Consider the following 112,552-nt stretch of genomic DNA (forward strand, 5'->3'; position numbering starts at 1 on the left):
TTGGGAAGGCCTGGTGATCTACGGCTGCGTGCGCGACGTCGACGTGCTGATCCAGACCGACGTCGGCGTGCAGGCCCTGGCCAGCCACCCGATGAAGACCGACAAGCGCGGCATCGGCGACCTCAACGTGCCAGTGACCTTCGCCGGGGTGACCTTCCGCCCGGGCGAGTATGTGTATGCCGACAACAATGGCGTGCTGGTGTCGCCAAGCCCGTTGAAAATGCCTGAGTAAGGCGCCGCCCGCGCTGATGGAGCTTTGATGTTCGAGGAAGACAACGCGCAGTGGGGGCTGGTGCACGCCCTGGTGCTCGATGGCAAAGGTGGCGCGCGCTCGATTGCCCGTACCGAGCTGGACGACCTGCAGCTGCAACCCGAGCAAAGCCTGTGGCTGCACTGGGATCGCAGCCATCCGCAAACCCGCACCTGGCTGCTGCATGACAGCGGCCTGAGCGCGTTCGCCTGCGAGCTGCTGCTGGAAGAAAACACCCGGCCGCGCCTGCTGCCCATGGCCGATGAACAGTTGTTGCTGTTCCTGCGTGGGGTCAACCTCAACCCGGGTGCAGAGCCGGAAGACATGGTCTCGGTGCGTATCTTTGCCGAGGCGCAGCGGGTCATCTCGCTGCGCCTGCGGCCGTTGCGCGCCAGTGACGAGATTCTCCAGCAGCTCGAAGAGGGCAGGGGCCCGAAATCGGCTTCCGAGCTGTTGCTGCTGATGGGCGAACTGCTCACCGAAAAGGTTCAGGGTCTGGTCAGCGACCTGTCCGAACTGGCCGACATTGAGGAAGAAAAGGTTGAATCCGACGAACGGTATACCCCGGAGAACGGCAGCCTGCAGCAGATCCGCCGGCGTGCCGCCGGTCTGCGGCGTTTTCTTGCCCCGCAGCGGGAAATCTACGCCCAGTTGTCGCGTAGCAAATGGAGCTGGTTCGCCGATGCCGACGCCGATTACTGGAACGAGCTGAACAACAGCCTCATCCGCTACCTCGAAGAGCTGGAACTGACCCGCGAACGTGCCGCGCTGGTGCTGGAAAGCCAGGATCGCCGGCGTAGCGAGCGCATGAACCGCACCATGTACCGCTTCGGCATCATCACCTGCATCTTCCTGCCCATGAGCTTCATCACCGGGCTGCTGGGCATCAATGTCGGCGGCATCCCCGGGGCGGAAAACCCCTATGGTTTCCTGTTCGCCTGCATCGTCGTGCTGGGGCTGGCGGTGGGGCAGTGGTGGCTGTTTCGGCGGTTGCGGTGGGTATAGATGTCGATTGACCTGCTCTGGCCTCTTCGCGGGCACGCCCGCTCCCACAGGGACACCACAGCCTTCAGGTTCTGTGGGATCCCTGTGGGAGCGGGCGTGCCCGCGAAGAAGCCGACGCGCATTCATTTTGAAACACTCGTCCCAATGCGATGTGTGACCCATCGACCGGCCATCTCGTCTCTGACTGACACTGCGCGAGGTGCCCATGCACGATCCGTTTGAAGAATCCCTGCGCGACCTGCTCAAGGCGTCCCCCTCCGGCAATGACCGGGACGACCGGGACGACGCCGCTTGCCTGGGTCGCGTGCTGAAAACCGCCAATCGCCAGGTTGGCGCGGGCGATCTGTTCAGCCTGCTTGGCCGCTGGAGCCAGGCGCTGCTGATCGCCGTGAACAATGGCGCGGCGCATGTTGCGCCGGTGCGTCGACACTCTTCCCGCAACGCTGCCAACGGCAGCAAAGCAGATAAGGCCGATTGAATATGGAACTCGATCTCTGGACCCAGAGCCTGGTCACCGCCATGACTGCCCTTTGGACCAAGGTAGCGAACTTCATCCCCAACCTGTTCGGCGCGCTGGTCGTGGTGCTGCTCGGTTTCGTGGTGGCCAAGCTGCTCGACACGCTGCTGTCCAAACTGCTGGCCAAGTTCGGCCTGGACCGCCTGATGGCCGGCACCGGCCTGACCAAGATGCTCGGCCGGGTCGGCATCCAGGTACCCATCTCCACCCTGATCGGCAAGATCGTCTACTGGTTCGTGCTGCTCATCTTCCTGGTCTCGGCCGCAGAGTCGCTGGGCCTGGAGCGGGTTTCGGCAACCCTCGACATGCTTGCCCTTTACCTGCCGAAGGTGTTCGGCGCAGCCCTGGTGCTGCTGGCCGGCGTGCTGCTGGCCCAGGTGGCCAACGGCCTGGTACGCGGCGCTGCCGAAGGCATCGGCCTGGAGTACTCGGCAGGCCTGGGGCGTATCACCCAGGGCCTGGTGATCATCATCAGCATCTCGGTGGCCATCAGCCAGCTGGAGGTGAAAACCGACCTGCTGAACCATGTGATCGTGATCGGGCTGATTACCGTTGGTCTGGCCGTTGCGCTGGCAATGGGCCTGGGTAGCCGCGAAATCGCCGGGCAGATCCTGGCCGGCATTTACGTGCGCGAACTGTATCAGGTGGGCCAGCAGGTGCGAATTGGAGAGGTCGAAGGGCACATCGAGGAAATCGGCACGGTCAAGACGACGCTGCTGACCGATGATGGCGAACTGGTGTCGCTGTCCAACCGCGAGTTGCTTGAGCAGCGAGTCAATAGCCGCTAACCGCACAAAGCTGTTAATGTATGCCGCCGCGAAAATCGACCCACGGGGTCGCGCGGCGACATTGACCTGACTGTCGGCCAGATCCGTTTTGAATAAAGTTCATTCGCCGCCCATGCGTTATGACCCCCGCGAGCTCACCGACGAAGAGTTGGTGGCGCGTTCGCATGAAGAGCTGTACCACGTTACCCGCGCCTATGAGGAGCTCATGCGGCGCTACCAACGGACCCTGTTCAACGTCTGTGCACGTTATCTGGGGAACGACCGTGACGCGGACGATGTCTGTCAGGAAGTCATGTTGAAAGTGCTGTACGGGCTGAAGAACTTCGAGGGTAAGTCCAAGTTCAAGACCTGGCTCTACAGCATCACCTACAACGAATGCATTACCCAGTACCGCAAGGAGCGCCGTAAACGTCGGTTGATGGATGCCTTGAGTCTGGACCCTGTCGAAGAGGCGTCCGAAGACAAGGCTCCGAAGCCGGAAGAAAAAGGCGGGCTGGACAAGTGGCTGGTGCATGTGAACCCGATTGACCGGGAAATCCTGGTGCTGCGTTTTGTCGCAGAGCTGGAATTTCAGGAAATTGCCGACATCATGCACATGGGCCTGAGCGCGACAAAAATGCGCTACAAGCGCGCGCTAGACAAGCTTCGGGAGAAATTTGCCGGCCTCGATGAAACTTAGTGGCGTGCAAATATCTCTAACGAACCGGCGAGTTCTGCTAGACTTGCCGTCGAGTTGTCCCCCTTGTTTGTGGTGGGACTGCTTAACTATCACCAGATGGGGATTTAACGGATGAAATTGAAAAACACCTTGGGCTTGGCCATTGGCTCGCTCGTCGCTGCTACTTCGTTCGGCGTTCTGGCTCAAGGCCAAGGCGCTGTGGAAATCGAAGGCAACGTTACCAAGCAGTACTACGACAGCGAACGTAACTTCAAGAACGACGGCACCAATCCTGGTGTTCGCCTGGGCTACTTCCTGACCGACGACGTTTCCCTGGACCTCGGCTACAACGAGACCCACAACGCTCGTGGTGAAGTCTTCAACAAAGACATCAAAGGTTCCAAGGCCAAGCTCGACGCTACCTACCACTTCGGTACCGTTGGCGACGCTCTGCGTCCGTACGTTTCCGCCGGTTTCGCTCACGAGAGCCTGGGCCAGGCCACTCGTAGCGGCCGCGACCACTCCACCTTCGCCAACGTTGGCGCTGGCGCCAAGTGGTACATCACCGACATGTTCTTCGCCCGTGCTGGCGTAGAAGCCATGTACAACATCGACAACGGCAACACCGAATGGGGCCCGACCGTTGGTGTTGGTCTGAACTTCGGCGGTAGCCCGAAGCAAGCTGAAGTCGCTCCGGCCCCAGTTGCCGAAGTGTGCTCCGACTCCGACAACGACGGCGTTTGCGACAACGTCGACAAGTGCCCTGACACCCCAGCCAACGTTACCGTTGACGCTGATGGCTGCCCGGCTGTTGCCGAAGTCGTTCGCGTTGAGCTGGACGTCAAGTTCGACTTCGACAAGTCGGTCGTCAAGCCAAACAGCTACGGCGACATCAAGAACCTGGCTGACTTCATGAAGCAGTACCCACAGACCACCACCACCGTGGAAGGTCACACTGACTCCGTCGGCCCAGACGCTTACAACCAGAAGCTGTCCGAGCGTCGTGCCAACGCTGTCAAGCAGGTCCTGACCCAGCAGTACGGCGTAGAATCCAGCCGTGTTGATTCGGTTGGCTACGGCGAAACCCGTCCGGTTGCCGACAACGCCACCGAAGAAGGCCGCGCTGTCAACCGTCGCGTTGAAGCTCAGGTAGAAGCCCAGGCCAAGTAATTGGTTTGAAGCTTCATGAAAAACCCGGCCTCGGCCGGGTTTTTCTTTGCCTGGGATTTATCCGGTCTCAAAGCCTGCACAATGCCTGTAGGAGCAGCCTTGCGCTGCGAAGAGGCCATTACAGCAACAGAATACCATTGCCCTTACCGGCCTCTTCGCAGCGCAAGGCTGCTCCTACAGGGATGGCGTTCAGCCCGCTACTGCGAGCAGCCCCAGGGCCTGCTGTTCCCCAACCACCTCCCCAATCACCAAAATCGCCGGGCTACGCAAGCCAAACCCCCGCGCATCCTCGACCATCCCCCGCACATCGCTTCTGCACTCCCGCTGCTGCGGCAACGAGGCATTTTCGATCATCGCCACCGGCATCGCCGGTGCCATGCCCCCGTCCAGCAACCCTTGGCGCACCTGCTCCAGCCTGGCCACGCCCATGTACACCACCAGCGTCGTCCCGCCCTGGGCCAAGGCCGCCCAGTTCAGTTCGCTGTCGTCCTGGGTATGTGCCGTGACCAGCGTCACGCCCCGGCTCACACCCCGTGAGGTCAGGGAAATTCCGCATTGCGTGGCGCCAGCCAGGCCGGCTGTGATCCCATTGACCACTTCCACCTCGATACCATGCCCCTGCAACCACAGCGCCTCTTCACCGCCGCGGCCGAAGATGCACGGGTCGCCGCCCTTGAGCCGGACCACGCAGCGCCCTTGCCGCGCATGGCGCAGCATCAGGCGCTGGATGAACGCCTGCGGCGTGGAGCGGCAGCCGCCGCGCTTGCCCACGGCAATCACACGGGCCTGTGGGCAGTGCTCCAGCACCGCCGGGTTGACCAGGTCGTCGATCATCACCACAGCGGCTTGCCGCAAGGCGCGTACAGCCTTGAGGGTGAGCAGCTCCGGATCACCAGGACCAGCACCAACCAGCCAGACTTTCGCATTCATCAGGGTTTCCTCATCGGCAAGGTGCGTTCAGCCCTTGAGCAGGGTGAGCAGCAAAATCAGGTTGAACAGCAAGGACAGCAGGGCCAGGGTGCGCCAGACCTTCAACGGTTCGCGCTCCAGCAACGGCCGTGGCCGGGTGGGCAGCTCCTGGCGGTCGCCACGTTCGAGCAGCAGTAGCCAGTGTTCGGCGGTTTCGAAGCGCTGCGCCGGGTCGGCTGCCAGTGCCTGCTGCAGGTTGTGCTGCAGCCATTCCGGCAGGTCAGGGCGGTAGCGCGCGGCGTTGACCGGCTGGCCGAAGCGTGGGCGCTGGAAGGCCTCCACCTCGCCGTAGGGGTAATGCCCGGTCAGCAGGTGAAACAACGTCACACCCACGGCATACAGGTCCTGGCGTGGGCTGGGCGGTTGGCCGTCGAACGCTTCCGGGGCAATGTATGACGGTGTGCCCGGCAACTCGTGCAGCGGGTCTTCGGACAAGCCCGGGCAGTAGGCCAGGCCGAAGTCCAGCAGGCGCAGCTGCCCATCGCTGCCCAGGTGCAGGTTCTCTGGCTTGATGTCGCGGTGCAGCAGGTTGCGCCGGTGCAATACGCCGACCGCCTGCAGCAGTTGCCGAGCCAGCTCCAGCCACTGCGGCATGGGCAGCGGGCCATGCTCGGCCAGCAGCGCCGCCAGGCTCTGGCCGGGGTATTCGCGCATCACGTAGTACAGGTGCTGGCGCTGGCTGGCGGTGTGCAGCTCGGGAAAGTGCCGGCCAGCGACCCGGCGCAGGAACCATTCCTCCAGCAACAGCCCTTGCGCCGCGCCGGGCTCCTGCTCGCGCGCGGGTGGCAGTGTTTTCAGCAGCCAGGCTCGGCCCTGACTATCGCGCACCCGGTACAGCAGCGACTGGCGGCTTTGCGAAAGCAGCTTTTCGGCTTGCCAGCCATCAATTACCTGGCCTTCACGCAACGGGCCGGGCACCGGCCATTGCTGCAGTTGCGCCAGGGTGTCACCCAGGTTGGCAGTGCCCAATTGCTCGACCTGCACCAGCAAGGCACTGGCGTTGTCCTGGCTGCCGTTCAGGTGCGCGCTGGCGACCAGGGTATCGACGGCCAGTTGCAGGTCGGGTTGCTCGCGCAGCACCGCCTGGATGTGCTGGTCGCCCAGGCTGGCCCATACGCCATCGCTCAACAACAGGAAACTCTCGCCCGGCTGCAGCTCACCTTCCAGATAATCCACCAGCAGGTGCTGGTCCAGGCCCAGCGCGCGCTTCAGCACATGCTGCATGCCGGGCTGGTCCCATACATGGTCTTCGCTCAGGCATTGCAGGCGCCCGGCGTGCCAGCGGTACACGCGACAGTCACCTACGTGGGCCAGGGTAAAGCGTCGGCCGCGCAGCACCAGCGCGCTGAGGGTGGTCAGCAGTGGCTGGCCACTGCCTTGGGCGCGCAGCCAGCGGTTTTGCGCCAGCAGCAGGCGGTCCAGTGCCTGGGCCACGCTCCAGGTCGCGGGGGTGGCGTAATAGTCCAGGGCCAGCGCCTGCAGGCTGGCACGGGCTGCCAGGCCGCCATCGGCACATTGGCTGACGCCGTCGGCGAGGGCGAACAGGTAGCCTTTGCTGGCGGCCAGCTCCGGCGCCGGGGTAACCAGGCGCAGGGCGTCCTGGTTTTCCTCGCGCGGCCCGGTGGCGCTGGCCTGGGCAAAGTTCAGTTGCAGGCTCATGGCTGTGCCTCAGACCCGTGCCGCGGTAACCGCAGCCGAGCCCCAGGTGGTGCGCCAGCGCTGTTTCACGCCGTGCAGGCCGAACCAGGCCAGCAAGCCCAGGCTGGCGAACAGCCACAGCCCCAGCTGGTAGTCACCGGTGTGCTGCTTGATGGTGCCAAGCCCGGCGGCCAGCAGGAAGCCCCCGATGCCGCCGGCCATGCCGATCAGCCCGGTCATCACGCCGATCTCCTGGCGGAAGCGTTGCGGTACCAGTTGGAACACCGCGCCATTGCCGGCTCCCAGGCCGAGCATGGCGCTGACGAACAGGGCCAGTGCGGCGGCGGCGCTAGGCAGGTTGAAGCCGACTGCGGCGATGCAGATGGCCGCCACGCTATACATGCCCAGCAGGGTGCGGATGCCGCCGAAGCGGTCAGCCAAGGCGCCGCCAAGTGGGCGCATCAGGCTGCCGGCGAACACGCAGGCAGCGGTGTAGTAGCCAGCGGTGACCGGGCTCAGGCCATACTGGTCACTGAAATAGCCGGGCAGGGCGCTGGCCAGGCCGATGAAGCCGCCGAAGGTGACGCTGTAGAAGAACATGAACCACCAGCTGTCACGGTCGCCCAGGGCCTTGAGGTAGTCGGCCATGGCTTTTGGCTTGGGCCGCTGCGGAGCATTGCGTGCCAGCAGGGCGAACACCAACAGGGCCAGCGACAGCGGGACCAGTGCGAAGCCGAACACATTGTTCCAGCCAAAGCCCGCAGCCAGCGCGGGGGCCAGCAGGGCGGCGAACACTGTGCCGGAATTGCCGGCACCTGCAATGCCCATGGCTTTGCCTTGGTGCTGTGGCGGGTACCATTGCGAGGCCAGCGGCAGTGACACGGCGAACGAAGCGCCGGCAAAGCCGAGGAACACGCCCAGCAGCAGCGCTTGTTCATAGCTGCGCACGCCCAGGTGCCAGGCAGCGGCGAGGGCGACGATGACCACCACTTGGCCGATCAGCCCCGCGGTCTTGGGTGACAGGCGGTCAACCAGCACGCCCATGGCGAAGCGCAGGATCGCCCCGGCCAGGATCGGCGTGGCCACCATCAGGCCCCGTTGTTGTGCACTAAGCTGCAGATCGGCGGCAATCTGCACCGCCAATGGGCCAAGCAGGTACCAGACCATGAAGCTGAGGTCGAAGTACAGGAACGCGGCGAACAGCGTGGGCACATGCCCGGATTTCCAGAAGCTGGTACTCATCGAACACCTCACTCGGCAATGCAACGGAACGAAAAAGACGCCGCTACCCGCTCCACGTGCGTGGAGGGGAGAGCGACGTCTTTGTCGGGGATTAAGTGGGGCAACCGCCGTTGGCTACCGGTGATATTTGTTGAGCAAGAGATGGGCCAACTCGGACCGTGGGTTGACTCGGGTTATGTGGGAGGTTTTGAACGAGGCGTCAGCCCAGCATCTCGTGCATGGCAATGATCTGCTCGGCCACCTGGATCAGCTTCTGCTGCCGGCTCATGGCCTGGCGGCGCATCAGGGTGTAGGCCTGTTCTTCGTTACAGTCCTTCATCTTCATCAGCAAACCCTTGGCCTGCTCGATGCGCTTGCGTTCAGCCAGTTGCTGGTCCCGTGCGAGCAGCTGCGCCTTCAGCGCCTGGTCACTTTCGAAGCGGGCCATGGCCACATCCAGGATCGGTTGCAGCCGCGCGGCATGGATGCCTTCGACGATGTAGGCGCTAACCCCCGCCTGGATCGCCTGGCGCATCACCCCGGGATCATGCTCGTCGGTGAACAGCACGATTGGCCGTGGCTGGTCACGGCTGACCAGGACCACCTGTTCCATCACATCGCGGTCCGGTGAGTCGGTATCGATAAGCACCACGTCCGGGCGCACCGTTTCGACGCAGGCGGGCAGGTCGATGGTCAGGCCTGGGGCTTCGATGACCTCGAAGCCGGCCTCGCTCAAGGCCGCCTTGAGGCGGCCGAGTTTGCTCTGGGTGTCGTCGATCAGCAGGATGCGCAACATGAATGGTCCCCCTCACGCGCCGACACGGGCATCGGGCAGGTCGCCCAGGGCATGCAGGCTGAAGCTGCGGGCATAGCCGTAGGGGTCGCTGCCGTCCCAGCGGCTGCCATCGATCAGCAGGCTGCTGCGCATCGGCTGCTCGGGGCAGGCCACGCCAAGGCTTTGTGCCGCCTCGCCATACAGTGCCAGTTGCTGGACCTGGCGGGCCACGCCGAGGTAGTCGGGGTCGTCGCGCAGCAGGCCCCAGCGGCGGAACTGGGTCATGAACCACATGCCGTCGGACAGGTACGGCAGGTTGGCCCGGCCATGATCGTGCAGGCGCAGGGCGTGCGGGTCTTGCCAGTGGTTGCCCAGGCCATCGTGGTAGCTGCCGAGCAGGCGTGGTTCGATACTTGTCAGCGGGGTGGCCAGGTAGGCGCTGCCGCTGAGCAGTTGCGCAGTGCTGCGGCGGTTCTCCGGGCTTTGCTCGATGAAGCGGCTGGCAGCGAGGACCGCCTTGATCAGCGCGCGGGCGCTGTTGGGGTATTGCTCGGCAAAGGCGTGGGCGCAGGCCAGGACCTTTTCCGGGTGGTCCGGCCAGATCGACTGGCTGGTGGCCAGGGTGAAGCCCTGGCCCGTGGCTACGGCATCGGCAGCCCAGGGTTCGCCCACGCAGAAGCCGTCGATGCGCCCGGCCTGGATATGCGCGGCCATCTGCGCTGGTGGTACCACCACGCTGTCGACGTCGCGCAATGGGTGGATGCCCTGGCTGGCCAGCCAGTAATACAGCCACATGGCGTGGGTGCCGGTGGGGAAGGTCTGGGCGAAGGTGAGGCGTGCGCCATGCTGGTGCACCAGGCGCGCCAATGCTTCAGGGTTGGTCACGCCTTTGCGCTGCAGGGCCGGGGACAGGTTTATGGCCTGGGCGTTCTGGTTCAGCCCCATGAGCACGGCCATGGCGCTGGCCGGTACACCGCCGATGCCCAGGTGCACGGCGTACACCAGACCATACAGGCAGTGCGCCGCATCCAGTTCGCCGCTGACCAGCTTGTCGCGCAGCCCGGCCCAGGAGCCCTGGCGCTTGAGGTTGAGGGTAAGGCCGTGCTGCTGGGCGAAGCCCTGGGTGGCGGCGACTACCACCGAGGCGCAGTCGGTCAGGGCCATGTAGCCGATGTTCAGGCTGGGCTTTTCCGGCGCGTCGCTGCCGTTGACCCAGGCCAGGGGCGTTGCTCGGGGTGCAGTGTTCACAAGGGTCCTCGCCCGTACTGATAAGGCTGTGGGCTTTTCCGGTGCAACCGATGTGCCATCTGACAGCAGCCCCACGATTTGCTGTCATGCCGGCCCCACGCTGGCTATAATCGCCCCCTCATTCACCCCGAGCCTTGCCCGCCCATGTATACCCTGGCCCGCCAGCTGCTGTTCAAGCTTTCCCCGGAAACCTCCCATGACCTGTCCCTGGACCTGATCGGTGCCGGTGGCCGTCTCGGCCTCAACGGCATGCTGTGCAAGCAGCCGGCGGCTTTGCCGGTTACGGTCATGGGCTTGAACTTCGCCAACCCGGTGGGCCTGGCGGCCGGCCTGGACAAGAACGGTGCGGCCATCGACGGTTTCGCCCAGCTGGGCTTCAGCTTCGTCGAAATCGGCACCGTCACCCCGCGCCCGCAGCCGGGCAACCCCAAGCCACGGCTGTTCCGCCTGCCGGAGGCAACGGCCATCATCAACCGCATGGGCTTCAACAACCTGGGCGTTGATCACCTGCTCGGCCGGGTACGGGCTGCGCGTTACAACGGTGTGCTGGGCATCAACATCGGCAAGAATTTCGACACCCCGGTGGAGCGTGCCGTCGATGACTACCTGATCTGCCTGGACAAGGTGTACACCGAGGCCAGTTACATCACGGTCAACGTCAGTTCGCCCAACACCCCGGGCCTGCGCAGCCTGCAGTTCGGCGATTCGCTCAAGCAGCTGCTCGATGCCCTGGCCGTGCGCCGCGAGCAACTGGCCGGCACGCATGGCAAGCGCGTACCTCTGGCAATCAAGATTGCCCCGGACATGAGCGACGAAGAAACCGCCCTGGTCGCCGCCGCGCTGATGGAGTCGGGCATGGATGCGGTGATCGCCACCAACACCACGCTGGGGCGTGAAGGTGTCGAAGGCCTGCCGTACGGTGACGAGGCGGGTGGCCTGTCGGGTGCGCCGGTGCTGGAAAAGAGCACCCATATCGTCAAGGTGCTGGCGGGCGAGCTGGGCGGCAAGCTGCCGATCATTGCCGCTGGCGGCATTACCGAAGGCCGCCATGCCGCCGAGAAGATCGCTGCCGGGGCGAGCCTGGTGCAGATCTACTCCGGCTTCATCTATAAAGGGCCGGCGCTGATTCGCGAGGCGGTGGACGCTATCGCGGCAATGCCACGGGTTTGATCGGCAATAAAAAAGGGCCCCATCAAGGGGCCCCTGGGCCTTCGCCCGCCGCCCGGATAGGGCGTGCATGGTGAATCGAATTCAGTGTCCTCGTTCAGCCAACGGCGTGATTTTCGTTGAGTCTATGGATGCCAGCGGTGCCAGTCATTCCGTCCCAGTTATCACCGCGACCTTCACGCCAGCCGTTGATCCAGGCTTGGCGAACAGAAGGAAGATTGAAGGGGCAAAGTTCGCGGGATTTGCCGGTGACCCCGTATTGGTAGCCACGTGAATATGCTCTTTCCAACGGATCACGCTTAAGTCTTCTCATAGGGTGTTGCCCTCACTTGTTGACTGTAATGTCCCGTCGGCCTCTCCGAGGCCGGGCAGAGTCTTTCTGCCGGTGTGCGCTCGCTGCCGGCGTGGCGAGCTGAAAGTGCCACCTCGTTGCGAAGTGGCCTGAGACCAGTTCTATCGAATGCGAGTCACCGTGTGAATGATCGATTTGTCATAAGCACGTAACCTTTCCAAGGGTGAGGGGATAAGTAAATAAATGCGACTCAACCTTGTTTAGCGTTGAGCCCGCTATGATCAGGGTTTGCCGATCATTGACGTCATTTCGCCAGCGTTGCTTGCGGATGACAGAAATAATTTGAAATGCGACGAAGGGTCATATCGGCCCTGGTATCGCAAGAATTTTTCATACTGCCTGATGATCTAAGCTGTCTTTGCCACTGGGCCAAGCACAGATCGGTCAGGCGGCCCGGCCTTTCATTGCACGTTCGCGTGCCGGGAAGGGCCACCCGCACGTCTGCTGGAAAGGAGTGCGGGCAAACATCGCGGGGCGATGCGTCGCCCCGTCAGTCAAATAGCCCAAGGCGCTGGATTACTCATGTCGGACCGTTTCGAACTTTACCTCACCTGCCCCAAAGGCCTGGAAGGCCTGCTTGCCGAAGAGGCGCGGAGCCTCGGCCTGGATGATGTGCGCGAGCACACTTCGGCCATTCGCGGCGCCGCCGACATGGAAACCGCCTACCGCCTGTGCCTTTGGTCACGCTTGGCCAACCGGGTGCTGCTGGTACTCAAGCGCTTCTCCATGAAGAACGCCGACGACCTCTACGACGGCGTGCACGCGGTCGACTGGGCCGATCATCTGGCAGCCGACGGCACCCTGGCGGTGGAGTTCAGCGGCCATGGCTCGGGCATCGACAACACCCACTTTGGTGCGCTGAAGGTCAAGGACGCGATCGTCGACAAGCTGCGCAACCGTGAAGGCCTGCGCCCGTCGGTGGAAAAGATCGACCCTGATGTGCGCGTGCACCTGCGCCTGGACCGTGGCGAAGCCATTCTCTCGCTCGACCTTTCCGGGCACAGCCTGCACCAGCGTGGCTACCGCCTGCAGCAAGGCGCCGCGCCGCTGAAGGAAAACCTGGCGGCGGCGGTACTCATCCGCGCCGGCTGGCCGCGCATTGCTGCCGAAGGTGGCGCGCTGGCCGACCCGATGTGCGGTGTGGGTACCTTCCTGGTCGAAGCGGCGATGATCGCCGCCGATATCGCGCCCAACCTCAAGCGTGAGCGCTGGGGCTTCAGTGCCTGGCTCGGCCACGTACCGGCATTGTGGCGCAAGGTGCATGACGAGGCGCAGGCGCGGGCACAGGCCGGCCTGGCCAAGCCACCACTGTGGATCCGTGGCTACGAGGCCGACCCTCGGTTGATCCAGCCAGGCCGCAACAACGTCGAGCGTGCCGGCCTGGGCGACTGGGTGAAGATCTACCAGGGCGAAGTCAGCACCTTCGAGCCGCGCCCGGACCAGAACCAGAAAGGCCTGATCATCAGCAACCCACCCTATGGCGAGCGCCTGGGTGACGAAGCCAGCCTGCTGTACCTCTACCAGAACCTCGGTGAGCGCCTGCGCCAGGCCTGCATGGGCTGGGAGGCGGCGGTGTTCACCGGCGCGCCGCAGCTGGGCAAGCGCATGGGTATTCGCAGCCACAAGCAGTACGCGTTCTGGAACGGCGCCTTGCCGTGCAAGCTGCTGCTGTTCAAGGTGCAGCCCGACCAGTTCGTTACCGGCGAGCGCCGCGAGGCGCAGCCTGAAGGCGCGGAAACCCGCCAGCAGGCTGCGCCGGCCAGCGAGCCGGCGCGCCTGTCGGAAGGGGCGCAGATGTTCGCCAACCGCCTGCAGAAAAACCTCAAGCAACTGGGCAAGTGGGCCCGCCGCGAGCAGGTCGATTGTTACCGCCTGTACGATGCCGATATGCCCGAATATGCCTTGGCGGTCGACCTGTACCAGGATTGGGTGCACGTGCAGGAATACGCCGCGCCACGTTCGGTCGACCCGGACAAGGCCCAGGCACGCCTGCTCGACGCGCTGGCAGCCATCCCGCAGGCCCTGGGCATTTCGCCGCAGCGTGTGGTGCTCAAGCGTCGCGAGCGGCAGAGCGGCACGCGCCAGTACGAGCGCCAGGCGACCGAAGGCCGCTTCCAGGAAGTGAACGAAGGCGGCGTAAAGCTGCTGGTCAACCTCACCGACTACCTCGACACGGGCCTGTTCCTGGACCATCGCCCGATGCGCATGCGCATCCAGCGCGAAGCAGCCGGCAAGCGCTTCCTCAACCTGTTCTGCTACACCGCCACGGCCACCGTGCACGCGGCCAAGGGCGGCGCGCGCAGCACCACCAGCGTCGACCTGTCGAAAACCTACCTGGACTGGGCGCGACGCAACCTGGCGCTCAATGGCTTCTCCGAGCGCAACCGCCTGGAGCAAGGCGATGTGATGGCCTGGCTGGAAGGCAACCGCGACAGCTATGACCTGATCTTCATCGACCCGCCGACCTTCTCCAACTCCAAGCGCATGGAAGGCGTGTTCGATGTGCAGCGTGACCACGTGCAACTGCTGGACCTGGCCATGGCCCGCCTGGCGCCGGGTGGCGTGCTGTATTTCTCCAACAACTTCCGCAAGTTCCAGTTGGACGAGCACCTGATGGCGCGTTATGCGGTGGAAGAGATCACGGCCCAGACCCTGGACCCGGACTTCGCGCGCAATAACCGTATCCATCGTGCCTGGCGTTTGCAGCTTCGTTGAGGCGACGAGGTACATTGCGCGGCTAATGGCCAATAGCTATAACTGAGGGCAGGGCAAGATAATCCGCAGGACGCTGACGTGACGAGATGGGTGTATGTCAAAGGGTGGCGTGCGTGCGCGGTTGCTTGGCCTGTGCACAGAGGCAATGTCCGCCTGGGCGGTGGCCCTGGTCGCCCTGGTCGTGGGTGGCCTGTTGACGGCCGTCCTGGCGTTAGCCACGCAAACCTTCTACAAGCAGCAACTGCGCCAGCGCTTCGAGCTGCTGGCCAGCGAGCGTTTCAGCCGGATCGCCGAGCGGTTTGACGAACAGCAGCAGCGCCTGGACGGGCTGCGGCGGTTTTTCAGCTTTTCCAACGAAATCACCCCACACGAGTTCGACGGCTACGCCCGGCCATTGCTGCAGCGGACCCTGGCCTACGCCTGGGCGCCGCGTGTCGAGGCCGCGCAACGCGCCGAGTTCGAGCGCCAGGCCAGTGTGCATTTCGGCCCGGGCTATGTGATCCGCGACCAGGATGAACAAGGCCAGTGGCACCCATCCCCCCAGCGCGACCATTACTTCCCGGTACTCTATACCCAGTCGGGTGAATTGCCCGGGCTGCCCCATGGTCTGGACCTCGCCGGCCAGGAAGTGCCCTTGGCGGCACTGGCGCGGGCGCTGGGGCCCGGCAGCATGGCGGTGTCCGAGCCACTACCCATGTTCGATACCAGCTCGGATGCGCGTGGCCTGCTGATGGTGGCGCCAGTGTTTTCCGATGCCAACCCCCGCGGCGCGGCAATGGGCTATGTGATGGCCCTGCTGAGCATGCGGGAACTGGTCAGTGACGGGCGCCCGGTTACGGCAGACGATAACCTGGTGGTGCGTATCGTCGACCCCACCGGGCTGCATGGCCCCGAGGTGATGTTCGATTCGCAGAACCCGGTTGCACCTCTGCCGCTGGCCATCAACCAGTTGTTGCACCTGGCTGACCACCACTTCCAGCTGAGTATCCGGCCGAGCCTGGCCTTCGTGCGCGCCAACCGCTCCTCCGCGGTGCTGGCGGTAAGCCTGCTGGGCGGCTTGTTGAGCCTGCTGCTCAGTGGGTTGCTCTACAGCCTGTTCAGCCAGCGCCAGCGCGCCTTGGCCCTGGTAGAGCAGCGTACCGCCGAGCTGCGGGTCAGCGAGCAGTCACTGCGTGGTACCCACAACCAGCTGCGCAGCGTGCTGGATGCCGCAACCCAGGTGGCGATCATCGCCACCAACCTCAAGGGCGTGGTCAGCACCTTCAACGCCGGTGCCGAGCGCTTGCTCGGTTACCCGGCCTGCGAGGCGATCGGCAAGCTGCGCCTGGAGGACCTGGTGTTGCCCGAGGAGTTGAGCCTGCGTGCCCATGCCTTGAGCCTGCGTTTCGGCCGGCCGATTGCAGGTGGCCAGGCCATGTTTGCCGAAACGGTGCAGGGGCATGGAGCCGAGCCGGGGGAGTGGACCTTGTTGCGCGCCGATGGCAGCCAACTGGTGGCCAACATGCTGGTCACCGCCATGCTCGATGAACAGGGGTTATGGATCGGTTACCTGGCGATCTGCATCGATGTCACTGAACGGCGTCGGGTGCATGAGGCGCTGGCGGCGCGTGACCGCCTTCTGGAAAAACTCAGTGCCGAGGTGCCGGGTGGCATCTACCAGTACCGCCTGGATGGCAACGGCCATTCCTGTTTTCCGTACGCCAGCAAGGGCCTGTACGACATCTACGAAGTCGATCTGCAGCAATTGCGCGAGGATGCCACGGCGGTGTTCGAGCGCATCCACCCGGATGACCTCGAGCGCGTGCGCCGCTCGGTGCGTTACTCGGCCGAACACCTGTCGCCCTGGCGTGAAGAATATCGGGTCTGCCTGCCGCGTGCCGGGCTGCGTTGGGTGCGTGGCGAGGCGACACCGGAGGTGGGCGAGCAGGGCTGCACGTTGTGGCATGGCTACCTGACCGATATCTCCGACCTCAAGGGTGTGGAGGAAGAGTTGCGTGCGCTGTCGGTGACCGATTCGCTGACCGGCATCCATAATCGCCGTTACTTCCAGGAGCGGCTCAAGCTCGAGCTGGAACGGGCCCAGCGCGATGGCCAGGCACTGGCGGTCATCATGCTCGATATCGATCACTTCAAGCGCATCAACGACCATTTTGGCCACGCAGTCGGCGATCGCGTGCTGCGCAGCCTGTGCCTGCGTATCAGCCAGCGTTTGCGCCGTACCGATGTTTTCTGCCGGTTGGGCGGCGAGGAATTCATGGTGCTGTGCCCGGGCAGCGATGCCGAGCAGGCGCGGCTGCTGGCGCTGGAGCTGTGGCATGGGGTGCGCAATGTGCCGGTGGAAGGCGTGGGCAGGGTGACCGCGAGTTTTGGTGTGGCGGGCTGGCGACCGGGGGAAGGGGCCGATGCCTTGCTGTTGCGGGCTGATGCAGGCGTGTATGCGGCCAAGCAGGCCGGGCGGGACCGGGTGGAGGGGGAGTTGGCCTGACAGCTTTCAGTTGCCAATGCCGGCCCGTTCGCGGCTAAAGCCGCTCCCACAGAGACATCACAGGTCTTGAACCCTGCACTGTACATGTAGGAGCGGCTTTAGCCGCGAAGAGGCCGGTACCGGCTAACGATCAGTTGGCCGCAGTACTGCCGGCCAGTTTCGGCTGGCGGTACAGGTCCAGCAGCACCTGGTCGAGCACCTGCGAGGCGCCCCACGGTTTCGGATCGTTGAGGATCGCCGCCACCGCCCAGGTATGGCCGTTGCTGTCGCGGCTGAAGCCGGCAATTGCCCGCACGGTATTCAGCGTGCCAGTCTTGATGTGCCCTTCGCCGGTCATGGCGGTACGCTTCAGGCGCTTGCGCATGGTGCCATCCATACCCACCAGCGGCATCGAGCTCATGAACTCGGCAGCATAAGGGCTCTTCCAGGCAGCCTGCAGCATCGCGGCCATCTCCCGGGTGCTGACCCGTTCGGCACGCGACAGGCCGGAACCGTTTTCCATTACCAGGTGCGGCGCGGTAATGCCCTTCTTCGCCAGCCACTGGCGCACCACACGCTGGGCGGCGCGGGCGTCGTCACCGTCGGCATCGGTGCGGAACTGCGCGCCAAGGCTCAGGAACAGCTGCTGGGCCATGGTGTTGTTGCTGTACTTGTTGATGTCGCGGATCACTTCCACCAGGTCTGGCGAGAAGGCTCGGGCCAGCAGGCGAGCGCCCTTGGGCACGTTCTCGAAGCGGTCGCCACCCTGGATGCTGCCACCCAGCTCGTTCCAGGTCGCGCGCACGGCACCGGCGGCGTAGGTCTGGTGGTCGAGCAGCGACAGATAGGTCTGGGAGTTGCAGCCGTCACCCAGCTGGCCACTGACCGTTACGCTGATGCCATCGGCCTGCTGCACCGGGTTGTAGCGCACGTCACCCGAGCACTGTCTGGAGGCTACTGCCTTGACCTGGTTGTCGATGCGGATGCTGGCAATCGGCGGTTCGACTGCGATGGTTACCTTGCCGCCATCGTTGCGGGCCACGAAACGCAGGGCCTTGAGGTTGACCAGCAGCGAGTCGGGCTTGACCAGGAACGGCTTGTTCTCATCGCCGCCGTCGTCGTTGAACTGCGGCAGGTTGGGCTGCACGAAATGGCTGCGGTCCAGCACCAGGTCGCCGGTGATGGTGCGCACGCCATTGGCGCGCAGGTCACGCATCAGCAGCCACAGCTTTTCCATGTTCAGTTTCGGGTCGCCGCCACCTTTGAGGTACAGGTTACCGTTGAGTACACCGTTGCTCAGGGTGCCGTCGGTGTAGAACTCGGTTTTCCACTGGAAGGTCGGGCCGAGCAGTTCGAGGGCGGCGTAGGTGGTGACCAGTTTCATGGTCGAGGCCGGGTTGACCGAGACATCGGCATTGAACACGGTCGGTGTGCCGGGGCCGTCCAGCGGCAGCATCACCAGCGACAGGGCAGAATCCTGCAGCTTGTTGGCCTTGAGGGCCTGCTGCACCTTGGCAGGCAGCGTGGTGTTGACGGCGGCGGCCTGGCTGGGCAGGGCGAGTGGTAACAGCAGGCCGGCAAGAACGAGGGGACGAAGCGTTTTGATCATGATCGATAAATACCCTACGGCGAGGGAAAAGGGCATTGGGGCTGTAAGGAATGATGGCCCCAGGGTGAAAGAATACGCATTATGCCCCAAGCGCAGCGACGATGCGCCACGTTCGACGGAAAAGCACCCCCAATAAAAAAGGCCACCCCTGAGGGTGGCCTTTTCAGCGATCGAGCCGGGCCGGTATTACTCGGCCTTGTTGATCGGCTTTTCCGGGTACCAGGCGTCCAGCAGCGGGCTGACCTCGATCTTGGTCAGTTCGCTACGGCCTTTGAGCCAGGCTTCAACGGCTGCACGCTGTTCTTCGCTGACCGAGCCGCGTTTGACCGAGCACACCAGGCCGAAATCGTCACCGCCTACATAGTCCAGGCCATTGGCGTCCATGGCTTCTGCCAGGAACGCGTCGAGGAAAGCATCGATTGCCTGGTCATCCAGATCTTCCTTGAATTCCAGGTTCAGCTCGAAGCCCAATTCCTGAAACTCGTCGACACACAGCTTCTTGCGCAGACGACGGGAGCGGTTTGTGGCCATGAAACAATCCTCTTAGGTAATAACGCCGCGCAGTCTACCAGTTAACACGCCTGGCTGCCTGCCTGTGTGCAGGTACCTGTGGCCAGTTCCCTGGCCAGGGCACGTTCTACCCGGCACATATGCCGCGCCAGTGCCTGGCGCCGCAGGCGTAACTGGGTGGTAGGCAAGCCGCTTGCCTCGAGGGCTTCGCAAGCTTTCATCAGCTCGGGGGCTTCCAGCATCCGCGCGGCACTGAGCACCTTGTGCGCCTGTTCGGCAATGGCATCGCTGTCATGCTGCGGATGCAATGCCATCAAGGTGGCCAGGTCGGCCTGCAGGCTCTGCTGCAACGCCTGCAGGAAACGCTGGCGATCGTTCGGGTCATGCCCGACCACCGTGGCCAGGCCGTCCAGGTGGTAGAGCTTGCGGCGCGGTTTCTGCTGGCAGCGTGGGCGGATATTGGCAAGACGCTGGCTGAGCGTGCCCAGGCTGATGGGCTTGAGCAGGCAGTCGTCCATGCCGGCGCTCAGGCACTTGCGGCGTACCTCCGGTTGTGCGTTGGCGGTGTAGCCGAGAATGGTGCAGCGCTGCCGCTTGCCATGGCGTTCCTCGGTACGTACGGCAGTGGCCAGCTGGTAACCGTTCATGTGCGGCATGTTGCAGTCGAGCACCAGCACATCGAAGTCGCCCGCCCGCCAGGTAGCCAGGCCTTCGCGACCGTCTTGGGCGCTGGTGTGCTCAAGCCCCAGGTAGCCAAGCTGCTGTGCCATCAGTTGCAGGTTGGCCGGGTGGTCGTCGATCACCAGCACGCTCAGCCGTGGGTCGGGCACGTCGAGGTTTTCGATCAGCGGGGCCGGCTGCGCTGCTGCGTCAACCCGCTGCAGCGGCATCTTCAGGCGCACCTGGGTGCCGACATCCTCCAGGCTCTTTATGGTCAGGCTGCCGCCCATCATCTCGCACAGGTTGCGACAGATGGCCAGGCCCAGCCCGGTACCTGCACGGGCGCTCTGGCTATGCGGGTTGGCCTGGATGAACGGGTTGAACAGGCGCTGCAGGTCGTCGGCGTGGATACCGATGCCACTGTCGCGCACTTCCAGCTCCAGCACTGCGGGGGTAGTGCTGCCGTCGTCCACCAGGCCGACGCATATGCGCACCTGGCCATGCTCGGTGAACTTGATGGCGTTGCTTACCAGGTTGGACAGTACTTGCTTGAAACGCAGGGGGTCGAGCATGACATGGCAGCGGGCGGCCGGTGCGATGATCACCTCCAGGGCCAGGCCTTTCTGCCGGGCCTGGCCCTCGAAAATGCGCCCCACCGACTCGACCAGGGCCGCCAGGTCGACGGCCTCCGGGGCGAGGGACAAATGCCCGGACTCGATGCGCACAATGTCGAGGATATCGCCGATCAGGCCCAGCAGGTCCTTGGCCGAATGGTGGGCCAGCTCCAGCGCACAGCGGTCTACACGGCCTTGGTCGGCGCGCTTGACTGCCAGCTCAAGCATGCCGATGACGGCATTCATCGGGGTGCGGATTTCGTGGCTGATGGTGGCCAGGAACGTGCTTTTGGCGCGGTTCGCATCATCGGCCTGCTGCTTGGCCTGGCGCAGCTCCATGACCAGATGGCGGCGCTCGCTGATGTCGATCCAGCCACCGATGATGCCCTGCACCTCACCCAGTGAGTCGCGGTACGGCAGAATCCAGTGGTAGATGGTCATCTCCCGGCCCTGGATCCGAAGTGGCCGGTCCATGATCAGCGGCGAGCCTTCGGCCATCACCTTAAGATAATCGGCGTGGATCTGCCGGGTCTGCTCGTAATCGGCGAACAGGCTCCCCTCCAGGTTTTTGCCGATGACCTCCTCGGAGCGGGCCTGCACGGCTTCCAGGTAACTGTAGTTGCAGCTTTGCAGTCGGCCCTCGCGATCTCGCACGTACATGGGGTGGGGCGTACCGTTGAGGAGGGCGCGCATGAACGCCAACTGGTCGTTCAGCGCCCGTTCGGCGCGTTGCCGCTGGCGAATCTGCAGGCGCAGGCGGGCATTCCACAACAAGGCCAGCAGCAACAGCACGGCGGTGCCCAGTACCACCTGTATCGCCAGCCGGCGGTAGCCGTGGTCGTTGCCATCCTCGTGCAGGCTGAAGCCGCGCCAACGGTTGTTGATGACCCCGAGTTCTTCCGGCGAGATGCTCAGCAGCGCCTTGTCGAGGATCGACACCAGCGCTTGTGACGGGGCGCTGGTGGCCATGGCGAAGGTGGCGGGTTCGCTGCCGACGGTGGCCCGGATGACCAGTTCGGGATTGCCAGCCAGGGCGTGGTTGGCGTCGATCAAGGTGGTGATCACCGCATCGACGGCACCACTGTTGAGCAACGCCATGGAATAGAACGAGCTTTCGGTCTCGACCCAGCCGATTTGCGGATAGTGCCGCGACAGCATGGCGTCCATGGCACTGTAGCGGGTAATGGCGATGCGATGACCCTGCAGCTGTTCCAGCGAGGTGAAGGGTTGTTTGTCCTTGCGGCTGACCAGCACATAGGCGCTTTCCAGGTAGGGTTGGCTGATTTGCAGGTCGTCTTCGTTCATCCCGCCGCTGGCCAGTGCAGCAATGACATCGGCGCGGCCATCCTTGAGGCGGGCAATCATGTCGGCAAGGCCGCTGGCGCGCTGCACTTCGAAACGCAAGCCGGTGCGCAGGCGAAGGAGCTCGAGCAGGTCGGCGGTGATGCCGCGAAAATGCCCCGAGCCGTCGAAATAGGAGACCGGTGCAGCGGTGTCATCGATTGCAACGCGCATCACCGGGTGGTCTTTCAGCCATTGTTCTTCGGTGTCGGTCAGTTGCAGCTTGCGGTCGGTCAGCAGCAGGTCGCTACCAGCGCTCCAGCGCTTGAAGATGCTGGCGCGTATGGCCGAGGTCTGTCTGTCCAGGGTGGCGTTCACCAGATCCATCAGGACCCGGTCCTCGCGGCGCAGGGCAAAACCGAAGCCGATGGCCTCGTGCTTGCCGAAACTGGCCATGCGCAGGCGCGGCAGGTGGCCGCGATTGAGCTGGTAGTGGGTGGAAATGGTATCACCGATGAACACGTCGGCCTGGCCGAACGCCACGGCACTCAGGGCCTGGCTGGACGAGCCGAAGGCCAGAAGCTCGGCCTTGGGGTAGGCGCTGTTCACCTCCTGCCGGGGCAGGTAATGGTAGAGCATGCCCAGGCGCATGCCGCCCAGGCCTGTGTCCAGCGCCCGGCTTTCGTCCTCGCGCGTTACCAGCACCGGTTGGTCGATGGCATAGGGGGACGACAGGGCCAGGCCATCGCTGGCCGCTTCGTAGCCGTTGGAGCTCCCAAGGAGGTCGATATCGCCCTGCCGGAGCGCCTCGACCGCCGCTTGCCGGCTGGAAAAGCGCAGCACCCGCACGGGCAACTGCAGGGCCTTGCCGATCAGGCTTGCGTACTCGGCGGTAAGGCCCTGGTAGTCGCGGCCCCCACTGGTGATGTCGAACGGCGGGTAGTCTGGTGCCGAGGTACCCAGCACCAGTTCCTGACGGCCTTCGAGCCATTGCCGTTGTTCGTCCGTGAGCGCTGGTAATGCCGGCCTGGCCGATGAGCGTGCCAGCAAGGTATAGGATGAAGCCTCGTGATGGGTAGCCTGTGCCACGCCGCTGAACAGGAGCAGGGTGAGCAGTAGGCGAGCGATACTGTGCGCCATGACTACCCTCAGACCAGCGCGTTGCGTTTGGCCATTTCAATCAGATCGACCAGCGTATTGACCTGAAGTTTGTGCATGAGGCGCTTCTTGTAGGTACTGACGGTCTTGCTGCTGAGGAACATGCCCTTGGCAATTTCCTTGTTGCTGCGGCCCTGGGCGAATAGTTGCAGCACCATCAGTTCGCGGTCATTAACCTGACGGAAAAGTTGCAGGTCGGCATCTACCGCCTGGTTATGCTTGATTGCCTGGCTGGGGAAATAGTTGTAACCAGCCAGCACGGCCTTTACTGCACTGAGCAGTTCGCTCAGGTCCTCCTGCTTGCACACATAGCCTGCAGCACCCGAGTGCATGCAGCGTACGGCAAACAATGCGGGAGATTGCGCGGTCAGTACCAGTACCTTCAGGGGCAAGGCCATGGCCTGGAACCGGGCAAGCACCTCCAGCCCGTCCAGTTTGGGGATGCTGATGTCGAGGATGACTAGGTCTGGAGCGGCTTCGCGAATCATCTGCATGGCGTCCACGCCGTTGTCCGACTCGCCGACAATCTTGTAATTCTGGTTTTCCAGCAACATACGAACGGCCAGGCGGATGACGGGATGGTCGTCGACGATAAATATGGAATGCATGTTCAACTTCCCTGCGGGCGATTGAGGGTGACAGGCGGCACCTTATCGCAGTTGAAAGTCATCGGGCATGCGAGGAAGGGCTATTAGCCCTATATGGGAAATGGCTTACAAGATAAAACAATTCGGGCTACGAAATAAGCGCGTTTAATTCATTGTCAAAGCGTGATTGGTAACTTTTCATTTACTTTTATTCGTGCCGTTTAACTTGTCGCCAGTATATGTAGGAAGTTTCCCACAATGGGCGGTGCAGCTACGGGCGATGTCCGGGCTGCACCGGCAGGGCTCAGGTCGGGCTGGAGCGCCCGGTCATTTCCCGGGCCATTTCACTGGCATAGCTGTCGGTCATCCCCGCGATGAAGTCGATCATGCGCAGGAAGGCGCTGTGCAGCGAGCCGTGTGGGTCGGGGGCATTGTTGCCGATCAGGTCCAGTACCCGGCGGCTCTTGAATGAGGGCGTGCGTCCACCGTGCTGCTCGAGGGCGGCCCCGCAGAAGGTGTTCAGCAAGATTTCCAGCGTGGTGTAGGCGCCGATCTCGTGCAGGGTCTTGCGCTTGTCCTGGAAGATCTTGTTGCGTGCCATGTCCTTGGCCTGCAGCACGCAGCGCTTGGCCGGGCCGTGCATGTGTTCGACCAGGTCGCCCGCCAGCTGCCCGGCCAGCAAGGCCTGCTGCTGCTCGACGAAGGCACGGGCGGCAGCGTTGGTCAGGTGCTCGATGGCCTTGCCGCGCAGAATCGCCAGCCTGCGCCGCCGGGAATCGCCAGGGCCGAGCTGGCGGTAGGTTTCCGGCAGGTCATCGCCGACCAGATCGAGCAGCAGTGCTTCGACTTCGGCGTATTGCAGCAGCTCCATCTCCAGGCCGTCTTCCAGGTCGATCAGCGCGTAGCAGATGTCATCTGCAGCTTCCATCAGGTAGACCAGCGGGTGGCGCGCCCAGCGCTGGTGTTCCAGTTGCGGCAGGCCGAGCTTGCGGGCGATCTGCTCGAGCAGCGGCAGTTCGCTCTGGTAACTGCCGAACTTGTGTTTCTTGTAGCCCAGGGCGTCGGCGTGGCGTGCGCTCCACGGGTACTTCAGGTAAGTGCCGAGGGTGGCATAGGTCAGCCGGGTACCGCCGTCGAACTGGTGGTACTCCAGTTGGGTGAGTACGCGAAAGCCTTGGGCGTTACCTTCGAAGTTGAGGAAGTCGGCGCGCTCGTCGTCGCTCATGTCGTCCAGCCAGCCACGCCCGGCCGCCTGCTGGAACCAGTGCCGGATGGCGTCTTCGCCAGAGTGGCCGAATGGTGGGTTGCCGATGTCATGGGCCAGGCAGGCCGACTGCACGATCATCCCCAGGTCGCTGGGGGCGCACCAGTCCGGCAGGCTGTCGCGCAGGGTTTCGCCGACGCGCATGCCCAGCGAGCGGCCGACGCAGCTGACTTCCAGCGAGTGGGTCAGGCGTGTATGGATATGGTCGTTGCTCGAAACCGGGTGCACCTGGGTCTTGCGCCCGAGGCGGCGAAAGGCACCGGAGAAGATGATGCGGTCGTGGTCTTTGTGGAAGGGGCTGCGCCCGAGTTCATCGGCGCTGTACAGGGCTTTGCCCAGGCGTTCGCGGGTGAGCAGGGTGTGCCAGTCCAAGGCGCGGTCTCCTGTAGGTCGAAGGCAGCAGCATATCCTGTAGGAGCAGCCTTGTGCTGCGAAGAGGTCCGTTTGATCGATACAAATTCCTCGCCGCTCCCGGCCTCTTCGCAGCACAAGGCTGCTCCTACAAGGATCGCGATGGTCAGGGGCGGCGGCTGCCTCGCAGGTACAGGCGCAGCAACGGCAGCAGGCTGGTGCCGAGGCGCAACAGCCGCGCCAGGTTGCCGCTGCGCACGCCCTTGCCGGTGAGGAAGCCCAGCGCCACCACGGCGCCAATCCCCCACAGCGGCGCATGCTTGATGCCCAGCCCGTCGTGCAGTGAGCTGCCCATGCCGCGCACGCGGCGCAGTGGCTCAAGCAACTGCGCGGACTCGTGGCGGATTTCCTGGCGGTGCATTTCCATGCGCAGGCGCAGCAGCGCCTTGCGCAGTTCCCGCGGGTTACGGGTGTTTGGCAGTTCTGGCAGGCTCATGGCAACAGGCGCTCCCGGTCCTTGGCAAGTTCCTCGAGGGTGGCGCCGAAGGGCGACGACTCGTCGAACACCGCGGCCTTCAAGCGCAAGCCGCAATACAGCGCGGCTATGCCGTAGAACACGCACAGGCCGATGATGCCGGCCAGGCGATAGCTATCCCACAGCAGCACCAGCAACAGCCCGGACAACGCCGTCAGCAGAAGCAGGGCGAACACCAGGGCGAGGCCGGCGAACAGCAGCAGGCTCAAGGTGCGGCCCTTCTGCTCCTGCAATTCGATGCCGAACAGTTCGATGTGGCTGTGCAGCAGCCCCAGGGCAGCCGCCCCCAGGCGCTTGCCCGAGGCGCTGGCGCCGTTGGCGTCGTTCTCCATGGAAACCCCTCAGCGGCGGTTGGCCAGCAGGCCGATCAACAGGCCGACGCCAGCGGCAATGCCGATCGCCTGCCACGGTTTTTCCTGCACGTACTGTTCGGCACTGCTCAATGCTGCCTGGCCGCGTTCCCGCACCGAGTCCTGGGTCAGTTGCAGGGTTTCGCGGGCCTGGGTCAGGCGGTCGTGGATCTGTTCACGCAACTCGTCAGCCTGGTCGCCTGCCAGGTTGGCAGTGTCGGCCAGCAGCTTCTCGGTGTCGCGGACCAGTGCCTGGAAGTCAGCCATCAATATCTCTTGTGCAGTCTTTGCCGATTTGCTGGCCATGGGTATCTCCCTGTCGATGAGTGTTGGTAGTTCGAGTGATAGCACGCGCGGAAGGTTCAAGTACCGGCGCTGGTATGGGCCTTGCTAAGGCTTTGCCACGTTGCGGGGCGCCCTGGTCGGGTATTGCGCCGATTCAGGGCGTCAGCGCAGCGGATACCGATAAACCTTAACTCAATCCACGACAAACCCAAGAAAAAACCAAGCAGGCTCCGCCCGGTTCACCGAAACGGGGCAGGGAGCTGGCACCGATTCGGTGCAGGGATGCAGGTTCTTGAACTGTCCTGGTGCCTTTTTCAGCAGGTCTGCCTATTTCATGGAAAACATGCACAGCGCGATGGACTCTCTGGTCCACGGTTCAAACACCCTGTTCATTCTCATGGGCGCCATCCTGGTGCTGGCCATGCATGCCGGCTTCGCGTTTCTCGAAGTGGGCACTGTACGCCACAAGAACCAGGTCAACGCCTTGTCGAAGATTCTCAGCGACTTCGCTATTTCGGCATTGGTGTACTTCTTCATCGGCTACTGGATCGCCTACGGGGTCAGCTTCTTCCAGCCGGCGGCAGCGTTGGCGGCCGACCATGGCTATGCGCTGGTCAAGTGCTTCTTCCTGCTGACCTTCGCTGCGGCGATCCCGGCAATCATCTCCGGGGGTATCGCAGAGCGGGCGCGATTTGTGCCGCAGCTGTGTGCCACGGCATTGATCGTAGCGTTCATCTACCCGTTCTTCGAGGGCGTGGTGTGGAACGGCAACCTGGGCGTCCAGGGCTGGTTGCAGGCACGCTTCGGCGCGCCATTCCATGATTTTGCCGGCTCGGTGGTGGTGCATGCCATGGGCGGCTGGCTGGCGCTGGCGGCGGTGTTGCTGCTGGGCGCGCGCCGTGGGCGCTACCGCGATGGCCGGTTGGTGGCTTTTGCCCCGTCGAGCATTCCCTTTCTGGCATTGGGGTCGTGGATCCTGATCATCGGCTGGTTCGGCTTCAACGTCATGAGTGCCCAGACCCTGCAAGGTGTCAGCGGCCTGGTGGCGATCAACTCGCTGATGGCCATGGTCGGTGGCACCCTGTCGGCCTTGCTGGCCGGGCGTAACGACCCGGGCTTCCTGCATAACGGGCCGCTGGCCGGGCTGGTAGCGGTTTGTGCCGGTTCCGACCTGATGCACCCGATTGGTGCGCTGGCCACCGGCCTGGTGGCGGGTGCGCTGTTCGTCTGGACCTTCACCGCGGCGCAGAACCGCTGGAAGATCGACGATGTGCTGGGTGTGTGGCCGTTGCATGGCCTGTGCGGCGTATGGGGTGGCATGGCCTGCGGCATCTTCGGCCAGGAGGTGCTGGGTGGCATGGGCGGTGTCAGCCTGGTCAGCCAATTGCTGGGCAGCCTGATGGGCGTGGTGGTGGCATTGGCCGGCGGTTTTGCCGTGTATGGTGCAATCCGCGCGCTGCATGGGCTGCGCTTGAGCCATGAGCAGGAATTCCAGGGCGCGGACCTGTCGCTGCACCGTATCGGCGCCACCAGCCAGGATTGAGCCAGGTCAGGTGCACTGTGGGCAGGACGGACCTAGAATAGGTTTCTCCCTGCCAAAGCGGACTTGCCCCCATGCTGCCTGAATGCCAACTGTTCGGCACCCTCGGCTGCCACCTGTGTGAAGTGGCCGAGGCCGTGCTGATGCCCTTCGTCGATCATGGCCTGCTGGTGGAACTGGTCGACATTGCCGAGAACGAAACTCTGTTCGAACGCTATGGCCTGATCATTCCGGTGCTGCGCCGTTGTGACAACGGCGCCGAGCTGCACTGGCCGTTCGATGCCGAACAGGTGGTGGCGTTTCTCGCGCAGTAATTGCGCAAGGGGAGGTCTGTCCCTGCTCCATGCGGTGTGCAGCGTTGTGATGATCCGCTGCCGGCACGTTGAGGCCGGCATCCTTCACCGGTCATCAGGAATCCAGCCATGCGCATTACCCCCCATTTCACCCTCGATGAAATGACTGTTTCGCAGCTCGCCGCCAGGGAAGGGCTCGACAACAATCCTCCAGCCGAGGCGCGTGCCAACCTGCAGTTGCTGTGCAATGCACTGGAGCAGGTGCGCGCGCTGTTCGGCGCACCGGTCATCGTCAGCAGTGGCTATCGCAGCCCCGCAGTCAATCAGCGCATTGGCGGGACGCTGACGAGCAAGCATCTGCAGGGGCTGGCGGCTGATTTCACGGTGATTGAAGTGACCCCGCGCGAGGTTGTGCGACGGATCAGCGAAAGCACCATCCCTTTCGACCAGCTGATCCTCGAATTCGATGACTGGGTGCACCTGGCCGTGTCGCGCGGCGCCCCTCGGCGCCAGGTGTTGACCATCCGTAAAGGCACCGGCTATCTGCCGGGCCTGCAATGAAGCGCATTGACGGCGGCAAGGGGATATTCGTATGCTGTATATAAATACAGTATCGAGGTGAAGCCATGCTCAATGTCGAGCAACTCAAGTACAGCGTCAACCGCATGCCCGTCGAGCGGGTAGCCGACGCTGTTCTGGAACTGCGCCTCGAAGGCCTGGTGACCGACGACCGCACGCCGTTCGGCAAGGTCCACTTCAATACCTGCTTCGCCGAGATCGAGGCCCTGTTCCAGCGGGCCGGCTATCACCGCGGGCTGGATGTGGTGGGGTATCAGGGGTTGCTGTATGCCCTCTACGACCCTGGGCGCTGGGAGCCGGTGCAGGTGTTGCGCTGGTTGAAGGAGCGCTGCGAGGCCATTGCCCAGGCTGGTTGAGGGCGCGGGCTTGGGGGATAATGCGCGGCCGTGAACGTTTCGAGCCCTGCCATGACCACGCCTTTCGACCCCGCCCGCCAGCAAGCCAGCACGGTGTGCCTGCCCCCCGGTAACTGGGCGACGGTGCTCGACTGCCTGTGTGACCATTTCAAGGCCATCGACCGCGCCCAGTGGCTCGATCGTTTTGCTCGTGGCCGGGTGCTTGATGCCGAAGGGCGGGCGGTTTCTGCCGAACTGCCTTACAAGCGCGGTATGCGATTGCACTACTTCCGTGAGGTGCCGAACGAGCGGCCGATCCCGGTGCAGGAGGCCATACTGCATGTGGATGAGCACCTGGTGGTAGCCGACAAGCCGCATTTCCTGCCTGTGACGCCGACTGGTGAATACGTCGAACAGACCTTGCTGCGCCGCCTGATCCGCCGCCTGGGCAACCCGCATCTGGTGCCGTTGCACCGTATCGACCGGCATACCGCCGGGCTTGTGCTGTTTTCCGCCAACCCGCAGAGCCGCAGTGCCTACCAGCGGCTGTTCCCCGAACGACGCATCGACAAGCGCTACCAGGCAATTGCGGCGGCCATGCCGCAGCACGATTTCCCGCTGGTGCACAAAAGTCGCCTGGTACATGGCGAGCCGTTTTTCCGCATGCACGAGGTAGAGGGGGAGGCCAACAGCGAAACCCTGGCCGAAGTGCTGGAAAAGAATGGCGAGCTTTGGCGTTACGGGCTGTCGCCGGTAACTGGCAAGACCCATCAGTTGCGCGTGCACATGGCGGCGCTGGGGGCGGGGATCTGCAATGACCCGTTCTATCCGCAGCTTCTCAACGACGAGGACGACTACCAGCGGCCGCTGAAGTTGCTGGCGCAGAGCCTGCGCTTTGCAGACCCGCTGAGCGGGGAAGAACGCTACTTCGAGAGCTGTTTGCAGCTGGATTGGTAATGCTCACACGCTCGTTGCATGAGCAACTGTCGTGAATGCACTCTGAAGGCTTGCGCGGCCCCCTGTGGGAGCGGGTTCACCCGCGAAGAAGCCTGCGCGCTGGATGGCACCGGCTTCGCCGGTGTTCGCGGGTGAACCCGCTCCCACAGTGATCGCGCAATCTTTTGGATTTTGAGCAAGACAGTTACTCCCACAGGTACGGCGCAGGTATAAAGTGCATGCCGTACCTGTGGAAGCCGCCTTAGCGGTTGAACCGCTCCACCAGCGAGTACTGGGTACCCGCCGTACTGGTCAGCTCTTCGCTGAGCAGCGCCGAATGCTGGGCCTGTTCGGCAGTCTGGTCGGCCAGGTCGGCGATGGTACTGATGTTGCGGCTGATCTCGTCCGCCACTGCAGTCTGCTCTTCGGTCGCTGCAGCAATCTGGGTAGCCATGTCGGTGATGTTGGCCACCGCTTCACTGATACCCACCAGCGCCTCGTCGGCCTGCATCACACGGTCGACGCCTTCCTGCGCCTGGCGATGGCCGGTTTCCATGGTCAGTACGGCATTGCTGGCGGTTTGTTGCAGCTTGGCGATCAGGCCGTGGATCTGCCCGGTGGATTCGGCAGTGCGCTGGGCCAGCTGGCGCACTTCGTCGGCCACCACGGCAAAGCCTCGGCCCATTTCACCGGCACGTGCCGCTTCGATGGCCGCGTTCAGCGCCAGCAGGTTGGTCTGGTCGGCGATGCCCTTGATCACATCGACCACGCCACCAATCTCGTCACTGTCCTTGGCCAGTTGCGTCACCGTCTGGCCGGTTTCGCCCACCGCCGCCGACAGGCGCTCGATGGCCTCGCGGGTTTCACCGGCAATCTGCCGGCCCTGGCTGGTCAGGCGGTTGGCTTCCTGGGTGGCATCGGCGGTGCGCTGCACGTGGTTGGCCACTTCCTGGGTGGTGGCGGCCATCTGGTTGACCGCAGCGGCAACCTGCTCGGTCTCCACCCGCTGGCGCTCCAGGCCCGAAGAGCTCTTGTGCGCAAGCGCGTCAGACTGGCGCGCCTGTTCGCTGAGGTGTTCGGCGCTGTCCTGCAGGCGGGTCAGGCAGGTTTTCATGCGCGCGTCCTGGCTGAGCATGGCCATTTCCAGGCGCGCCTGCACGCCCCGGCTGTCGGTGTACATCTGCGCGATCAGCGGGTCGGAGGTGGTTTGCTCGGCCAGGCGCAGCAGGCGCTTGAGGCCACGCTGCTGCCAGCTCAGGCCCAGCAGGCCCAGTGGTACGGAAAGCCCGGCAGCCAGGGCGAAGCCCCAGGAATGCCCCAGCCAGTTGCCGATCAGGAAGCCCACCTGGCTGATCAGGATGAACGGCAACCAGTCCTGCAGCACCGGTAGCCACTTGTCCCGGCGCGGTACCGGCGGCTTGCCCTGGTTGATGCGCTGGTACAGCGCCTCGGCGCGGCGGACCTGCTCGGCGGTGGGCTTGACCCGCACCGATTCGAAGCCGACCACCTGGTTGTTGTCGAAGATCGGCGTGACATAGGCGTTGACCCAGTAATGGTCGCCGGACTTGCAGCGGTTCTTGACGATGCCCATCCACGGCTGGCCCTGCTTGAGGGTTTGCCACATGTGAGCAAACACCGCTGGCGGCACGTCGGGGTGGCGCACCAGGTTGTGCGGCGCACCGGTCAGTTCTTCGCGGGTGAAACCACTGATCTCGATGAAGGCATCGTTGCAGTAAGTGATCACACCTTTGGCATTGGTGGTGGAGATCAACCGCTGCTGGGCAGGGAAAGTCCGTTCTCTCTGGGTAATCGGCTGGTTGTTACGCATGGGTTGATAGTCCGCAGGGCTTTCGACTGATATCGGCAAGCCGCTGGTTTTATTGAATGAATAATTAATGTGCTTGACCTGTGGCAACAGGCCATCACTTCGATCTGGGTTAGCCAACGAGCACGTTCAAGTAATTTAGCGTCATTATTTCGTTTTTACTGCTGTTTAATGACGGATAAGTCGAATGATGACCGAATGGCTAGCCAAGAGCCAGCATCGGATAGCTGAACAGGGTGAAATGCACCAGGTTCAGGCCAAAATGGCAGAGCACCGCCGCCGCCACGCCGCCCCAGCGGTACGCCAGGCCGTAGCCGATACCGGCAAGGGTGGCCAGGTACACCCATTGCCAGCCGGCCCCCAGGTGGGCCAGGCCGAACAGCAAGGCGGCGGCGAACAATGCCAGCCCTTGGTGGCGCAGCAGCCGTTGCAGGCCGGCCTGGATGTAGCCGCGGAATAGCAGTTCTTCGGTCAGGCTTACCAGCAGCAGGTTGTTCAGCAGCCAGAGCCAGGCTTGGTCGGGCCATTTCGGGGCCCAGGCCAGCATGCCCATTGCCCAGGCGCCGCCCAGGCAGGCAAGCAGTGTCAGGGGCAGGGCGTACAGCAGGCTGGTCGCCAGGCCCTGGCTGCGCCACAGGAACAGCCAAGGGCAGGCCAGCAGCAGCCAGGCGCCGATCAGGGGTTTGTCCAGGTTCAGGTACATCGTGAAAGGCAGGGCGCCAGGGCTGAGGACAACGCCGTCGATGACCTTGGCAGCGTTGAAGCCGGGCAGCCAGTGCAATGCCAGGGCTATGGCCAGTAGGATGAACAACGTGTGGCCGAGGGCTTGTTGCCAGCGCTGGGGGCGGCGAGCGAGCAGGGCGCTGGCAAGCAGGGCGAGAAAGGTGGGTAGGGTAGTGATGCCGAGGTTGCCGTGGCTCAGGGCGAGGGTGTAGCCGAGCGCCAGGAGTAAAAGTGCGATCAGGTTGAAGCGAGGCACGAGTAGTCCTTCTCGGGTAAGCAGAAACGGGCCGCTACGCGTCGCTTGTAGGAGCGGCCTTGTGTCGCGATGGGCCGCATGGCGGCCCCAGATTTCAGCTCCGCCGCCGCTATCGAGCGGGGCCGCTGCGCGCCCCATCGCGACACAAGGCCGCTCCTACAGGCGATGGGCTGCACAGCAGCCCCAAGCATACGCGCCTCAACCAGCAATCAGCTGGCGCAACACATAATGCAATATCCCCCCTGCCTTGAAGTACTCCACTTCATTCACGGTATCGATCCGGCACAGCACCTCGATCTGCTCCTGCTGCCCATCCTCGCGGGTGATGCGCAAGGGCAGGCTCATGCCCGGGCGGATCTGTGTACCGTTCAAGCCCAGCACATCGATCTTCTCCTTGCCGGTCAGACCTAGCTGCTTGCGGTTGTGCCCGGCCTTGAATTGCAGCGGCAGTACGCCCATGCCTACCAGGTTGGAGCGGTGAATGCGCTCGAAGCTTTCCGCCAGTACTGCTTTGACCCCCAGCAGGTTGGTGCCTTTGGCGGCCCAGTCGCGGCTCGAGCCGGTGCCGTATTCCTGGCCGGCGATCACCACCAGCGGCGTGCCTTCCTGCTGGTAGCGCATGGCCGCGTCGTAGATCGACAGCTTCTCGCCACTGGGCACGTGCAGGGTGTTGCCTCCTTCTTCGCCCGCCAGCATTTCGTTGCGGATGCGGATGTTGGCGAAGGTGCCGCGCATCATCACTTCATGGTTGCCACGCCGTGAGCCGTAGGAGTTGAAGTCGTGGGGCTCGACGCCCTGCTCACGCAGGTAGCGCCCGGCCGGGCTGTCGGCCTTGATGTTGCCAGCTGGGGAAATGTGGTCCGTGGTCACCGAGTCACCCAGTAGTGCCAGGATCCGCGCACCCTGGATGTCGGTGACCTGCGGGGGTGGCCCGCCGATGTCGTCGAAGAACGGCGGATGCTGGATATAGGTAGAATCGGCCTGCCACACGTAGGTGGCCGCCTGCGGTACCTCAATGGCCTGCCACTGTGCATCGCCGGCGAACACTTCGGCGTATTCCTTGTGGAACATCGCCGTGTCTACCTTGGCCACGGCAGCGGCAATTTCCTGCTGGCTGGGCCAGATGTCACGCAGGTACACCGGTTGACCATCCTTGCCAGTGCCCAGAGGGTCGCGGGTCAGGTCCAGGCGTACGCTGCCGGCCAGGGCATAGGCCACCACCAGTGGCGGCGAGGCCAGCCAGTTGGTCTTGACCAGCGGATGCACACGGCCTTCGAAGTTGCGGTTACCCGACAACACAGAAGCCACCGTGAGGTCGGCGCTGCCGATGGCTTTTTCGATTGCTTCATCCAGCGGGCCGGAGTTGCCGATGCAGGTTGTGCAGCCATAGCCGACCAGATCGAACCCCAATTGGTCCAGATAGGTGGTTAGCCCGGCGGCCTTGAAGTAGTCGGTGACCACCTTGGAGCCCGGTGCCAGCGAGCTCTTGACCCAGGGTTTGCGTTGCAGGCCTTTTTCCAGGGCCTTTTTCGCCACCAGCCCGGCGGCCATCATCACGCTGGGGTTGGAGGTGTTGGTACACGAGGTGATCGCGGCAATCACCACGGCGCCATCGCGCAGTGTGTGGGTCTGGCCTTGATGGCTGTAGTCGATCTCCCCGGCCTGGTCGGCGTTGCCCACCGCCACGCCGCCGCCACCTTCGCTTTCCAGGCGGCTGACCTCTTTGGCCAGCGGTTTGGGTTGCAGTTCGATGAAGTGGTCAAAGGCCTGGCTGACCTGGCCCAGGGCTACCCGGTCCTGCGGCCGCTTGGGCCCGGCCAGGCTGGCCTCGACCTCTTGCATGTCCAGCGCCAGGCTGTCGCTGAACAGTGGCTCCTGGCCCGGCTGCCGCCACAAGCCCTGGGCTTTGCAGTACTGCTCGACCAGTTGCACCGTCGCCTCGGGGCGGCCGGACAGGCGCAGGTAGTCCAGGGTCACCTGGTCGACGGGGAAGAAGCCGCAGGTGGCACCGTATTCCGGGGCCATGTTGGCGATGGTTGCCCGGTCGGCCAAGGGCAGATCTGCCAGGCCGTCGCCGTAGAACTCGACGAACTTGCCCACCACGCCCTTCTTGCGCAGCATCTGCGTCACCGTCAGCACCAGGTCGGTGGCGGTGATGCCTTCGCGCAGCTTGCCGGTCAGCTTGAAGCCGATCACTTCAGGGATCAGCATCGACACCGGCTGGCCGAGCATGGCCGCCTCCGCTTCGATCCCGCCCACGCCCCAGCCGAGCACGCCGAGGCCGTTGATCATGGTGGTATGCGAATCGGTACCGACCAGGGTGTCGGGGAAGGCGTAGGTGCGGCCATCGGCCTCACGGGTCCAGACGGTGCGACCGAGGTATTCGAGGTTGACCTGGTGGCAAATACCAGTGCCCGGCGGTACCACGCGGAAGTTGTCGAAGGCGCTCTGGCCCCAGCGCAGGAAGGCATAGCGCTCGCCGTTGCGCTGCATTTCGATGTCGACGTTCTCGCTGAAGGCCTGCGGCGTGCCGTAGCGGTCGACCATCACCGAATGGTCGATCACCAGGTCCACGGGTGAAAGCGGGTTGATCCTCTGCGGGTCGCCGCCGGCCTTGGCCATGGCAGCGCGCATGGCGGCCAGGTCGACCACGGCCGGCACACCGGTAAAGTCCTGCATCAGCACCCGCGCCGGGCGGTACTGGATCTCGCGGTCGGAGCGTCGCTCGCCCAGCCATTGGGCGAGGGCGCGCAGGTCGTCGCCGGTGACGGTCTTACCGTCTTCCCAGCGCAGCAGGTTTTCCAGCAGTACCTTCAGCGACATGGGCAGGCGCTGCAGGTCGCCCAGTTGGCGGGCGGCCTCGGTGAGGCTGAAGTAGTGGTAGGTCTTGTCGCCGACCTGTAGGGATTTGAGGGTATTCAGGCTATCGAGCGAGGGCATTGCCAACTCCTTCTGCGCCGGTGCCTGGCAAGATCTGCCGGTGGCACCGCTGTGTATCGATCCGCACGGCACGGACCTGGCTGAAAGGTCAGGTTAGACCGCTTTGCGTCAACTGACCCTTTTCTGGACCGGCGGGGCGTGTCGCAGGTTCCGATCTTCCTTTATCATCGCCGCCCTGCCGGCGCCTGTGGCGCGCCAGCCGTAGTGGAGTGAGAGATGAATACCCTGTTCATGCATTGCCGGCCCGGTTTCGAGGGTGAGGTGTGCGCCGAAATCAGCGAACATGCGGCCCGCCTGGGCGTTGCCGGCTATGCCAAAGGCAAGCCGCAGAGTGCCAGTGCCGAGTTTGTCTGTAGCGAGGAGGGCGGTGCCGAGCGCTTGATGGGGGAACTGCGCTTCAACCAGCTGATTTTCCCGCGGCAGTGGGCCCGTGGCGGTTATGTCGAACTGCCGGAAAGCGACCGTATCAGTGTGCTGCTGGCGCATCTGGCCGGGTTCCCGGTGTTCGGCAGCCTGTGGCTGGAGGTGCTGGACAGCAACGAAGGCAAGGAACTGTCCACCTTCTGCCGCAAGTTCGAGGTGCCGCTGCGCAAGGCCCTGGAAAAGGCTGGCCGCCTGGTCGACGACGCCAGCCGCCCACGCCTGCTGCTCACCTTCATCAGCGGCCGCCGGGTATTTGCCGGTGTTGCTCCGGCCAGCAACAGTGCACTGTGGCCCATGGGCATCCCGCGGCTGAAGTTCCCCCGCGAGGCGCCCAGCCGCTCGACCCTCAAGCTGGAAGAGGCCTGGCATCAGTTCATCCCGCGCGAGCAGTGGGAGCAGCGCCTGGGCGATGACATGACCGGTGTCGACCTAGGAGCCTCGCCGGGTGGCTGGACCTACCAGCTGGTGCGCCGGGGCATGCTGGTGACCGCCATCGACAACGGGCCGATGGCCGAAAGCCTGATGGACACCGGCTTGGTCCAGCACCTGATGGCCGATGGTTTCACCTGGCAACCGAAGCAGCCGGTGGACTGGATGGTGTGCGACATCGTCGAGAAACCGGCGCGTACCACCTCGCTGATCGAGACCTGGCTGGGCGAGGGGCTGTGCCGTGAAGCTGTGGTCAACCTGAAGCTGCCGATGAAGCAGCGCTATGCCGAGGTACGCCGGCTGCTCGACCGCATGGAGGCGACCTTCAAGGCGCGTAAGATCAAGGTGTCGATTGCTTGCAAGCAGCTGTATCACGACCGCGAGGAAGTGACCTGCCATCTGCGCCGGTTGGACTTGAAGCGCTAGCACAGCGAACCGCTTAGCACTTGCACTTGCACTTGCACTTGCACTTGCACTTAGGCTTTTGCTTCTAAGCGCGCGATAGTTCAGGCGCCGCCGATTGCGACTTCAGGAGGCCGAGCGAAGGGACTGCGGAGGGAGGTGACGGGCATGGATGCCCGTCAAGCGCTGAGGCCCCATGGATGGGGCCTGCAGCGCGTACTCCCGGGAGCAGGCCCGTAGCGAGGGGACCCCGGAGCGAAGCGTAGGGGCCGGATGATGGGAGCCAGCGTTTTTTGGTTACTTTTTGTCGCGTTTGACAAAAAGTGACCCGCCGTAAGGGCGGAAAGGTGAATAAGCGCCACCTTCGAAAATGAATGTTGACCTTGTTGTTGATGCCCATGCTTGAAAGCGAAGAGCGAAGAGCGAAGAGCGAAGAGCGAAGAGCGGAAAAGTACTGGTCTTGATCTCGCGCATAGTCCATTTACGATGGCGACGCATACTCACCTTTTCGCCCTTACGGCGAGTCACTTTTTGCCAAACGCGGCAAAAAGTAACCAAAAAACGCTGCGCTCCCATCATCCGGCCCCTGCGCTGCGCTCCGGGGTCCCCTCGCGCCGGTCTTGCTCCCGGGAGTACGCGCTGCAGGCCCCATCCATGGGGCCTCAGCGCTTGACGGGCATCCATGCCCGTCACCTCCCTCCGCAAAACCTCTGCTCGGCCTCCTGAAGTCGCGAAGATCAAGATCAAGATCAAGATCAAGATCAAGATCAAGATCAAGATCAAGATCAAGATCAAGATCAAGATCAAGAGCAAGAGCAAGAGCAAGATCAAGAGCAAGATCAAGAGCAAGCTCAGGGCTTGTCTTCACAGGCGGTGCTTGGACCACGGCGCGCGATGCGCGACAATAGCGATCATTTGCGGAGTCCCCCATGACCGATTTCACCCCTGACGCCATCCTCGACGCCACCGGCCTGAACTGCCCGGAACCGGTAATGATGCTGCACCAGCACGTGCGCAACCTGGCCGCTGGCGGCCTGCTCAAGGTCATCGCCACCGACCCCTCGACCCGCCGCGATATCCCCAAGTTCTGCAACTTCCTCGGCCACGAACTGCTGCAGCAGCAGGAAGACGCCGGTACCTTCCTGTACTGGATCCGCAAGAAAGCCGACTGAACCGCTCTGGAACACGCCCGGCGTTGCGCCTACACTGCGTTCCCCAGACAGGAGAGCGCCATGCTGATAGTTGCCGACGAGAACATCCCGCTGCTCGATGCATTCTTCCAGGGTTTCGGCGAAATCCGCCGTTACCCCGGCCGAAGCCTCGATGCCGCCAGCGTAAGGGACGCCGACATTCTACTGGTGCGCTCGGTGACCAAGGTCGACCGCCAGTTGCTCGAAGGCAGCCGCGTGCGCTTCGTCGGCACCTGCACCATCGGCACCGACCACCTCGACCTGAACTACTTTGCCGAAGCCGGCATCCACTGGAGCAGCGCACCGGGCTGCAATGCCCGCGGCGTGGTCGATTACGTTCTGGGCAGCCTGCTGACCCTGGCAGAACTGGATGGCGTGGCACTGCCCGAGCGCGTGTATGGCGTGGTGGGCGCGGGTGAGGTGGGTGGCCGACTGGTGCGGGTGCTGCACGGCCTGGGCTGGAAGGTACTGGTATGCGACCCGCTGCGCCAGGCCGCCGAGGGCGGTGACTACGTCAGCCTCGAGACCATCCTGCAACAGTGTGATGTCATCAGCCTGCACACCCCCTTGCAGCGTGGCGGCGAGCACCCGACCTGGCACCTGCTGGGCCAGGCGCAGCTGGCGCAGTTGCGCCCCGGTGCCTGGCTGGTCAACGCCAGCCGTGGCCCGGTAGTGGACAACGCCGCCCTGCGCGAACTGCTGCTGGACCGCGAAGACCTGCATGCGGTGCTGGATGTGTGGGAGGGTGAGCCGCAGGTCGACCTGCAACTGGCCGACCTGTGCACATTGGCTTCGCCGCACATTGCCGGCTACAGCCTCGACGGTCGCCAGCGTGGTACGGCGCAGATCTACCAGGCGCTGTGCCGCTTCCTCGGTGTGGATGAACAGGTGCAACTGGCCGACCTGCTGCCCCGGCCACCGCTGGCGCAGATCGAACTGGATGCCAGCACCGACCCGGCCTGGGCCTTGGCCACCCTTTGCCGCGCAGTGTACGACCCACGCCGCGACGATGCCGATTTCCGCCGCAGCCTCAGCGACGACCCGCAGCAGCAGCGTGCAGCGTTCGACCAGTTGCGCAAGCAGTACCCGCCACGGCGCGAGATCGAGGGGCTGGCGGTGCGCGTGCGCGGGGAGTCGCCGCAGTTGGCGCAGCTGGTCAGTGCCTTGGGTGGGGTGTTGGTCTGACAGCCTTTTGAAAGCTGTGCCGGCCTCTTCGCGGGTAAACCCGCTCCCACAGGTAGCCCGCTGACCTCAAGGCTTGTGTTGTCCCTGTGGGAGCGGGTTTACCCGCGAAAGGGCCGGTACAGGATTCAGGCAAATAAAAACCCGGCGCAAGCGCCGGGTTGCAAGGAATTCGCCGATCAACCTTTACGTACGCGCTCTACCCGGCTTTCTTCCAGGGCCTTGCAGGCCTTCTGGATCATCTGCTCGGTGATCGGTACTTCGCGCCCCTTCGCATCGATGATCGAACCGCACACCTGCGGCTGAGGGGTAGTCCGGGGCTTCTGGTTGTCGCTGCCATGCTGCAAGCTCATGTATTGTCTCCTCATCAGGTTCAAGCGCAGGTTAACCCTGTGCCGTGACTGGCCTGTGACAATGCCTGCAGGGTCACGGCAGGCACAGTCCAACAGAAACGGCAGTAAAGCTCCATAGCCTGGTTAGACCGATAGGCTATAGCAACCCTGCAAGGGTTCCACAGGCGTGGATGAGTGGTAGGCTGCGGTTTCCCACCATTGTGGTCAGCGCCATGCCCGAATCGGTTTCCCCACGTCAACGCCGCGCCTTGCGCCTGGGTTGGCAGTTTGTCCGTCCTTACCGTCGCCAGATGCTGCTGGCCTTGCTGGCCCTGGTAGTCACCGCCGCCATCACCCTGTCCATGGGCCAGGGCATTCGCCTGCTGGTGGACCAGGGATTCATGACCCGCTCCGCGCATCAGCTCAACCAGACCATCGGCCTGTTCCTGCTGCTGGTGTTGGCCCTGGCGGTGGGTACCTTCAGCCGCTTCTACCTGGTGTCGTGGATCGGCGAGCGCTGCGTGGCCGATATCCGTCGAGCCGTGTTCGACCACCTGATCGGCTTGCATCCCGGGTTTTTCGAAGACAACCGCAGCTCCGAGATCCAGTCGCGCCTGACCGCCGACACCACCTTGCTGCAATCGGTAATCGGCTCTTCGCTGTCGATGTTCCTGCGCAACGCGCTGATGGTCATCGGTGGTGTGGTGTTGCTGTTTATCACCAATCCCAAGCTCACCAGCATTGTGGTGGTGGCCCTGCCGCTGGTGCTGGCGCCGATCCTGCTGTTTGGCCGCCGGGTACGCAGCCTGTCGCGGCAGAGCCAGGACCGGGTGGCCGATGTGGGCAGCTATGTGGCCGAGACCCTCGGGCAGATCAAGACCGTGCAGGCCTACAACCACCAGGCGCATGACCGCCAGCTGTTCGCCGGCACGGTCGAAGCGGCGTTTGCCGTGGCCCGGCAGCGGATTGCCCAACGTGCCTGGCTTATCACCTTGGTGATCGTGCTGGTACTGGGAGCGGTAGGGGTGATGTTGTGGGTTGGCGGCATGGACGTGATCGCCGGGCGCATTTCCGCGGGCGAACTGGCCGCCTTCGTGTTCTACAGCCTGATCGTAGGCAGCGCTTTCGGCACCCTCAGCGAGGTGATCGGCGAGTTGCAAAGGGCGGCGGGCGCCGCCGAGCGCATTGCCGAACTGTTGGCGGCGCGCAGTGCAATCCTGCCGCCCGCCGTGGCGCAGGTGCTGCCGCAGCAGCGGGCCAGTGGGCGTATCGAACTGCAGCAGTTGGTGTTCGCCTACCCGTCACGGCCCTCGGTGGCGGCTGTCGATGGCCTGAGCCTGACCATCGAGCCGGGGCAGACCGTGGCGCTGGTGGGCCCGTCGGGGGCGGGCAAGTCGACCTTGTTCGATTTGTTGCTGCGCTTCTACGACCCCCAGCAGGGGCGCATCCTGCTCGATGGCCGGGCGATCACCGAACTCGACCCCGATCACCTGCGCCAGCAGTTCGCCCTGGTGGCACAGAACCCCTCGTTGTTTCGCGGTACGGTCGAGGCCAACATCCGCTATGGCCGGCCCGAGGCGACCCTGGCCGAGGTCGAGGCAGCCGCCCGGGGTGCCCATGCCGACGCATTCATCCGGCAATTGCCGCAGGGCTACCAGACGCCGCTGGGCGAGGGCGGCATCGGCTTGTCCGGCGGGCAGCGGCAGCGCCTGGCCATTGCCCGTGCGTTGCTGGTCGATGCGCCGATCCTGTTGCTGGACGAAGCCACCAGCGCACTCGACGCACAAAGCGAACACCTGATCCAGCAGGCGCTGCCCAGCCTGATGGCCGGGCGCACCACACTGGTGATCGCCCATCGTCTGGCTACGGTCCAGCATGCCGACCGTATCGCGGTCATTGACAAGGGCCGGCTGGTGGCGGTGGGGACGCATCGCCAGTTGATCGAAGAGAGCCCGCTTTATGCGCGGCTGGCGGCCTTGCAGTTCAACACGGGGTAGCTTGCAGTGGCCTTGTAACATTTCTGTAGTATTTGCCTGAGAGTATCTAGCTTAACTGTTGCGTAAGTGCTCGACCTGGCTGCCATTGCTTGATGGCAGCCTTTTTTTGGCCTGCCCGCAATCGGGCTGCGTTGCGCCTTGTTGCCAGCTTGCGCGGCCCTCCGGTCTTCCTCCTGCTTTCCGAGATCCAAGATGTTGCGTAAATCCCTCAGAGTGCAAATTCTCTCCCTGCTCGGCGGCAGTCTGGTGGCGATGTTGCTGATCGCCCTGGTGTGCTTCCAGTTCCTTTCGTCCAGCGTGCGCGGCTATGCCGAGTTGGTCGATGGGCCGCTGCGGGCCTCGCAATTGATCGACGAAGCCAACCTGCAGTTCAAGATCCAGGTGCAGGAATGGAAGAATGTGCTGTTGCGCGGGCGCCAGCCGGCTGACATGGACAAGTACTGGCAGCAGTTCCAGGCTCGCGAGCAGCAGGTGCAGCAACTGCTCGGGCAATTGATCGACAGCAGCGACGCCAGGCTCAAGGCGCCGCTGCAGCAACTGCGTGACAGCCACCGGCAGTTGGGCCAGGCCTATGCGCAGGGTCGCCAGGCATTCCTGGCGGCGGGCGGCGACCCGGTGGCCGGCGACCAGGCGGTCAAGGGCGTGGACCGCGCCGTCAGCGAGCAGATGAGCGAACTGGTCGAGCAACTGCGTGCCGAAGCCCGTCAGCACGCCGCCATCCTGAGTGCCGGTGCCGAGCGCACGGTATGGCTGGGCCTGCTGGTGATGCTGACCTCGGCCGTGTCGGTGGGGCTGCTCAGCCTGTGGCTGGTCAACCGCAGCCTGATCGAACCGATCCGCCAGTTGATCGAGTATGTCGCGCAGCTGAGCCAGGGCCGCTTTGCCGCCCGGGTAGACAGCCGCCGTGAGGACGAACTGGGCCGCCTGGCGCGGGCCGCCAACACCCTGCGCGATTTCCTCGCCGACACGGTCGGCCGGCTGCAGGACAACGCCCAGGAACTGGAAGGCGCCAGCGGCCAGCTGCGCAGCATCGCCGGCGACATGGCCCGTGGTACCCACGACCAGTTCCAGCGCACCGACCAGGTGGCCACGGCCATGCACGAGATGTCCGCCACTGCCCAGGAAGTCGCCCGCCACGCCGCGGAGGCCGCTCGCGCTGCGGACGATGCCGATCACAGTGCCCAGGCGGGCGAGCAGGTGATGCAACAGACCATCGACATCATCGGCGTGGTCAACCGCGAAATCGCTGGCACGGCGGCGGTGATTCGCGACCTTGAGCATGACAGCGCGCGCATTGGCAAAGTCCTTGAAGTGATCCGCGGCATTGCCGAGCAGACCAACCTGCTGGCGCTCAATGCGGCCATCGAAGCAGCCCGTGCCGGCGAGGCCGGGCGTGGTTTTGCGGTAGTTGCCGACGAGGTGCGCAGCCTGGCCCAGCGCACGGCGGCGTCGATCGCCGAGATCCACCAGATCATCGAGGCGGTGCAGTCGGGGGCGGTGGAGGCGGTCAAGGCCATCGAAAGCGGCCGGCAGCGCAGCGAGGAGGGTGCCGAGCAGGTGCAGCAGGCCGGGCAGATGCTGCAGCGCATCACCCTGGCAGTGGAAGCGATCCGCGACATGAACCGGCAGATCGCCACGGCGGCCGAAGAGCAGACCAGCGTGGCCGAGGATATCTCCTGCAACCTGATCGAAATCACCCGCATCGCCACGGCCAACCAGCAGGCGGTGCAGCATACCGAACAGGCGGGGCAGCGCCTGCATGGGTTGTCGGGGCAGCTGGGTGAAGTCACCTCCCGCCTCAGCGCCTGATGCCCTGTCATGCCTGACGCGGTCCCTGTAGGAGCGGCCTTGTGTCGCGATGGGCCGCAAGGCGGCCCCAATGTCTCGGCAACAGTGCTGATATCGCAGGGGGCTGCTTTGCAGCCCATCGCGACACAAGGCCGCTCCTACAAGGGCAGCGCAAGGCGGGGAAATCCGCCATTTCATTGCAGTGCATCCGGCCCCCCTGGCGGATTGTCGCCATGCTCCCCGTCGCCCGCCCCCTGTATTCACTGCTCCAGACCCAGTTGGCACGTTCCCTGCTCAAGGCGGCGCGCGTGTACACAACAACTGGATAACATCAATGAAGAAATTCCTGCTGACGTTCCTCTGCCTGGGCGTCATCGGCTGCTCCAAACCCGCGGAACCGGAAAAGACCGTCGACGTGCTGCTGATCGGCGGTGGCATCATGAGTGCCAGCCTGGGTACCTACCTCACCGAGCTGGAGCCCTCCTGGAAGATCGACGTCTACGAGCGCCTGGACCAGGTGGCCGAAGAAAGCTCCAATGCCTGGAACAACGCCGGCACCGGTCACTCCGCGTTCTGCGAGTTGAACTACACCAGTGTGGGCAAGGACGGCAATATCGATATCAGCAAGGCCGTGGGGGTCAACGAGCAGTTCGAGGTGTCCAAGCAGTTCTGGGCCTACCAGGTCGAGCAGGGCGTGCTGAGCAACCCGAAGTCGTTCATCAACAACGTGCCGCACATGAGCTTTGTCTGGGGTGACGACAACGTCGCCTTCCTGCACAAGCGCGTCGACGCCCTGCAGCACAGCTCGCTGTTCCGCGGCATGGAAATCTCCGAAGACCACGAGCAGATCCGCAAGTGGGCGCCGTTGGTGATGGAGGGCCGTGACCCGGGGCAGAAGGTCGCCGCCACGCGCATGGCCATCGGTACCGACGTGAACTTTGGCGAAATCACCCGCCAGTTGTTCGCGGCGATGACCCGCAACCCCAATGTGTCGCTGAACCTGCGCCATGAGGTGCGTGACATCGTGCGCAACGACGACGGCACCTGGCATGTGCGGGTGGCCGATCTGGCCAACGGCGGCGAGGAAAAGGCCGTCAACGCCCGCTTCGTGTTCATCGGTGCCGGTGGTGGCGCGCTGAAGCTGCTGCAGAAGTCGGGCATCCCTGAAGCCGAAGGCTATGCCGGCTTCCCGGTCGGTGGTCAGTTCCTGATGACCGACAACCCCGACCTGGTCGCCCGCCACCAGGCCAAGCTGTACGGCAAGGCCTCGGTTGGCGCGCCGCCGATGTCGGTACCGCACCTGGACACGCGAATGATCGATGGCAAGCAGGTGCTGCTGTTCGGCCCGTTCGCCACCTTCTCCACCAAGTACCTCAAGCACGGCTCGCTGCTGGACATGTTCGCCTCGCTGAACAGCCACAACGTGCTACCGATGGTCAATGCCGGTATCGACAACATCGACCTCAGCACCTACCTGATGGGGCAGCTGATGCTCAGTTTCGATGACCGCATGAACGCGCTGCGCGAGTACTTCCCCAACGCCAAGAACGAAGACTGGAAGCTGCTGCAGGCCGGCCAGCGGGTGCAGGTGATCAAGAAGGACCCGGTCCTGGGCGGTGTGCTGCAGTTCGGTACTGAAGTGGTGGCGGCGCAGGACGGCAGCATCGCTGCGTTGCTGGGAGCTTCGCCGGGGGCCTCGACAGCGGCGCCGATCATGCTGACCGTGCTGGAAAAGACCTTCAAGGACCGTATCCAGTCGCCAGCCTGGCAGGCCAGGCTCAAGGAAGTCGTGCCAAGCTATGGGCAAAAGCTGAACAACAACCTGGCGCTGACCAACCAGACCCGGGCATGGAGCAGTGAACGCCTGCAGTTGCTGTATGTGCCGGTGGAGGCCGAGGTGTCGCACTGACCTGCACAAGTTGTTGGGGGCTGCCTTGCAGCCCTTTCGCGACACAAGGCCGCTCCCACAAGGGGGCGCGCTGGGGCCGGACACTTTTCAACGCACAACAAAAAGCCCGCACAAGGCGGGCTTTTTGACGAGGATTTGGTCGGAGAGACAGGATTCGAACCTGCGGCCTTCTCGTCCCGAACGAGACGCGCTACCTGGCTGCGCTACACTCCGATGAAGGAAATCCTACTGCATACTTTTTTTGCACGCAAGCCCTTGTTGTTAAAAGGGCCTTTGCAAAAAACAGGCTGCGATCAGAGCTCTTTGACGGTGCGGATCTGGTCCTTGTTCAGGCGCGTGCGCTTGCCGTCCAACTGCTCGAATTCGTAGAAACCGGAGTCTTCATCATACTTCGGTGTGTCGGTGGCCTGGATTTCGCGACCGTCGTTCAGGGTAATGACTGTTGGCGATGCGCAGCCAGCGAGGGCGCCCAGGCCCAAGGCGAGCAGGAAGGCGGGTAGGGTCCGTTGAATCATCGTGTTTCTCCAGTGCGATGGTGCTAGATGACATTAAGACGCAGGGTGTCCACGCAAGTTCCGTCTACAGTGCAGCATAGCGGCAAACCTGTGGCATTGATCGAGGGCAAGGGCCACGGGCGTCAAGCTGTGATGGGCGCGTACTGTGTTATAACTGCGGCCATCCCATCTTCTTGTGACGGACCCCCATGAAAGCCAAGGCAGATACCCCCTTCGTGCCGCTGAACATCGCCGTGCTCACAGTCAGCGACACCCGCACCTTCGACACCGATACCTCCGGACAGATGTTCGTCGACCGCCTGAGCGCGGCTGGCCATCGCCTGGCCGAGCGCGTGCTGCTCAAAGACGACCTGTACAAGATTCGCGCCCAGGTCGCCACCTGGATTGCCGATGACAGCGTGCAGGTAGTGCTGATCACCGGCGGCACCGGCTTTACTGGCCGCGACAGCACGCCCGAGGCCGTGGCCTGCCTGCTGGACAAGCAGGTAGAAGGTTTTGGTGAGCTGTTCCGGCAGATTTCCGTGGCCGACATCGGCACCTCCACCGTGCAGTCCCGCGCCCTGGCCGGGCTGGCCAACGGCACCCTGGTGTGCTGCCTGCCGGGTTCGACCAACGCGGTGCGCACCGGTTGGGACGGTATCCTCGCCGAGCAGCTGGATGCCCGCCATCGCCCGTGCAACTTCGTGCCGCACCTGAAGCAGGCAGCGGCCTGCGACAGCCGTGGCTGAGGTTACCCAGGCCCGGCCGCTGATGCCGGTAGAGCAGGCCCTGGAGCAGTTGCTGGCATTGGCCGAAGCGGCACCGATCCGTGACACAGAGAACCTGCCACTGGCCGAGGCCGAAGGCCGTGTGCTGGCCACCCACCTGGTGGCCTCGCTCGACCTGCCGCCTTGGCCGAACAGCGCCATGGACGGTTACGCCCTGCGCCTGGCCGACTGGCAGGGCGAACCGCTGCCGGTCAGCCAGCGGATTTTCGCCGGCCATGCGCCGCAGCCGCTGCAGCCGGGTACCTGCGCACGCATCTTCACCGGGGCGCCGCTGCCCGGAGGTGCCGACTGCGTCGAAATGCAGGAAAACACCGAAGTGGCGGAGGATGGGCGGGTACGCTTTCTCGAAGCGCTGAAGACCGGGCAGAACATTCGTCCCCAGGGCCAGGAAACCCGCAAGGGCGAACAGGTGATGAGCGCCGGCACCCGGCTGGGGCCGATCGAGCTGGGCCTGGCCGCGACCTTGGGCCACGGCCGGCTGGATGTGGTGCGCAAGGTGCGGGTGGCGGTGTTGTCCACCGGTGACGAACTGGTCGAACCTGGCCTGCCGCTGGGGCCGGGGCAGATCTACAACAGTAACCGCCGACTGCTGGTCAGCTGGTTGCAGCGGCTGGGCTGCGAGGTGGTCGATGCGGGCATCCTGCCGGATGACCTGGCACGCACCCGCACCAGCCTGGCCGAACTGGGCGATGTCGACCTGATCCTGTCCACCGGCGGTGTCTCGGTGGGTGAGGCCGACTACCTCGGTGCCGCCCTGCGCGAAGCCGGCGAGCTGGCTTTGTGGAAGCTGGCGATCAAACCGGGCAAGCCGCTGACCTTCGGCCACTTCCAGGGCGTGCCGGTAATCGGCCTGCCGGGTAACCCGGCCTCGACCCTGGTCACCTTCGGCCTGCTCACCCGGCCGTACTTGTTGCGGCGTCAGGGCGTGACCGATGTCACGCCGTTGCGCTTTGACATGCCGGCCGGCTTTGACTGGCCCAAGGCCGGCACGCGCCGCGAGTACCTGCGCGCCCGCATCGAGCAAGGCCAAGTGCGTATCTACAAGAACCAGAGTTCGGGCGTACTGCGCAGTGCGGCCTGGGCCGAGGGGCTGGTAGAAGTGCGTGAAGGCAGTACACCGAAGCAGGGTGACAGCGTGCCCTTCATTCCCTTCAGCGAACTACTTGGCTGAACGGCCCAGCCAGGCACTGGCCAGCGGCGCGGCCTCGACCGGTGCCGCCAGGGCCAGGCGCATGTGCACGTTCTCCAGTTGCTGGGCGGCCACGCTCCAGTCGTGGCGCTGGCGGGCAAACTGGCGCCCGGCGTCGCTCAACTGGCTCATGCGCCAGGGCTGGTTGAGCAACTGGGTGATCAGCAGCGCCAACTGGTCGCCATCCTCACTGCCCAAGTAGTGCTCACCGTTGTTCGCGGCCAGGCCTGAAACGCCCTTGCCGGTGGTGATTACCGGCAAGCCGGCGGCCATCGCTTCGAGGATTTTCACCTTGGAGCCACCGGCATAGCGCAGTGGTGCGAAGAACAGTGCCGAGCGCCGCTGCAGTTCACGCAGGTCGGGGCGGTAGCCGAACCATTCGATGCGTGGGTCGTTCCAGTGCAGTTTCCAGCTCGCCGGCATGGCATGCCCGGCAATCGCCAGGCGTACCGCCGGGTTGCTCATCCATACCTGCGGCATGATGTCTTCCAGTGCCCATTCGATGGCCTCCAGGTTGGCGCCATACTCGAAGTTGCCAACGAACAGCAGGCGCTGGCTGTGCAGCGCCGGTTGCACGTGCTGGTAGAAATCACAGTCCACGCCATTGACCACCACGTTCACCGGGCGCCCGCTGATTTGCGTTATCAGCTCGGCATCGTGGGCGCTGACTGCCACCAGTTCGGTGGGTTGGTGCAATACCCGCTGTTCCCAGCGTCGATAACGCCAGCGATCGAAGGCGTTGAGCGGGCGCAGCCACAGCGGCAGGCGATCGTGGTTGGCGCCCCCCATCACTGATTCCAGGGTGTGCTCGCTGAGCATGTACGGCAGCCCGCGTGCCTGCAGGGCTTTTTCGAAGGGCTGGAAACTGTAGCTGTGCTCGATCTGGATCACGTCCCAGGGCTCGTCCAGCAATTGCTCGAAGCGGTGCCGCAGGCAAGGGGCCAGACCATTGATAATTGCGCGCATGGGGTAAGCGATGATCGGCGAGGCCAGCAGGTTGAGCGGGCTGTGCAGGGGGCGGCGGGGCAGCACGATCAGGCGCTCGAGCAGCGGTTCCAGGGCCTCGCGGGCGGCATCGTCGAGGGGGATCTTCGATTGCACCAGCAGGGTAATCCGGTGGCCCCGCTGTGCCAGTGCGCGTATCAGGTGGTATTGCCGGGTCTTGCTGCCGCTGGTGGTCGGCCAAGGCAGGTACGGCAGTGTCCAGAGAATGCGCATGACCCGAAATCCTCGCTAAAGGCTGCGGATAGCAAGACGCGCCCTTGGGCAGCAGTGGTAGAACCACTGCCGGGGCGCGTCCATGGCAAGAAAGTGTATCTGCTGAGCATAGCCGTGCATTGCCAGGCGTGTGGGAAAAGACCGGCCAACGCTTGTCGGTTGACGTCCGGCCTACACGGTCAATTTTGTGTGAGCGGCCTTGTGTCGCGATAGGGGCGCGAAGCGGCCCCACATTTTCAGCTCCGCTGCGGAGATTGCCGGGGCCGCTCTGCGGCCCTATCGCGACACAAGGCCGCTCCCACAAAAATTGATCGCGCTGGCCTGCTATTTTTGGGGGCGCATGCAACGATCCGCGATTGCGGAGGGTCGAGATCTGGGTTGATCACTTCACGGAGGCGCACAAACATGCGAGCGGGCAAGGCAATGCTGATCCTGCATGGCAAGCAGGCGATGAATGAAGACTTGCGCAGCGCCGTGCATGATCTGCGCGACAGCGGCTGGGTGCTGGATGTGCGGGTCACCTGGGAGGCCGGTGACGCCCAGCGGCTGGTCACCGAGGCGCTGGCCGCCGGCTACGACCACATCGTCGCCGGAGGTGGGGATGGCACGCTGCGTGATGTCGCCGAGGCCATGGGGCTGGCAGGTACCCGGGCCAGCCTGGCGTTGTTGCCGCTGGGCACGGCCAACGATTTTGCCAAGGCCGCCGGCATACCCCTGGAGCCTGCCACGGCCCTGGCCTTGCTGAACATACCCGCACGGCCGATAGACCTGGGCCAGGCTGGTGGCCAGCTGTTCCTCAACATGGCCACGGGCGGTTTTGGCAGCCAGGTCACGGCCAATACCTCCGAAGACCTGAAGAAAGTACTGGGTGCGGCCGCCTACCTGTTCACCGGGTTGTCGCGCTTCAGCGAACTGCAGGCAGCCTCGGTAGAGCTGCAAGGGCCAGGCTTCGACTGGCAGGGTGACCTGCTGGCGCTGGGGATCGGCAATGGCCGCCAGGCCGGGGGTGGGCAAGTGCTGTGCCCCGAGGCCCTGGTGGACGACGGCTTGCTCGATATCGCCATCCTGCCGGCACCTCAGGAGATGGTCGGGACGTTACGTGAGCTGTTGGCCGGTAACGGCCTGTTCGTCAGGGCCAGGTTGCCCTGGGTGGAGATCAAGTGCTCGCAGGGGCTGGACATCAACCTCGATGGCGAGCCAGTGCAGGCCGAAAAGTTACGCTTCCAGGCCAAGCCCGCTGCACTGCGGCTACACCTGCCGGAGGGGTCTCCGTTGCTCAGTCGTCCAGGCTGATGATTTTCTCGCGCACGGCGAACAGCACCAGGCCGGCCACGTCATGGATTTGCAGGCGTTTCATGACCTGCGAGCGGTGGGTTTCCACGGTCTTGATCGACAGGCCCAGGCCGGTGGCGATTTCCCGGGTGGACTTGCCACGCACGATCAGGCGCAGGATCTCCAGCTGTCGCGCCGTGAGATTATGCCGCTCGCCAGCTGGTTGCTTGCCCTGCCTGGTGTGCTGCAGCGCCTGGTTGATGACCGTATGGGCGACGGCTGGGCTGAGGTAGCGCTCGCCGTTGCGCACCGCGGCCAGGGCCTGTTCCAGCTCGGTGGCGCTGGTGTCCTTGAGCAGGTAGCCGTGGGCGCCACTCTCCAGTGCCCGCATGATCAGGTCCGGGTCGGTGTGCATCGACAGGATCAACACCTTGCAGGTGCTGCCGCTGGCGCGCAGTTGGGTGAGGGCGTCCAGGCCGCTGGTCGAGCGCATGGAGATGTCCAGCAAGACGATGTCCGGCGCCAGCGTGCGCACCTGTTCGAGCAACTGGCTGCCGTCGTCGGCTTCACCGATCACGTCATAGCCGGGAATGTCGCACACCAGTGCGCGCACACCGGCGCGAATCAGCGAGTGGTCGTCTACCAGCAGCAGTCTACAGGTCATGGGTTGCGGTGCTCCTGGCGCGTTGCTGGGTGCGCGGTGGCCATGGGAACATCGCCTCGATGTGCGTGCCCAGGCCGAGCTGGCTGGTGATGTCCAGGCTGCCCTGCAACGCGGTTACCCGCTCCTGCATACCGGCCAAGCCCCGCTGGCTTGCTTCGGCCGGTTGCCTGGCGGGCACGAAGCCGCGGCCATCGTCTTGGATCGACAACGCCAACCCCTCGGGGGTGCGCTGCAGGCGGATGACCAGATTGCGTGCCTGGGCGTGGCGCAGCATGTTGGTCACGGCTTCCTGGGTAATGCGGAACACGGCCATGGCCACGGCCTCGTCGATGCCCCCCAGGCGCTGGTTGCATGCCAGGCTCCAGTGAACGTCGCTGTTGCCCAGGGTGCGCACCAGGTGTGCGCGCAGGCTGGCTTCCAGGCCCAGGCTGGCCAACTGCCGCGGGTTGAGCAGGGCGGAGACATCGCGCACGTTGCCCAAGGTGTCATCCAGCGTGCTGCGCAGGGCGTCGCAGTGGCCTTGCAGCTCGTCGGGCATGCGCTTCTGCAGCCACTGCAACTGAAGCTTGGCGGCGGTGAGCAACTGGCCGATGTCGTCGTGCAGTTCCCGGCTCAGGTGCTGGCGCTCGCCTTCCTGGACTTTGAGCATGCGCTCGGCCAGTTCCGCCGGGCGCAGACTGATCGACCTGGCACCCAGGGCCAGGTGCACGGTAGCGCCCAGTGTGGCGGCCAGTTGCAGCACCAGCAGGCTGGCCGGAATCACATGATCGGCCAGGTACAGCAACAGGTTGGCGACCAGCGAGGCAATGCACAGCCCGACAGTCGCCCAGCGCAGCACGGTAGTATGGGAGCAGCACAGCAAAGAAGTCTTCAAGCGTGGAAGCATAGGTAGGGAAGCCACTGAAGTATTGCTGATGGAGGCCTTGCACAATCCATGTCAGAGGCTTTGGAGCAGTACTTGCCGTTTTCTTTCAAACACGTGATCTTGCGACCTTGCTGCAGGCCGCAAGCATTTGTGGGGGCGCATATTACCACTTCGCAGTGCATCGGTCGCGGTCGGCTAACGCCATGAAACGCCGACGGGGCGGGCGCGGGAGGGTGGCAAAGTGCCGCTTTGCTTGATCGCGCAACATGCACTTGCCATCGAACTTGTGCGCCGTTGATTCAACTTGGCCCCCCGCAACCTGAAAAACCTCGAGAATTTTCCAGGTTCGGCCAGGATGGGCTTGAATGAGCGTGCCCGACTGCATTTTGCGCCAGTTCAATAGGTGGCAGATGAGCGGCCGGAGTGCGTGCTGCCTGCCGTCTCGGAATGCGGGTGAATGCACACGCTGCCTTGCTCGTCGCAGGGTGTGCAAGGTTGTGCAAACGTTTGCTGCACGGCCTTGGCCAGTTCACCCAGCAGCACCAACTGCTCGCCGATGTCCAGATTGAGCCGTCCGGTGCAAGGGTCTACCAGTTCCAGCTGCCAGGCCAGCAAGGTCAGGCAGGCCCCTACCGCGGGCAGGGCTTCGCGCTGCAGGCAACCGACCTGGCAGGCCGGTGCCAGCAATTGCTGCAGGGCGGTGGTGTAATGGGCGACTTCGCGCAGGCCCAGATGTGCGGCCTGTCGAGCGAGGTTGTCGAGGGCATTTTCCAGGCAGTGGCAAGCATCCGGGTCGTTGTCGATCAGTTCCAGATGCTGCAGGCATTCCTGAGCCTGGGTCAGCAGTACCTGCGCATCCAGCAGGAACCCCTGCAGGGCGTTATCGAACGACAAGGCGCTGTCCATCATGATGCCCCCGCGCGTGGGACTGGCACAGGGGACGGGCACGCCAAAACGATAGCTAGCAAAAGCCTGACTCCATTCATGCAATGAGAATGGCGTCACATTAATGGCTAAAGGATATCGCGAACATCAGGTCGCACCCGATTGTAGCTAAGGGTTTCCCTGATAAGGGCCTCAGATGGGGAACTTTTGCTGTCCCGCTGAATCACCCGCGCCTCCCGCAGTAAAGCATGATGGTAAAGTGATATCAATTGCCTTCACGGCATTTTCCCGCAAGGGTCAAGGTGTGCGTGAAGCCGCCGATACAGGGTGGATGATTTCACTTTTTCCGACTCAAGCCTGGGGGCTTTCCAATGGCTGGCATTCTCGACACAGTAGACCAACGCACGCAACTGGTGGGTGAGAACCGCCTGGAAATCCTGATGTTTCGCCTGGCCGGCCGCCAGTTGTTCGCGATCAACGTGTTCAAGGTGCAGGAAGTGCTGCAGCTGCCCAAGTTGACCCTGATGCCCCAGCGCCACGCTTTCGTCTGCGGTGTGGTCAACCTGCGCGGCCAGACCCTGCCGGTGATCGACCTGTCCCAGGCGATCGGCATGCGCCCGCTGCAGCCGGGGCCGGACAGCACCATCATCGTCACCGAATACAACCGCTCGGTGCAGGCTTTCCTGGTGGGCGGTGTCGACCGTATCGTCAACATGAACTGGGAGGCGATCATGCCGCCGCCGTCCAGCGCCGGGCGCCAGCATTACCTGACGGCCATCACCAAGGTCGATGACAAGCTGGTGGAAGTGATCGACGTGGAGAAGGTGCTGGCCGAGATCGTGCCCTACAACGCCCGGGTTTCCGGCGACAAACTCGCCGACCCGGTGCTGGCCCGGGCCCGCGGCCGCGAAGTGCTGCTGGTGGACGATTCCAGCGTGGCCCTGGCGCAATTGCGCGACACCCTGTCCCAGCTGGGCGTGAAGCTGCACGTGGCCAGTGATGGCCTGAAGGCGCTGCGCATGCTCAAGGGCTGGGCCGACGCTGGTGAGGATGTGTGCGAGAAGCTGCTGATGGTGTTCACCGACGCCGAGATGCCGGAAATGGATGGCTACCGGTTGACCACCGAGATCCGTGGCGATGCCCGTTTGCGCCAGCTGTACGTGGTGTTGCACACCTCGCTGTCGGGTAGTTTCAACGAATCCATGGTGAAGAAGGTGGGCTGCGACAACTTCCTGTCCAAGTTCCAGCCCGATCGCCTGGTCGACGTGGTCAAGCAACGCCTGTTGCTGGATGCCGCTACCGCGTGATCCCGCCCCCTGCGGGGTATAAGCTTGGCGTTTTGGCATGACGCGAGGCGGCAGGGATGTTTCTCAGTGAGCTGTATCGGTACCCGGTGAAGTCCGGGCAGGCGCAACGCCTGCAGGCTTCAGCGGTTGGGTTGCTGGGGTTGCAGGGCGACCGGCGCTGGATGGTGGTGGAGGAAGAAAATGGACGCTTCCTTACCCAGCGCGCCTGGCCTCATCTAGGCCAGATCAAGGCAAGCGATGATGACAGCGGCCAGTTGCTGCTGGAAGCACCTGGGCAGGTACCGTTGCGGGTGCCTGTGCCACCTGCCGATGACGCCCTGCGCGGCGTGAGCATCTGGCGCGATACCCTGCGCGTGCCGGATGCGGGCGATGCGGTGGCGGCCTGGCTGAGCCAGCTGCTGGGCAAGGCCGTGCGCCTGGTGCATTGCCCGGAGCAGCGCGCGCGTTACTTGCCCAATGGCTATGGCTTCAACAGTGACCGGGCGGCGTTCCCGGACGGTTTCCCTTTATTGCTGATCGGTCAGGGTTCGCTGGACGAACTCGACCGGCGTATCGGACGGCCCATGGAGATGCTGCGCTTTCGGCCCAACCTGGTGGTGCAGGGGGCTGAACCGTTTGCCGAAGATGGCTGGAAGCGGATTCGTATCGGCAGCCTGAAGTTTCGCGTGCTCAAGCCCAGTGTGCGCTGCATCTTTACCACCATCGACCCGGTTACCGGCGAGCGCAGCGAGGACCGCGAGCCGATGGCCACGCTCAGGACCTTCCGTGAGAAGGAGGGAGATGTGCTGTTCGGGCAGAACCTAGCGGTGGATGGCAGTGGGTGGTTGGAGGTAGGGATGCAGGTCGAAATCCTGGAGTAGCTGTGTTGCCTGTGCCGGCCTCTTCGCGGGTAAACCCGCTCCCACAGATACTGCACCGCATTCAGGACCGGTGAAATATCTGTGGGAGCGGGTTTACCCGCGAAGAGGCCGGCGCAGGCTCACCAGTAATCACATGTCATCGAAGTACCGCTCATGCCAATCCACCAGCGGCTGCGGCGAGTTCAGCTTCTGCCCGTAGATCACCGAATACGACAGTACGTTCTGCACATACTGGCGCGTTTCGTCGAACGGGATCGACTCCACCCACACATCGAAGCTCAGGTGCTTGGCGCCTTTGAGCCACTGCCGCACGCGCCCGGGCCCGGCGTTGTAGGCTGCCGAAGCGAGTACCCGGTTGCCGTTGAACTGGCTGTGCACCTGGCTCAGGTAGGCCGCACCCAGCTGGATGTTCTTGTCCGGGTTGAGCACCTGCGCCGGTGATGCCAGCGGGATACTGAACTTGCGCGCGGTTTCCTTGGCCGTGGCCGGCATCAACTGCATCAGGCCGCTGGCACCGACCGGGGAACGGGCATCCTCCATGAACGCACTTTCCTGGCGGGTAATGGCGAATACCCAGCTTGAATGCAGGCCGCGGACCTTGGCCTCGCGCACCAGGGTGTCGCGGTGGGCCATCGGGAAGCGGATGTCCAGGTCGTCCCAGTACTGCGCCTGGCTGATGGTGCGAATGGCCGGGAAGTACCAGCGCAGGTCGTAGCCCAGGCGCGCCTGGGCGACCATTTCGTCGCGGCTGAAGTGGCGGCTGACGTGGTACCACTCGCGGCGACCTTCGACGATCTGGCCACGGGCGTGGAACTCCAGGGCACGGCGGATGCCCGGGGTGTTGCGGACTTTGTTGACCAGCTGTGGGCTGAGCACCAGCGGCTTGTTGTTCAGCTGGTAAGGGGTTTGTGCCCGGTCGGCAGCGAGGAAACCGTAGAAGTCACGCTCGCGCGCCACGGTCTTGTACAGCAGCGGGATCTGTGGGTTGTTCGGCTGTGCCAGCTCCAGGCTGCGCGCCTGCCAGTACTTCCAGCGGCTGCTGTTGGCCAGGTCCTGGGGCAGGCGGCGGGTCAGCTCGTAGGCGTCTTCCCAGCGGCCCAGGCGCAGCAGCAGGCGCAGGCGCCATTCGCTGACGGTGTTGTCACGCAGCTCGGGGTCGTAACGGGTCATCAGGTCGAGCGCGCGCGGGTCGTAGCGGCGCGCCAGGGTCAGGCCGATTTCGCGGGCGATGGCCACCTTCTCGTCGCGTGAAAAGTGCATGCGCTGGGCGTAGTCGTCGAGCAGCGCCATGGCCCGCTCCGGGTCCTGTCGGGCAAGGCGGCGCAGGCCGAGGCTGACCACGTCGGACATGGCTTCGTTGGCCGGGGTGAAGCGCGACGGCTGGTTGAGCAGCTCGGGTTTCTGCGCCACCTCTACCAGCAGGCGCCCCTGCGGCGCGAGGGTGGTCAGGGTCTTGACCAGGTTGTTGGCCAGGCCGTAGTTGCGCGCCTGGGCCGCCAGCTTGGTGCGTTGCCAGCGCTTGGCCTCGGTCAGTTGGCCCTCGGCCGCCCACATGCCGAACAGTGTGTCGCAGGTAGCCGGCTGCGACTTGCCGACGTTCCACAGTTTGTCGGCCGTGGCAAAACCCTCGGCGCGCAGGCCGTGGCTGAGCTGGTACTGGCCGTTGAGGCAGTCCAGTTCGGTGAAGTTGAGCTTGGGGTCGTAGTACTTGACGAAAGTGTTCCATTCGCCGCGTTCGGCCAGCCAGCGCAACCAGCGCAGTTTCATCCAGTTGGCCTGGGGCAGGTCGCCATGCTTGGCAAGGAAGCCTTCGATTTCCTGATTGCTCGCGGTTTTCAGGCGGGCGGTGAGTTCGTCGTAGGCCAGGTAGGGCGTCAGCGGGTAGTCGCTGAGGGCCTGGGCATAGCGCAGATAGGGGCCTTTGTCGCCTTTGGCCAGCGCGCGCTTGGCCTCGTCATAGTACTGGCGTTGCAGGGTAAGATCGGCGGCCTGCGCCGCGCAGGTGGCGGCGGTGAGCAGCAGGCAGGATGCAATATGTAACAGGCGGCTGCGCATGATACGTCCGGGCAGTTGAACCATGGGGAAGTGACGGCGGAGCCAGCACTGTTGGAAGCTATTGCCTTAGCTTAGCTGTTTGCCGGCGGCGGGTGAAAGCACTGTGCTTGGATCGGGATATTAAGTTCGACCAGATGTCGCAAAGCCCTTGCCGGATGGCCAGGCGGATGCCGTCGAGGGCCAAGTCAGGTAGAATGCGCGCCCGATTTATGGAGACCAACATGACCCTGCTCAAATTCAGCGATGTGTCCCTCGCATTCGGCGCCATGCCGCTGCTGGACAAAGTGTCCTGGCAGATCGCTCGTGGCGAGCGGGTGTGCATCATCGGCCGCAACGGCACCGGCAAGTCGAGCATGCTGCGCCTGGTCAAGGGCGAGCAGAAGGGCGACGACGGCGAAATCTGGCGTGCCCCGGGCCTGAAGATCGGCGAGCTGCCGCAGGAGCTGCCGGTGGCCGACGAGCGCACGGTGTTCGACGTGGTGGCCGCAGGCCTGGATGGTGTGGGCGATCTGCTGGCGCAGTTCCATCACCTGAGCCTGAACATCCAGGGTGATGAAGACCTGGAAAAACTCATGCACGTCCAGCACGAGCTGGAAGCCCGTGACGGCTGGCGCCTGCAGCAGGTGGTGGAAAGCACCCTCAGCCGCCTGCAGCTGCCGGCCGACAAGACCCTGGCCGAACTGTCCGGTGGCTGGCGCCGCCGCGTGCTGCTGGCCCAGGCGCTGGTGTCGGAGCCCGACCTGCTGCTGCTCGACGAGCCGACCAACCACCTGGACATCGGTGCCATCGCCTGGCTCGAAGAGGCCCTGCGCGGCTTCAATGGCGCGGTATTGTTCATCACCCACGACCGTTCGTTCCTGCAGAACCTGGCCACCCGCATCCTGGAACTGGACCGCGGCGGCCTGATCGACTGGAACGGCGACTATGCCAGCTTCCTGGTGCACAAGGAGGCCGCACTGGCCGCCGAGGAAACCGCCAACGCGTTGTTCGACAAGCGTCTGGCCCAGGAAGAGGTATGGATTCGCCAGGGCATCAAGGCCCGCCGTACCCGCAACGAAGGCCGCGTACGCGCACTGAAGGCCCTGCGCGTGGAGCGCAGCGAACGCCGCGAGCGCCAGGGCAAGGCCAATATCCAGATCGAGGCGGCGGAAAAGTCTGGCAAGCAGGTAATGGTGCTGGAGAACGTCAGCTTCCATCACCCGGAAGGGCCTGTGCTGGTCAAGGACTTCTCCATGGTTCTGCAGCGTGAGGACCGCATCGGCCTGCTGGGCGCGAATGGTACCGGCAAGACCACGTTGCTAAAGCTGATGCTCGGTGACCTGGAGCCGACCGCAGGCAAGGTCGAGCGCGGCACCAAGCTGGAAGTGGCCTATTTCGACCAGATGCGCCACCAGCTCGACCTGGAAAAGACCGTTATCGACAACCTGGCCGAAGGCCGGGACTTCATCGAGATCGACGGCCAGAACCGCCATGTGCTGAGCTACCTGGGCGATTTCCTGTTCAGCCCTCAGCGTGCCCGTACGCCGGTCAAGGCGCTCTCGGGTGGCGAGCGGGCACGGCTGTTGCTGGCCAAGCTGTTCAGCAAGCCGGCCAACCTGCTGGTGCTTGACGAGCCGACCAACGACCTGGACGTGGAAACCCTCGAGCTGCTCGAGGAGGTGCTGTCCAACTACAAGGGCACCGTGCTGATGGTCAGCCACGACCGGGCCTTCCTCGACAACGTCGTCACCAGCACCCTGGTGTTCGAAGGCGAGGGCAAGGTGCGTGAATACGTCGGTGGTTACGAGGACTGGATTCGCCAAGGGGGCTCACCGAAGCTGCTGGGCGTGACCGAGAGCAAGGGCGGCAAGTCCGAGCTCAACAGCGCGGTGGTGGAGAAGGTAGAGGCCAAGCCGGCGCCTGCGCAGGTTGCAGTGGTGGCTGATGGTTCGAAGAAGAAGCTCAGCTACAAGCTGCAACGTGAGCTGGAAATGCTGCCGGGGCAGATCGACGAGCTGGAGCAGCGCATGGCCGAGGCCCAGGAAGAAGTGAATGCGGCGGGCTTCTATCAGCGGCCGATTGCGGAAACGTCGGCAGTGCTGGCGAAGATCGAGAAGCTGCAGGGTGAGCTGGATGTGCTGGTGGAGCGCTGGGCCGAGCTGGAAGGCTGATCGGCGTTAGCCTGGCCCGGCCTCTTCGCGGGTTCACCCGCTCCCGCAAGGACCGCACCGCTGTTGAGCGCGGTGCAGTACCTGTGGGAGCGGGTTCACCCGCGAAAGGGCCGGCACAGGTTGAATCATTCCTTCTTCTGCAACCGCACCGCCAGTACATCGCACGGCGCGCCATGCAGCACGTCATTGGCCGTGGAGCCCAGCAGCAATGCCAGGCCATGCCGGCCATGGCTGCCGACCACGATCAGGTCGCACTTCTGGTCCTTGGCCAGTTGGTGAATCTCCTGGCGGGGCTGGCCATAGGTCAGGTGCGAGTCGCCGCGGTGGATGTCCGGGTATTTGTTGAACAGGCGGTCCATGCGTTCCTTGGCCTGGTCGAACTGCTGCTGTTGCAGCTGCGACAGGTCCATCGGCACGTCGCCGCCGAACGCCATGGCCATCGGCTCGACGATGTGTACCAGCGAAACCTTGGCATTCGACGGCGCGGCCAGCGCCATGGCGCGCTTGATCACCGGGTCGCATTCTTCGGTCAGGTCGACGGCGACCAGAAGATGTTCGTAGGACATGAGCGGAACTCCTGACAATCGCGATAGAAGAAGTATGGTCGCTTTCGGGCGGGTCTTCCGTGAAAAATGGCTAACCAGCTCATTTGCAACGTTTTATGGGAACTACTGATATGACGGTATTGCTGGTGGTGTCAATCCTCGCGCTGATTCTCAGCCCGCTTTCCTGGCTGCGCACCTCGCGCAAGCAGAGCGAGCAGATGAAGCTGCGCCTGGAGGCTCGGCGCATGGGTTTGGCCATGCAGCTGGCGCCGCAGCAGTGGCCGCACTGGCTGGAAAAGCAGCCGCCAAGCCCGTGCCCGCAATACCACCGGGCCCGTCGCCGCGGGCATGAGGACAGCTTCTGCTTCTGGCAGATCACCCCGGGGGTGTGGTGGAACCAGTGGCGTGAACCCTGCGAGGACCCACGCTTCATGGAGGCCTTGGCACGCTTGCCTGCGAGTGTCTACAAGGTCGAGGCCGATGCCCGGATGATCGCGCTGTACTGGACCGAGCGGGGTGATACCGCTGTGTTGCAGGATATTGCCCACGTCCTCGAAACCCTGGCCTGAACTCCAGCCTCTGCTTCACTGGTGACGCCTGTAGGAGCAGCCTTGTGCTGCGAAGAGGCCTGTATGCCTGATACAGATGGCTGGATGTGTCGACCCTTTCGCAGCGCAAGGCTGCTCCTACAGGCACGGCGCATCTCCTGACGGCGTTAAACGACAAAGCGGCGGCTTGGCCGACCCCTGAAGGGGTGGGGTGCCAAGTCGCCGCTTTGCGTTCTGCTGCGCAGAAAAGGCCAGGCAGGCCGGGTATGCATTCAAGCAAGTGCCAGTGTAGCCGTTGGAGACCGCCGCGCAAGGCAAAAGCTGCAGCATTCTTCTGCGGTTCATGGTCAATCGCCGACATGAATGGTCAGCAATCACTGTCATCATGTTTTGTACCGGGACGCTACAGAATGACCGGAAAGTCGTGTTTTCACCTTGCTCGCGAGCATTTGACAACGCCGATCTTTTCGGAGAATGTGTGCACACCCAAATCAAACGGGCGTATGAATTGAGCGTTTGTATGTCATGACGCCAAGCCATACTTCCGACTAGCGCGCTGACGGGTGTGCCTGGGGCAGGGCAGCTAGGCCTGCTTTTGCTGCAGCGATCGGCGTGTACAGTTCAGCTTCCATATCGTGGAGATCAGTTGATGATTTACGAAGGTAAAGCCATCACGGTTAAGGCTCTTGAAAGTGGCATCGTCGAGCTCAAGTTCGACCTCAAGGGTGAGTCCGTCAACAAGTTCAACCGCCTGACCCTGAACGAACTGCGCCAGGCCGTCGATGCCATCCAGGCCGACGCCTCGGTCAAGGGCGTGATCGTCAGCAGTGGCAAGGACGTGTTCATCGTCGGCGCCGACATCACCGAGTTCGTCGACAACTTCAAGCTGCCCGAGGCCGAACTGGTCGCCGGCAACCTGGAAGCCAACCGCATTTTCAACGCCTTCGAAGACCTCGAAGTGCCGACCGTCGCCGCCATCAACGGCATCGCCCTGGGCGGCGGCCTAGAAATGTGCCTGGCCGCCGACTACCGGGTCATGTCCACCAGCGCCAAGATCGGCCTGCCGGAAGTCAAGCTGGGTATCTACCCGGGCTTCGGCGGCACCGTGCGCCTGCCGCGCCTGATCGGTTCGGACAACGCCATCGAATGGATCGCCGCCGGCAAGGAAAACCGTGCCGAGGACGCCCTGAAAGTGGGTGCCGTCGACGCCGTGGTTGCGCCTGAACTGCTGATGGCCGGTGCCCTTGACCTGGTCAAACGCGCCATCAGTGGCGAGCTGGACTACAAGGCCAAGCGCCAGCCCAAGCTGGAAAAGCTCAAGCTCAACGCCATCGAGCAGATGATGGCCTTCGAGACTGCCAAGGGCTTCGTCGCCGGCCAGGCCGGCCCTAACTACCCAGCCCCGGTCGAAGCCATCAAGACCATCCAGAAGGCTGCCAACTTCGGTCGTGACAAGGCCCTGGAAGTCGAAGCCGCAGGCTTCGCCAAGCTGGCCAAGACCTCGGTTGCCGAAAGCCTGATCGGCCTGTTCCTCAACGACCAGGAACTCAAGCGCAAGGCCAAGGCGCATGACGAAATCGCCCACGACGTGAAGCAGGCCGCCGTGCTCGGCGCCGGCATCATGGGTGGCGGCATCGCCTATCAGTCGGCGGTCAAGGGCACCCCGATCCTGATGAAGGATATCCGCGAGGAAGCCATCCAGCTGGGCCTGAACGAGGCCTCCAAGCTGCTCGGCAATCGCGTCGAGAAGGGCCGCCTGACCCCGGCCAAGATGGCCGAGGCACTCAACGCCATTCGCCCGACCCTGTCCTATGGCGACTTCGCCAATGTCGACATCGTCGTCGAGGCCGTGGTCGAGAACCCGAAAGTCAAGCAGGCCGTGCTGGCTGAAGTGGAAGCCCAGGTGAAGGACGATGCGATCCTCGCTTCCAACACCTCGACCATTTCCATCAACCTGCTGGCCAAGGCGCTCAAGCGCCCGGAAAACTTCGTCGGCATGCACTTCTTCAACCCGGTGCACATGATGCCGCTGGTGGAAGTCATCCGTGGCGAGAAGTCCAGTGAAGTGGCGGTTGCCACCACCGTGGCCTACGCCAAGAAAATGGGCAAGAACCCGATCGTGGTCAACGACTGCCCGGGCTTCCTGGTCAACCGCGTGCTGTTCCCGTACTTCGGCGGCTTCGCCAAGCTGGTAAGCGCCGGTGTCGACTTCGTGCGTATCGACAAGGTCATGGAGAAGTTCGGCTGGCCGATGGGCCCGGCGTACCTGATGGACGTGGTCGGCATCGACACCGGCCACCACGGCCGCGACGTGATGGCCGAAGGGTTCCCGGACCGCATGAAGGACGAGCGCCGCTCGGCCGTTGACGCACTGTACGAGGCCAACCGCCTGGGGCAGAAGAACGGCAAGGGCTTCTACGCCTACGAAACCGACAAGCGCGGCAAGCCGAAGAAGGTCGCCGACGCCACCGTGCTCGACGTGCTCAAGCCGATCGTCTACGAGCAGCGTGAAGTCACCGACGAAGACATCATCAACTGGATGATGGTCCCGCTGTGCCTGGAGACCGTGCGCTGCCTGGAAGACGGCATCGTCGAAACCGCTGCCGAAGCCGACATGGGTCTGGTCTACGGCATTGGTTTCCCTCCCTTCCGCGGTGGTGCGCTGCGCTACATCGACTCGATCGGTGTGGCCGAATTCGTTGCCCTGGCCGATCAATACGCCGACCTGGGGCCGCTGTACCACCCGACCGCGAAGCTGCGTGAAATGGCCAAGAACGGCCAGCGCTTCTTCAACTGAGCGGTCAACGAGCTAGAGCGAGAGATTTGATATGAGCCTGAATCCAAGAGACGTGGTGATTGTCGACTTCGGTCGCACGCCGATGGGCCGCTCCAAGGGTGGCATGCACCGCAATACCCGCGCCGAAGACATGTCGGCGCACCTGATCAGCAAGCTGTTGGAACGCAACGACAAGGTCGACCCGAAAGAAGTCGAGGACGTGATCTGGGGCTGCGTCAACCAGACCCTCGAGCAGGGCTGGAACATCGCCCGCATGGCCTCGCTGATGACCCAGATCCCGCACACTTCCGCGGCGCAGACCGTCAGCCGCCTGTGCGGCTCGTCGATGAGCGCGCTGCACACCGCCGCCCAGGCGATCATGACCGGCAACGGTGATGTGTTCGTGGTCGGTGGCGTGGAGCACATGGGCCACGTCAGCATGATGCATGGCGTCGACCCCAACCCGCACCTGTCCTTGCATGCTGCCAAGGCTTCCGGGATGATGGGCCTGACCGCGGAAATGCTCGGCAAGATGCACGGCATCACCCGTGAGCAGCAGGACCTGTTCGGCCTGCGTTCGCACCAGCTGGCCCACAAGGCCACGGTAGAAGGCAAGTTCAAGGATGAAATCATCCCGATGCAGGGCTACGACGAGAACGGCTTCCTGAAGGTGTTCGATTTCGACGAAACCATTCGCCCGGAAACCACCCTCGAAGGCCTGGCATCGCTGAAGCCGGCGTTCAACCCGAAAGGCGGTACCGTAACTGCCGGTACCTCGTCGCAGATCACCGACGGTGCATCGTGCATGATCGTCATGTCCGGCCAGCGCGCCATGGACCTGGGTATCCAGCCATTGGCGGTCATCCGTTCCATGGCGGTAGCTGGTGTCGACCCGGCAATCATGGGCTACGGCCCGGTGCCATCGACCCAGAAAGCCCTCAAGCGTGCTGGCCTGACCATGGCCGACATCGACTTCATCGAGCTCAACGAAGCCTTCGCTGCACAGGCCCTGCCAGTGCTGAAAGACTTGAAAGTACTCGACAAGATGGATGAGAAGGTTAACCTGCACGGCGGCGCCATTGCCTTGGGCCACCCGTTCGGTTGCTCCGGGGCACGGATTTCCGGCACCCTGCTCAACGTCATGAAGCAGAATGGCGGTACCCTGGGAGTGGCGACCATGTGTGTCGGCCTCGGCCAAGGTATCACCACTGTCTTCGAACGCGTCTGATCGCGTAGCGGGACAGCGACCGGGGCCTTGTGCCCCGGTTTTGTTTTTTACAGGTTTTATTCAAGAGGGTGGGCAACATGCAGATACAACCAGGCGTATACCGGCATTACAAAGGGCCTGAGTACCGTGTCTTCAGTGTTGCGCGGCACTCCGAGAGCGAAGAGTGGATGGTGTTCTACCAATGCCTGTATGGTGATTACAGCTTCTGGGTACGGCCACTTTCGATGTTCCAGGAGTCCGTCGAGGTTGACGGCGAGCAGGTGCCACGCTTTGCTTTGGTCAAGGCCGAAGAGGGGCTGCCCGGGTTGCTGGGCAAGTCGCACGAGTGATAGTCCGAACTTGACCTCACACTTTTGCCACTATATATAGCGGTGCCGCGTCTGGCACCAGACGCGTTTTTCATCTTCAGATTCAGGAATACTCCGATCCATGGGCAAATCGCTGGTCATTGTGGAATCCCCGGCCAAGGCCAAGACCATCAACAAGTACCTGGGCAACCAGTACGTGGTGAAGTCGAGTATCGGCCATATCCGAGACCTCCCCACCAGCGGTTCGGCCAGCGCCAGCAAAGAGCCAGCCGCCAAGCGTGGCAAGGCCGCGGGTGAGGCTCCGGCCCTGTCGCCGAAGGAAAAGGCCCGCCGCCAGCTGGTGGCACGCATGGGCGTCGACCCCGACCACGGCTGGAAGGCCAAGTACGAGATCCTGCCTGGCAAGGAAAAGGTGATCGAAGAGCTGCGCCGCCTGGCGAAGGACGCCGACACCATCTATCTCGCAACCGACTTGGACCGCGAAGGGGAAGCCATTGCCTGGCACCTGCGCGAGGCCATCGGCGGCGACGACACCCGCTACAAGCGCGTGGTGTTCAACGAAATCACCAAGAAGGCCATCCAGGAAGCCTTCTCGCAGCCGGGCGAGCTGGATATCGACCGGGTCAACGCGCAGCAGGCGCGGCGTTTCCTCGACCGCGTGGTCGGCTACATGGTTTCGCCGCTGCTGTGGGCCAAGATCGCCCGTGGCCTGTCCGCCGGCCGTGTACAGTCGGTGGCGGTGAAGCTGGTGGTGGAGCGCGAGCGTGAAATCCGCGCGTTCATCCCGGAAGAGTACTGGGAAATCCACGCCGACCTCGGCACCGCCAAGAACGCCAAGGTGCGTTTCGAAGTGGCCCGCGAGAAGGGTGAGGCCTTCAAGCCGCTGAACGAAGCCCAGGCCATGGCCGCGCTGGAGAAGCTCAAGGCTTCCAGCTACAGCGTGGTCAAGCGCGAAGACCGCCCGACCAGCAGCAAGCCGTCGGCACCGTTCATTACCTCCACCTTGCAGCAGGCCGCCAGCAACCGTCTGGGCTTCGGTGTGAAGAAAACCATGATGATGGCCCAGCGCTTGTACGAAGCCGGCTACATCACCTACATGCGTACCGACTCGACCAACCTGTCGGCCGACGCCCTGGATATGGCGCGCAGCTACATCGAGCGCGAGTTCGGCAAGCAGTACCTGCCCGAGGCACCGCTGGTGTACGGCAGCAAGGAAGGTGCCCAGGAGGCGCACGAAGCGATTCGTCCTTCCGACGTGAACACCCACCCGAGCAAGCTCAGTGGCATGGAGCGTGACGCCGAGCGCCTGTATGAGCTGATCTGGCGCCAGTTCCTGGCCTGCCAGATGCCGCCGGCGCAATACCTGTCCACCAGCGTCACCGTGGCTGCAGGCGACTTCGAGTTGCGTGCCAAGGGCCGTATCCTCAAGTTCGACGGTTACACCCGTGTGCTGCCGCAACAGAGCAAGCCTGGCGAAGACGACGTGTTGCCGGAAATGGTCCAGGGCGAAGCGCTGAAGCTGATCCAGATCGACCCGAGCCAGCACTTCACCAAGCCACCGGCGCGCTTCACCGAAGCCAGCCTGGTCAAGGAAATGGAAAAGCGCGGCATCGGTCGCCCGTCGACCTATGCGGCGATCATTTCGACCATTCAGGACCGTGGCTATGTGACTCTGCACAACCGCCGCTTCTATTCCGAGAAGATGGGCGACATCGTCACCGAGCGCCTGTCCGAAAGCTTCTCCAACCTGATGGACTACGGCTTTACCGCCGACATGGAAGAGAACCTCGACGACGTGGCCCAGGGCGAGCGTGACTGGAAGAACGTGCTCGACGAGTTCTACGGCGACTTCAGCAAGAAACTGCAGACCGCCGAGTCCAGCGAAGACGGCATGCGCGCCAACCAACCGACCATGACCAACATTCCGTGCAAGGAATGTGGCCGGCCGATGATGATCCGCACCGCCTCCACCGGCGTGTTCCTCGGTTGCTCGGGCTACAGCCTGCCGCCGAAAGAGCGCTGCAAGGCCACCGTCAACCTGGTGCCGGGCGACGAGATTGCCGCCGACGACGAGGGCGAATCGGAATCCCGCGTGTTGCTGGGCAAGCACCGCTGCCCGATCTGCGCCACGGCGATGGATGCCTACCTGCTGGACGAGAAGCACAAGCTGCACATCTGCGGTAACAACCCGGATTGCGCTGGCTACGAGATCGAGGAAGGCAACTACCGCATCAAGGGATACGAAGGGCCGAGCCTGGAGTGCGACAAGTGTGGCAGCGAGATGCAGTTGAAGACTGGCCGCTTCGGCAAGTTCTTCGGTTGCACCAACCCGGCGTGCAAGAACACTCGCAAACTGCTCAAGAGCGGCGAGGCGGCGCCACCGAAGATGGACAAGGTGGACATGCCGGAGCTCAAGTGCGAGAAGGTCGACGATACCTACGTGCTGCGTGATGGCGCTTCGGGGCTGTTCCTGGCAGCCAGCCAGTTCCCCAAGAATCGCGAAACCCGTGCACCGCTGGTGCTGGAAATCGTTCCACACAAACACGAGATTGATCCGAAGTACCACTTCCTGTGCGATGCGCCGCAGAAAGACCCGGAAGGCCGCCCTGCAGTTATCCGCTACAGCCGCAAGACCAAGGAGCAGTATGTGCAGTCCGAGGTTGATGGCAAGCCGACCGGCTGGAAGGCGTTCTACGACGGCAATGCGTGGAAGGTTGAAGACAAGCGCTGATTCTTCATCAGTCTCTGACCTGCGCGCGCCCTTGTAGGAGCGGCCTTGTGTCGCGAAAGGGCTGCAAAGCAGCCCCAGGATTTCAGCGCAGATGCACAAATTGCTGGGGCTGCTTTGCAGCCCTTTCGCGACACAAGGCCGCTCCTACAGCTGACCGCGTTAACCGGTCAGGCGGGGCAAGCCTGCGAAGGGGCGCAAAGCGGCCCCAATCATTTATGATGCAGCTATCCGCTTTGCAGCCTTAGGGAGGTCACTGAAATGGCCCAGGAACTCTACACCCGCACCAATCAGAAACTGTTCTTTGCCGGCCTCGCCCTGGAGTCCATGGCCAAGGCCGAACAAAGCCAGGCCATGAATGCCCAGGGCCTGGTCCAGGCCGAACGCGAGTCGGCGCTGTTCCATCTCTACGGCGCACTGCTGGGCCTGTGTCATGAAATTGGTGGCTTCTACCGCCTGCCAGTTGTTGCAACGGTCGAGCAGGCACTGGCTGACGACGCCCTGAACGGTATCGCCATCCCGGAAGTGGCGGAGCTGTTGGAGCTGGCCCGCCAGCGCGAAACCTGGCTGGCACAAATGCTTGGTGCTTATGCCGATTTGTTCCGACCACCGGTCGCGAAAAAAACGCCGAAAACCGACGTTACCCAGCCATTGATTCAGGCGGTCAATCTCGATGAGCCCGAGCATCCGGCGCTGTCGCATGCCGAACTGGAAAGCTGGCGCAGCGACCTCAAAGGCCTGGTGAGACGTTTCCGTGACGCGTTGAGTGAGTGCTGATAGCTGCTACGGCTGGTACAATGCTGGCCTTTCGCGGAGAACTGCCATTTATGTCTACGTCGTTTCTGGAAATTGTCGAGTTGCCTGATGGCCGCATCGAACTGCGTCGCGCCGAGGATGAGGGCTCTCTGGTAACCCTGGATTTCTCGGAAGACGCCAAGGCGTTCCTGCAGGGTCAGCATGTGGAAGTGGCCAAGGCCATGCTCAGCGTGGGCGTACAGATGGCCGGTCGCCTGATGGATGGCGAGCTTGAGCGTGATGAAGGGCCGCGAGTGCTGCACTGACGTGCAGCAGGGCATCAGGTTTATGCAGTGACAGGCAAAGCCTGAACATCAGCCGAGGCGGATGTTCAGGCTTTGTGCGTTTCCGGCACTGGCAGCGCGCAGCAATTGCTGGCGCGCAGTGGCGTTGACATTGCCCAGCCAGCTGACGACGGTGTGGCTGCGACCCAGACGCAAGGCTTCGCAGGCCAGTTGAAGCGGGCTTTGATTGCCACGAGGTTGCAGCAGCAGGATGCGTTCACGGTTGAGCCCGGCATCGCGCAGCCAGGCCTGGGTCAGGCTCGACGGCGGGGCGATCAGGGTCAGCCAGCGGGTCTCGTCCTCTTCGCTCAGTTCGCGCAGCACGGGTGCCAGCAGGCTTTGGCAATGCCCGGGGGCTCCGCGCAGCGACAGTTCGCTGAACAGCTCGGGCTGGCTGCTCTTGCGCGGCACTTCGCTGGCTTTCAGGCCAGGCAGTACGGGCTGGGCGAGGAATGCTTCGAACAATGGCAACTGAGCTTGCTCGGGTACGTGAATGAACTGCTGCATGACGCCTCCTGGATCAGCGGCGAATGACGCCGACGCTCAAGCCCTCGATCACCAGCTCCTGTTCTTTCAGGTCGACTTCGATGGGGGCGAATTCGGGGTTTTCGGCAAGCAGCCACACCTTGCTGCCTTCGCGCTTGAAGCGCTTGACGGTGACTTCGTCGCCGATGCGGGCCACGACGATCTGGCCATTGCGGGCTTCGCGGCAGGTGTGTACCGCCAGCAGGTCGCCATCGAAGATGCCGACGTCCTTCATGCTCATGCCGTGTACGCGCAGCAGATAGTCGGCCTGGGGGTGGAAGAAGTCGGGGTTGATGTTGCAGGATTGCTCGATGTGCTGTTCGGCAAGGATCGGCGCACCGGCGGCAACTCGGCCGATGATTGGCAGGCCGTTTTCTTCGGCCTTGGCTTCCAGGCCGGGGATGCGAATACCACGGGAGGCGCCCGGGGTCATCTCGATCGCGCCCTTGCGGGCGAGGGCCTTGAGGTGTTCCTCGGCGGCGTTGGGCGACTTGAAGCCCAGCTCCTGAGCAATCTCGGCGCGCGTCGGCGGGAAGCCGTTGTCTTCCAGGCAACGCTTGATGAACGCGAGAATTTCGGCTTGGCGTGGCGTCAGTTTCAACATGGTGAGCGCTCTGTCTTTTTGTACAGTGACTGGGATTATATACAGTACTGGATGCGCTGCAAGCCAAAACCTGCAATAAACAGCAGCAATGGCGCTTGCAGCCACCCGCCTGGCGTTTTTAAATGGCGACCGACCGGTCACCGAGCCTTGACAGAAGCAGGGCTGAAACGTATGTTTCAAACACCTGTTTGTCTGGCGGAGTAGTCGGAGTAGTCATGGCCCAATCGGAAACCGTTGAACGCATTCTCGATGCTGCCGAGCAGCTGTTCGCGGAAAGGGGGTTCGCAGAAACCTCGTTGCGGCTGATTACCAGCAAGGCCGGGGTCAACCTGGCGGCAGTCAACTATCATTTCGGTTCCAAGAAGGCCCTGATCCAGGCAGTGTTCTCGCGTTTCCTCGGGCCGTTCTGCGCCAGCCTCGAACGTGAGCTGGAGCGGCGCCAGGCCAAGCCTGAGCACAAGCCGAGCCTCGAGGAGCTGCTGGAAATGCTGGTCGAGCAGGCTTTGGCCGTGCAGCCGCGCAGCAACAACGACCTGTCGATCTTCATGCGCCTGCTGGGCCTGGCCTTCAGCCAGAGCCAGGGCCACCTGCGGCGTTACCTGGAAGACATGTACGGCAAGGTGTTCCGCCGCTACATGCTGCTGGTCAACGAGGCCGCGCCGCGCATTCCGCCGCTGGAGCTGTTCTGGCGCGTGCACTTCATGCTTGGTGCTGCCGCCTTCAGCATGTCTGGTATCAAGGCCCTGCGGGCGATTGCCGAGACCGATTTCGGGATCAACACTTCGATCGAGCAGGTAATGCGCCTGATGGTGCCGTTCCTGGCTGCGGGCATGCGTGCCGATAGCGGTGTAACCGACGACGCCATGGCCGCCGCGCAGCTGCGCCCGCGCACCAAGACCAGCGCAGGCGCCACCACCGCCAAGGCCTGAAGGCTGGGCGGGGCAGGGCGCTTCGGCTAAGCTAGCGCCCATGCCCGACCTCGACTTCCTGCACATTTCCCTCGCCGATCAGCGCCTTTATGGTTTCGCCGATGGCCAGCTGCGCGTACGCCTGCCGGTTTCAACGGCGCGCAACGGCGCCGGCGAGCGCAACGGCTCGGGTTGCACGCCGTGTGGCTTGCACCAGGTGCGAGCGAAGATCGGCGCGGGCTTGCCGCTGAATGCGGTATTGGCCGGGCGGCGCTGGACCGGCGAGGTGTGGTCGCCGGCCTTGCATGCGCAATACCCCGGCCGGGACTGGATCCTCACCCGCATCCTCTGGCTTAGTGGCTGCGAGCCGGGTGTCAACCGCCTGGGTGCGGTCGACACCTTCCGCCGTTATATCTACCTGCACGGCACCCCGGATACGGAACCCTTGGGCGTAGCGCTGTCCCATGGATGCATACGCCTGCGCAACATCGATTTGCTAAGCCTGTTCGAGCAGGTGCCGGCTCATTGCCCGGTGCGCATCGAGCAGGCCGCCTGCCCCCAGTGGGCTTCTCTCAGTCTTCAATGAAGGATTACCCATGACTGTCAGCCTGCAAGGCTCCCTGATGGTGGATATCGCCGGTAAATGGCTGACCGCCGAAGACCGTCACCTGCTGCGCCAACCTGAAGTGGCTGGCCTGATCATTTTTGCCCGCAACATCGACAGCCCGCGCCAGGTGCGTGAACTGTGCGCGTCGATCCGTGCCATCCGGCCCGACCTGATCCTGGCGGTGGACCAGGAGGGCGGCCGGGTGCAGCGCCTGCGCCAGGGCTTTGTGCGCCTGCCGGCCATGCGAGCGCTGGCCGACAATGACAACGCCGAGTACCTGGCCGAGCAGTGCGGTTGGTTGATGGCGACCGAGGTGCTGTCGGTTGGCCTGGACCTCAGCTTTGCCCCGGTACTCGACCTGGACCACCAGCGCAGCGCCGTGGTGGGCAGCCGCGCCTTCGAGGGTGACCCGCTGCGTGCCACGCAACTGGCCGGGGCGTTCATCCGTGGCATGAATGCGGCGGGCATGGCGGCTTGTGGCAAGCACTTCCCGGGGCATGGCTGGGCCGAAGCGGACTCGCATGTGGCCATCCCGACCGATGAGCGCAGCCTCGAACAGCTGCGCCAGGCCGACCTGGTGCCGTTCACCCGCCTGAGCGGGCAATTGGCGGCAGTGATGCCGGCGCATGTCATCTACCCGCAGGTCGACAACCAGCCGGCTGGCTTCTCGCGGCGCTGGTTGCAGGACATCCTGCGTGGCGAGCTGGGTTTTGACGGGGTGATCTTCAGTGACGATTTGTCGATGGCCGGCGCACATGTTGTCGGGGATGCGGCGAGCCGCATCGAAGCAGCACTGAGCGCCGGTTGTGATATGGGGCTGGTTTGCAATGATCGGGCGGCTGCGGAGCTGGCACTGAGTGCGGCACAACGCATGAAGGTAAAACCTTCGCCACGCATCGCAGGCATGCGCGGGCAAGGGTTTGCGCGGACTGACTATCGTCAGCAGCCTCGTTGGCAGCAGGCATTGTCCGCGTTGAAGGACGCTCAACTGGTCGACTGACGAGGCTCCACCCTGCTCGGTCCGAGACAGGATCCTGCGTTTTCGATGTGCGTATTGCGTGAGTGCACCGGGAAATGTGCCCCGGTGTACCAGGCAGCACGCATTCCAGAGACTCGGGCAAAGCGGAGATTTCTCCGCTTCGCCCGTAATGGGTTTCTGATATTCGATTAGAGGATTTTGTAATGACAGTTTGTATGCAGGGGGCCTTGATGGCCGATATCGAAGGCACGGGGCTGACGCCTGAGGATCGTCGGTTATTGCTCCAGCCTGAAGTAGCTGGTTTGATCATCTTTGCTCGTAATATTGCCCACCCGCGTCAGGTGCGGGAGCTGTGCGCTTCGGTCCGTGCTTTGCGCCCTGACCTGATCATTGCGGTCGATCAGGAAGGTGGGCGGGTGCAACGCTTGCGTGAAGGGTTCGTCAGGTTGCCATCCATGCGGCAGATCGCCCAGAGCGATGATGCCGAGCGTTTGGCCGGGCATTGTGGCTGGTTGATGGCAACCGAGGTGCTGGCGATCGGGCTGGATTTGAGTTTTGCTCCTGTGCTCGATCTGGATCATGGGCGCAGTGCAGTCATTGGTGCACGTGCCTTCGATGGTGATCCTGAGCGTGTCACTCAGCTGGGTGGGGCGTTCATCCGTGGCATGACTGCAGCGGGCATGGCAGCCTGCGGCAAGCATTTTCCTGGGCATGGCTGGGCTGAGGCCGATTCGCATGTGGCCATTCCCGTAGATGATCGCAGCCTGGATGAACTGCGCAAGACGGACCTGGTGCCATTTACCCGATTGGCACGCCAGCTGTCGGCAGTGATGCCTGCACATGTGATCTATCCCCAGGTCGATAGTAAGCCCGCCGGTTTTTCGAGGCGCTGGCTTCAGGACATTCTAAGGGGGGAGCTTGGCTTCGATGGCGTGATTTTCAGTGATGATCTGTCCATGGCCGGTGCCCATGTGGTCGGAGATGTTGCTGGTCGCGTCGAGGCTGCTTTCGGTGCGGGATGTGACGTGGCCCTGGTATGTAATGACCGGGCTTCGGCAGAGCTCGCACTGCTGGCTGCGCAGCGCTTGAAAGTCAAGCCATCGCCGCGCCTTGCTCGGATGCGAGGCTTCAGTTTTGCGCGCACTGACTATCGCCAGCAGCCACGGTGGCTGGAGGCGTTGGGGGCGTTGCGGGAGGCGCAGTTGGTCGATTGACCGCGCCGGCCCCTTCGCGGGCATGCCCGCTCCCACAGGTACGGCACCGCCCTTGAGGGCACTGATATCCCTGTGTGGGGTTTACCCGCGAAGGGGCCGGTACAGGCAGCGAAGGATTCTGGGCTACCGCCCGCGCTTCCCGGGCAGCGGCGCAAACAGCGCTTCGATCTCTTCATCCCCCAGCCGCCATTGCCCCGCCTGCCCGCCATCCAGCAGGCTCGCCGCCAGCGCGGCCTTCTCCTGCTGCAACAGCTGGATCTTTTCTTCCACCGTTCCCCGGGTGATCAGCTTGAACACGAACACCGGTTTGTCCTGGCCGATGCGGTAGGCGCGGTCAGTGGCCTGGTTTTCGCTGGCCGGGTTCCACCAGGGGTCGAAGTGGATCACCGTGTCCGCGGCTGTCAGGTTCAAGCCCACGCCACCCGCCTTGAGGCTGATCAGGAACACTTCGCTGTCACCCTGCTGGAACTGCTGCACCGGCGTGCGCCGGTCGCGGGTGTCGCCGGTCAGCAGGCTGTAGCGAATCTTGCGCTTCTCCAGTTCCTGCTCGATCAACGCCAGCATCGAGGTGAACTGCGAGAACAACAGCACCCGGCGCCCTTCGCTCAACAACTCTTCGAGCATTTCCAGCAGCGCGCCCAGTTTGCCCTTGTCGGCCTGGTTGCCTTTGCTTTCCACCCCTTTGACCAGACGCAGGTCGCAGCATACCTGGCGCAGCTTGAGCAGGGCGTCGAGGATGATGATCTGGCTGCGCGCGGCGCCATTGCGGGCGATTTCATCGCGGACTTTCTTGTCCATGGCCACCCGCACGGCCTCGTAGGTGTCACGCTGGGCATCGCTAAGCTCGACCCAGTGCACCATCTCGGTCTTGGCCGGCAGCTCGGTGGCCACTTGCTCCTTGGTGCGGCGCAGCAGGAACGGGCGGATGCGACTGGCCAGGTGGGCCATGCGCTCGCTGTCGCCGTGGCGCTCGATCGGTGTGCGGTAGTCCTGGTTGAAGCGCTTCAGGTCACCCAGCCAGCCAGGCATGAGGAAGTGGAAAATCGACCACAGCTCGCCCAGGTTGTTTTCCATTGGCGTGCCGGTCAGGCAGACGCGCTGATTGGCCCGCAGCTCGCAAACCGCGAGGGCGGCCTTGCTGGTGCTGCTCTTGATGTTCTGCGCCTCGTCCAGCACCAGCACATGCCAGGCATGGGCGCGCAGGTGCTCGAGGTCGCGCGGCACCAGGGCATAGGTGGTCAGGACCAGGTCGTATTCGTGCAATTTGGCGAAATGCTTGCTGCGCCCCGGGCCTTGCAGGGCCAGCACGCGCAGCCCGGGGGCGAAGCGCTGGGCTTCGTCCAGCCAGTTGGGCACCAGGCTGGTCGGCATCACCGCCAGGGCTGGAGCACTCAGGCGGCCGGACTGTTTTTCCAGCAGCAGGTGTGCCAGGGCCTGCAGTGTCTTGCCCAGCCCCATGTCGTCGCCGAGGATGCCGCCGGTGCCCATCTCGCGCAGCGCTTGTAGCCAGTTCAGGCCCTGTTGCTGGTAAGGGCGCAGACTTGCCTGCAACCCGGTCGGCGGTTCTACCTGCAAGTCACGGGCATCGCGCAGGCGTCGGCCCAGGTCGCGTACATGCTCGCCACCTTCCCAGTGCAAAGGAAGGCTGTCGATTTCATTCAGGCGTGCGGCATCGGCACGGTCCAGGCGCAGGGAGGGGCCAGCGGCGTCTTCGTGCAGGTACAGTTCGCCCAGGGTGCCCATCACTGCCTTGATACGGCCATAGGGCAAGGCAACGCGCAGGGCTGGGGCGTCGAGGCGACCACGGTTGAGGTCGATCAGCAGGTGCTCGTCGTCACTGCGCCGGGCCAGTTCGCTGGGGCGCAGCAGTTCCGGGTTGCTGCGCAGCAGCTGCAGCACGATCGGCAGCAGGCTGTGGCGCTGGCCATCGACCACGATGCCCAGCTCCAGGTCGAACCATTCATGGCCGGGCGCTTCGTCGATGGTGGCGTACCAGTCATCCACCTCCTGCAGGTTGAAAGCGAAGTCACGGTGGATGTCGATGTCCCAACCTGCTTCGCGCAGGCGCGGCAGGCCTTCTCGGGCAAAGCGCAGCCAGGCTTCGTCATCGGGCAACTGGAGCATCTCGCCGGCACTGTCTGGCAGGGCCTTGCTCTGCCGGGTGGCGGCCTTGAAACCGAGGTCGCGCAGCACCTTGCGAAGCGCCTGTTCGGCCTGGGGCTGGCGGCGGATGCGCTGGCAGGTATCGCCGACCAGGCGGGTCAGCGGCTTGTCGTCGCTGCCGCTGGTTCGCAGGCCGTCGTAGTCGAATGCCAGCGCGGCACGGTGTTGCATCTGCCGTTGCATGCGGCCGGTCTTGGGCATGTAGGCGCTGAATTCGAGGCTGCCCAGGGTCAGGTACGGCCTGGGTTGCAGGTCGTCAATGAGTTGTTCGTCCAGCGTGGTCGGCGTAGGGAGTTGGTGGTTCAAGGCGTTGAGCTTGTGGCTGAGGGGCACGACAAGGTGTTCCGGAACGTCAGGAGCGATGGTCAGTTGCAGGGCAATATGCGGATCGAGGCTGTGCTTGAGCTTGCCCACCACGCTGCCGGTGAAATCGAAATAGTAAAGTGGCAGCAGCGCAATCACGCAGTTCAGCGGCGTTTCACCGTGGTACCAGATGCCCCGATAGTGACCATTGTCCAGCCGCACCCAGCGAAACTCGGCCGCAAGCGTAGGGCCCTCGCGCAGCAGGGGCTTGTTTTCGTCAAAGAGCATGCGGCCGGTATCCAGCGCGCGCTGGAACAGTTCGCCGCCTTCCCGGCCTTTGAGCTGGTAGCCGCGGTCCTGGCTGCCGGCCTGATTGAGCGCCGAAAGCAGGCGCAAGATGCGGATATCGTCTTCCTTGACGAAGCGCGGGGGTTCGTAAAGGAAATCGTAGAGTGACTGCACACGGCTATAGCGAACGCCCTGGTCTTCGCGAGTGCCTTTGCGTACCCGCAGCGCGCAGCCGGGCTCATCGGTCAGCCTGAGTTGGTAGCAAACCATGCGCCCACGTTTGTCTTGGTTTTCGGCAGGCTCCTGCGCAGGCTGTTCGAGACCTTTCAGCCAGCGCTGCAGATCGGCCGGTAATGCGTCACCATGACTTTTTATCGTTGCCTGTTGTTCGCTAAGGACGAACAGCGCGGCGGCGCAATGCTTGCAGTTGTGCCCCACGGGGCAACTGCACTGGCCGCGTACATGACAGCGGCCAGCCAGGGCGGTGAGGGTTATCTTCTGCCGATAAGGGCTGCCCTCGCTGCCACGACAGCTGGCTTCGACGAGTGCGCCGATGCAGCTTTCGATCTCTACCCGGTCTTCCCGGGCGTAACGCTCGCCGCGTTGCAGGACCGGGCCGGTGAACGACTGGGTCCAGTTCGGGTACTCGCGCAGCAACTGGAGAGCGTCACGGCTCATTGCATCACTGCTCCATCATCTCCGGGTCCATTACCGGCATTTTAGGCGTACCTGGTGGTGTCACCTTCAGCAGCACCGCCAGGTGCCCGCCATCGAGGAAGGTCAGCTGGCCGCCCTTGACGTTGCTGTTGCTCTGCTTGAACTGCTCGCTTTGCAGCACGCTGCCGTTACCGTCCAGCTGGTTGACCCAGAAATTGGCCTCGACCGCGATGAAACGGCCCTCGGCGATGCTCAGGTTGCCTTCGATTGGGAAGTGGCCGAACTGCTCGGCGCCTTCACCCAAGGCGATGCGGCTGGGCTCGCTGCCCACTTGCTGCTGCCAGGCCTTGTGCAGCAGCACGGTGTAGTCGGCGGTGGCTTCCAGGCGGGTGGCTTCGTCTTCCAGCGCCAGGCGACGCTCGGCGTCCTTCTCCAGGCGCGGAGCGCCGGCGCTCCAGTCTTCGGGGGCAAACGGGCTGGTGAAGGCGGGCACGCTGTTCTGCCGCACCAGGATCATTTCTACCTGATACAGGCCTTCGGCGAAGGCGGCCGGGGCGAACAGCGCCAGCAGCAGGGTCAGGCAACGGATGGCACGCATGGGTCTTCCTTAGGCAGGCTGTGGGGTCAGGCGCTCGAACAGCGCCTCCAGGGTATTGAAACGTTCGTCGGGGCGTTCCATGGGCACCAGGAAACGGAACTGGGTGGCGCCTTCGAACTTGTAGCGTTTGGGCTGGCCCTGGATCAGCTTGATCAGGGTCAGCGGGTCGACCGGGGTCTCGGCCTCGAACTCGATCTTGCCGCCGTTGGGGCCGGCGTCGACTTTCTTGATGCCGAGCTTTTCCGCGCGCAGCTTGAGCGAGGTCAGGCGCATCAGGTTCTTGGTCGGCTCGGGCAGCAGGCCGAAGCGGTCGATCATTTCCACCTGCAGGTCCTTGAGGCCTTCTTCATCGGCAGCCGAGGCAATGCGCTTGTACAGGATCAGCCGTGCATGCACGTCGGGCAGGTAGTCCTCGGGGATCAGTGCCGGCAGGCGCAGGTTGATTTCCGGACCACCACCCAGCGGCTGCTCAAGGTTGGGCTGGGTGCCCTTGCGGATCGCCTTGACCGCGCGTTCGAGCATTTCCATGTACAAGGTAAAGCCCACCGCCTGGATCTGCCCGCTCTGACCTTCGCCCAGCAGCTCACCGGCGCCGCGAATCTCCAGGTCGTTGGTGGCCAGCACGAAGCCGGCACCGAGGTCCTGGGTGTTGGCGATCGCCTCCAGGCGTTTTTCGGCGTCGGCGCTGACCTTCTGCCGGGTTGGCGTCAGCAGGTAGGCGTAGGCCTGGTGGTGGCTTCGGCCAACACGGCCGCGCAACTGGTGCAGCTGGGCCAGGCCGAACTTGTCGGCGCGCTCGATGACGATCGTGTTGGCGCTGGGCACGTCGATGCCGGTTTCGATGATGGTCGAGGCCACCAGCACGTTGAAGCGCTTGTGGTAGAAGTCGCTCATCACCTGTTCCAGCTCGCGCTCGCGCATCTGCCCGTGGCCGATGCCGATGCGCGCCTCGGGCACCAGTTCGGCAAGCTCGGCGGCGCATTTCTCGATGGTTTTCACATCGTTGTGCAGGTAGTACACCTGGCCACCACGCAGCAGCTCGCGCAGCAGCGCCTCCTTGACCGTGCTCTTGTTCTGCTCCATGACGAAGGTGCGTACCGACAGGCGGCGCGCCGGTGGCGTGGCGATGATCGACAGGTCGCGCATGCCCGCCACCGCCATGTTCAGGGTACGCGGGATCGGCGTGGCGGTGAGGGTGAGGATGTCCACTTCGCTGCGCAGGGCCTTGAGCTGTTCCTTCTGGCGCACGCCAAAGCGGTGCTCTTCGTCGATGATGGCCAGGCCAAGGTCCTTGAAGCGTACATCGTCCTGCAGCAGCTTGTGGGTGCCGATAAGGATGTCGATCTTGCCTTCGGCCAGCTCGGCGGCGGCGTTGGCCACTTCCTTGGCCGACTTGAAGCGGCTCATCACCTCCACGGTCACCGGCCAGTCGGCAAAGCGGTCGCGGAAGCTGTTGTAGTGCTGCTGGGCGAGCAGGGTGGTGGGTACCAGCACGGCCACCTGGCGGCCGCTGTGTACGGCGATGAACGCTGCGCGCATGGCGACTTCGGTCTTGCCGAAGCCGACGTCGCCGCACACCAGGCGGTCCATCGGCTTGGGCGCCAGCATGTCGGCACGCACGGCTTCGATGGCTGCCTGCTGATCCGGGGTTTCCTCGAACGGGAAGCCGGCGCTGAAGGTGGCGTAGTCGGCGGACGGGTCGGCAAATGCATAGCCTTTGCGCGCGGCGCGGCGGGCATAGATATCGAGCAGTTCGGCGGCGACGTCGCGCACTTGTTCGGCGGCCTTGCGCTTGGCCTTCTGCCAGGCCTCCGAGCCCAGCCGGTGCAGCGGTGCCAGGGCATCGTCGCTGCCAGTGTAGCGGGCGATCAGGTGCAGGTTGGCCACCGGCACGTACAGCTTGGCACCCTCGGCGTATTCCAAGGTGAGGAATTCGGCGGCCTGGCCGTCGATTTCCAGGGTGGCCAGGCCCAGGTAACGGCCCACACCATGGTCGATGTGCACCACCGGCGCGCCTTCGCGCAGCTCGGTCAGGTTCTTGATCACCGCGTCGTTGGCGGTTTCGCCGCGCTTGTCGCGGCGCCGGCGCTGCATGACCCGCTGGCCGAACAGCGGGCTTTCGGCGATCAGGGCCAGGCCTGGGTCGTCCAGCAGCAGGCCTTCGTCCAGTGGGGCGATGGTGATTGCCAGGCGTTCGCTGCCGGTGATGAAGTCGGCCCAGCCGTCGACGGTATGCGGGCGCAGTTTCAGCCGCTCGAGCAGCTCCAGCAGCACTTCGCGGCGGCCCGCCGATTCGGCGGTGAACAACACCCGGCCGGGGAACTGGTCGAGGAAGTTGGCCAGTTCGGCCAGGGGCTGGTTGGCCTTGGCTTCGATTGCCAGGTTGGGCAGGGCGCGTGCCGGGAAGCGCTCGCGCCCCACGCCCGGGTCGAGGTCTTCGGTGCTGACCACTACCCGTGGCCATTGCTTGAGCCGGGCAAAGCAGTCTTCCACCGGCAGGAACAGCTCGGCCGGTGGCAGCAGCGGCCGGCTCAGGTCGCCACGGCGGTCTTCATAACGCCCGCGCACGTCGTTCCAGAAGTGTTCGGCGGCCTGCTCCACGCCGGGCAGCGAGAATACCTGGGTGTCGGCCGGCAGGTAGTCGAACAGGGTCGAGGTTTCTTCGAAGAACAGCGGCAGGTAATACTCGATGCCGGCGGGGATGATGCCGCTGGCCAGGTCCTGGAAGATCGCGCTGCGGCGGAAATCGACATCGAAGCGTTCGCGGAAGCGCGCCTTGAAGCGGGTCACTTCCTCTTTCTGCATCGGGAACTCGCGCGCCGGCAGCAGGCGCACCGAATCCACCTTGTCGATAGAGCGCTGGGTCTCGGGGTCGAAGGTGCGCAGCGTCTCGATCTCGTCATCGAACAGGTCGATACGGTAGGGCAGCTTGCTACCCATCGGGAACAGGTCGATCAACGCGCCGCGCACGGCGAACTCGCCATGCTCGTAGACGGTGTCGACGCAGCGATAGCCACTGGCCTCCAGGCGCAGGCGCATCTGCTCCACGTCGATGGTCTGGCCCACGTCCAGCACCAGGCTGCTGCCCAGCAGGAAGCGGGTCGGCGCCAAGCGGTGCAGGGCGGTGGTGACCGGCACCACGAGGATGCCGTGGCTCAGCTCGGGCAGGCGGTAGAGGCTGGCGATGCGCTGGGAAATGATGTCCTGGTGCGGCGAGAACAGGTCGTAGGGCAGGGTTTCCCAATCAGGGAACGGCAGCACCGGCAGGTCCGGGGCAAAGAAGCGAAGTTCCTGTTCCAGACGATCGGCAGCCTGGCTGTCGGCAGTCAGCAGCAAAGTGAAGCGGCCCGCGCTGCTGGCGGCCTCGGCGATGGCCAGGCTGAGGGCGGCACCGGGTAGATTGCCCCAGGTTTGTTTGCCGGCCGTGGCCGACATTTGCGGTAGGCGCAGAACTGACACGGGAGATTGCACTCCAAGCGTTGCGGCAAAGAGATCGATTGTACCGGTGACGGTGCCGGCTGTCAGGTTCGAAAGGGCATGAACGCTGGCTTGCGTGGCCGCGACAGGCGCTCATTGCCCGCAACGCGTTGGGGCGTCATAATGTAGCCCCTTTTTTCTGTCCCTACATGTGGAAGGTTCCCGTGACTCAGAAGCCCGACCAGTGTCTTGGTGAGTGGATCGATCGTGAAGCCCTGGCTGAAGCGATGATCCCGCTTATCGGTCAGCTCTACCGCAACAACAACGTGGTGAGCTCGATTTATGGCCGTAGCCTGATCAACCGTTCGGTTATCTCGATCCTCAAGGCGCACCGCTTTGCGCGTCATCGTCAAGCCGACGAAACCGAACTGTCCGTCCACGAGACATTCCCCCTGCTCAAGGCCATGAGCGAGCTGAAACTGGGCGCCGCTTCGGTCGACCTGGGCAAGCTGGCCAACAAGTTCAAGCAGGAAGGCAATGGCCGCACTGCCGAGCAGTTCGTCCGTGAAGAACTGGCCGAGGTGGTTGGCCAGCAGAACGCTTCGGCGCGCAAAGGCACCGACGTTGTCCTGTACGGCTTCGGCCGCATCGGCCGCCTGCTGGCGCGCATCCTGATCGAGAAGACCGGTGGCGGCGACGGCCTGCGCCTGCGCGCCATCGTCGTGCGCAAGGGCGCCGAGAACGACCTGGTCAAGCGTGCCAGCCTGCTGCGCCGTGACTCGGTGCACGGCCCGTTCGATGGCACCATCACCATCGACGAAGCCAACAACACCATCACCGCCAACGGCAACCTGATCCAGGTTATCTACGCCAAGAGCCCGAGCGAAGTCGACTACACCCAGTACGGCATCGAAAACGCGCTGATCGTCGACAACACCGGCGTATGGCGTGATGCCGACGGCCTGGGCCAGCACCTGGCCTGCCCGGGCGCTGCCCGCGTGATCCTCACCGCACCTGGCAAGGGCGCGCTGAAGAACATCGTGCACGGCATCAACCACGGCGACATCGCTGCCGATGACAAGATCATCTCGGCCGCTTCCTGCACCACCAACGCCATCGTGCCGGTGCTCAAGGCCATCAACGACCAGTACGGCATCGTCAACGGCCACGTCGAAACCGTTCACTCGTTCACCAACGACCAGAACCTGATCGACAACTTCCACAAGGGCAGCCGCCGCGGCCGCGCCGCGCCGCTGAACATGGTCATCACCGAAACCGGCGCCGCCACTGCTGCCGCCAAGGCACTGCCAGTGCTGAAGGGCAAGCTGACCGGCAACGCCATTCGCGTACCGACGCCGAACGTTTCGATGGCCATCCTCAACCTCAACCTCGAGAAGGCCACCAGCCGCGACGAGATCAACGAGTACCTGCGCCAGACCGCCATGCACTCGGAACTGCACAAGCAGATCGATTACGTCAGCTCGCAGGAAGTGGTTTCGACCGACTTCGTCGGTTCGCGCCACGCCGGTGTGGTTGACGCCGAAGCGACCATCTGCAATGACAACCGCGTTGTTCTGTACGTCTGGTACGACAACGAATTCGGTTACAGCTGCCAGGTGGTTCGTGTGATGGAAGAGATGGCCGGTGTGAACCCGCCAGCGTTTCCGCACTGATACGCTTGTAAGGCAATGAAAAAACGGGAACCTTCGGGTTCCCGTTTTTTTATCCAGAATTTGTGTTGCCTGTGTCGGCCTCTTCGCGGGTAAACCCGCTCCCACAGGGCCGCGTCGTCCGTGAGGGCAGTGGTATACCTGTGGGAGCGGGTTTACCCGCGAAGAGGCCGGCACAGGCAACCGAGAGCCCGAACCTTGCGCACAGCCTTGCTGTTCATCCTCATGCTGCTCACCGCCTGCAACCAGGGCCCCACCCTGGAGCGCCTGGGCGGCCCGACCATGGGCAGCAGCTACAGCATCCAGTACGTGCGCGAACCCGGCGGCCCGGCGCCGGTCCAGGTGCAGGCAGCGGTCGAAACCATCCTGCACGACATCGATCAGCACTACTCGACCTACCGCGGCGACTCCACCATCAGCCGTTTCAACCAGTTGCCCGCCAACCAGTGCCTGGTGCTGCCGGCCGACATGCTCGAACTGGTCAGCCTTGGTCAGCACCTGGCCGAGCAGAGCGGCGGCGCCTTCGACCTTACCGTCGAACCCTTGCTCGACCTGTGGGGCTTCGGCCCCCAGGCCCGTCACGAACAGGTGCCCGACCCGTCGGCCCTGGCCCAGGTGCGCCAGCGCGTGGGCTACCGGCACTTGCACATCGACGGCCAGGCCCTGTGCAAGGACGCCCCGGTGCAGCTCGACTTCAACAGCATCGCCGCCGGCCATGCCGTCGACCTGATCGCCGCGCGCCTGCAGGCCATGGGCGTGGCCAACTTTGTCGCCGAAGCCACCGGCGAGCTCAAGGCCGCCGGCCGCAAACCGGATGGCAGCCCCTGGCGCATCGCCCTGGAGCTACCCCGCGAAGATCGCCAGATAGCCCGCCAGATCATCCCGGTCAACGGCCTTTCGGTATCGACCTCGGGTGACTATCGGCACTATTTCGAGGAGAATGGCCGGCGCTATTCGCACACCTTCGATGCCCGCCTCGGGTGCCCGGTGCAGCACGACCTGGCCGCGGTCACCGTGCTCGATGCCTCGGCGCTGCAGGCCGACGGCTATTCGACGCTGCTGTTGATCCTGGGCCCGGAACGTGGCTGGGATTTTGCCGTGGCGCATGGCCTTGCCGCGATATTGGTGACTCGGGCCGAGGGTGGCTTCGTCTCCCGAGCTACGCCCGCATTCGAACGGGCAGTGAAAGGCGAGTGAAAGCACAAGCAGGGATGATCGCCGCCAGGGAATGGTTCACACATGTAGTGCGGGCGAAATTGGCCTACGACGCGACCAAGGGTTAATGTGCGCGGCGTTCACGCTTGATTAGACTGCACCCGAATTTTCTCATGACGCCCCGGCGGCATGATCGCGCCCCGCGAGCGACCGTGGCTTGCGGGCCAGTTCTGAAGGAGTACGCATGGCTGTCTACAACTACGACGTAGTGGTGCTGGGTTCCGGCCCGGCCGGGGAAGGTGCGGCAATGAACGCCGCCAAAGCAGGGCGCAAGGTGGCGATGGTCGATAGCCGTCGCCAGGTCGGGGGTAACTGCACCCACCTGGGCACCATCCCGTCCAAGGCACTGCGTCACTCGGTGCGGCAGATCATGCAGTTCAACACCAACCCGATGTTCCGTGCCATCGGTGAGCCGCGCTGGTTCTCGTTCCCCGACGTGCTGAAAAGCGCCGAGAAGGTCATCGCCAAGCAGGTAGCGTCGCGCACCGGCTACTACGCACGTAACCGCGTGGATGTGTTCTTCGGCACCGGCAGCTTCGCCGACGAGCAGACCGTCGAAGTGGTCTGCCCGAACGGTGTGGTGGAAAAGCTCAACGCCAAGCACATCATCATCGCCACCGGCTCGCGCCCGTACCGCCCGGCCGATATCGACTTCCACCACCCGCGCGTCTACGACAGCGACACCATCCTCAGCCTCAGCCACACCCCACGCAAGCTGATCGTGTACGGAGCCGGCGTGATCGGTTGCGAATACGCCTCGATCTTCAGCGGCCTGGGTGTATTGGTAGAGCTGGTAGACAACCGTGGCCAGTTGCTGAGCTTCCTCGACTCGGAAATTTCCCAGGCGCTGAGCTACCACTTCAGCAACAACAACATCACCGTGCGCCACAACGAAGAGTATGAGCGCGTCGAAGGCCTGGACAACGGGGTGATCCTGCACCTGAAGTCGGGCAAGAAGATCAAGGCCGACGCCTTGCTGTGGTGCAACGGCCGTACCGGCAACACTGACAAGCTGGGCCTGGAAAACATCGGCATCAAGGTCAACAGCCGCGGCCAGATCGAGGTCGACGAGGCCTACCGCACCAGCGTGCCGAACATCTACGGTGCCGGCGACGTGATCGGCTGGCCAAGCCTGGCCAGCGCTGCCCATGACCAGGGCCGTTCGGCAGCTGGCAGCATCGTGGACAATGGCAGCTGGCGCTTCGTCAATGATGTGCCGACCGGTATCTATACCATTCCGGAGATCAGCTCGATCGGCAAGAACGAGCAGGAACTGACCCAGGCCAAGGTGCCGTACGAAGTGGGCAAAGCCTTCTTCAAGAGCATGGCTCGTGCACAGATCGCCGGCGAGCCGCAAGGCATGCTGAAGATCCTGTTCCACCGCGAAACACTTGAGGTGCTGGGCGTACACTGCTTCGGCTACCAGGCTTCGGAAATCGTCCATATCGGCCAGGCCGTGATGAACCAGCCGGGCGAGCTGAACAACCTGAAGTATTTCGTCAACACCACATTCAACTACCCGACCATGGCCGAAGCCTATCGGGTAGCTGCCTACGATGGCCTGAACCGGCTTTTTTGAGCGGCTCCGACCGGTGGCCTGAGCCGGTCGGAGAGACCGATTTCAACCCTGCCCGAGGGTGGTCCTGGCCAAACCGGGAAAGTCTGTAATCAGGCTGTCCACACCGAAGTCAGCGAGCCGGCGCATCAGTGCCGGTTCGTTGACCGTCCACACCGACACGTGCAAACCCTGGCCCTGGGCTTTGAGCAGGCGCTCGGGGGTGCACAGTGTCCAGTTCAATGCCAGCAGCTCGCAGCCGTAGTTCTGTGCCACCTTCAGCGGGTCGAGCCAGGCGTATTCGGCCACCAGCCCGCGTTTGACGTCCGGCACCAGCTCCAGGGCGGCACCCAGCACTTCGCGTGAGCTGGAGGTAATGGTCACCTTGTCCAGCAGGCCGTACTGCTGGGCCAGTTCGCGGATCGCCAGCACGGTGGTCGCGGCGCGGGTACGCGAGGCGCTTTTCACTTCCAGCTGCCAATGCTCGAACGGGCACTTCTGGAACAGTTCTTCCAGCCTCGGAATCGGGCAGGGCTGGACATGGCCCGGGCCGCCTTTGCGGGCATCTATCTTGACCAGGTCTGCGGCCGGGTGCTCGACCACCTTGCCGCGTTTGCCGGTGGTGCGCTTGAGGGTCGGGTCGTGGATCACCATCAGCTCGTTGTCGGCCGACAGGTGCAGGTCCAGCTCGCAGCGGGTCACGCCATGGGCGAGGCATTGCTGGAAGCTCTTCAGGGTATTCTCGGGCGCTTCGCCCTTGGCGCCGCGGTGGCCGTAGATCAGGGTCACGTTCGTTCCTTCAAATCAGAGAAAAATGGGCTCAGGAGGCGGGGTCGTTCTGTTCCAGCTGTTGGCGCCGTTGCTGCTGGCGTTGCAGGATGTAGCGGGCCAGCAATTGCCGTTGGGCGTCGGTCATGTCGGTGAATTCGGTGCCGATCTCGAAGCCGCCCTCCGGGCGCGGGTCGCAATGGGTGACCTTGCCGCGCAGCAGCAGGCCGTGGGCGCGCGGCATCAGCACCATCTTCACCTTCACCCGGGTGCCGGGGGCAACCGCTGTGGCTTGTGCGAACTCGATGCCGCCCTCGGAAATGACCACCGGCTGGGGCTGGCCAACTTCGCCGAGCAGGGTCTGGGCAACTACTGCGCTAAGCAGGTCGAGGCGTTTGTTCTGCGCGCGCAGGAAAGCGGCGAGGGTGCGGTCCTTCTCGCTCAGCTGGCGCAGCAGGTGCTGCGACTCGAAGTCGGACAGGTGCAGCTCGCTGAGCAGGTTGAACAGAGGCGAATCATCTTGCAACACATCTGGGTAAAGGGCTTCGGCCGCGCTGAGGGGGCTGATTTGAAGTGCGATCCGATCTTCGATGCGGTAGTATTCGCGGCGATCTTCTTCGTCTAATGTCGTCATGGCGAACCCAAGGTAGCGGCGGTGGTCCGAGTGTAAAGCCGCCGTAGGCGCCTCGCCACAAGGACGTTCCCTTTCATCCGAACAAGCCCCGACATGTTCAGACCTCTTTTCGCATTCATCGGCACGCGTTATACCCGTGCCAAACGTCGCAATCACTTCGTCTCGTTCATTTCCCTGACCTCGATGATCGGCCTCGCCCTGGGCGTGGTGGTGATGATCGTGGTGCTCTCGGTCATGAACGGTTTCGACCACGAGATGCGTACCCGCGTGTTGGGCATGATCCCCCATGCCACGCTGGAGAGCGGCCAGCCCATTGCCGACTGGCCGGCCCTTGCCCAACAAGTAAAGCAGAATCCGCAGGTGGTGGCGGTTGCGCCCTTCACCCAGATGCAGGGCCTGCTGACCCACGAAGGCAAGGTGCAGAAGGTGCTGCTCAACGGCATCGACCCGGCCCGCGAGCGCGAAGTGTCGATCATCGACAAGTTCGTCCTGCAAGGCCGCCTGGACCAGCTGGCGCCGGGCGAGTGGGGCATCATGATCGGCGACAAGGCCGCGGCCAAGCTGGGCGTGGGCATCGGCGACAAGCTCACCTTCGTCGCCCCCGAGGTCAGCGTGACCCCGGCCGGCATGTTCCCGCGCATGAAGCGCTTCACCGTGGTCGGTACCTTCCACGTGGGCGCGGGCGAAATCGACGGCTACCTGGGCCTGACCAACATCAGCGACCTGTCCCGGCTGCACCGCTGGAAGCCTGACCAGGTCCAGGGCCTGCGCCTGAAGTTCGACGACCTGTTCCAGGCGCCGCGGGTGGCCTGGGACATCGCCCAGCGCCTGGGTGACCAGGAGTTCTACAGCCGTGACTGGACCCGCACCCACGGCAACCTGTACCAGGCGATCCGCATGGAAAAGGCCATGATCGGCCTGCTGTTGCTGCTGATCGTGGCGGTGGCGGCGTTCAACATCATTTCCACCCTGGTGATGGTGGTCAACGACAAGCGTGGCGACATCGCCATTCTGCGTACCTTGGGCGCGACGCCTGGGCAGATCATGCTCATCTTCATGGTCCAGGGCACGGTGATCGGGGTGATCGGTACCCTGATCGGCGCCGTGGTCGGGATCGTCGCCGCGCTGAACGTGAGCGCGGTGATCGCCGGCATCGAGAAACTGATCGGGCACAAGTTCCTCAACGCCGACGTGTACTTCATCGATTACCTGCCGTCGCAGATCCAGGCCCAGGACGTATACATGGTCTGTGGTGCGGCGCTGGTCCTGAGTTTCTTCGCCACCCTGTACCCGGCCTGGCGTGCGGCCCGCACCCAGCCTGCAGAGGCGCTACGTTATGAGTGAGTCGCGCATGAGTGATAAAGCCGTTCTGAGTTGCCGCAACCTGGGCAAGTCCTACGACGAGGGCCCGGAGTCGGTGCAGGTGCTGTCCGGGCTCAACCTCGAGCTGCACGCCGGTGAGCGGGTAGCCATCGTGGGTAGCTCCGGCTCGGGCAAGAGTACCTTGCTCAACCTGTTGGGCGGCCTCGACCGGCCGACCCAGGGCAGCGTCTGGCTGGCCGGCGAGGAGCTGTCGGCACTGGGCGAGCGTGCCCGTGGCCTGTTGCGCAACCGCGAGCTGGGCTTTGTCTACCAGTTCCACCACTTGCTGCCGGAATTCACTGCCATCGAAAACGTGTGCATGCCGTTGCTGATCGGCCGCACGCCGATCCCCGAGGCCCGTGAGCGTGCCGAGGCGCTGCTCAAGCGTGTTGGCCTGGCCCACCGCTTCAACCACAAGCCGGCCGAGTTGTCCGGTGGTGAGCGCCAGCGGGTGGCGATTGCCCGGGCACTGGTCAACCGCCCCGGCCTGGTAATGCTCGACGAGCCGACCGGCAACCTCGACCACCACACCGCCCAGGGCATCCAGGAGTTGATGCAGGAGCTGTCCAGTGCGTCGCGCACGGCGTTCCTGGTGGTCACCCACGACCTCAACCTGGCGCGCCAGATGGACCGTGTATTGAAGCTCGACGACGGCCACCTGGTGGCGATCTGATCGACTGCACGGGGTGGCCGGTGCCGCCCCGTTTTCCTGTTTTCATTGGGTGTTTCCGTACATGTTCAGACCCTTGCCCATCTTCATCGGCGCGCGCTACACCCGAGCCAAGCGCCGCAACCACTTCATCTCGTTCATCTCGATGACCTCGATGATCGGCCTGTCGCTGGGCGTGCTGGCGATGATCGTGGTGCTGTCGGTGATGAACGGTTTCCAGCGCGAAATGAGTTCGCGCATCCTCGGCCTGGTGCCGCATGCCGCCATCCTCGGCGTGCAGCCGCTGGACGACTGGCACAAGGTCGCCGACGCGGCCATGCGCGACCCGGCGGTGATGGCGGCAGCGCCGATTACCGAAATGGAAGGCATGCTGTCGTACAAGGGCGCGATGCAGCCGATCCAGGTCGGCGGTATCGACCCGGCCGAAGAGGGCAAGGTCTCGATCGTCGGCCAGCATATCGTCCAGGGCCGCCTGCAGGACCTGCAGCCGGGAGAGTTCGGCGTGGTCATCGGTGAGCTGACTGCGCGGCGCTTCCGCTTGAATACCGGCGACAAACTGACCCTGATCGTGCCGGAAATCAGCAAGGAACCAGGTGGCATCACCCCACGCATGCAGCGCCTGACCGTGGTCGGCATCTTCAAGGTCGGCGCCGAGCTGGATGGCTCGCAGGCTTACATTCACGTGGCCGATGCTGGCGCCATGCAGCGCTGGGCGCCAGGCCAGGTGCAGGGCGTGCGCCTGAAACTGCACGACCTGTATGCCGCGCCACAGGTGTCCAAGGCCATCGCTGCCGGGCTCGGCGACGCCTACCGCGCCGATGACTGGTCGCATACCCAGGGTAGCCTGTTCAGCGCCATGAAGATGGAAAAGACCATGATCGGCCTGCTGCTGATGATGATCATTGCGGTGGCCGCGTTCAACATCATCGCCACCCTGGTGATGGTGGTGAACGACAAGGGGCCGGACATCGCCATCCTGCGCACCCTGGGCGCCACGCCGGCGCAGATCATGGGTACGTTCATGGTCCAGGGCAGCCTGATCGGCATTGTCGGTACGCTGATCGGTGGCGTGCTGGGGGTGATCGCGGCGTTCAACGTCAGCCAGATCGTCGGTTGGCTGGAGCGGGTGAGCGGGCAGCACATCTTTACTTCGGATGTGTACTTCGTCAGCAGCTTGCCGTCGCAGTTGCAGTGGGGCGATGTGGCGATCATCTGCACGGCCGGTTTGGTGATGAGCTTCCTGGCGACCATTTACCCGGCTTATCGGGCATCGCAGGTGCAGCCGGCGATTGGCCTGGCGGTTTAATGTCTACTTCAGCTTATCGAGCGGCTCTGTGGGAGCGGGTTTACCCGTGAAGATTCCAGCACGGTGCATGGCACCGGCTGCGCCGGTGTTCGCGGGTAAACCCGCTCCCACAGGGTGGCGTGCCAGCCCTGATGTCACCGATCTTCAGTGAAGTCGATCACGAATCGCGTCCATCCGTCCGCACACTCCGCCCTGATGTGTCCGCCATGGGCCTGCACGATCGACCGGGTAATCGCCAACCCCAACCCGGCATGCTCGCTACTGCCTTCCCGCCGTGCCGGGTCCACCCGGTAGAAGCGGTCGAACAACCGCGGTAACGCAGCCGGTTCGATAGCCGCTCCGGTATTGGCCACGCTAATCCTCAGCCCTGGCCCCAAGGTCACTCGTATCTGCCCTCCCGCCGGGGTAAAGCGCAAGGCGTTGTCCAGCAAGTTGGACAGCGCCCGGCGCAGCATATGCCGGTCGCCCTGCAGCAGCGCCTGACCCTCGCGCAGCATCTGCACACCGCTGTCCTCTGCCAGCGGCGCGTAGTACTCCAGCAGCGCATCCACCTCCTCATGCAGCACCAGCGGTGTTTGCCCCGGCACCAGCAGGCCATGGTCGGCCTTGGCCAGGAACAGCATGTCGTTGATCATCTGCGCCATCCATTGCAACTCATCGAGGTTGCCATGCAGGGCCTCGCGGTACTCTTCGAGGCTGCGCGGGCGGGTGAGGGTGACTTGGGTGTGGGTCAGCAGGTTGGACAGCGGCGTGCGCAGTTCGTGGGCGATGTCGGCGGAGAATGCCGACAGGCGCTGGAAGGCATCGTCCAGGCGCTGCAGCATCGCGTTCATGCTGCCGGCCAGTTCGGCCAGCTCTTCGGGCATCTGTGCCACCGGCAGGCGGGTGGTGAGCGAGCGCGCCGATACGCTGGCGGCCACCTGGCCCATCTGCCGCAACGGGCGCAGCCCGCGGCGTGCAGCCCAGGCACCGAGCAGTGCGGTGGCCAGCGCCGACAGCCCTACCGTCAGCCAGATCAATCGTTGCATGCCCTGCAGGAAATGCTGGTGATGGGTGATGTCGAGGTAAAGGGTAAGCTGTGGCGACTGCGGGGCGCCTTGCGCCAGGTGCACGGCCAGGCTGCGGTAGTCGATGCCTTGCGCATGCAGGGTTGCCAGCCCGTCGGGCAGCGGTGTCCGGGGCAGGCCTGTGCGGCTTTCGAACCAGGTGGCGCCGTCGCTGCCGTTGATGCGCAGGGCCAGGTCGGCCTGGTGGCCCAGTTCATCGCGCAAGGCGGGCAGGCGCGCCTGCAGCTCGGCCGGGGTGGTGATGCCGGCCAGCTGGGTGCGGAACAGCGACAGGCGCGAGTCCAGCAGTTGCTGGTCCAGTTCGACGAAGTGCTGCTCGCTGGCCCGGCTGAATATCAGGCCGGCACCGAGCGAGACAGCGGCGGTGCAGGCGGCGAACAGCAGGGCCAGGCGGCTACCGAGGGAGACCCGACGCATCACTCCGCGCGCTCTTCGAGTACATAGCCCATGCCGCGCACGGTATGGATCAGCTTGTTGGGGTGTGGGTCGTCGATCTTCAGGCGCAGGCGGCGGATCGCCACTTCGATCACATTGGTGTCGCTGTCGAAATTCATGTCCCACACCTGCGAGGCGATCAGCGATTTGGGCAGCACCTCGCCCTGGCGGCGCAGCAGCAGTTCAAGCAGGGCGAACTCCTTGGCAGTCAGGTCGATGCGCTGGCCGGCGCGCTCGGCGCGGCGGCGGATCAGGTCCAGACGCAGGTCGGCCAGCCCCAGGGTGGTGTCCTGGCTGGGGCTGGTGCCCCGGCGTAGCAGGCTGCGCACCCGCGCCAGCAGTTCGGAGAAGGCGAACGGCTTGACCAGGTAATCATCGGCGCCCAGCTCCAGGCCGTGCACCCGGTCCTCCACGGCATCGCGGGCGGTGAGAAACAGCACCGGGGTGTCCAGGCCGGCCTGGCGCACGGCCTGGAGGATCTGCCAGCCGTCACGGCCGGGCAGCATCACGTCGAGAATCAGCAGGTCGTGGTCACCGGTCAGGGCGAGGAACTGGCCGGTCTCGCCGTCGGTGGCCAGTTCGGTGGCGAAGCCGGCCTCGTTCAGGCCCTGGCTCAGGTACTGGCCGGTACGGGCCTGGTCTTCGACGATCAGCAGTTTCATTGGGTGAATTGACTCCAGCAAACGGCACAAAACCCTGTGGGAGCGGGTTTACCCGCGAAGAATTCAACACGGTGCATGGCACCGGCTTTGCCGGTGTTCGCGGGTGAACCCGCTCCCACAGGGATTGGGTGATGCTGAGATGATACGTGACGATGCACCGGCTTGCCCCAAACTGACGAAGATGTAATCCCGCTGACTTGCGCTCCAAGGCGGGGTGCAAAACCGGTAGACTAGGGGCAATTTCGAACCTTCAGGTCAGTTTCCATGCATCCCGCTGCCGAACATTCCCCGCTGGGCAAGTCCAGCGAATACATTGCCACCTATTCCCCGGAGCTGCTGTTCCCGATCCCGCGTACCGCCAAGTGGGCCGAGCTGGGCGTTACTGCCCAGACCTTGCCGTGGCAGGGTGTGGATTACTGGAACTGCTTCGAGCTGAGCTGGCTGCTGCCGTCGGGCAAGCCGGTGGTGGCGATCGGCGAGTTCGCCATCCCCGCCGATTCGCCGAACATCATCGAGTCCAAGTCGTTCAAGCTGTATCTAAACTCGTTGAACCAGACGGTGTTCGCCTCGCTTGGCGAGCTGCAGGCGTGCCTGGAGAAAGACCTGTCCGCCGCCGCCGGCAAGCCGGTGGGCGTGAAAGTGCGCACCCTGGCCGAGGTCGAGGCCCAAGGCGTGGTGGCCTTGCCGGGGCAGTGCATCGATGAGCTGGACGTTGCCATCAGCAACTACGAACAGCCGCAGCCAGAGCTGCTGCGCTGCAACCCGGAGCAACAGGTGGAAGAAACCCTGCACAGCCACCTGCTGAAGTCCAACTGCCCGGTCACCGGTCAGCCGGACTGGGGCAGCGTGGTGGTCGAATACAAGGGCAGGGCGCTGGACCATGCCAGCCTGCTGACCTACCTGATCAGCTTCCGCCAGCATGCCGACTTCCACGAGCAGTGTGTGGAACGGATCTACCTGGACTTGAAGAACCTGCTGCAGCCGGAGCATTTGACGGTGTATGCGCGCTATGTGCGCCGGGGTGGGCTGGATATCAACCCTTACCGCAGTACGGGGGCGATCAGCCCGGACAACAAGCGCCTGGTTCGGCAGTAAGTTCAAGTGCGCCGGGGCCGCTTTGCGGCCCATTCGCAGCACAAGGCTGCTCCTACAGGGAGACGCATAACCCCAGTAGGAGCAGCCTTGTGCTGCGAATGGGCTGCGAAGCAGCCCCGGCTTTTTCAGATCCCCATGCTGTGCAGCGAGTTGGCAATGCTGCGCAGGGTGGCGGTGAGGTCGGGGTGGTCGGCCTCGAAGCGTTCGATCGCCAGGTTCACGCCGTCCACCAGGTTGTTGTCTGGCGTGGCTTCCTCAAGCTTCAGTTGCGCCTCGATCTGGCGCGCTTCTTCGTGCAGCGCGGCCAGCTCCTCGTCCGAAAGCGGCACGTTGCGATCCAGTTGCTCGCGCAAGCTGTTCAGGCGCTCTTGCAATTCGCGGGCAGGCATTGGCAGTTCTCCATCAATGGCTTGGCAAGCCATGGACCTCAGCGAAGCGGCAAAGGTTCTGGCCTGTCTTCAGCGTAATCCACCTGCCGATGCTTTGCATGATCCGCGTCAACGGTGCTGTATCAGGGTTTTTCGCCTTTGCGCCGGCGCTGGGCAATGTCCTGCAGACAGGTCTCCAGCGCTTCCAGGTGGTCGATCACCGAGTGCACGCCCAGGCTGAACAGTTCCAGCGTCGCCTTGCCACGGGCCAGGTCCTGCTCCTGCGAGGTCAAGGCTTGCCATTGCCGCGAGCTGCGGTCGCAGAACGGGCTGCAGGCAGCCAGCCCCACCGTCCACAGCCCCGCGTTCAGGCCAGATTGCAGCAGGCGTGGGTCGCCGCTGACCAGCACGCAGCCGTCCAGGCGTTCGCTGTCCAGCGTCATCAGGGCCTGCCAGCAGGCGTTCGGCGCCGGCCAGCGCACGCCGTTCACCGAATGCCCCGGCAGCCAGGCGGGCAGTACATGCGCCAGGCGCTTGCTTTGGGGGGCGTCGAGGTCGTCCAGCCAGATGCACGGCACCTGGCGCTGGCGCAGGCTGGCGAGGGTGGCCAGCGCGCCGGGGGCGGGCGAGGGGGTGCCGTTGGCGGCTTGCACCAGGCAGCCGCGCAAGCCGAACAGCACAGCGGTGAAGGCGGGTGCATTGTCCATGGCAACTTCCCTCAAATAGTCCGCAGGCTATTCGGCGATTGTTACCGCCCTGTGACAACCGGCACCGCGCAACAGTTGTTCACAAAATATTGAGCAGAGATGTGTAAAGCTGTTTATCAGCCCGCAAGCCTCTATACTGCCGCCGTACAGCAGCGCACCCGTTTGCGCTTGCGGCCGAGAAATTCGATGGAGAAACACCTATGCGTAGGATCGGTGCCAGTGTGATCGAACGAGTCACCCAGGCCTGTGTCTGCGCCAGCATGCTGCTGGCGCCCGTGGCAGCCACCCAGGCAGCCACCGAGGAAGATCCCTGGGAAGCGGTCAACCGCCCGATCTTCCGTTTCAACGATACCCTCGACACCTATGCCCTCAAGCCATTGGCCAAGGGCTACCAGGCGGTCACCCCGCAGTTCCTCGAAGATGGCATCCACAACATCTTCCGCAACCTGGGTGACGTGACCAACCTGGCCAACGACCTGCTGCAGTTCAAGCCCCATGCGGCGGGCGTGGACACTGCGCGGCTGATCGTCAACACCACCTTCGGCCTGGGCGGCTTCTTCGACGTGGGTACCAAGATGGGCCTGCAGCGCAACGACGAGGACTTCGGCCAGACCCTCGGCTATTGGGGCGTGCCGAGCGGCCCGTACGTGGTCATCCCGCTGCTGGGCCCGAGCACCGTGCGTGACGGCGTGGCCAAGTACCCGGATACCTACACCAAACCCTACCGCTACATCGACCATGTGCCGACGCGCAATTCGATCTTTGCCCTGGACATCATCGACACCCGCGCCGACCTGCTGTCGGCAGAGAAGCTGATCCAGGGTGACAAGTACATCTTCATTCGCAACGCCTACCTGCAGAACCGCGAGTTCAAGGTCAAGGATGGCGAGGTCGAAGACGACTTCTGATCCTGCGCGGGTTCTTTGTGGGAGCGGCCTTGCGTCGCGAAAGGGCCGCAAAGCGGCCCCGGCAATTCAAGCGGCGAAGCTGAAGTCGGGGGCTGCTGCGCAGCCCATCGCGACGCAAGGCCGCTCCTACAGGGGTGCCCAGCAGGGTCATCAATGCATCGCCACAATTCGCAACCCGAACTTCTGTTGCCCGCCCGGCTGGTCGGCAATCCACACCACTTCCGTGCTGGCGTGCAGCCCTTTCAGCGCCGGATGCTCGGACTCGATCCGTACCTCGATATGGTCCCCCACCTGAAAGCGCTGCGGTGCCTGCACCTGCATGCCGCCGCTGGACAGGTCAAGGCACACTGCCGCGATCACCTGGCCTTCGTGCAGCAGGCTGACCTCGGTGTCGATGCGCATGCGGATGAAATCGCGTTTCTCGCCATGGCTGGAGGGCGTGTGGGGCATGCTGCATCCTTCCCGTCGGGTTGCGCTGGTCGACTTTCTTATAACTCTCGGTGATTTGCCCTGTAAAGTGCGCCGGGGTCGACCCTTGCATGCTTGAAACGCCTGCCGGATGGGAGTACCGTCTGCGCCTTACAAGGTAGCTCTCGCAGTTGCCAGACAGTTGCCGGGCAGGTGTTCTTGTCCTACAACTCAAGTAGAGTGTGACCATAAAGAATTCCCGTAGCTGGCCGTCTGCCTTGCCGACACCGCTGCACCAACCTAAATCGGCGCCGTTCGCCCACATGCAGAAAACCAGTGCAACGCTGCTGATCATCGATGACGACGACGTGGTCCGTGCAAGCCTCGCCGCCTATCTTGAAGACAGTGGCTTCAGCGTCCTCCAGGCCGGCAATGGCCAGCAGGGGCTTCAGGTCTTCGAAGAACACCAGCCCGACCTCGTGATCTGCGATCTGCGCATGCCGCAGATGGGCGGCCTCGAACTGATCCGCCAGGTCAGCGAGCGCGCCCCGCAGTTGCCGGTGATCGTGGTGTCCGGTGCCGGCGTCATGAGTGATGCGGTGGAAGCGTTGCGCCTGGGCGCTGCCGACTATCTGATCAAGCCGCTGGAAGACCTGGCCGTGCTCGAGCATTCGGTGCGCCGCGCCCTCGACCGCTCGCGTCTGGTGCTGGAAAACCAGCGCTACCGCGACAAGCTCGAAGCCGCCAACCGCGAACTGGAGGCCAGCCTGCACCTGCTGCAGGAGGACCAGACCGCCGGTCGCCAGGTGCAGATGAACATGCTGCCGGAAAGCCCTTGGGTGGCCGGCGAGTTCGCCTTCGAGCATCAGATCATCCCGTCGCTGTACCTGTCGGGTGATTTTGCCGATTACTTCCGGGTGGACGAACGGCGCATCGCTTTCTATCTCGCCGACGTCTCCGGGCATGGCGCGTCCTCAGCGTTCGTCACCGTGCTGCTGAAGTTCATGACCACACGGCTGTTGTTCGAATTCAAGCGCGGCAGCAAAATGCGCGAGTTCAAACCCTCGCAGGTGCTCAGCCACATCAACCGCGGGCTGATCAACTGCAAGCTGGGCAAGCACGTGACCATGGTTGGCGGGGTGATCGATGAAGACACCGGCCTGCTGACCTACGCCGTTGGCGGCCATCTGCCGCTGCCGGTGCTGCACACCCCCGAGCACACCCGCTACCTGGAAGGCCGCGGCCTGCCGGTGGGGCTGTTCGACGAGGCTACCTACCAGGACCTGGTAGTGGAGCTGCCGCCGCAGTTCAGCCTCAGCCTGATGTCCGATGGCATTCTGGACCTTTTGCCGGGTGATACGCTCAAAGATAAAGAAACCGCCCTGCCGGAAATCGTCAGGGCAGCAGGTGGCAGCCTGGATGGGCTGCGTCAACGATTCGGATTGGCTACGCTTGGGGAGATGCCGGATGATATCGCCCTATTGGTGTTGAGCAGGAACCTTCAATGAGTACCGGTAGAATCCAGTTCGCCGAGCAGAGCGGTACCTTCGTCCTGAAATTCGTCGGTGAAGTGCGCCTGACCCTGTGTTCGGCGCTGGATGCGACGATCGAGAAGATTTTCACCGCGTTGAACTTCTCGGCGATTGTCATCGACCTGACCGAAACCGAGAGCATCGACAGCACTACCCTGGGCCTGCTGGCCAAGCTGTCGATCCTGTCGCGCCAGAAGGTGGGCCTGTTGCCGACCGTGGTCACCACCAACCCGGACATTTCCCGGTTGTTGCAGTCGATGGGCTTCGACCAGGTGTTCAACATCGTCGATCGGCCGATCCCGTGTCCGGAATGCCTGACCGACCTGCCATCCCAAGACCAGAATGAAGATGTGGTGCGCTCCAAGGTGCTGGAGGCGCACAAGATCCTCATGGGCCTGAACGACTCCAACCGCGAAGCCTTCCATGACCTGGTCAATGCGCTGGAGCGGACCTGATCTTCAGCCTGTACCGGCCTCTTCGCGGGTAAACCCGCTCCCACAGGTTATGCACCAGTCTTGAGTCATGCACTCACCTGTAGGAGCGGGTTTACCCGCGAAGAGGCCGGCAAGGCCAACACAAGCATTACCTGCCTGATCACCCCCGCCGCGCAAACTCGGTAGCCTCACCCCCACCCGCATCTAGCTGATACACCCGCGCCGGCCGCCCCTGTTCATCGAAGAACACCTGCCCCAACCCCGCACCGTTCCACAACCGCTCGCCAGCCTTGCTATGGCTGGGCGTACGCGGCACCACCTCCATTTCCCGCCGCTTGGTAAACCAGTTGAGCGGCGAGCGTGGCGCATACAGCCAGCGGTTGAGCCGGTCGAGCACATCCAGCAGGCGCCGCGGGAATTCGTTCTTGATCCCGCTGCTGGTCACCTGCCACAAGTGCGGGCTGCGCTGGCGGTGGCGGATCAGCACTTCATAGACGAACGAGTAATGCACATCGCCGGACAGCACCACGTAGTGCCCCGGCGTGCGCGAGTGGCGGAAGATGTTGAGGATGACCTGCGCTGCGCCGCGGTGGGCCATCCAGTTCTCGGCATCCACCAGCAGCGGGTAGCCCAGCCAGCTGAACAGCTTCTGCACCGTCTCGATCAGCTTCACGCCAAAAATCGGCGCAGGCGACACGATGATCGCCGATGGGTGGTCCAGCAGTGCTTGCTGCAACTCGCTCAGCGCCTCCCAGTCGAGCAGGCCGGACGGCTTGGCCAGGCTGCTTTCGCTGCGCCAGCGGCGGGTGCGGGTGTCCAGCACCAGCAAGGGTGGGTTGGTGGGCAGGCTGAACTGCCAGCCCTGGAAGCGCAGCAGTGCGCCGATCAGCTCATCCTGGGTCTGGCTGTTCAACGCCTGGCATTGCCCGAGCAGTGGCTTGCAACCCTGCGGGTCGTTACCCCAGGCCTGGCACAGCAGGTAGCCGAGCAGGGCATTGCCGATGATCCGCCGCGAGAAGGGGTGGCCGTAGGCGGTTTCTTCCCATAGCGCCGAGAGGTTCCAGTCGTCGGTGATGTCGTGGTCGTCGAAGATCATCAGGCACGGCAGGTGGGCCATCACCCGCGCTACCTGGCCGAGGTTGTCGGCAAACGCCTGGATCAGCGGCAGCTCCTGGCGGTAACGTGCCTGGCGCGGTGCGGTGAGCCCGTCGGGCATGTCCAGGTTCACCAGCTGCCAGGGCACCGGTGACCACACCAGCAGGTACATGGCCATGACCTCGGCGAAGGTCACCAGGTGGTTGTCGGCGTTGCTGGACGAGAATATCGGCTTGCGCTTGCCGCCGAAAAAGCGCTCGCGCAGGGTTTCGTTGCGTTCCTGCGCTGGCAGCAGGTCGGCGCGGTGGTAATAGCAGGCCGGGTGCTGGTACAGCGCCTGGCTGTCGGGCACCACCGCGCCCTCCAGTTGCTCGTCGAACAGGCCCAGGCGCGCAATCAGGCTATGGATGGCGCGCAGCATCGGGCCGGCAACGTCGTCGGCATAGACCTGGTCGCCGGTCATCAGCAGCACGGCGGGGCGGTCCGCGGGTTTTTTGCAGGCCTGCAGCAGGCGGTCGGCGCAGAGCAGGCCATCGGCGGCCGGGAAATGCGGCTTGCGGCAGGAACCGTGCAGCAGGTGGTCGAGCCGATCGCGCAGTACCAGGCTTGGGCGCCGGGCGCCGGGGTAAAGCAGGTGCGGCGCCCAGCCTGCGATGCCCTGGCCGTTGATGAGCAGGTCGTAGTCGAGCAGCTGGTTGCAGGGCAGCGGCTGGGCGAAGTGGATGTCCAGCAGATGGATGAAGGCGTGCTGGCCCACCGCGACCACCTGGCAATCGACCTGGGCCTCGCCTGCCGGGAAGATGAATTCGGGTTGCAGCGGTTGCGTGGCGACCAGCCAGATGGCCAGGCGCTGGGGTTCCAGGCGGCGCAGTACCGGGCCGGCGAGTACGAGGGGCAATGGGGTAGAGGAGGTCATCGACAGCTCAGGTGGCTTCTCGGGCCTCTTCGCGGGTAAACCCGCTCCCACAGGTACAGCGCCAACTTCTGGCCTGTGGGAATCCTTGTGGGAGCGGGTTTACCCGCGAAGAGGCCCTGGAATTCAATACAAATCTAAGGCCAGGTAAAACAAAAACGGGCGGAAAATGCTGAACACTTCCCGCCCGTCAGGCAATCCCGAAATGTATCAGGCCTTTTCAGCCATCAACTTCTCCAGCTTCTCCTGGTCCCGCGCGAACTGGCGAATGCCCTCGGCCAATTTCTCGGTACCCATGGCATCTTCGTTCATGGCCCAGCGGAACTGGCTTTCGTTCAGTTGCTGCTTGGCCTCGCCGGCATTACCCGGCTTCAGCACCTGTGGCAGGTCGCCCTGGTCATCGCTGAGCTGCTGCAGCAGCTCTGGGCTGATGGTCAGGCGGTCGCAGCCGGCCAGCTGTTCGATCTGGCCGATATTGCGGAAGCTGGCGCCCATGACCACAGTCTTGTAGCCGTTGGCCTTGTAGTAGTTGTAGATGCGAGTGACCGACTGCACGCCCGGGTCTTCGGCGCCCACGTATTCCTTGCCGGTGCTCTTCTTGTACCAGTCGTAGATACGGCCCACGAACGGCGAAATCAGGAACACCCCGGCATCGGCGCAGGCCTGGGCCTGGGCGAAGGAGAACAGCAGGGTGAGGTTGGTCTGGATGCCTTCCTTCTCCAGCTTCTCGGCGGCGCGGATGCCTTCCCAGGTGGAGGCCAGCTTGATCAGCACGCGTTCGCGGCCAACACCGGCGGCTTCGTACAGCTCGATCAGCTTGCGCGCCTTGGCCAGCAGGGCGGGTTCATCGAACGACAGGCGGGCATCGACCTCGGTGGAGATACGCCCCGGGATGACCTTGAGGATGCCCGAACCCACGGCCACCGCGAACTTGTCGCAGGCCAGGTCGACATTACCCTTGGCATCGGCCTTCACCTGCTTGAGCAGCTCGGCGTAACCCGGGATGGCCGCAGCCTTGAGCAGCAGCGACGGGTTGGTGGTGGCATCGACCGGTTTCAGGCGGGTGATGGCGTCCAGGTCCCCGGTGTCGGCGACCACGGTGGTGAACTGCTTGAGTTGTTCCAGCTTGGAGGTCATGGGCGTGCTCTGTCCTGTGCAATGACTCGACATTACCCGAGCCCCGACGGCCACTCAAGGGCTCGCGAAGCGCGGTGCGAAAGGTGAGGATTCGAGTCGCAAGCGGCCCCGAGGTTCCGCATCTGCTTGCAAGGGCCGCTGGAGATACAACTGGCTTACACAAAATGTGGTGGTTTGCGCCGTCCCTGTGGGAGCGGGTTTACCCGCGAACACCGGCGAAGCCGGTGCCATGTACCGAGTTGTTTTCTTCGCGGGTAAACCCGCTCCCACAGCATCTGCATATATCTGAACCCCTGCGGCATCCTGGAGGGGATGGTTTGCTGGCGATCAGGCTCACCTGCTGAATTACCGCCCCTGCAACAGCTCCACCGCCTGGTCGAACACCGCCAACGGCTCCGCCGCCTTGTGAATGTCCGCCGACAGCAACTGGCGGAAGCGCCGCGCCCCTTTGAACCCTTGGGCCAGCCCCAGGATATGCCGGGTAACGTGGTGCATCGCGCCACCACTTTCCATGTGCGCGACGATATAAGGCCGCAACTGCGCCAGCGCCTCGCTGCGGCTGACCACCGCCGCCTCGCTGCCGAACAGCTGCTGGTCCACCTCGGCCAGCAGATAAGGGTTGTGGTACGCCTCACGCCCCAGCATTACCCCATCGAAGGTTTCAAGGTGTGCCTGGCACTCGGCTAGGGTCTTTATCCCGCCGTTGAGCACGATCTCCAGGTCCGGGAAGTCCGCCTTCAACTGCGCCGCCACGTCATAGCGCAGCGGCGGAATCTCACGGTTCTCCTTCGGCGACAGCCCTTCCAGGATCGCGATGCGCGCATGCACGGTAAAGCTCCGGCAACCTGCCTCGCGCACCTGGCCGACGAAGTCGCACAGCTCGGCGTAGCTGTCGCGGCCATTGATACCGATGCGGTGCTTGACCGTCACCGGGGTCGACACCGCATCGCGCATGGCTTTCACGCAATCGGCCACCAGCGCCGGGTGGGCCATGAGGCAGGCACCGATCATGTTGTTCTGCACCCGGTCACTCGGGCAGCCGACGTTGAGGTTGACCTCATCGTAGCCAGCCTCCTCGGCCAGGCGGGCACAGGCGGCCAGGTCGGCCGGCACACTGCCGCCCAGTTGCAGGGCCAGCGGGTGTTCGGAGACGTCGTGGCGCAGGAAACGCTGGGCGTCGTTGTGCAGCAGGGCACCGGTGGTGACCATTTCGGTGTACAGCAGGGTGTTTTTGGAGAGCAGGCGCAGGAAGAACCGGCAGTGGCGGTCTGTCCAGTCCATCATGGGGGCAACGCTGAACCGGCGTGACGGCTCAGGGCGCGTGGTCTGTGGCTTTGAGGCTGATTCTAGGGGCATTCTGGTCTACGCATTTTTGTGCCGTTTTTGGGGGTTTTTGGGCGTTTTTGGTGTGACAGTGGTACGATGTACCACCGCCAATCACGCTTGTACCACCGAAAATCATGGCAACGATCAGAGCAAGGAAAAAGGCCGATGGGACGGTCAGCTACACCGTCCAGATCCGCCTCAAGAAAAAGGGTGTCATAGTTTACCAAGAAGCCCAGACATTCGCCCGCAAGCAGGCTGCTCAAGCCTGGGCGAAGCGACGGGAGACCGAATTGGCGGTACCTGGCGCTATCGAGCGGGCCAGCCGCAAGGGGCACACGGTCAAGGACATGATCGAGCGCTACCTGGTCGAAGCCGAGAAAGCCCGGCCGCTGGGTGAGACGAAGCGGCGAACATTGAATGCCATCAAAAAAAGCTACTTAGGCGAGAAGGTGGATTCCGACCTCACTCAGCAGGTGCTGGTGGATTACGCGCTCTGGCGCATGAGTCCTGAAGGTGGAGGCATTAAACCGCAGACGGCCGGCAATGACCTGGCGCACTTGGGGTCGGTACTGTCGCTGGCCAGGGCGGCGTGGGGCTATGAGATTGACGCGCAAGCAATGCCAGATGCGCGCCTCGTGCTGAAGAAGTTCGGGTACAACCTTAAAAGCCGTGAGCGGGATCGGCGCCCTTCGCTGGATGAGATCGATAGGGTGATGGAGCACTTCTTCGAGATGTTGCAGCGACGTCCGAGCGTCATCCACATGCCCAAGGTAGTAGCGTTCGCGATTTTTTCGACCCGCCGAATGGACGAGATCACACGAATACGTTGGGAAGATCTGGATGAGCACCGGCAGGCAGTGAAGGTGCGGGACATGAAAAACCCCGGTCAGAAGATCGGCAACGATGTCTGGTGTTACTTGCCGGACGAGGCGTGGATCATCGTGCAGAGCATGCCCCGAGAGTGTCGCGAGATATTCCCGTATAACACGGACTCAATCGGCACAGCCTGGTCGAAGGCATGCAAGATGAAAGGGATAGAGGACCTGCACTTCCACGACTTGCGTCACGAAGGGGTGAGTCGGTTGTTTGAAATGGACTGGGACATACCCAGGGTCTCAAGCGTATCTGGTCACCGTGATTGGAACTCGCTGCGGCGATATACCCATTTGCGTGGGCGAGGGGATGGGTATAAAGGTTGGAAGTGGCTGGATCGGATCATTCAGGCACCGGTTAAACTCGGCGCCCGGGCTGAGTAGGCGGGTGGATAACGATGCTACCTCTATATGCGCTTAGTGGTGGTAGGCATCGGCTGTGTGTTGATTGCGGTCAGTCGCGAACGGCTGCTCTCGACCCATAGCGGACGTTCGGGCCAAATCTGTTTGCATTATACATATGGAAATTCGTATATTCGGTTTTCCACATGTATTGGTGCAGCCATGATTACCCCGCCTGATGTGTTCAAGAGCTTATCCGACGAGACCCGTGTTCGCGCCACCCTGCTGATCGCTAGCCTCGGTGAGCTATGTGTCTGCGAATTGATGTGCGCACTGAACGACAGCCAACCCAAGATAAGCCGCCATCTCGCGCAGTTGCGCAGTAATGGCATGCTGTTGGATCGCCGCCAGGGTCAATGGGTGTATTACCGCCTGAACCCGGATCTGCCCGCTTGGGTGCATGAAATGTTGCAAGTGACCTTGCAGGCTAACTCACAGTGGTTGGCAGACAACTCTCATCGGCTGAAGAACATGGACGGCCGCCCCGTTCGTGACGCTGCCTGCTGCTGATCATCACCGAGCGAGATTTTCATGCTGGTCGCAATTGCCGTTTTTATTTTCACCCTCATATTGGTCATCTGGCAACCGAAGGGGCTTGGCGTTGGCTGGAGTGCTGCGCTTGGTGCCCTCATCGCCTTGGCGGCGGGTGCCGTTTCGCTGCACGACATCCCGACTGTGTGGGCCATTGTCTGGAACGCCACCGCAACCTTCATCGCCGTCATCATCATCAGCCTGCTGCTGGACGAGGCCGGCTTCTTTGAGTGGGCCGCGCTTCATGTGGCGCGCTGGGCAAACGGCAGCGGTTACCGTTTGTTCGCCTTCTGCGTGCTGCTCGGTGCTGCCGTGTCGGCGCTGTTCGCCAACGATGGTGCGGCGCTGATCCTCACGCCCATCGTCATGTCGATGCTGCTCGCGCTGCGTTTTTCTCCCGCCGCGACGCTGGCCTTCGTCATGGCCGCCGGCTTCATCGCCGACACGGCGAGCCTGCCGCTGGTAGTCTCCAACCTGGTGAACATCGTCTCGGCCGACTACTTCAGGCTGGGCTTCAGCGAATATGCCTCGGTGATGGTGCCGGTGAATTTCGCCAGCGTGGCCGCAACCCTGCTGGTGCTGTTCCTGTTCTTCCGCCGTGATATCCCGAGGCAGTACACGGTCGCGGCACTGAAGACGCCAAGCGAGGCGATTCAAGACCGCGCGACTTTCAACGTCGGTGGCTGGGTGCTGCTGGTGTTGCTGGTAGGCCTGTTCGCCCTGGAACCACTGGGTATCCCGATCAGCGCGGTGGCCGCAGCCTGTGCGGCGATCCTCTTTGCCGTCGCCGCTCGCGGGCACCGCATCTCGACCCGCCGGGTACTGCGCGAAGCGCCCTGGCAGGTGGTGATCTTCTCTCTTGGCATGTACCTGGTGGTCTACGGGCTGAAGAATGCCGGCCTCACCGACATGCTCACCCAGCTGCTGGATGGCCTTGCGCAGCAAGGGCTGTGGAGTGCCGCCATTGGCACCGGGCTGATTGCTGCATTGCTGTCCTCAGTCATGAACAACATGCCCAGCGTGCTGGTTGGCGCCTTGTCGATCCAGGCCAGCGAGGCGCAAGGGCTGGTGCGTGAGGCGATGATCTACGCCAATGTCATCGGCTGCGACCTCGGCCCGAAAATCACCCCCATCGGCAGCCTCGCCACGCTGCTCTGGCTGCACGTGCTGGAGCGCAAAGGCATGCGCATCACCTGGGGTTACTACTTCAAGGTCGGCGTCCTGCTGGCGCTGCCGGTTCTGTTGATCACCCTTTCGGCCCTGGCATTGCGCCTGAGCCTCTGACATCCGCCACGAAGCGGAGGAGCCCCGATGCGAGTTCTGTTCATGTGCACGGCCAACAGCTGCCGCAGCATCCTTTCCGAGGCCATGTTCAATCACCTGGCACCTCACGGATTTGAAGCAGTCAGTTCCGGCAGTTTTCCGAAGGGCCAAGTGTTGCCTCGCAGCTTGATCACCTTGCAGCATGCCGGCATCTCGACCGATGGGCTGAGCAGCAAGGGCAATGACGCGTTCGAGGGTTGCCCTCCTGATATCGTCATCACCGTGTGCGACAAGGCTGCCGGCGAAGCTTGCCCGGTGTATTTCGGCCCTGCACTGAAGTCGCACTGGGGGCTGGAGGATCCGTCCGATTTCGTGGCTGACGAGGCGTCGGTCGACGCAGCATTCTGCACCACGCTGGCCCGCATCGAGGCTCGCTGCCAGGCCTTCTTCGCACTGCCTTTCGATCACCTCGACCGTGATCAGCTCAAGCATGAGCTGGATCGCATCGGTACGCTTTGAGCAGGAGGAAACATGTCCGAGCAATTGCCTAATCTCGACCTCGCGCTGTTCGATGTGCCGCCAACGGGAACCCGTTCAAGAGAACACAAACCACGCATCCTGCTGCTGTACGGATCAACCCGCGAACGCTCCTTCAGTCGCTTGCTGGTGGAAGAAGCCGCACGCCTGCTGGAGCACTTCGGTGCCGAGACGCGGGTGTTCAATCCATCAGGCCTGCCGCTGCCTGACGATGTACCTGTAGAGCACCCGAAGGTGCAGGAATTGCGTGATCTGGTGCAGTGGTCGGAAGGTCAAGTCTGGTGCTCGCCCGAGCGCCATGGTGCGATGTCCGCGGTTTTCAAGGCACAGATCGACTGGATCCCCCTCGCACTGGGAGCCCTTCGACCCACCCAAGGCAAGACCCTGGCGGTCATGCAGGTATGTGGCGGCTCGCAGTCGTTCAACGTGGTCAACCAACTGCGGGTGCTTGGCCGCTGGATGCGGATGTTCACCATCCCGAACCAGTCCTCGGTACCCAAGGCCTACCTGGAGTTCGACGACGCTGGGCGGATGAAACCTTCGCCGTACTACGACCGCGTGGTGGATGTCATGGAGGAGCTGGTGAAGTTCACCGTGCTGCTGCGTGACCACCAGGAATTCCTGGTGGATCGGTATTCGGAGCGCAAGGAAAACGCCGAGCAGCTATCTGCTCGTGTGAACCAGCGATCAATCTGAAGCCATGCCCGGAATGTCTGCTATGGGTCGTTAGCTGCCCTCGCCAAAGGCAGGTCCGGGTTGATCGTCGACGATGTCGCCGGCCACCGGCGCCTTGCCAGGCGAGGTGCAATCTCCCGGTTAGCCGGCCCGAAACGTCTTGTTTAATTGCGCACATTCCTTGAGGGCAGCCTCCCGCTGTTGATCTAAGTATTGCGCCAGATCGGCAATATGAATGCCTCGTGCGCTCTTCTGGCTTGTCTCGATCCTAGTGATAGGAAGCTTGATCTGTCCGGCAAGAACCTTCCGCTGAAACATGTCAGGGGTGAGGTGGGTGAAGTAGTCGGTGCACACCTGGTCGATTGGGATGATGGCTAGCCCGTTGTATTGCGCCATTAGCATGAATGCAGTGTTCATGGCTTGCGCCCTCGCATGATGATGAAGCCAGCTGCCTGGCGGGTCTTGGAGCACTGGTCGTGGTTGCCTTTAACGCGAGCTTTCCCGCAGATATCGCAGATGAACGACATGGCGGGACGAAACATCGGCTGTACGCCCTGCGTCGTCCGGGTGGTCGGGGTGTAGCTCTGTGTGTTGGTCACAACGAATACCTCTCATGGATTCGACGAGCGTTCGGGCTCAGGGCCAGATGCTCAAGGTTCGTGGCGCTGTTAACAGTCGTTAACGTGTCTGTTGTGACGCTGCGGGCGGGGCCGCTGCTGTACAGTCCGAACAGAGCGCCGACCAGCACCACGGCGAGCGCAAGGCTCGTCAGTTGCCAAGTGCGCTCCGGGTTAGGCATGTTGGCTTCCCTCCTTCAGCTGGTTGAGCACCTGCTTGCTGGCCAGCTCGAATAGTTCGTCAGCGGTAATCTTTGTGACGGACTGCTCGCAGTTGCGCACGGCGTCAAACCGAGTTCGATACAGTCCGGCCTGGCCTAGCCACGCGGCTGCGTTGAGTTCCGCGTTGGGTGCGGAATGGTCGTACTGGCTCATGCTGCCTCCTCCGCGTTTGCGGCCCTGGCTGGGGTTTCACGCAGATGGGTGTGAATGCGTTTAGCCAGAACATCCAGTCCAGCGGCTTGTAGCCTGGCGCGTGATGCCTGCTGAGTTGCCTTCATTGCGGTTAACGTCCGCTCGGTGAGGCTCAGGGTTTCCAAGGCGCTGATGAGCAGCTCGTAATCCGCCCTGGACACTGCCAGTCCGGTATACGACATGATCCTGGCTTCGAGCTCGCGGACGTTGCCTTTGAGATGGGCTACAGCCATGTGGTGCTTGCGCTGGCTCGCCTCGGCTTGAACTCGCGCTTCGTCCAGGTCCACTTGCAGGCTTTGTATCTGCAATTTCAGATCGGCTTGCAGACGCTGTTTCCCGATATCCAAGCCCCTGTTGAAGGCACGATGCCGAGCTTTCGCGAACAGGAAAGGCAGGATGGCCAGGGTGACCAGGAAGATGATGCCCAGGGCAAGAACTTGTTGATGCGGTTGCATGTGCTGTGCTCCAAATGTAGCCCTCCGCCGTTGGTGTGAGAGTCGGCGGGGGCCATGAGCCCCTGATGGCCGGGGCCGCCTGGTCAAGCAGATTGGGTAGAGCGTTCGGCCTGCCGGTCGAGATAAGCGGCAAGGTTGTGCAGGTAGATCACGTGCTGGGCTTTCTTTGAGCTGTCGATCTTGCTCAGCTGAAGATCAATACGCCCTTTGTTGATCAGCTCTTTGAACCGCCTGTCTGACCCGATGTGGGGGAAATATCGCTCTCTCACCGCAGTGAGCGTTGGGCAGGGGGTGGTCCACTCGCTGCGGAGCTGTTCCAGCGTACTCATGCGCATTTCCCGATACCGTCAGGGCTGGGCCGAAGCTTCGCGCGGACTGCTGCTGCGAGCTGCTCTTTGGTGGCTCCCGTCACTGCAGCGCAGACATCGCCCTGGTCGTCAGTCACCACGGCGCCAAGGGGAAGCTGTCGGTTTACGGTGGCGATAACGTAGGCTGTCTGACCCGTCTGCAGGACCTCTTCAACGCTGACTTGTGCCTCCATGAGGGCAAGCGCTTCTTCCGTTTGGGCTGCGGAGTCAGCCCGGCCATTCGCGATGTCCTGTACAAAATCTCTTAAGGACTGGCACTTGGTGGAGAGGGCGCGCGGAAGTTTCAGGCTGCTGCAAAGCGGCCCAAGGGTCACCTTGATGCTGTGATGCGTACTGTCATTTTCGATCTCGATCTGTGCATCGACCGTGGCTTCAGGACGCTGCAATTTGCAGGTCGCAGTGCCGCCGTTATCCAAGGTGCGTTGTAGCAGCATGATCTGGCGAAGGGAGATCCTGAATTCGCTCATGCAGCACCCCCATTGGCAGGTACGGCATGGGCTTTACCTTCGAGCGTGACGACCAGCTGCAACCCGGTGCTGCGCTGGAATGCCTGTATTTTTGCCACGCTGCTGCAGGCGGTTGGATGGATCAGAATTCCTCCCGATCCGTTGTGCTGTGCTGGTTTCATTCTTCGTGTCCTTGATGTGAGAGAGGGGCACGAAGCTGAAATTAGCAAAAGCTAAATAATTGTTCAATAGCAGATGCTAAATTGTCCGGGCGTGGTTGCTCCCCGGCGGATGGCCGGTGTGACACAACCCGAGAAGGCGTTAGAGCTTTTTCGCGTTCCAGGCCAGTAGGACACGGGCCTGGATATGCATCCGCTCGATCATCGACTCGTCGATGGTAATCGGCGGGTAGACAGGGTTATCGGAGATCATTCGGAGCTGGCCTCCAGTCAGACGCTGCAGGCGTTTGATGTAGAGATCGCCGTCGAGGGTGAAGACATAAATTGCGTCTGTCTTCACCTCGGTGATCCCGCGATCCACAAGCAGGGCATCGCCGTCAGCGAATGTGCCAGACATGCTGTCGCCATCGCCAGTGATGATCGCCAGGTTATCGATGTTGGAAAAACTAAGGCCCTGCATCCTGAGCCAGTCTAGGTGAACCGTCATGTCGCGGATGACTTCAATGTGCATTTCCGGGGCTGCCTTGCCATGCCCCATAGAAGCCGCGACATCGAGATGCGGAATCAGAACGTAGTTCTTGTCCTTTGCTGCCCTGGTGGGCAGGCGAACCACGTTGGTTGGGGCTGCGATGGAGGGTACCTCCATTGGAGGAGATGTCAGCGTCCCTGCTACAAGCCCAATCTTGAGCTCGAGATTAAGCGCAGCCTTTTCCCCCAGCTTGCGGTGGCCGTTGAGCAGTTGCGACAGGTACGACGCGTCTAGGTCGTGAGCCTCGGCGAATTCCTTCTGGCTCAGGTTCCCCATGATCGTACGGAGGGAGGCGATGCGCCTTTCGTTAATGTCCATCTGCAGATGATTGCTTTCCGTTAGCAAACAGTAAATTACGAGTTGCTATTGCCTTCATAATTAGCAATTGCTAATCTGCCGAGCATTGGAGGTGTCTATGACGCTTAGCGAATATTTGAAAACGATAGACAAGGAAGGGGTCGACGCCCTCGCACGGCACTGCGGAACATCGGTCGGCCAACTGAAGCAAGTGGCTTATGGAAACCGTCGCGCAGGTGCGGGGTTGGCTGTCAATTTGGATCGAGAAACGGGAGGGGAGGTTACTTGTGAGTCGCTGCGACCGGACATTGACTGGGGATACTTAAGGCAAGGAAAGGGGTAAGAACGCTGAGCCAGGACTCTCACCTCCCAGCCCAGCTATGACAGTGCGTAGCACCATCACTCTCGTCGGCCGGTGGCCTCTCTCACAAGTTCAGCCGGACGACTATTACCACATGCCATGCCCGCACAGCACGCAAGGCACAGCACACAGGTCGTGGTCGTAGGATAGGTCTTACATGATCCTATGACTAGGCCGTAAACCGAGGATTTACGGTTATGAGCAGGATTGATCTTTTGCCGGGCGCAGGTCCGGTTCTCACTTTGCGACAAGCGCTCTATCGCGCGGGTCGTGATTATCACGGAGGTATCACCAGGCTGGCCTTCGACATGGGGCTCGAGGTGGATGCCCTGCAGAAGAAGTTGCACCATGCCGATGACCGCCGCTGGCCAACCCCCGACGAATTGGAAGAGATCGTGCAGTGGACCGCTGACCCTCGGCTGCTCGATGCGCTGGTTCGTCCTGCCGGTGCGGTCTGGTATCGCCCCAAGCCTGTACCTGCTACCAACGATGCCTTGCAGGCTGTTGCGAAGCTTCTGGCCGAGTCAGGTCAGTTCGTGGGTAGCCTGCATGATGGTGCCTCGGACAACGTTTGGACCTTGTCGGAGGTGTTGAATCTGGAGCAGCGTGGCATGGAAGTTATCCGGCAAGTTCTCGCCATCATGGCGGGCGCGCGCGAAGCCATGGAGGACGCAAGCCATGGCTGATGCCGTCGATTTTGCCAATGACCGAGCTGAGTATTTCCTCCAGTTGTCGCTGCAGCGTCTCGTGCGGCTCCCGGTCAAGCCAAGCGCGCAAATCTGCGAAGACTGCGATGAGCCCATCCCGCTGGCCCGTCAATTGTCAGTCTCCGGTTGCGAAACCTGCATCGATTGCCAAGAGTTGCGGGAGCGCCGGAGATGAGCGAACGCCCAACTCCTACCACAGCTGATTGGGCGCGGCGTTACATTGAAACCTTCGGCCTGGCTCTGGTTCCTATCGAACCGGGTGAAAAGGGGCCGAAGGGGGCCGGATGGAACAAGCCTGGTGGCTATTTCACGGATGCCTCGAAAGCTGAAGCGTTCTGGACTGCGAGCCCGAACCACAACCTCGGTGTTGTGCTTGGGCCGAGTCGTGTCTGCTCGCTCGATGTTGATGATGTCGAGCTGACCCGGCAGGTGCTGCAGCAGACGCTTGGGCTCGATGTCGACACACTCGCTGACGCGTACCCCACCTCCGTGGGCAACCCTGAACGATTCCGCGTGATGTTCCGCGTCCCTGAGGGGGTGGAACTGAGCCGCCACGCCTTGGTTTGGCCAAACAAAAACGACCCGGATGGCACCATCTACAAAGGGCTCATGGTGCAAGTGAAGACTGCCATGGACGCGGGGGATGCAGGCCGCGAGGCCGCCTTCCGCATGGCGGCTGAGCCTTTCAAGAAAGTGACGGTCTTCGAGTTGCGGGGTGGCCTGGTGCAGGACGTATTGCCACCATCCATTCACCCGGGCACTCACAAGCCTTACACATGGCGTACACCTCCGACAGCTGAAGGCTTGCCAGAGCTGCCTGCCGACTTGTTGGCCATCTGGCAGGACTGGGATGAGTTCAAACCCAAGGCGGAGGCCGTTTGCCCGTGGAAACCGAAGGCGGCAGCGCCTGCGTCTGCAGCTCGTCCCATGGCCAAACCATCAACAGCTACAGCACGATCTGGTGACCGGCTCCCCGAGGTCATCCCTGAATTCAATCGTATCCATGACATCGCAACGATGATTGAGGCGCACGGTTACAAGCGCGTCGATGGGAAGTGGTTGAGCCCGCACAGCAGCTCAGGCCTACCCGGTGTGACAATCACGGAGGGCAAACTCTACTCGCATCACACCTCGGACCCGCTGGCGAACGGACACAAGAATGATGCGTTCGATGTGTTCTGCATCCTAGAGCACGACGGCGACCAGAAGGCTGCGACTAGGGCGGCAGCTCGGATCCTGGGTATTGACGCGAAGTCCCGTCCGCCGGCACCGCCGCCATTGGGCGAACTTCCCCGTGCCCCATCGGTGGTGGAGCCGGCCGAGCTGCCTCCGGTCGTCGATAGCAATGTCGAGCATCTTCCCCGCACCCCATCAGACGTCGAGGCCATCAGCCCGGCCGACTCCTCGGCCACCGGGGGGCCGGGGGGAGATGCCCTGGACATTGATGCTGCGATGCGCCGATTTGCCCTGGTCGAAGGTTCCACGAACGTATGGGACTTGGACAAGGGACGGTCGATGAAGCGGACAGGCTTCGAGGCCTTGGTCGGCAAGCCACTCTCGAAAGCGTGGATGGAGCGGACCGACAAGAAGCTCATCGCCTCCGAGCAGGTGCAAGAGCTTGAGCAGGCCCGGAAGATGTCCAGCAAGAAGGGTGGAGCGCTGAAGCTTGAACCGCTCGACCGGTACATCTACATCGATGGGACAAAAGAGGCCTGGGATCGCGAGAAGAAGCGTCGGTTGCCCGAGGGCAGCGTCAAGATGGCCTTGGGGGATGCCTATCAGCTCTGGCTGAACAGCCCGGAACGGCGGGTGGTGGACGTCGATCACATCGTGTTCGACCCAACGATGACCAAGGACCCGGCGATCTACATCAACACTTTTGAGGGCTTGCCGCTTGAGCCGGTCCGTGACGATGCTGCGTGCGAGAACCTGCGGTGGCTGATCTCGTTCCTTTGCAACAATGACGCCGAAGCGTTGGATTGGCTGGTCAAGTGGCTGGCCTACCCGCTGCAGCACATGGGCGCAAAGATGGACACCGCGATTCTGTTCCACTCAACCATGGAGGGCTCGGGCAAAAGCCTGCTGTTCGCGGACATCATGGGCGAGCTGTACGGTCGTTACGGTGCCACGGTTGGCCAGGCACAGCTGGAGGGCAATTTCAATGCCTGGCAAAGCGGCAAGCTTTGGGCC

Annotated in this window: 105 protein-coding genes and 1 tRNA gene (2 of these 106 only partly in view); 56 read left to right on the forward strand and 50 right to left on the reverse strand. The window is 63.2% G+C overall.

Annotated features, from left to right (window positions below):
* The 6 genes from rraA to E5221_RS09350 all read left to right on the forward strand — a co-directional run.
* Positions 1-232: the final stretch of a ribonuclease E activity regulator RraA gene (gene rraA, locus E5221_RS09325; RefSeq protein WP_013971668.1), read on the forward strand. The gene continues 260 nt to the left of window position 1, outside the view; only the last 232 of its 492 coding nucleotides appear in the window; its start codon lies off the left edge, out of view; its stop codon occupies positions 230-232.
* Between the two features lie 27 nt (positions 233-259).
* A complete protein-coding gene (locus E5221_RS09330; RefSeq protein ID WP_013971669.1) occupies positions 260-1,255 on the forward strand; it encodes a zinc transporter ZntB in 996 nt (331 codons plus the stop codon).
* Between the two features lie 205 nt (positions 1,256-1,460).
* Positions 1,461-1,733 carry a hypothetical protein gene (locus tag E5221_RS09335; RefSeq protein ID WP_004376140.1) on the forward strand — a complete coding sequence of 91 codons (273 nt, stop codon included), beginning with the start codon at positions 1,461-1,463 and terminating at the stop codon, positions 1,731-1,733.
* A gap of 2 nt (positions 1,734-1,735) precedes the next feature.
* Positions 1,736-2,560, forward strand: a complete 825-nt coding sequence (locus E5221_RS09340; RefSeq protein ID WP_004376138.1) for a mechanosensitive ion channel domain-containing protein — start codon at positions 1,736-1,738, stop codon at positions 2,558-2,560.
* 112 nt (positions 2,561-2,672) lie between these two features.
* Positions 2,673-3,239 carry an RNA polymerase sigma factor SigX gene (gene sigX / locus E5221_RS09345; RefSeq protein WP_003248665.1) on the forward strand — a complete coding sequence of 189 codons (567 nt, stop codon included), beginning with the start codon at positions 2,673-2,675 and terminating at the stop codon, positions 3,237-3,239.
* A gap of 111 nt (positions 3,240-3,350) precedes the next feature.
* Positions 3,351-4,388, forward strand: a complete 1,038-nt coding sequence (locus tag E5221_RS09350) for an OmpA family protein (protein WP_004376136.1) — start codon at positions 3,351-3,353, stop codon at positions 4,386-4,388.
* 189 nt (positions 4,389-4,577) lie between these two features.
* On the opposite strand, the gene cobA is transcribed toward E5221_RS09350, so the two are convergent.
* The 5 genes from cobA to E5221_RS09375 form a co-directional block, all read right to left on the reverse strand.
* Positions 4,578-5,318: a uroporphyrinogen-III C-methyltransferase gene (cobA, locus tag E5221_RS09355; RefSeq protein WP_247847200.1), complete on the reverse strand. Its 741-nt coding sequence runs from the start codon at positions 5,316-5,318 to the stop codon at positions 4,578-4,580.
* A 27-nt stretch (positions 5,319-5,345) separates the two neighbouring features.
* Positions 5,346-7,016: a bifunctional protein-serine/threonine kinase/phosphatase gene (locus E5221_RS09360; RefSeq protein ID WP_247847202.1), complete on the reverse strand. Its 1,671-nt coding sequence runs from the start codon at positions 7,014-7,016 to the stop codon at positions 5,346-5,348.
* Between the two features lie 9 nt (positions 7,017-7,025).
* Complete coding sequence (locus tag E5221_RS09365) at positions 7,026-8,237, reverse strand: nitrate/nitrite transporter (RefSeq protein WP_247847203.1); 1,212 nt, start codon at positions 8,235-8,237, stop codon at positions 7,026-7,028.
* 199 nt (positions 8,238-8,436) lie between these two features.
* Entirely contained in the window at positions 8,437-9,012 is a 576-nt protein-coding gene (locus E5221_RS09370) for an ANTAR domain-containing protein (RefSeq protein WP_013971673.1), read from the reverse strand.
* A 12-nt stretch (positions 9,013-9,024) separates the two neighbouring features.
* Complete coding sequence (locus E5221_RS09375; protein WP_247847205.1) at positions 9,025-10,239, reverse strand: CmpA/NrtA family ABC transporter substrate-binding protein; 1,215 nt, start codon at positions 10,237-10,239, stop codon at positions 9,025-9,027.
* 144 nt (positions 10,240-10,383) lie between these two features.
* Here E5221_RS09375 and E5221_RS09380 point away from each other — a divergent pair, with 144 nt between their 5' ends.
* Positions 10,384-11,409, forward strand: coding sequence for a quinone-dependent dihydroorotate dehydrogenase (locus E5221_RS09380; protein ID WP_247847207.1), 1,026 nt, complete (start codon positions 10,384-10,386; stop codon positions 11,407-11,409).
* Between the two features lie 94 nt (positions 11,410-11,503).
* On the opposite strand, the gene E5221_RS09385 is transcribed toward E5221_RS09380, so the two are convergent.
* On the reverse strand, positions 11,504-11,719 hold the full coding sequence (locus E5221_RS09385) for a ribosome modulation factor (RefSeq protein ID WP_003248687.1): 216 nt from the start codon (positions 11,717-11,719) through the stop codon (positions 11,504-11,506).
* Between the two features lie 561 nt (positions 11,720-12,280).
* Between E5221_RS09385 and rlmKL the strand changes: the two genes are divergently transcribed.
* Both rlmKL and E5221_RS09395 read left to right on the forward strand, forming a co-directional pair.
* Positions 12,281-14,473 carry a bifunctional 23S rRNA (guanine(2069)-N(7))-methyltransferase RlmK/23S rRNA (guanine(2445)-N(2))-methyltransferase RlmL gene (gene rlmKL, locus E5221_RS09390; RefSeq protein WP_247847209.1) on the forward strand — a complete coding sequence of 731 codons (2,193 nt, stop codon included), beginning with the start codon at positions 12,281-12,283 and terminating at the stop codon, positions 14,471-14,473.
* 94 nt (positions 14,474-14,567) lie between these two features.
* A complete protein-coding gene (locus E5221_RS09395) occupies positions 14,568-16,958 on the forward strand; it encodes a diguanylate cyclase (protein WP_247847211.1) in 2,391 nt (796 codons plus the stop codon).
* 130 nt (positions 16,959-17,088) lie between these two features.
* On the opposite strand, the gene dacB is transcribed toward E5221_RS09395, so the two are convergent.
* From dacB to E5221_RS09435, 8 genes are all read right to left on the reverse strand, one after another.
* On the reverse strand, positions 17,089-18,546 hold the full coding sequence (gene dacB, locus E5221_RS09400) for a D-alanyl-D-alanine carboxypeptidase/D-alanyl-D-alanine-endopeptidase (protein WP_247847213.1): 1,458 nt from the start codon (positions 18,544-18,546) through the stop codon (positions 17,089-17,091).
* 186 nt (positions 18,547-18,732) lie between these two features.
* Positions 18,733-19,077, reverse strand: coding sequence for a YggL family protein (locus E5221_RS09405; protein WP_004376110.1), 345 nt, complete (start codon positions 19,075-19,077; stop codon positions 18,733-18,735).
* A gap of 41 nt (positions 19,078-19,118) precedes the next feature.
* A complete protein-coding gene (locus E5221_RS09410; RefSeq protein WP_247847214.1) occupies positions 19,119-22,751 on the reverse strand; it encodes a transporter substrate-binding domain-containing protein in 3,633 nt (1,210 codons plus the stop codon).
* Between the two features lie 8 nt (positions 22,752-22,759).
* Entirely contained in the window at positions 22,760-23,377 is a 618-nt protein-coding gene (locus E5221_RS09415; protein ID WP_015269505.1) for a response regulator transcription factor, read from the reverse strand.
* Between the two features lie 283 nt (positions 23,378-23,660).
* Positions 23,661-24,992 carry a deoxyguanosinetriphosphate triphosphohydrolase gene (locus E5221_RS09420; protein WP_061552094.1) on the reverse strand — a complete coding sequence of 444 codons (1,332 nt, stop codon included), beginning with the start codon at positions 24,990-24,992 and terminating at the stop codon, positions 23,661-23,663.
* A 145-nt stretch (positions 24,993-25,137) separates the two neighbouring features.
* On the reverse strand, positions 25,138-25,467 hold the full coding sequence (locus tag E5221_RS09425; RefSeq protein ID WP_247847216.1) for a hypothetical protein: 330 nt from the start codon (positions 25,465-25,467) through the stop codon (positions 25,138-25,140).
* Positions 25,464-25,838 carry a phage holin family protein gene (locus E5221_RS09430; protein WP_013971683.1) on the reverse strand — a complete coding sequence of 125 codons (375 nt, stop codon included), beginning with the start codon at positions 25,836-25,838 and terminating at the stop codon, positions 25,464-25,466. Before E5221_RS09430 ends, E5221_RS09425 begins: the two co-directional genes overlap by 4 nt.
* Positions 25,839-25,847: 9 nt before the next feature.
* Positions 25,848-26,162: a YqjD family protein gene (locus E5221_RS09435; RefSeq protein ID WP_013971684.1), complete on the reverse strand. Its 315-nt coding sequence runs from the start codon at positions 26,160-26,162 to the stop codon at positions 25,848-25,850.
* 313 nt (positions 26,163-26,475) lie between these two features.
* On the opposite strand from E5221_RS09435, the gene E5221_RS09440 reads away from it, so the two are divergent.
* The 5 genes from E5221_RS09440 (at position 26,476) to E5221_RS09460 (ending at position 29,845) form a co-directional block, all read left to right on the forward strand.
* Positions 26,476-27,684 (forward strand): ammonium transporter, encoded by a 1,209-nt coding sequence (locus E5221_RS09440; protein WP_247847217.1) that lies wholly within the window; start codon positions 26,476-26,478, stop codon positions 27,682-27,684.
* A 71-nt stretch (positions 27,685-27,755) separates the two neighbouring features.
* Positions 27,756-27,995 carry a glutaredoxin family protein gene (locus E5221_RS09445; RefSeq protein ID WP_004376101.1) on the forward strand — a complete coding sequence of 80 codons (240 nt, stop codon included), beginning with the start codon at positions 27,756-27,758 and terminating at the stop codon, positions 27,993-27,995.
* A gap of 108 nt (positions 27,996-28,103) precedes the next feature.
* Positions 28,104-28,535 carry a D-Ala-D-Ala carboxypeptidase family metallohydrolase gene (locus E5221_RS09450; protein ID WP_023661723.1) on the forward strand — a complete coding sequence of 144 codons (432 nt, stop codon included), beginning with the start codon at positions 28,104-28,106 and terminating at the stop codon, positions 28,533-28,535.
* A gap of 65 nt (positions 28,536-28,600) precedes the next feature.
* Entirely contained in the window at positions 28,601-28,909 is a 309-nt protein-coding gene (locus E5221_RS09455) for a hypothetical protein (RefSeq protein WP_004376097.1), read from the forward strand.
* A 51-nt stretch (positions 28,910-28,960) separates the two neighbouring features.
* Positions 28,961-29,845 carry a pseudouridine synthase gene (locus E5221_RS09460; RefSeq protein ID WP_015269509.1) on the forward strand — a complete coding sequence of 295 codons (885 nt, stop codon included), beginning with the start codon at positions 28,961-28,963 and terminating at the stop codon, positions 29,843-29,845.
* 241 nt (positions 29,846-30,086) lie between these two features.
* On the opposite strand, the gene E5221_RS09465 is transcribed toward E5221_RS09460, so the two are convergent.
* The 3 genes from E5221_RS09465 to acnA all read right to left on the reverse strand — a co-directional run bounded on the left by E5221_RS09465 (position 30,087) and on the right by acnA (position 35,568).
* On the reverse strand, positions 30,087-31,652 hold the full coding sequence (locus E5221_RS09465) for a PAS domain-containing methyl-accepting chemotaxis protein (RefSeq protein WP_015269510.1): 1,566 nt from the start codon (positions 31,650-31,652) through the stop codon (positions 30,087-30,089).
* Between the two features lie 199 nt (positions 31,653-31,851).
* Complete coding sequence (locus tag E5221_RS09470) at positions 31,852-32,628, reverse strand: CPBP family intramembrane glutamic endopeptidase (RefSeq protein WP_061552091.1); 777 nt, start codon at positions 32,626-32,628, stop codon at positions 31,852-31,854.
* Between the two features lie 198 nt (positions 32,629-32,826).
* On the reverse strand, positions 32,827-35,568 hold the full coding sequence (acnA, locus tag E5221_RS09475; RefSeq protein WP_247847219.1) for an aconitate hydratase AcnA: 2,742 nt from the start codon (positions 35,566-35,568) through the stop codon (positions 32,827-32,829).
* Between the two features lie 216 nt (positions 35,569-35,784).
* Here acnA and rlmM point away from each other — a divergent pair, with 216 nt between their 5' ends.
* The 3 genes from rlmM to pdxB all read left to right on the forward strand — a co-directional run bounded on the left by rlmM (position 35,785) and on the right by pdxB (position 39,197).
* Complete coding sequence (rlmM, locus tag E5221_RS09480) at positions 35,785-36,846, forward strand: 23S rRNA (cytidine(2498)-2'-O)-methyltransferase RlmM (protein ID WP_061552090.1); 1,062 nt, start codon at positions 35,785-35,787, stop codon at positions 36,844-36,846.
* Between the two features lie 905 nt (positions 36,847-37,751).
* The gene (tusA, locus tag E5221_RS09485) at positions 37,752-37,994 is read left to right on the forward strand and encodes a sulfurtransferase TusA (protein ID WP_003248727.1); all 243 of its coding nucleotides are present in this window, start codon (positions 37,752-37,754) and stop codon (positions 37,992-37,994) included.
* Between the two features lie 60 nt (positions 37,995-38,054).
* On the forward strand, positions 38,055-39,197 hold the full coding sequence (gene pdxB / locus E5221_RS09490; protein ID WP_047934632.1) for a 4-phosphoerythronate dehydrogenase PdxB: 1,143 nt from the start codon (positions 38,055-38,057) through the stop codon (positions 39,195-39,197).
* 176 nt (positions 39,198-39,373) lie between these two features.
* On the opposite strand, the gene E5221_RS09495 is transcribed toward pdxB, so the two are convergent.
* Positions 39,374-39,547, reverse strand: coding sequence for a PA1571 family protein (locus E5221_RS09495; RefSeq protein ID WP_182329952.1), 174 nt, complete (start codon positions 39,545-39,547; stop codon positions 39,374-39,376).
* A 212-nt stretch (positions 39,548-39,759) separates the two neighbouring features.
* Here E5221_RS09495 and E5221_RS09500 point away from each other — a divergent pair, with 212 nt between their 5' ends.
* From E5221_RS09500 to mqo, 3 genes are all read left to right on the forward strand, one after another.
* Positions 39,760-41,523, forward strand: a complete 1,764-nt coding sequence (locus E5221_RS09500) for an ABC transporter transmembrane domain-containing protein (RefSeq protein WP_247847221.1) — start codon at positions 39,760-39,762, stop codon at positions 41,521-41,523.
* Between the two features lie 192 nt (positions 41,524-41,715).
* Entirely contained in the window at positions 41,716-43,332 is a 1,617-nt protein-coding gene (locus E5221_RS09505; RefSeq protein WP_247847223.1) for a methyl-accepting chemotaxis protein, read from the forward strand.
* 313 nt (positions 43,333-43,645) lie between these two features.
* Positions 43,646-45,220: a malate dehydrogenase (quinone) gene (gene mqo, locus E5221_RS09510; RefSeq protein ID WP_247847224.1), complete on the forward strand. Its 1,575-nt coding sequence runs from the start codon at positions 43,646-43,648 to the stop codon at positions 45,218-45,220.
* A gap of 136 nt (positions 45,221-45,356) precedes the next feature.
* Here the strand turns inward: mqo and E5221_RS09515 are convergent.
* Positions 45,357-45,433, reverse strand: a tRNA-Pro gene (locus tag E5221_RS09515).
* Positions 45,434-45,513: 80 nt separating this feature from the next.
* Positions 45,514-45,735 (reverse strand): YgdI/YgdR family lipoprotein, encoded by a 222-nt coding sequence (locus E5221_RS09520; RefSeq protein ID WP_013971697.1) that lies wholly within the window; start codon positions 45,733-45,735, stop codon positions 45,514-45,516.
* 188 nt (positions 45,736-45,923) lie between these two features.
* Here E5221_RS09520 and moaB point away from each other — a divergent pair, with 188 nt between their 5' ends.
* Together moaB and glp are read left to right on the forward strand one after the other, a co-directional pair.
* The gene (gene moaB / locus E5221_RS09525; RefSeq protein WP_013971698.1) at positions 45,924-46,463 is read left to right on the forward strand and encodes a molybdenum cofactor biosynthesis protein B; all 540 of its coding nucleotides are present in this window, start codon (positions 45,924-45,926) and stop codon (positions 46,461-46,463) included.
* A 22-nt stretch (positions 46,464-46,485) separates the two neighbouring features.
* Positions 46,486-47,673: a gephyrin-like molybdotransferase Glp gene (glp, locus tag E5221_RS09530; RefSeq protein ID WP_061551580.1), complete on the forward strand. Its 1,188-nt coding sequence runs from the start codon at positions 46,486-46,488 to the stop codon at positions 47,671-47,673.
* Here glp and E5221_RS09535 read toward each other — a convergent pair.
* Positions 47,662-48,909, reverse strand: a complete 1,248-nt coding sequence (locus tag E5221_RS09535; protein ID WP_039614121.1) for a glycosyltransferase family 4 protein — start codon at positions 48,907-48,909, stop codon at positions 47,662-47,664. The two genes, glp and E5221_RS09535, sit on opposite strands and share 12 nt — an antisense overlap.
* Positions 48,910-49,314: 405 nt before the next feature.
* On the opposite strand from E5221_RS09535, the gene yegS reads away from it, so the two are divergent.
* Positions 49,315-50,202 carry a lipid kinase YegS gene (gene yegS, locus E5221_RS09540; protein ID WP_247847225.1) on the forward strand — a complete coding sequence of 296 codons (888 nt, stop codon included), beginning with the start codon at positions 49,315-49,317 and terminating at the stop codon, positions 50,200-50,202.
* Here yegS and E5221_RS09545 read toward each other — a convergent pair.
* The 3 genes from E5221_RS09545 to E5221_RS09555 form a co-directional block, all read right to left on the reverse strand.
* On the reverse strand, positions 50,186-50,845 hold the full coding sequence (locus E5221_RS09545) for a response regulator transcription factor (protein WP_003260654.1): 660 nt from the start codon (positions 50,843-50,845) through the stop codon (positions 50,186-50,188). The genes yegS and E5221_RS09545 overlap by 17 nt on opposite strands.
* Positions 50,835-51,731, reverse strand: a complete 897-nt coding sequence (locus E5221_RS09550; protein WP_247847227.1) for a histidine kinase — start codon at positions 51,729-51,731, stop codon at positions 50,835-50,837. The genes E5221_RS09545 and E5221_RS09550 overlap by 11 nt, the downstream gene beginning before the upstream one ends.
* Positions 51,732-52,106: 375 nt before the next feature.
* Entirely contained in the window at positions 52,107-52,616 is a 510-nt protein-coding gene (locus E5221_RS09555; protein WP_039614126.1) for a hypothetical protein, read from the reverse strand.
* A 350-nt stretch (positions 52,617-52,966) separates the two neighbouring features.
* On the opposite strand from E5221_RS09555, the gene E5221_RS09560 reads away from it, so the two are divergent.
* Entirely contained in the window at positions 52,967-53,902 is a 936-nt protein-coding gene (locus E5221_RS09560; RefSeq protein ID WP_015269524.1) for a chemotaxis protein CheV, read from the forward strand.
* Positions 53,903-53,958: 56 nt separating this feature from the next.
* The gene (locus E5221_RS09565; protein ID WP_247847229.1) at positions 53,959-54,762 is read left to right on the forward strand and encodes an MOSC domain-containing protein; all 804 of its coding nucleotides are present in this window, start codon (positions 53,959-53,961) and stop codon (positions 54,760-54,762) included.
* Positions 54,763-54,891: 129 nt separating this feature from the next.
* On the opposite strand, the gene E5221_RS09570 is transcribed toward E5221_RS09565, so the two are convergent.
* Positions 54,892-56,817, reverse strand: a complete 1,926-nt coding sequence (locus tag E5221_RS09570; protein WP_061302839.1) for a transglycosylase SLT domain-containing protein — start codon at positions 56,815-56,817, stop codon at positions 54,892-54,894.
* A 221-nt stretch (positions 56,818-57,038) separates the two neighbouring features.
* Here E5221_RS09570 and E5221_RS09575 point away from each other — a divergent pair, with 221 nt between their 5' ends.
* A complete protein-coding gene (locus tag E5221_RS09575) occupies positions 57,039-58,967 on the forward strand; it encodes an ATP-binding cassette domain-containing protein (RefSeq protein WP_024086579.1) in 1,929 nt (642 codons plus the stop codon).
* Positions 58,968-59,092: 125 nt separating this feature from the next.
* Here the strand turns inward: E5221_RS09575 and E5221_RS09580 are convergent, their stop codons facing one another.
* Positions 59,093-59,533, reverse strand: coding sequence for a universal stress protein (locus E5221_RS09580; RefSeq protein ID WP_013971709.1), 441 nt, complete (start codon positions 59,531-59,533; stop codon positions 59,093-59,095).
* A 110-nt stretch (positions 59,534-59,643) separates the two neighbouring features.
* On the opposite strand from E5221_RS09580, the gene E5221_RS09585 reads away from it, so the two are divergent.
* The 7 genes from E5221_RS09585 (at position 59,644) to E5221_RS09615 (ending at position 68,161) form a co-directional block, all read left to right on the forward strand.
* Positions 59,644-60,081 carry a hypothetical protein gene (locus E5221_RS09585; protein WP_123085238.1) on the forward strand — a complete coding sequence of 146 codons (438 nt, stop codon included), beginning with the start codon at positions 59,644-59,646 and terminating at the stop codon, positions 60,079-60,081.
* Between the two features lie 628 nt (positions 60,082-60,709).
* Positions 60,710-62,857: a fatty acid oxidation complex subunit alpha FadB gene (gene fadB / locus E5221_RS09590; protein ID WP_015269529.1), complete on the forward strand. Its 2,148-nt coding sequence runs from the start codon at positions 60,710-60,712 to the stop codon at positions 62,855-62,857.
* A 31-nt stretch (positions 62,858-62,888) separates the two neighbouring features.
* Positions 62,889-64,064 (forward strand): acetyl-CoA C-acyltransferase FadA, encoded by a 1,176-nt coding sequence (fadA, locus tag E5221_RS09595; RefSeq protein WP_013971712.1) that lies wholly within the window; start codon positions 62,889-62,891, stop codon positions 64,062-64,064.
* A 77-nt stretch (positions 64,065-64,141) separates the two neighbouring features.
* The gene (locus E5221_RS09600; protein ID WP_023661154.1) at positions 64,142-64,393 is read left to right on the forward strand and encodes a DUF1653 domain-containing protein; all 252 of its coding nucleotides are present in this window, start codon (positions 64,142-64,144) and stop codon (positions 64,391-64,393) included.
* 100 nt (positions 64,394-64,493) lie between these two features.
* The gene (gene topA, locus E5221_RS09605; RefSeq protein WP_015269531.1) at positions 64,494-67,103 is read left to right on the forward strand and encodes a type I DNA topoisomerase; all 2,610 of its coding nucleotides are present in this window, start codon (positions 64,494-64,496) and stop codon (positions 67,101-67,103) included.
* 258 nt (positions 67,104-67,361) lie between these two features.
* The gene (locus E5221_RS09610) at positions 67,362-67,877 is read left to right on the forward strand and encodes a DUF6586 family protein (RefSeq protein ID WP_004376432.1); all 516 of its coding nucleotides are present in this window, start codon (positions 67,362-67,364) and stop codon (positions 67,875-67,877) included.
* A 50-nt stretch (positions 67,878-67,927) separates the two neighbouring features.
* The gene (locus E5221_RS09615; protein ID WP_004376430.1) at positions 67,928-68,161 is read left to right on the forward strand and encodes a hypothetical protein; all 234 of its coding nucleotides are present in this window, start codon (positions 67,928-67,930) and stop codon (positions 68,159-68,161) included.
* A gap of 48 nt (positions 68,162-68,209) precedes the next feature.
* Here the strand turns inward: E5221_RS09615 and sulA are convergent, their stop codons facing one another.
* Together sulA and lexA are read right to left on the reverse strand one after the other, a co-directional pair.
* A complete protein-coding gene (sulA, locus tag E5221_RS09620) occupies positions 68,210-68,686 on the reverse strand; it encodes an SOS-induced cell division inhibitor SulA (protein WP_182329967.1) in 477 nt (158 codons plus the stop codon).
* Positions 68,687-68,699: 13 nt separating this feature from the next.
* Complete coding sequence (gene lexA, locus E5221_RS09625) at positions 68,700-69,308, reverse strand: transcriptional repressor LexA (protein ID WP_063913899.1); 609 nt, start codon at positions 69,306-69,308, stop codon at positions 68,700-68,702.
* Positions 69,309-69,523: 215 nt separating this feature from the next.
* Here lexA and E5221_RS09630 point away from each other — a divergent pair, with 215 nt between their 5' ends.
* The 4 genes from E5221_RS09630 (at position 69,524) to nagZ (E5221_RS09645) (ending at position 73,016) form a co-directional block, all read left to right on the forward strand.
* Positions 69,524-70,237 (forward strand): TetR/AcrR family transcriptional regulator, encoded by a 714-nt coding sequence (locus E5221_RS09630; protein WP_013971718.1) that lies wholly within the window; start codon positions 69,524-69,526, stop codon positions 70,235-70,237.
* A gap of 40 nt (positions 70,238-70,277) precedes the next feature.
* Positions 70,278-70,802, forward strand: a complete 525-nt coding sequence (locus tag E5221_RS09635; RefSeq protein WP_013971719.1) for a L,D-transpeptidase — start codon at positions 70,278-70,280, stop codon at positions 70,800-70,802.
* A gap of 22 nt (positions 70,803-70,824) precedes the next feature.
* Positions 70,825-71,823 carry a beta-N-acetylhexosaminidase gene (nagZ, locus tag E5221_RS09640; RefSeq protein ID WP_183596693.1) on the forward strand — a complete coding sequence of 333 codons (999 nt, stop codon included), beginning with the start codon at positions 70,825-70,827 and terminating at the stop codon, positions 71,821-71,823.
* A 194-nt stretch (positions 71,824-72,017) separates the two neighbouring features.
* Positions 72,018-73,016: a beta-N-acetylhexosaminidase gene (gene nagZ / locus E5221_RS09645; protein ID WP_247847730.1), complete on the forward strand. Its 999-nt coding sequence runs from the start codon at positions 72,018-72,020 to the stop codon at positions 73,014-73,016.
* A 123-nt stretch (positions 73,017-73,139) separates the two neighbouring features.
* On the opposite strand, the gene E5221_RS09650 is transcribed toward nagZ (E5221_RS09645), so the two are convergent.
* Genes E5221_RS09650 through mfd form a run of 3 tightly spaced genes read right to left on the reverse strand, consistent with a single transcriptional unit; the run spans position 73,140 to position 80,484 of the window.
* Positions 73,140-76,448 carry a DEAD/DEAH box helicase gene (locus tag E5221_RS09650; protein ID WP_247847231.1) on the reverse strand — a complete coding sequence of 1,103 codons (3,309 nt, stop codon included), beginning with the start codon at positions 76,446-76,448 and terminating at the stop codon, positions 73,140-73,142.
* A 4-nt stretch (positions 76,449-76,452) separates the two neighbouring features.
* Positions 76,453-77,025, reverse strand: coding sequence for a CsiV family protein (locus E5221_RS09655; protein ID WP_039614135.1), 573 nt, complete (start codon positions 77,023-77,025; stop codon positions 76,453-76,455).
* 9 nt (positions 77,026-77,034) lie between these two features.
* Positions 77,035-80,484, reverse strand: a complete 3,450-nt coding sequence (gene mfd, locus E5221_RS09660; protein WP_247847233.1) for a transcription-repair coupling factor — start codon at positions 80,482-80,484, stop codon at positions 77,035-77,037.
* A gap of 167 nt (positions 80,485-80,651) precedes the next feature.
* Here mfd and E5221_RS09665 point away from each other — a divergent pair, with 167 nt between their 5' ends.
* The 3 genes from E5221_RS09665 (at position 80,652) to sthA (ending at position 84,906) form a co-directional block, all read left to right on the forward strand.
* On the forward strand, positions 80,652-82,115 hold the full coding sequence (locus E5221_RS09665; protein ID WP_031324543.1) for a glyceraldehyde-3-phosphate dehydrogenase: 1,464 nt from the start codon (positions 80,652-80,654) through the stop codon (positions 82,113-82,115).
* 195 nt (positions 82,116-82,310) lie between these two features.
* Positions 82,311-83,309, forward strand: coding sequence for an FAD:protein FMN transferase (locus E5221_RS09670; RefSeq protein ID WP_247847234.1), 999 nt, complete (start codon positions 82,311-82,313; stop codon positions 83,307-83,309).
* 202 nt (positions 83,310-83,511) lie between these two features.
* Positions 83,512-84,906 (forward strand): Si-specific NAD(P)(+) transhydrogenase, encoded by a 1,395-nt coding sequence (gene sthA / locus E5221_RS09675; RefSeq protein WP_013971726.1) that lies wholly within the window; start codon positions 83,512-83,514, stop codon positions 84,904-84,906.
* A gap of 42 nt (positions 84,907-84,948) precedes the next feature.
* On the opposite strand, the gene E5221_RS09680 is transcribed toward sthA, so the two are convergent.
* Positions 84,949-85,671, reverse strand: coding sequence for a glycerophosphodiester phosphodiesterase (locus E5221_RS09680; RefSeq protein ID WP_061551566.1), 723 nt, complete (start codon positions 85,669-85,671; stop codon positions 84,949-84,951).
* Between the two features lie 31 nt (positions 85,672-85,702).
* Positions 85,703-86,284 carry a PilZ domain-containing protein gene (locus E5221_RS09685; RefSeq protein ID WP_247847236.1) on the reverse strand — a complete coding sequence of 194 codons (582 nt, stop codon included), beginning with the start codon at positions 86,282-86,284 and terminating at the stop codon, positions 85,703-85,705.
* 93 nt (positions 86,285-86,377) lie between these two features.
* On the opposite strand from E5221_RS09685, the gene E5221_RS09690 reads away from it, so the two are divergent.
* The 3 genes from E5221_RS09690 to E5221_RS09700 all read left to right on the forward strand — a co-directional run bounded on the left by E5221_RS09690 (position 86,378) and on the right by E5221_RS09700 (position 89,622).
* Positions 86,378-87,628 carry a lipoprotein-releasing ABC transporter permease subunit gene (locus E5221_RS09690; protein WP_015269543.1) on the forward strand — a complete coding sequence of 417 codons (1,251 nt, stop codon included), beginning with the start codon at positions 86,378-86,380 and terminating at the stop codon, positions 87,626-87,628.
* A gap of 7 nt (positions 87,629-87,635) precedes the next feature.
* The gene (gene lolD, locus E5221_RS09695) at positions 87,636-88,319 is read left to right on the forward strand and encodes a lipoprotein-releasing ABC transporter ATP-binding protein LolD (protein ID WP_169774647.1); all 684 of its coding nucleotides are present in this window, start codon (positions 87,636-87,638) and stop codon (positions 88,317-88,319) included.
* 61 nt (positions 88,320-88,380) lie between these two features.
* A complete protein-coding gene (locus E5221_RS09700; protein ID WP_085601690.1) occupies positions 88,381-89,622 on the forward strand; it encodes a lipoprotein-releasing ABC transporter permease subunit in 1,242 nt (413 codons plus the stop codon).
* Between the two features lie 134 nt (positions 89,623-89,756).
* Here the strand turns inward: E5221_RS09700 and E5221_RS09705 are convergent, their stop codons facing one another.
* Positions 89,757-91,109 carry a heavy metal sensor histidine kinase gene (locus tag E5221_RS09705; protein WP_247847237.1) on the reverse strand — a complete coding sequence of 451 codons (1,353 nt, stop codon included), beginning with the start codon at positions 91,107-91,109 and terminating at the stop codon, positions 89,757-89,759.
* Positions 91,106-91,786: a two-component system response regulator CinR gene (gene cinR / locus E5221_RS09710; protein WP_015269546.1), complete on the reverse strand. Its 681-nt coding sequence runs from the start codon at positions 91,784-91,786 to the stop codon at positions 91,106-91,108. Before cinR ends, E5221_RS09705 begins: the two co-directional genes overlap by 4 nt.
* 264 nt (positions 91,787-92,050) lie before the next feature.
* Here cinR and queF point away from each other — a divergent pair, with 264 nt between their 5' ends.
* Complete coding sequence (queF, locus tag E5221_RS09715) at positions 92,051-92,881, forward strand: NADPH-dependent 7-cyano-7-deazaguanine reductase QueF (RefSeq protein WP_247847239.1); 831 nt, start codon at positions 92,051-92,053, stop codon at positions 92,879-92,881.
* 125 nt (positions 92,882-93,006) lie between these two features.
* Here queF and E5221_RS09720 read toward each other — a convergent pair whose 3' ends face one another.
* Positions 93,007-93,270, reverse strand: coding sequence for a DUF4404 family protein (locus tag E5221_RS09720; protein ID WP_004376395.1), 264 nt, complete (start codon positions 93,268-93,270; stop codon positions 93,007-93,009).
* A gap of 122 nt (positions 93,271-93,392) precedes the next feature.
* Entirely contained in the window at positions 93,393-93,956 is a 564-nt protein-coding gene (locus tag E5221_RS09725; RefSeq protein WP_247847241.1) for a phosphonoacetaldehyde phosphonohydrolase-related protein, read from the reverse strand.
* 200 nt (positions 93,957-94,156) lie between these two features.
* On the opposite strand from E5221_RS09725, the gene E5221_RS09730 reads away from it, so the two are divergent.
* A complete protein-coding gene (locus tag E5221_RS09730; RefSeq protein ID WP_015269550.1) occupies positions 94,157-94,864 on the forward strand; it encodes a VacJ family lipoprotein in 708 nt (235 codons plus the stop codon).
* Between the two features lie 150 nt (positions 94,865-95,014).
* On the opposite strand, the gene E5221_RS09735 is transcribed toward E5221_RS09730, so the two are convergent.
* Positions 95,015-95,314: a PilZ domain-containing protein gene (locus E5221_RS09735; protein WP_013971739.1), complete on the reverse strand. Its 300-nt coding sequence runs from the start codon at positions 95,312-95,314 to the stop codon at positions 95,015-95,017.
* 281 nt (positions 95,315-95,595) lie between these two features.
* Between E5221_RS09735 and rssB the strand changes: the two genes are divergently transcribed.
* Entirely contained in the window at positions 95,596-96,780 is a 1,185-nt protein-coding gene (gene rssB / locus E5221_RS09740; RefSeq protein WP_015269551.1) for a two-component system response regulator RssB, read from the forward strand.
* Positions 96,777-97,259, forward strand: a complete 483-nt coding sequence (gene rssC / locus E5221_RS09745; RefSeq protein WP_013971741.1) for an anti-sigma factor antagonist RssC — start codon at positions 96,777-96,779, stop codon at positions 97,257-97,259. The genes rssB and rssC overlap by 4 nt, the downstream gene beginning before the upstream one ends.
* Before the next feature lie 139 nt (positions 97,260-97,398).
* On the opposite strand, the gene E5221_RS09750 is transcribed toward rssC, so the two are convergent.
* The 3 genes from E5221_RS09750 to dusA all read right to left on the reverse strand — a co-directional run bounded on the left by E5221_RS09750 (position 97,399) and on the right by dusA (position 101,739).
* A complete protein-coding gene (locus tag E5221_RS09750; protein ID WP_247847242.1) occupies positions 97,399-99,249 on the reverse strand; it encodes an alkaline phosphatase D family protein in 1,851 nt (616 codons plus the stop codon).
* A gap of 207 nt (positions 99,250-99,456) precedes the next feature.
* Entirely contained in the window at positions 99,457-100,383 is a 927-nt protein-coding gene (gene tal, locus E5221_RS09755) for a transaldolase (RefSeq protein WP_247847244.1), read from the reverse strand.
* A gap of 345 nt (positions 100,384-100,728) precedes the next feature.
* Positions 100,729-101,739: a tRNA dihydrouridine(20/20a) synthase DusA gene (gene dusA, locus E5221_RS09760; protein ID WP_247847245.1), complete on the reverse strand. Its 1,011-nt coding sequence runs from the start codon at positions 101,737-101,739 to the stop codon at positions 100,729-100,731.
* A 104-nt stretch (positions 101,740-101,843) separates the two neighbouring features.
* Between dusA and E5221_RS09765 the strand changes: the two genes are divergently transcribed.
* The 5 genes from E5221_RS09765 (at position 101,844) to arsH (ending at position 106,010) form a co-directional block, all read left to right on the forward strand.
* A complete protein-coding gene (locus tag E5221_RS09765) occupies positions 101,844-102,965 on the forward strand; it encodes a site-specific integrase (RefSeq protein WP_247847247.1) in 1,122 nt (373 codons plus the stop codon).
* Positions 102,966-103,145: 180 nt separating this feature from the next.
* A complete protein-coding gene (locus E5221_RS09770) occupies positions 103,146-103,493 on the forward strand; it encodes a metalloregulator ArsR/SmtB family transcription factor (RefSeq protein ID WP_247847248.1) in 348 nt (115 codons plus the stop codon).
* Positions 103,494-103,514: 21 nt separating this feature from the next.
* Positions 103,515-104,798, forward strand: coding sequence for an arsenic transporter (locus tag E5221_RS09775; protein ID WP_247847250.1), 1,284 nt, complete (start codon positions 103,515-103,517; stop codon positions 104,796-104,798).
* A gap of 27 nt (positions 104,799-104,825) precedes the next feature.
* Complete coding sequence (locus E5221_RS09780) at positions 104,826-105,296, forward strand: arsenate reductase ArsC (RefSeq protein ID WP_247847251.1); 471 nt, start codon at positions 104,826-104,828, stop codon at positions 105,294-105,296.
* Positions 105,297-105,308: 12 nt separating this feature from the next.
* Positions 105,309-106,010, forward strand: a complete 702-nt coding sequence (gene arsH / locus E5221_RS09785) for an arsenical resistance protein ArsH (RefSeq protein ID WP_247847252.1) — start codon at positions 105,309-105,311, stop codon at positions 106,008-106,010.
* A 120-nt stretch (positions 106,011-106,130) separates the two neighbouring features.
* Here arsH and E5221_RS09790 read toward each other — a convergent pair whose 3' ends face one another.
* From E5221_RS09790 to E5221_RS09830, 9 genes are all read right to left on the reverse strand, one after another.
* Positions 106,131-106,406 (reverse strand): pyocin activator PrtN family protein, encoded by a 276-nt coding sequence (locus E5221_RS09790; protein WP_054572223.1) that lies wholly within the window; start codon positions 106,404-106,406, stop codon positions 106,131-106,133.
* Entirely contained in the window at positions 106,403-106,588 is a 186-nt protein-coding gene (locus tag E5221_RS09795; RefSeq protein WP_247847254.1) for a hypothetical protein, read from the reverse strand. Before E5221_RS09795 ends, E5221_RS09790 begins: the two co-directional genes overlap by 4 nt.
* Entirely contained in the window at positions 106,585-106,788 is a 204-nt protein-coding gene (locus E5221_RS09800) for a hypothetical protein (protein ID WP_247847256.1), read from the reverse strand. The genes E5221_RS09795 and E5221_RS09800 overlap by 4 nt, the downstream gene beginning before the upstream one ends.
* On the reverse strand, positions 106,781-106,981 hold the full coding sequence (locus E5221_RS09805) for a hypothetical protein (protein ID WP_247847257.1): 201 nt from the start codon (positions 106,979-106,981) through the stop codon (positions 106,781-106,783). The genes E5221_RS09800 and E5221_RS09805 overlap by 8 nt, the downstream gene beginning before the upstream one ends.
* Positions 106,978-107,475, reverse strand: a complete 498-nt coding sequence (locus tag E5221_RS09810; protein ID WP_247847258.1) for a hypothetical protein — start codon at positions 107,473-107,475, stop codon at positions 106,978-106,980. The genes E5221_RS09805 and E5221_RS09810 overlap by 4 nt, the downstream gene beginning before the upstream one ends.
* A gap of 83 nt (positions 107,476-107,558) precedes the next feature.
* Positions 107,559-107,804 carry a pyocin activator PrtN family protein gene (locus tag E5221_RS09815; RefSeq protein ID WP_019096608.1) on the reverse strand — a complete coding sequence of 82 codons (246 nt, stop codon included), beginning with the start codon at positions 107,802-107,804 and terminating at the stop codon, positions 107,559-107,561.
* Positions 107,801-108,310: a hypothetical protein gene (locus E5221_RS09820; protein ID WP_019096609.1), complete on the reverse strand. Its 510-nt coding sequence runs from the start codon at positions 108,308-108,310 to the stop codon at positions 107,801-107,803. The genes E5221_RS09815 and E5221_RS09820 overlap by 4 nt, the downstream gene beginning before the upstream one ends.
* Complete coding sequence (locus E5221_RS09825) at positions 108,307-108,471, reverse strand: hypothetical protein (protein ID WP_247847259.1); 165 nt, start codon at positions 108,469-108,471, stop codon at positions 108,307-108,309. Before E5221_RS09825 ends, E5221_RS09820 begins: the two co-directional genes overlap by 4 nt.
* 139 nt (positions 108,472-108,610) lie before the next feature.
* Positions 108,611-109,315, reverse strand: a complete 705-nt coding sequence (locus tag E5221_RS09830; protein WP_247847260.1) for a LexA family transcriptional regulator — start codon at positions 109,313-109,315, stop codon at positions 108,611-108,613.
* 97 nt (positions 109,316-109,412) lie between these two features.
* Here E5221_RS09830 and E5221_RS09835 point away from each other — a divergent pair, with 97 nt between their 5' ends.
* From E5221_RS09835 to E5221_RS09850, 4 genes are all read left to right on the forward strand, one after another.
* Entirely contained in the window at positions 109,413-109,637 is a 225-nt protein-coding gene (locus E5221_RS09835; protein WP_019096612.1) for a YdaS family helix-turn-helix protein, read from the forward strand.
* Positions 109,638-109,852: 215 nt separating this feature from the next.
* Positions 109,853-110,341, forward strand: a complete 489-nt coding sequence (locus tag E5221_RS09840; protein ID WP_161751002.1) for a phage regulatory CII family protein — start codon at positions 109,853-109,855, stop codon at positions 110,339-110,341.
* Entirely contained in the window at positions 110,334-110,537 is a 204-nt protein-coding gene (locus E5221_RS09845; protein ID WP_247847262.1) for a TraR/DksA C4-type zinc finger protein, read from the forward strand. The genes E5221_RS09840 and E5221_RS09845 overlap by 8 nt, the downstream gene beginning before the upstream one ends.
* A protein-coding gene (locus E5221_RS09850; protein ID WP_247847263.1) for a bifunctional DNA primase/polymerase crosses the window boundary here: on the forward strand, positions 110,534-112,552 show its 5' portion. It continues 750 nt past the right edge of the window; only the first 2,019 of its 2,769 coding nucleotides appear in the window; it begins with the start codon at positions 110,534-110,536; its stop codon lies off the right edge, out of view. The genes E5221_RS09845 and E5221_RS09850 overlap by 4 nt, the downstream gene beginning before the upstream one ends.

Origin of the sequence: Pseudomonas sp. A2 (assembly GCF_023100865.1) — a bacterium.
GTDB classification, from domain to species: domain Bacteria; phylum Pseudomonadota; class Gammaproteobacteria; order Pseudomonadales; family Pseudomonadaceae; genus Aquipseudomonas; species Aquipseudomonas asiatica.

Bases quoted from the DNA above. Each gene is read 5' to 3' on its own strand.
- lolD (WP_169774647.1), top strand. From the start codon at position 87,636: ATGAGTGATAAAGCCGTTCTGAGTTGCCGCAACCTGGGCAAGTCCTAC.
- fadB (WP_015269529.1), top strand. From the start codon at position 60,710: ATGATTTACGAAGGTAAAGCCATCACGGTTAAGGCTCTTGAAAGTGGC.
- arsH (WP_247847252.1), top strand. From the start codon at position 105,309: ATGTCCGAGCAATTGCCTAATCTCGACCTCGCGCTGTTCGATGTGCCG.
- E5221_RS09365 (WP_247847203.1), bottom strand. From the start codon at position 8,237: ATGAGTACCAGCTTCTGGAAATCCGGGCATGTGCCCACGCTGTTCGCC.
- E5221_RS09435 (WP_013971684.1), bottom strand. From the start codon at position 26,162: ATGGCCAGCAAATCGGCAAAGACTGCACAAGAGATATTGATGGCTGAC.
- E5221_RS09845 (WP_247847262.1), top strand. From the start codon at position 110,334: ATGGCTGATGCCGTCGATTTTGCCAATGACCGAGCTGAGTATTTCCTC.
- E5221_RS09545 (WP_003260654.1), bottom strand. From the start codon at position 50,845: ATGACCTGTAGACTGCTGCTGGTAGACGACCACTCGCTGATTCGCGCC.
- dacB (WP_247847213.1), bottom strand. From the start codon at position 18,546: ATGATCAAAACGCTTCGTCCCCTCGTTCTTGCCGGCCTGCTGTTACCA.
- E5221_RS09810 (WP_247847258.1), bottom strand. From the start codon at position 107,475: ATGCAACCGCATCAACAAGTTCTTGCCCTGGGCATCATCTTCCTGGTC.
- sigX (WP_003248665.1), top strand. From the start codon at position 2,673: ATGCGTTATGACCCCCGCGAGCTCACCGACGAAGAGTTGGTGGCGCGT.
- rlmKL (WP_247847209.1), top strand. From the start codon at position 12,281: ATGTCGGACCGTTTCGAACTTTACCTCACCTGCCCCAAAGGCCTGGAA.
- nagZ (WP_247847730.1), top strand. From the start codon at position 72,018: ATGCAGGGGGCCTTGATGGCCGATATCGAAGGCACGGGGCTGACGCCT.
- E5221_RS09395 (WP_247847211.1), top strand. From the start codon at position 14,568: ATGTCAAAGGGTGGCGTGCGTGCGCGGTTGCTTGGCCTGTGCACAGAG.
- E5221_RS09385 (WP_003248687.1), bottom strand. From the start codon at position 11,719: ATGAGAAGACTTAAGCGTGATCCGTTGGAAAGAGCATATTCACGTGGC.
- E5221_RS09370 (WP_013971673.1), bottom strand. From the start codon at position 9,012: ATGTTGCGCATCCTGCTGATCGACGACACCCAGAGCAAACTCGGCCGC.
- E5221_RS09735 (WP_013971739.1), bottom strand. From the start codon at position 95,314: ATGCCCCACACGCCCTCCAGCCATGGCGAGAAACGCGATTTCATCCGC.
- E5221_RS09725 (WP_247847241.1), bottom strand. From the start codon at position 93,956: ATGGACAATGCACCCGCCTTCACCGCTGTGCTGTTCGGCTTGCGCGGC.
- rlmM (WP_061552090.1), top strand. From the start codon at position 35,785: ATGAATACCCTGTTCATGCATTGCCGGCCCGGTTTCGAGGGTGAGGTG.
- dusA (WP_247847245.1), bottom strand. From the start codon at position 101,739: ATGCCCCTAGAATCAGCCTCAAAGCCACAGACCACGCGCCCTGAGCCG.
- E5221_RS09630 (WP_013971718.1), top strand. From the start codon at position 69,524: ATGGCCCAATCGGAAACCGTTGAACGCATTCTCGATGCTGCCGAGCAG.
- E5221_RS09585 (WP_123085238.1), top strand. From the start codon at position 59,644: ATGACGGTATTGCTGGTGGTGTCAATCCTCGCGCTGATTCTCAGCCCG.
- rssB (WP_015269551.1), top strand. From the start codon at position 95,596: ATGCAGAAAACCAGTGCAACGCTGCTGATCATCGATGACGACGACGTG.
- cinR (WP_015269546.1), bottom strand. From the start codon at position 91,786: ATGAAACTGCTGATCGTCGAAGACCAGGCCCGTACCGGCCAGTACCTG.
- E5221_RS09440 (WP_247847217.1), top strand. From the start codon at position 26,476: ATGGAAAACATGCACAGCGCGATGGACTCTCTGGTCCACGGTTCAAAC.
- E5221_RS09410 (WP_247847214.1), bottom strand. From the start codon at position 22,751: ATGGCGCACAGTATCGCTCGCCTACTGCTCACCCTGCTCCTGTTCAGC.
- E5221_RS09565 (WP_247847229.1), top strand. From the start codon at position 53,959: ATGTTTCTCAGTGAGCTGTATCGGTACCCGGTGAAGTCCGGGCAGGCG.
- tal (WP_247847244.1), bottom strand. From the start codon at position 100,383: ATGACCTCCAAGCTGGAACAACTCAAGCAGTTCACCACCGTGGTCGCC.
- E5221_RS09520 (WP_013971697.1), bottom strand. From the start codon at position 45,735: ATGATTCAACGGACCCTACCCGCCTTCCTGCTCGCCTTGGGCCTGGGC.
- E5221_RS09465 (WP_015269510.1), bottom strand. From the start codon at position 31,652: ATGCGTAACAACCAGCCGATTACCCAGAGAGAACGGACTTTCCCTGCC.
- queF (WP_247847239.1), top strand. From the start codon at position 92,051: ATGCATCCCGCTGCCGAACATTCCCCGCTGGGCAAGTCCAGCGAATAC.
- E5221_RS09655 (WP_039614135.1), bottom strand. From the start codon at position 77,025: ATGCGTGCCATCCGTTGCCTGACCCTGCTGCTGGCGCTGTTCGCCCCG.
- E5221_RS09425 (WP_247847216.1), bottom strand. From the start codon at position 25,467: ATGAGCCTGCCAGAACTGCCAAACACCCGTAACCCGCGGGAACTGCGC.
- sulA (WP_182329967.1), bottom strand. From the start codon at position 68,686: ATGCAGCAGTTCATTCACGTACCCGAGCAAGCTCAGTTGCCATTGTTC.
- E5221_RS09330 (WP_013971669.1), top strand. From the start codon at position 260: ATGTTCGAGGAAGACAACGCGCAGTGGGGGCTGGTGCACGCCCTGGTG.
- E5221_RS09555 (WP_039614126.1), bottom strand. From the start codon at position 52,616: ATGGACAGCGCCTTGTCGTTCGATAACGCCCTGCAGGGGTTCCTGCTG.
- E5221_RS09750 (WP_247847242.1), bottom strand. From the start codon at position 99,249: ATGACCTCCTCTACCCCATTGCCCCTCGTACTCGCCGGCCCGGTACTG.
- E5221_RS09685 (WP_247847236.1), bottom strand. From the start codon at position 86,284: ATGACGACATTAGACGAAGAAGATCGCCGCGAATACTACCGCATCGAA.
- E5221_RS09770 (WP_247847248.1), top strand. From the start codon at position 103,146: ATGATTACCCCGCCTGATGTGTTCAAGAGCTTATCCGACGAGACCCGT.
- E5221_RS09775 (WP_247847250.1), top strand. From the start codon at position 103,515: ATGCTGGTCGCAATTGCCGTTTTTATTTTCACCCTCATATTGGTCATC.
- E5221_RS09550 (WP_247847227.1), bottom strand. From the start codon at position 51,731: ATGCTTCCACGCTTGAAGACTTCTTTGCTGTGCTGCTCCCATACTACC.
- E5221_RS09445 (WP_004376101.1), top strand. From the start codon at position 27,756: ATGCTGCCTGAATGCCAACTGTTCGGCACCCTCGGCTGCCACCTGTGT.
- lexA (WP_063913899.1), bottom strand. From the start codon at position 69,308: ATGTTGAAACTGACGCCACGCCAAGCCGAAATTCTCGCGTTCATCAAG.
- E5221_RS09450 (WP_023661723.1), top strand. From the start codon at position 28,104: ATGCGCATTACCCCCCATTTCACCCTCGATGAAATGACTGTTTCGCAG.
- E5221_RS09665 (WP_031324543.1), top strand. From the start codon at position 80,652: ATGTGGAAGGTTCCCGTGACTCAGAAGCCCGACCAGTGTCTTGGTGAG.
- E5221_RS09830 (WP_247847260.1), bottom strand. From the start codon at position 109,315: ATGGACATTAACGAAAGGCGCATCGCCTCCCTCCGTACGATCATGGGG.
- E5221_RS09340 (WP_004376138.1), top strand. From the start codon at position 1,736: ATGGAACTCGATCTCTGGACCCAGAGCCTGGTCACCGCCATGACTGCC.
- E5221_RS09350 (WP_004376136.1), top strand. From the start codon at position 3,351: ATGAAATTGAAAAACACCTTGGGCTTGGCCATTGGCTCGCTCGTCGCT.
- yegS (WP_247847225.1), top strand. From the start codon at position 49,315: ATGCGAGCGGGCAAGGCAATGCTGATCCTGCATGGCAAGCAGGCGATG.
- mqo (WP_247847224.1), top strand. From the start codon at position 43,646: ATGAAGAAATTCCTGCTGACGTTCCTCTGCCTGGGCGTCATCGGCTGC.
- E5221_RS09820 (WP_019096609.1), bottom strand. From the start codon at position 108,310: ATGAGCGAATTCAGGATCTCCCTTCGCCAGATCATGCTGCTACAACGC.
- moaB (WP_013971698.1), top strand. From the start codon at position 45,924: ATGAAAGCCAAGGCAGATACCCCCTTCGTGCCGCTGAACATCGCCGTG.
- cobA (WP_247847200.1), bottom strand. From the start codon at position 5,318: ATGAATGCGAAAGTCTGGCTGGTTGGTGCTGGTCCTGGTGATCCGGAG.
- E5221_RS09460 (WP_015269509.1), top strand. From the start codon at position 28,961: ATGACCACGCCTTTCGACCCCGCCCGCCAGCAAGCCAGCACGGTGTGC.
- E5221_RS09360 (WP_247847202.1), bottom strand. From the start codon at position 7,016: ATGAGCCTGCAACTGAACTTTGCCCAGGCCAGCGCCACCGGGCCGCGC.
- E5221_RS09495 (WP_182329952.1), bottom strand. From the start codon at position 39,547: ATGAGCTTGCAGCATGGCAGCGACAACCAGAAGCCCCGGACTACCCCT.
- E5221_RS09610 (WP_004376432.1), top strand. From the start codon at position 67,362: ATGGCCCAGGAACTCTACACCCGCACCAATCAGAAACTGTTCTTTGCC.
- E5221_RS09690 (WP_015269543.1), top strand. From the start codon at position 86,378: ATGTTCAGACCTCTTTTCGCATTCATCGGCACGCGTTATACCCGTGCC.
- rssC (WP_013971741.1), top strand. From the start codon at position 96,777: ATGAGTACCGGTAGAATCCAGTTCGCCGAGCAGAGCGGTACCTTCGTC.
- E5221_RS09570 (WP_061302839.1), bottom strand. From the start codon at position 56,817: ATGCGCAGCCGCCTGTTACATATTGCATCCTGCCTGCTGCTCACCGCC.
- E5221_RS09720 (WP_004376395.1), bottom strand. From the start codon at position 93,270: ATGCCTGCCCGCGAATTGCAAGAGCGCCTGAACAGCTTGCGCGAGCAA.
- E5221_RS09650 (WP_247847231.1), bottom strand. From the start codon at position 76,448: ATGAGCCGTGACGCTCTCCAGTTGCTGCGCGAGTACCCGAACTGGACC.
- acnA (WP_247847219.1), bottom strand. From the start codon at position 35,568: ATGCCCTCGCTCGATAGCCTGAATACCCTCAAATCCCTACAGGTCGGC.
- sthA (WP_013971726.1), top strand. From the start codon at position 83,512: ATGGCTGTCTACAACTACGACGTAGTGGTGCTGGGTTCCGGCCCGGCC.
- E5221_RS09500 (WP_247847221.1), top strand. From the start codon at position 39,760: ATGCCCGAATCGGTTTCCCCACGTCAACGCCGCGCCTTGCGCCTGGGT.
- E5221_RS09790 (WP_054572223.1), bottom strand. From the start codon at position 106,406: ATGAACACTGCATTCATGCTAATGGCGCAATACAACGGGCTAGCCATC.
- E5221_RS09815 (WP_019096608.1), bottom strand. From the start codon at position 107,804: ATGAGTACGCTGGAACAGCTCCGCAGCGAGTGGACCACCCCCTGCCCA.
- E5221_RS09805 (WP_247847257.1), bottom strand. From the start codon at position 106,981: ATGAGCCAGTACGACCATTCCGCACCCAACGCGGAACTCAACGCAGCC.
- E5221_RS09765 (WP_247847247.1), top strand. From the start codon at position 101,844: ATGGCAACGATCAGAGCAAGGAAAAAGGCCGATGGGACGGTCAGCTAC.
- E5221_RS09730 (WP_015269550.1), top strand. From the start codon at position 94,157: ATGCGTAGGATCGGTGCCAGTGTGATCGAACGAGTCACCCAGGCCTGT.
- E5221_RS09575 (WP_024086579.1), top strand. From the start codon at position 57,039: ATGACCCTGCTCAAATTCAGCGATGTGTCCCTCGCATTCGGCGCCATG.
- E5221_RS09800 (WP_247847256.1), bottom strand. From the start codon at position 106,788: ATGCCTAACCCGGAGCGCACTTGGCAACTGACGAGCCTTGCGCTCGCC.
- E5221_RS09700 (WP_085601690.1), top strand. From the start codon at position 88,381: ATGTTCAGACCCTTGCCCATCTTCATCGGCGCGCGCTACACCCGAGCC.
- E5221_RS09380 (WP_247847207.1), top strand. From the start codon at position 10,384: ATGTATACCCTGGCCCGCCAGCTGCTGTTCAAGCTTTCCCCGGAAACC.
- E5221_RS09615 (WP_004376430.1), top strand. From the start codon at position 67,928: ATGTCTACGTCGTTTCTGGAAATTGTCGAGTTGCCTGATGGCCGCATC.
- tusA (WP_003248727.1), top strand. From the start codon at position 37,752: ATGACCGATTTCACCCCTGACGCCATCCTCGACGCCACCGGCCTGAAC.
- fadA (WP_013971712.1), top strand. From the start codon at position 62,889: ATGAGCCTGAATCCAAGAGACGTGGTGATTGTCGACTTCGGTCGCACG.
- E5221_RS09835 (WP_019096612.1), top strand. From the start codon at position 109,413: ATGACGCTTAGCGAATATTTGAAAACGATAGACAAGGAAGGGGTCGAC.
- E5221_RS09430 (WP_013971683.1), bottom strand. From the start codon at position 25,838: ATGGAGAACGACGCCAACGGCGCCAGCGCCTCGGGCAAGCGCCTGGGG.
- glp (WP_061551580.1), top strand. From the start codon at position 46,486: ATGCCGGTAGAGCAGGCCCTGGAGCAGTTGCTGGCATTGGCCGAAGCG.
- E5221_RS09505 (WP_247847223.1), top strand. From the start codon at position 41,716: ATGTTGCGTAAATCCCTCAGAGTGCAAATTCTCTCCCTGCTCGGCGGC.
- E5221_RS09780 (WP_247847251.1), top strand. From the start codon at position 104,826: ATGCGAGTTCTGTTCATGTGCACGGCCAACAGCTGCCGCAGCATCCTT.
- E5221_RS09825 (WP_247847259.1), bottom strand. From the start codon at position 108,471: ATGAAACCAGCACAGCACAACGGATCGGGAGGAATTCTGATCCATCCA.
- E5221_RS09560 (WP_015269524.1), top strand. From the start codon at position 52,967: ATGGCTGGCATTCTCGACACAGTAGACCAACGCACGCAACTGGTGGGT.
- E5221_RS09840 (WP_161751002.1), top strand. From the start codon at position 109,853: ATGAGCAGGATTGATCTTTTGCCGGGCGCAGGTCCGGTTCTCACTTTG.
- E5221_RS09535 (WP_039614121.1), bottom strand. From the start codon at position 48,909: ATGCGCATTCTCTGGACACTGCCGTACCTGCCTTGGCCGACCACCAGC.
- E5221_RS09335 (WP_004376140.1), top strand. From the start codon at position 1,461: ATGCACGATCCGTTTGAAGAATCCCTGCGCGACCTGCTCAAGGCGTCC.
- E5221_RS09600 (WP_023661154.1), top strand. From the start codon at position 64,142: ATGCAGATACAACCAGGCGTATACCGGCATTACAAAGGGCCTGAGTAC.
- E5221_RS09455 (WP_004376097.1), top strand. From the start codon at position 28,601: ATGCTCAATGTCGAGCAACTCAAGTACAGCGTCAACCGCATGCCCGTC.
- E5221_RS09635 (WP_013971719.1), top strand. From the start codon at position 70,278: ATGCCCGACCTCGACTTCCTGCACATTTCCCTCGCCGATCAGCGCCTT.
- E5221_RS09415 (WP_015269505.1), bottom strand. From the start codon at position 23,377: ATGCATTCCATATTTATCGTCGACGACCATCCCGTCATCCGCCTGGCC.
- E5221_RS09405 (WP_004376110.1), bottom strand. From the start codon at position 19,077: ATGGCCACAAACCGCTCCCGTCGTCTGCGCAAGAAGCTGTGTGTCGAC.
- topA (WP_015269531.1), top strand. From the start codon at position 64,494: ATGGGCAAATCGCTGGTCATTGTGGAATCCCCGGCCAAGGCCAAGACC.
- E5221_RS09580 (WP_013971709.1), bottom strand. From the start codon at position 59,533: ATGTCCTACGAACATCTTCTGGTCGCCGTCGACCTGACCGAAGAATGC.
- pdxB (WP_047934632.1), top strand. From the start codon at position 38,055: ATGCTGATAGTTGCCGACGAGAACATCCCGCTGCTCGATGCATTCTTC.